General features: G+C 72.6%; 101 protein-coding genes, 4 tRNA genes and 3 pseudogenes (2 of these 108 only partly in view). 51 read left to right on the top strand and 57 right to left on the bottom strand.

All coding sequences use genetic code 11. The features are described from left to right. The 8 genes from AC5677_RS12620 to AC5677_RS12585 all read right to left on the bottom strand — a co-directional run. Window positions 1-98, bottom strand: the start of a protein-coding gene (locus tag AC5677_RS12620) for an oxidoreductase (RefSeq protein ID WP_497195129.1). Its footprint begins 886 nt before the window's first position; 98 of the gene's 984 nt are visible here — the first part of the coding sequence; its start codon is at window positions 96-98; its stop codon lies beyond the left edge, outside the window. Window positions 99-141: 43 nt separating this feature from the next. After that, on the bottom strand, window positions 142-447 hold the full coding sequence (locus tag AC5677_RS12615) for an ArsR/SmtB family transcription factor (RefSeq protein ID WP_497196598.1): 306 nt from the start codon (window positions 445-447) through the stop codon (window positions 142-144). A gap of 59 nt (window positions 448-506) precedes the next feature. Next, on the bottom strand, window positions 507-1,028 hold the full coding sequence (locus tag AC5677_RS12610) for an SRPBCC family protein (protein WP_497195128.1): 522 nt from the start codon (window positions 1,026-1,028) through the stop codon (window positions 507-509). Window positions 1,029-1,143: 115 nt separating this feature from the next. After that, the gene (gene nirD / locus AC5677_RS12605) at window positions 1,144-1,521 is read right to left on the bottom strand and encodes a nitrite reductase small subunit NirD (RefSeq protein WP_497195127.1); all 378 of its coding nucleotides are present in this window, start codon (window positions 1,519-1,521) and stop codon (window positions 1,144-1,146) included. Next, window positions 1,518-4,139, bottom strand: coding sequence for a nitrite reductase large subunit NirB (gene nirB / locus AC5677_RS12600; RefSeq protein ID WP_497195126.1), 2,622 nt, complete (start codon window positions 4,137-4,139; stop codon window positions 1,518-1,520). Before nirB ends, nirD begins: the two co-directional genes overlap by 4 nt. A gap of 2 nt (window positions 4,140-4,141) precedes the next feature. Next, window positions 4,142-4,279 carry a hypothetical protein gene (locus tag AC5677_RS12595; RefSeq protein WP_497195125.1) on the bottom strand — a complete coding sequence of 46 codons (138 nt, stop codon included), beginning with the start codon at window positions 4,277-4,279 and terminating at the stop codon, window positions 4,142-4,144. Between the two features lie 139 nt (window positions 4,280-4,418). Further along, window positions 4,419-6,392, bottom strand: coding sequence for a glycoside hydrolase (locus tag AC5677_RS12590; RefSeq protein ID WP_497195124.1), 1,974 nt, complete (start codon window positions 6,390-6,392; stop codon window positions 4,419-4,421). Between the two features lie 137 nt (window positions 6,393-6,529). Further along, window positions 6,530-7,735 carry a M20 metallopeptidase family protein gene (locus AC5677_RS12585; protein ID WP_497195123.1) on the bottom strand — a complete coding sequence of 402 codons (1,206 nt, stop codon included), beginning with the start codon at window positions 7,733-7,735 and terminating at the stop codon, window positions 6,530-6,532. Window positions 7,736-8,098: 363 nt separating this feature from the next. On the opposite strand from AC5677_RS12585, the gene AC5677_RS12580 reads away from it, so the two are divergent. The 3 genes from AC5677_RS12580 to AC5677_RS12570 all read left to right on the top strand — a co-directional run bounded on the left by AC5677_RS12580 (window position 8,099) and on the right by AC5677_RS12570 (window position 10,479). Further along, window positions 8,099-9,403, top strand: coding sequence for a ferredoxin reductase family protein (locus tag AC5677_RS12580; protein ID WP_497196597.1), 1,305 nt, complete (start codon window positions 8,099-8,101; stop codon window positions 9,401-9,403). A 31-nt stretch (window positions 9,404-9,434) separates the two neighbouring features. Then, window positions 9,435-9,629, top strand: a complete 195-nt coding sequence (locus AC5677_RS12575; RefSeq protein ID WP_497195122.1) for a hypothetical protein — start codon at window positions 9,435-9,437, stop codon at window positions 9,627-9,629. Between the two features lie 64 nt (window positions 9,630-9,693). After that, window positions 9,694-10,479 carry a sulfite exporter TauE/SafE family protein gene (locus tag AC5677_RS12570; RefSeq protein ID WP_497195121.1) on the top strand — a complete coding sequence of 262 codons (786 nt, stop codon included), beginning with the start codon at window positions 9,694-9,696 and terminating at the stop codon, window positions 10,477-10,479. Between the two features lie 48 nt (window positions 10,480-10,527). On the opposite strand, the gene AC5677_RS12565 is transcribed toward AC5677_RS12570, so the two are convergent. After that, window positions 10,528-11,358: a class I SAM-dependent methyltransferase gene (locus AC5677_RS12565; protein WP_497195120.1), complete on the bottom strand. Its 831-nt coding sequence runs from the start codon at window positions 11,356-11,358 to the stop codon at window positions 10,528-10,530. Between the two features lie 95 nt (window positions 11,359-11,453). After that, window positions 11,454-11,819, bottom strand: coding sequence for a cupin domain-containing protein (locus AC5677_RS12560; protein ID WP_497195119.1), 366 nt, complete (start codon window positions 11,817-11,819; stop codon window positions 11,454-11,456). A 254-nt stretch (window positions 11,820-12,073) separates the two neighbouring features. Between AC5677_RS12560 and cutA the strand changes: the two genes are divergently transcribed. Further along, complete coding sequence (cutA, locus tag AC5677_RS12555) at window positions 12,074-12,445, top strand: divalent-cation tolerance protein CutA (RefSeq protein ID WP_497195118.1); 372 nt, start codon at window positions 12,074-12,076, stop codon at window positions 12,443-12,445. Beyond that, window positions 12,445-13,461, top strand: coding sequence for a trypsin-like serine peptidase (locus tag AC5677_RS12550; protein WP_497195117.1), 1,017 nt, complete (start codon window positions 12,445-12,447; stop codon window positions 13,459-13,461). Before cutA ends, AC5677_RS12550 begins: the two co-directional genes overlap by 1 nt. Before the next feature lie 49 nt (window positions 13,462-13,510). On the opposite strand, the gene AC5677_RS12545 is transcribed toward AC5677_RS12550, so the two are convergent. Then, entirely contained in the window at window positions 13,511-14,218 is a 708-nt protein-coding gene (locus AC5677_RS12545) for a SanA/YdcF family protein (RefSeq protein ID WP_497195116.1), read from the bottom strand. A 183-nt stretch (window positions 14,219-14,401) separates the two neighbouring features. Between AC5677_RS12545 and AC5677_RS12540 the strand changes: the two genes are divergently transcribed. The 7 genes from AC5677_RS12540 (at window position 14,402) to dnaG (ending at window position 23,521) form a co-directional block, all read left to right on the top strand. Continuing rightward, window positions 14,402-14,926, top strand: coding sequence for a gamma-glutamylcyclotransferase family protein (locus AC5677_RS12540; RefSeq protein WP_497195115.1), 525 nt, complete (start codon window positions 14,402-14,404; stop codon window positions 14,924-14,926). A gap of 71 nt (window positions 14,927-14,997) precedes the next feature. After that, window positions 14,998-15,969 carry an adenosine deaminase gene (locus tag AC5677_RS12535; protein ID WP_497196596.1) on the top strand — a complete coding sequence of 324 codons (972 nt, stop codon included), beginning with the start codon at window positions 14,998-15,000 and terminating at the stop codon, window positions 15,967-15,969. Window positions 15,970-16,518: 549 nt separating this feature from the next. After that, window positions 16,519-17,487, top strand: a complete 969-nt coding sequence (locus tag AC5677_RS12530) for a sirohydrochlorin chelatase (protein WP_497195114.1) — start codon at window positions 16,519-16,521, stop codon at window positions 17,485-17,487. A gap of 78 nt (window positions 17,488-17,565) precedes the next feature. Then, window positions 17,566-18,882, top strand: coding sequence for a deoxyguanosinetriphosphate triphosphohydrolase (locus AC5677_RS12525; protein ID WP_497195113.1), 1,317 nt, complete (start codon window positions 17,566-17,568; stop codon window positions 18,880-18,882). A 293-nt stretch (window positions 18,883-19,175) separates the two neighbouring features. Then, entirely contained in the window at window positions 19,176-20,486 is a 1,311-nt protein-coding gene (locus AC5677_RS12520; protein WP_497195112.1) for an NAD(P)/FAD-dependent oxidoreductase, read from the top strand. A gap of 9 nt (window positions 20,487-20,495) precedes the next feature. After that, the gene (locus tag AC5677_RS12515) at window positions 20,496-21,533 is read left to right on the top strand and encodes a pyridoxal-phosphate dependent enzyme (protein ID WP_497195111.1); all 1,038 of its coding nucleotides are present in this window, start codon (window positions 20,496-20,498) and stop codon (window positions 21,531-21,533) included. Window positions 21,534-21,616: 83 nt separating this feature from the next. Beyond that, the gene (gene dnaG / locus AC5677_RS12510; RefSeq protein ID WP_497195110.1) at window positions 21,617-23,521 is read left to right on the top strand and encodes a DNA primase; all 1,905 of its coding nucleotides are present in this window, start codon (window positions 21,617-21,619) and stop codon (window positions 23,519-23,521) included. 12 nt (window positions 23,522-23,533) lie between these two features. On the opposite strand, the gene AC5677_RS12505 is transcribed toward dnaG, so the two are convergent. Continuing rightward, window positions 23,534-24,646 (bottom strand): hypothetical protein, encoded by a 1,113-nt coding sequence (locus AC5677_RS12505; RefSeq protein ID WP_497195109.1) that lies wholly within the window; start codon window positions 24,644-24,646, stop codon window positions 23,534-23,536. A 243-nt stretch (window positions 24,647-24,889) separates the two neighbouring features. Here AC5677_RS12505 and AC5677_RS12500 point away from each other — a divergent pair, with 243 nt between their 5' ends. Continuing rightward, window positions 24,890-26,167 carry an RNA polymerase sigma factor gene (locus tag AC5677_RS12500; protein WP_497195108.1) on the top strand — a complete coding sequence of 426 codons (1,278 nt, stop codon included), beginning with the start codon at window positions 24,890-24,892 and terminating at the stop codon, window positions 26,165-26,167. Window positions 26,168-26,194: 27 nt separating this feature from the next. Here AC5677_RS12500 and AC5677_RS12495 read toward each other — a convergent pair whose 3' ends face one another. Together AC5677_RS12495 and AC5677_RS12490 are read right to left on the bottom strand one after the other, a co-directional pair. Next, the gene (locus AC5677_RS12495) at window positions 26,195-27,676 is read right to left on the bottom strand and encodes an FGGY family carbohydrate kinase (protein WP_497195107.1); all 1,482 of its coding nucleotides are present in this window, start codon (window positions 27,674-27,676) and stop codon (window positions 26,195-26,197) included. Between the two features lie 103 nt (window positions 27,677-27,779). Further along, a complete protein-coding gene (locus AC5677_RS12490) occupies window positions 27,780-28,079 on the bottom strand; it encodes a YtxH domain-containing protein (RefSeq protein WP_497195106.1) in 300 nt (99 codons plus the stop codon). Between the two features lie 264 nt (window positions 28,080-28,343). Between AC5677_RS12490 and AC5677_RS12485 the strand changes: the two genes are divergently transcribed. The 6 genes from AC5677_RS12485 to AC5677_RS12460 all read left to right on the top strand — a co-directional run bounded on the left by AC5677_RS12485 (window position 28,344) and on the right by AC5677_RS12460 (window position 31,831). After that, window positions 28,344-28,416: transfer RNA gene (locus AC5677_RS12485), tRNA-Asn, on the top strand. Window positions 28,417-28,421: 5 nt separating this feature from the next. Next, a tRNA-Asn gene (locus AC5677_RS12480) sits at window positions 28,422-28,494 on the top strand. Between the two features lie 192 nt (window positions 28,495-28,686). Then, window positions 28,687-28,763: transfer RNA gene (locus AC5677_RS12475), tRNA-Ile, on the top strand. A gap of 1,106 nt (window positions 28,764-29,869) precedes the next feature. After that, a complete protein-coding gene (locus tag AC5677_RS12470; protein ID WP_497195105.1) occupies window positions 29,870-30,589 on the top strand; it encodes a maleylpyruvate isomerase family mycothiol-dependent enzyme in 720 nt (239 codons plus the stop codon). Between the two features lie 241 nt (window positions 30,590-30,830). Beyond that, complete coding sequence (gene trxA / locus AC5677_RS12465; protein ID WP_497195104.1) at window positions 30,831-31,229, top strand: thioredoxin; 399 nt, start codon at window positions 30,831-30,833, stop codon at window positions 31,227-31,229. Between the two features lie 5 nt (window positions 31,230-31,234). Beyond that, window positions 31,235-31,831, top strand: a complete 597-nt coding sequence (locus AC5677_RS12460) for a histidine phosphatase family protein (RefSeq protein ID WP_497195103.1) — start codon at window positions 31,235-31,237, stop codon at window positions 31,829-31,831. A gap of 126 nt (window positions 31,832-31,957) precedes the next feature. Here the strand turns inward: AC5677_RS12460 and AC5677_RS12455 are convergent, their stop codons facing one another. The 11 genes and pseudogenes from AC5677_RS12455 to pgfA all read right to left on the bottom strand — a co-directional run bounded on the left by AC5677_RS12455 (window position 31,958) and on the right by pgfA (window position 45,958). After that, window positions 31,958-32,986: a rod shape-determining protein gene (locus tag AC5677_RS12455; RefSeq protein WP_497195102.1), complete on the bottom strand. Its 1,029-nt coding sequence runs from the start codon at window positions 32,984-32,986 to the stop codon at window positions 31,958-31,960. Between the two features lie 138 nt (window positions 32,987-33,124). Then, the gene (locus tag AC5677_RS12450) at window positions 33,125-33,733 is read right to left on the bottom strand and encodes a hypothetical protein (protein WP_497195101.1); all 609 of its coding nucleotides are present in this window, start codon (window positions 33,731-33,733) and stop codon (window positions 33,125-33,127) included. Beyond that, on the bottom strand, window positions 33,717-34,637 hold the full coding sequence (locus AC5677_RS12445; RefSeq protein WP_497195100.1) for an FkbM family methyltransferase: 921 nt from the start codon (window positions 34,635-34,637) through the stop codon (window positions 33,717-33,719). The genes AC5677_RS12450 and AC5677_RS12445 overlap by 17 nt, the downstream gene beginning before the upstream one ends. A gap of 92 nt (window positions 34,638-34,729) precedes the next feature. Further along, a pseudogene (locus AC5677_RS12440) lies at window positions 34,730-34,933 on the bottom strand (Trm112 family protein); the annotation flags it as partial. Next, window positions 34,920-35,897 (bottom strand): DMT family transporter, encoded by a 978-nt coding sequence (locus tag AC5677_RS12435; protein ID WP_497195099.1) that lies wholly within the window; start codon window positions 35,895-35,897, stop codon window positions 34,920-34,922. The pseudogene AC5677_RS12440 and the gene AC5677_RS12435, both read right to left, overlap by 14 nt. 4 nt (window positions 35,898-35,901) lie before the next feature. Further along, window positions 35,902-36,657, bottom strand: a complete 756-nt coding sequence (locus tag AC5677_RS12430) for a class I SAM-dependent methyltransferase (RefSeq protein ID WP_497195098.1) — start codon at window positions 36,655-36,657, stop codon at window positions 35,902-35,904. A gap of 146 nt (window positions 36,658-36,803) precedes the next feature. Beyond that, window positions 36,804-38,237 carry a condensation protein gene (locus tag AC5677_RS12425; RefSeq protein WP_497195097.1) on the bottom strand — a complete coding sequence of 478 codons (1,434 nt, stop codon included), beginning with the start codon at window positions 38,235-38,237 and terminating at the stop codon, window positions 36,804-36,806. Beyond that, window positions 38,234-42,724 (bottom strand): alpha-(1->3)-arabinofuranosyltransferase domain-containing protein, encoded by a 4,491-nt coding sequence (locus AC5677_RS12420; protein WP_497195096.1) that lies wholly within the window; start codon window positions 42,722-42,724, stop codon window positions 38,234-38,236. Before AC5677_RS12420 ends, AC5677_RS12425 begins: the two co-directional genes overlap by 4 nt. A gap of 59 nt (window positions 42,725-42,783) precedes the next feature. Then, on the bottom strand, window positions 42,784-43,509 hold the full coding sequence (locus tag AC5677_RS12415) for a class I SAM-dependent methyltransferase (RefSeq protein ID WP_497195095.1): 726 nt from the start codon (window positions 43,507-43,509) through the stop codon (window positions 42,784-42,786). A gap of 7 nt (window positions 43,510-43,516) precedes the next feature. Further along, window positions 43,517-44,728: a glycosyltransferase family 4 protein gene (locus AC5677_RS12410; protein WP_497195094.1), complete on the bottom strand. Its 1,212-nt coding sequence runs from the start codon at window positions 44,726-44,728 to the stop codon at window positions 43,517-43,519. Window positions 44,729-44,941: 213 nt separating this feature from the next. Beyond that, window positions 44,942-45,958, bottom strand: coding sequence for a cell envelope lipid trafficking protein PgfA (gene pgfA / locus AC5677_RS12405; protein ID WP_497195093.1), 1,017 nt, complete (start codon window positions 45,956-45,958; stop codon window positions 44,942-44,944). 361 nt (window positions 45,959-46,319) lie between these two features. Here pgfA and AC5677_RS12400 point away from each other — a divergent pair, with 361 nt between their 5' ends. Both AC5677_RS12400 and AC5677_RS12395 read left to right on the top strand, forming a co-directional pair. Continuing rightward, complete coding sequence (locus tag AC5677_RS12400) at window positions 46,320-46,505, top strand: hypothetical protein (protein ID WP_497195092.1); 186 nt, start codon at window positions 46,320-46,322, stop codon at window positions 46,503-46,505. Beyond that, window positions 46,499-47,770, top strand: a complete 1,272-nt coding sequence (locus AC5677_RS12395; RefSeq protein ID WP_497195091.1) for a PucR-like N-terminal domain-containing protein — start codon at window positions 46,499-46,501, stop codon at window positions 47,768-47,770. The genes AC5677_RS12400 and AC5677_RS12395 overlap by 7 nt, the downstream gene beginning before the upstream one ends. On the opposite strand, the gene AC5677_RS12390 is transcribed toward AC5677_RS12395, so the two are convergent. Continuing rightward, window positions 47,763-48,707 carry a TetR/AcrR family transcriptional regulator gene (locus AC5677_RS12390; protein ID WP_497195090.1) on the bottom strand — a complete coding sequence of 315 codons (945 nt, stop codon included), beginning with the start codon at window positions 48,705-48,707 and terminating at the stop codon, window positions 47,763-47,765. The genes AC5677_RS12395 and AC5677_RS12390 overlap by 8 nt on opposite strands. Window positions 48,708-48,878: 171 nt before the next feature. Between AC5677_RS12390 and AC5677_RS12385 the strand changes: the two genes are divergently transcribed. Further along, a complete protein-coding gene (locus tag AC5677_RS12385; RefSeq protein WP_497195089.1) occupies window positions 48,879-50,492 on the top strand; it encodes an MFS transporter in 1,614 nt (537 codons plus the stop codon). Here the strand turns inward: AC5677_RS12385 and AC5677_RS12380 are convergent. Beyond that, window positions 50,485-51,108, bottom strand: coding sequence for a mycothiol-dependent nitroreductase Rv2466c family protein (locus AC5677_RS12380; RefSeq protein WP_497195088.1), 624 nt, complete (start codon window positions 51,106-51,108; stop codon window positions 50,485-50,487). The two genes, AC5677_RS12385 and AC5677_RS12380, sit on opposite strands and share 8 nt — an antisense overlap. Window positions 51,109-51,201: 93 nt before the next feature. After that, on the bottom strand, window positions 51,202-51,633 hold the full coding sequence (locus AC5677_RS12375; protein WP_497195087.1) for a MarR family winged helix-turn-helix transcriptional regulator: 432 nt from the start codon (window positions 51,631-51,633) through the stop codon (window positions 51,202-51,204). Between the two features lie 116 nt (window positions 51,634-51,749). On the opposite strand from AC5677_RS12375, the gene AC5677_RS12370 reads away from it, so the two are divergent. The 6 genes and pseudogenes from AC5677_RS12370 (at window position 51,750) to AC5677_RS12345 (ending at window position 59,375) form a co-directional block, all read left to right on the top strand. Then, window positions 51,750-52,772, top strand: coding sequence for an NADP-dependent oxidoreductase (locus tag AC5677_RS12370; RefSeq protein ID WP_497195086.1), 1,023 nt, complete (start codon window positions 51,750-51,752; stop codon window positions 52,770-52,772). A 306-nt stretch (window positions 52,773-53,078) separates the two neighbouring features. Then, window positions 53,079-53,507 carry an organic hydroperoxide resistance protein gene (locus AC5677_RS12365; protein ID WP_400061119.1) on the top strand — a complete coding sequence of 143 codons (429 nt, stop codon included), beginning with the start codon at window positions 53,079-53,081 and terminating at the stop codon, window positions 53,505-53,507. Between the two features lie 324 nt (window positions 53,508-53,831). Continuing rightward, on the top strand, window positions 53,832-54,830 hold the full coding sequence (locus AC5677_RS12360) for a LacI family DNA-binding transcriptional regulator (protein WP_497195085.1): 999 nt from the start codon (window positions 53,832-53,834) through the stop codon (window positions 54,828-54,830). 60 nt (window positions 54,831-54,890) lie between these two features. After that, the gene (locus AC5677_RS12355; RefSeq protein ID WP_497195084.1) at window positions 54,891-56,480 is read left to right on the top strand and encodes a sugar ABC transporter ATP-binding protein; all 1,590 of its coding nucleotides are present in this window, start codon (window positions 54,891-54,893) and stop codon (window positions 56,478-56,480) included. Then, window positions 56,470-58,439, top strand: a pseudogene (locus AC5677_RS12350) (ABC transporter permease/substrate-binding protein). Before AC5677_RS12355 ends, AC5677_RS12350 begins: the two are co-directional and overlap by 11 nt. Before the next feature lie 24 nt (window positions 58,440-58,463). Continuing rightward, window positions 58,464-59,375 (top strand): ribokinase, encoded by a 912-nt coding sequence (locus AC5677_RS12345; RefSeq protein WP_497196595.1) that lies wholly within the window; start codon window positions 58,464-58,466, stop codon window positions 59,373-59,375. A 56-nt stretch (window positions 59,376-59,431) separates the two neighbouring features. Here the strand turns inward: AC5677_RS12345 and AC5677_RS12340 are convergent, their stop codons facing one another. Beyond that, window positions 59,432-59,836 (bottom strand): winged helix-turn-helix transcriptional regulator, encoded by a 405-nt coding sequence (locus AC5677_RS12340; protein WP_497195083.1) that lies wholly within the window; start codon window positions 59,834-59,836, stop codon window positions 59,432-59,434. Between the two features lie 150 nt (window positions 59,837-59,986). Between AC5677_RS12340 and AC5677_RS12335 the strand changes: the two genes are divergently transcribed. After that, window positions 59,987-60,832 (top strand): SDR family oxidoreductase, encoded by an 846-nt coding sequence (locus tag AC5677_RS12335; protein WP_497195082.1) that lies wholly within the window; start codon window positions 59,987-59,989, stop codon window positions 60,830-60,832. Window positions 60,833-60,979: 147 nt separating this feature from the next. Here the strand turns inward: AC5677_RS12335 and AC5677_RS12330 are convergent, their stop codons facing one another. Further along, window positions 60,980-62,374 (bottom strand): nitrilase-related carbon-nitrogen hydrolase, encoded by a 1,395-nt coding sequence (locus AC5677_RS12330; protein WP_497195081.1) that lies wholly within the window; start codon window positions 62,372-62,374, stop codon window positions 60,980-60,982. 102 nt (window positions 62,375-62,476) lie between these two features. Here AC5677_RS12330 and AC5677_RS12325 point away from each other — a divergent pair, with 102 nt between their 5' ends. After that, entirely contained in the window at window positions 62,477-63,811 is a 1,335-nt protein-coding gene (locus AC5677_RS12325; protein WP_497195080.1) for a benzoate/H(+) symporter BenE family transporter, read from the top strand. Between the two features lie 34 nt (window positions 63,812-63,845). Here the strand turns inward: AC5677_RS12325 and AC5677_RS12320 are convergent, their stop codons facing one another. Beyond that, entirely contained in the window at window positions 63,846-64,901 is a 1,056-nt protein-coding gene (locus AC5677_RS12320; protein ID WP_497196594.1) for a helix-turn-helix domain-containing protein, read from the bottom strand. 159 nt (window positions 64,902-65,060) lie between these two features. On the opposite strand from AC5677_RS12320, the gene AC5677_RS12315 reads away from it, so the two are divergent. Continuing rightward, complete coding sequence (locus tag AC5677_RS12315) at window positions 65,061-65,942, top strand: NAD(P)-dependent oxidoreductase (protein ID WP_497195079.1); 882 nt, start codon at window positions 65,061-65,063, stop codon at window positions 65,940-65,942. On the opposite strand, the gene AC5677_RS12310 is transcribed toward AC5677_RS12315, so the two are convergent. Continuing rightward, window positions 65,920-66,546 carry a TetR/AcrR family transcriptional regulator gene (locus tag AC5677_RS12310; protein ID WP_497195078.1) on the bottom strand — a complete coding sequence of 209 codons (627 nt, stop codon included), beginning with the start codon at window positions 66,544-66,546 and terminating at the stop codon, window positions 65,920-65,922. The genes AC5677_RS12315 and AC5677_RS12310 overlap by 23 nt on opposite strands. A gap of 129 nt (window positions 66,547-66,675) precedes the next feature. Between AC5677_RS12310 and AC5677_RS12305 the strand changes: the two genes are divergently transcribed. After that, complete coding sequence (locus AC5677_RS12305) at window positions 66,676-69,354, top strand: beta-glucosidase family protein (RefSeq protein ID WP_497195077.1); 2,679 nt, start codon at window positions 66,676-66,678, stop codon at window positions 69,352-69,354. Between the two features lie 47 nt (window positions 69,355-69,401). On the opposite strand, the gene AC5677_RS12300 is transcribed toward AC5677_RS12305, so the two are convergent. Both AC5677_RS12300 and AC5677_RS12295 read right to left on the bottom strand, forming a co-directional pair. Continuing rightward, window positions 69,402-70,151, bottom strand: coding sequence for a DUF4097 family beta strand repeat-containing protein (locus AC5677_RS12300; RefSeq protein WP_497195076.1), 750 nt, complete (start codon window positions 70,149-70,151; stop codon window positions 69,402-69,404). Between the two features lie 131 nt (window positions 70,152-70,282). Beyond that, complete coding sequence (locus AC5677_RS12295) at window positions 70,283-71,200, bottom strand: SGNH/GDSL hydrolase family protein (RefSeq protein ID WP_497195075.1); 918 nt, start codon at window positions 71,198-71,200, stop codon at window positions 70,283-70,285. Window positions 71,201-71,522: 322 nt separating this feature from the next. Here AC5677_RS12295 and AC5677_RS12290 point away from each other — a divergent pair, with 322 nt between their 5' ends. Both AC5677_RS12290 and AC5677_RS12285 read left to right on the top strand, forming a co-directional pair. Next, on the top strand, window positions 71,523-72,017 hold the full coding sequence (locus AC5677_RS12290; protein WP_403511990.1) for a DUF3145 domain-containing protein: 495 nt from the start codon (window positions 71,523-71,525) through the stop codon (window positions 72,015-72,017). 63 nt (window positions 72,018-72,080) lie between these two features. Continuing rightward, complete coding sequence (locus AC5677_RS12285) at window positions 72,081-72,956, top strand: NAD(P)-dependent oxidoreductase (RefSeq protein ID WP_497195074.1); 876 nt, start codon at window positions 72,081-72,083, stop codon at window positions 72,954-72,956. Between the two features lie 168 nt (window positions 72,957-73,124). Here AC5677_RS12285 and AC5677_RS12280 read toward each other — a convergent pair whose 3' ends face one another. The 5 genes from AC5677_RS12280 to AC5677_RS12260 all read right to left on the bottom strand — a co-directional run bounded on the left by AC5677_RS12280 (window position 73,125) and on the right by AC5677_RS12260 (window position 78,141). Then, the gene (locus AC5677_RS12280) at window positions 73,125-74,390 is read right to left on the bottom strand and encodes a beta-ketoacyl-[acyl-carrier-protein] synthase family protein (RefSeq protein WP_497195073.1); all 1,266 of its coding nucleotides are present in this window, start codon (window positions 74,388-74,390) and stop codon (window positions 73,125-73,127) included. A 79-nt stretch (window positions 74,391-74,469) separates the two neighbouring features. Then, window positions 74,470-74,718, bottom strand: a complete 249-nt coding sequence (locus AC5677_RS12275; protein ID WP_497195072.1) for an acyl carrier protein — start codon at window positions 74,716-74,718, stop codon at window positions 74,470-74,472. Window positions 74,719-74,849: 131 nt separating this feature from the next. Then, window positions 74,850-75,896, bottom strand: coding sequence for a ketoacyl-ACP synthase III (locus tag AC5677_RS12270; RefSeq protein WP_497195071.1), 1,047 nt, complete (start codon window positions 75,894-75,896; stop codon window positions 74,850-74,852). Window positions 75,897-75,910: 14 nt separating this feature from the next. Beyond that, window positions 75,911-76,867, bottom strand: coding sequence for an ACP S-malonyltransferase (locus tag AC5677_RS12265; protein WP_497195070.1), 957 nt, complete (start codon window positions 76,865-76,867; stop codon window positions 75,911-75,913). An 89-nt stretch (window positions 76,868-76,956) separates the two neighbouring features. After that, window positions 76,957-78,141: a PucR family transcriptional regulator gene (locus AC5677_RS12260; RefSeq protein WP_497195069.1), complete on the bottom strand. Its 1,185-nt coding sequence runs from the start codon at window positions 78,139-78,141 to the stop codon at window positions 76,957-76,959. Between the two features lie 58 nt (window positions 78,142-78,199). Between AC5677_RS12260 and AC5677_RS12255 the strand changes: the two genes are divergently transcribed. Further along, window positions 78,200-78,877, top strand: a complete 678-nt coding sequence (locus AC5677_RS12255; protein WP_497195068.1) for a pirin family protein — start codon at window positions 78,200-78,202, stop codon at window positions 78,875-78,877. A gap of 35 nt (window positions 78,878-78,912) precedes the next feature. On the opposite strand, the gene AC5677_RS12250 is transcribed toward AC5677_RS12255, so the two are convergent. After that, window positions 78,913-79,725 (bottom strand): serine hydrolase domain-containing protein, encoded by an 813-nt coding sequence (locus AC5677_RS12250; RefSeq protein ID WP_497195067.1) that lies wholly within the window; start codon window positions 79,723-79,725, stop codon window positions 78,913-78,915. A 230-nt stretch (window positions 79,726-79,955) separates the two neighbouring features. Between AC5677_RS12250 and AC5677_RS12245 the strand changes: the two genes are divergently transcribed. Together AC5677_RS12245 and AC5677_RS12240 are read left to right on the top strand one after the other, a co-directional pair. Beyond that, entirely contained in the window at window positions 79,956-80,477 is a 522-nt protein-coding gene (locus tag AC5677_RS12245; RefSeq protein WP_497195066.1) for a MerR family transcriptional regulator, read from the top strand. Window positions 80,478-80,483: 6 nt separating this feature from the next. Continuing rightward, window positions 80,484-81,515, top strand: coding sequence for an aldo/keto reductase (locus AC5677_RS12240; RefSeq protein WP_497195065.1), 1,032 nt, complete (start codon window positions 80,484-80,486; stop codon window positions 81,513-81,515). Between the two features lie 90 nt (window positions 81,516-81,605). On the opposite strand, the gene AC5677_RS12235 is transcribed toward AC5677_RS12240, so the two are convergent. The 6 genes from AC5677_RS12235 to AC5677_RS12210 form a co-directional block, all read right to left on the bottom strand. Beyond that, a complete protein-coding gene (locus AC5677_RS12235; protein WP_497195064.1) occupies window positions 81,606-82,772 on the bottom strand; it encodes an alpha/beta hydrolase in 1,167 nt (388 codons plus the stop codon). Window positions 82,773-82,962: 190 nt separating this feature from the next. Then, window positions 82,963-83,643 (bottom strand): response regulator, encoded by a 681-nt coding sequence (locus tag AC5677_RS12230; RefSeq protein WP_497195063.1) that lies wholly within the window; start codon window positions 83,641-83,643, stop codon window positions 82,963-82,965. Then, window positions 83,640-85,058 carry a sensor histidine kinase gene (locus AC5677_RS12225; protein WP_497195062.1) on the bottom strand — a complete coding sequence of 473 codons (1,419 nt, stop codon included), beginning with the start codon at window positions 85,056-85,058 and terminating at the stop codon, window positions 83,640-83,642. The genes AC5677_RS12230 and AC5677_RS12225 overlap by 4 nt, the downstream gene beginning before the upstream one ends. Window positions 85,059-85,245: 187 nt before the next feature. Beyond that, on the bottom strand, window positions 85,246-86,124 hold the full coding sequence (locus AC5677_RS12220; RefSeq protein ID WP_497195061.1) for a DUF4429 domain-containing protein: 879 nt from the start codon (window positions 86,122-86,124) through the stop codon (window positions 85,246-85,248). A 104-nt stretch (window positions 86,125-86,228) separates the two neighbouring features. Next, on the bottom strand, window positions 86,229-87,443 hold the full coding sequence (locus AC5677_RS12215; protein ID WP_497195060.1) for an alpha/beta hydrolase: 1,215 nt from the start codon (window positions 87,441-87,443) through the stop codon (window positions 86,229-86,231). A 296-nt stretch (window positions 87,444-87,739) separates the two neighbouring features. Next, window positions 87,740-88,396, bottom strand: coding sequence for a TetR/AcrR family transcriptional regulator (locus tag AC5677_RS12210; RefSeq protein WP_497195059.1), 657 nt, complete (start codon window positions 88,394-88,396; stop codon window positions 87,740-87,742). Between the two features lie 115 nt (window positions 88,397-88,511). Between AC5677_RS12210 and AC5677_RS12205 the strand changes: the two genes are divergently transcribed. Both AC5677_RS12205 and AC5677_RS12200 read left to right on the top strand, forming a co-directional pair. Beyond that, window positions 88,512-90,113 (top strand): MFS transporter, encoded by a 1,602-nt coding sequence (locus AC5677_RS12205; RefSeq protein ID WP_497195058.1) that lies wholly within the window; start codon window positions 88,512-88,514, stop codon window positions 90,111-90,113. Window positions 90,114-90,688: 575 nt separating this feature from the next. Then, window positions 90,689-91,105 (top strand): peptidase inhibitor family I36 protein, encoded by a 417-nt coding sequence (locus AC5677_RS12200; protein WP_497195057.1) that lies wholly within the window; start codon window positions 90,689-90,691, stop codon window positions 91,103-91,105. 77 nt (window positions 91,106-91,182) lie between these two features. Here the strand turns inward: AC5677_RS12200 and aceE are convergent, their stop codons facing one another. Then, window positions 91,183-93,915 carry a pyruvate dehydrogenase (acetyl-transferring), homodimeric type gene (gene aceE / locus AC5677_RS12195; RefSeq protein ID WP_497195056.1) on the bottom strand — a complete coding sequence of 911 codons (2,733 nt, stop codon included), beginning with the start codon at window positions 93,913-93,915 and terminating at the stop codon, window positions 91,183-91,185. 516 nt (window positions 93,916-94,431) lie between these two features. Between aceE and AC5677_RS12190 the strand changes: the two genes are divergently transcribed. The 6 genes from AC5677_RS12190 (at window position 94,432) to AC5677_RS12165 (ending at window position 98,950) form a co-directional block, all read left to right on the top strand. Continuing rightward, on the top strand, window positions 94,432-94,854 hold the full coding sequence (locus AC5677_RS12190) for a DUF3052 domain-containing protein (RefSeq protein WP_497195055.1): 423 nt from the start codon (window positions 94,432-94,434) through the stop codon (window positions 94,852-94,854). Between the two features lie 148 nt (window positions 94,855-95,002). Then, window positions 95,003-95,461, top strand: coding sequence for a peroxiredoxin (locus AC5677_RS12185; RefSeq protein ID WP_497195054.1), 459 nt, complete (start codon window positions 95,003-95,005; stop codon window positions 95,459-95,461). 170 nt (window positions 95,462-95,631) lie between these two features. Beyond that, window positions 95,632-96,207: a TerD family protein gene (locus AC5677_RS12180; RefSeq protein WP_030068391.1), complete on the top strand. Its 576-nt coding sequence runs from the start codon at window positions 95,632-95,634 to the stop codon at window positions 96,205-96,207. A 125-nt stretch (window positions 96,208-96,332) separates the two neighbouring features. Continuing rightward, window positions 96,333-96,908, top strand: a complete 576-nt coding sequence (locus tag AC5677_RS12175) for a TerD family protein (RefSeq protein WP_497195053.1) — start codon at window positions 96,333-96,335, stop codon at window positions 96,906-96,908. Window positions 96,909-96,961: 53 nt separating this feature from the next. After that, window positions 96,962-98,107, top strand: a complete 1,146-nt coding sequence (locus AC5677_RS12170) for a DUF475 domain-containing protein (protein ID WP_497195052.1) — start codon at window positions 96,962-96,964, stop codon at window positions 98,105-98,107. A gap of 99 nt (window positions 98,108-98,206) precedes the next feature. Next, the gene (locus tag AC5677_RS12165; protein WP_497195051.1) at window positions 98,207-98,950 is read left to right on the top strand and encodes a TerD family protein; all 744 of its coding nucleotides are present in this window, start codon (window positions 98,207-98,209) and stop codon (window positions 98,948-98,950) included. A gap of 43 nt (window positions 98,951-98,993) precedes the next feature. Here the strand turns inward: AC5677_RS12165 and AC5677_RS12160 are convergent, their stop codons facing one another. Continuing rightward, window positions 98,994-100,049 (bottom strand): TerD family protein, encoded by a 1,056-nt coding sequence (locus tag AC5677_RS12160; RefSeq protein WP_497195050.1) that lies wholly within the window; start codon window positions 100,047-100,049, stop codon window positions 98,994-98,996. A 217-nt stretch (window positions 100,050-100,266) separates the two neighbouring features. Between AC5677_RS12160 and AC5677_RS12155 the strand changes: the two genes are divergently transcribed. The 4 genes from AC5677_RS12155 to AC5677_RS12140 all read left to right on the top strand — a co-directional run bounded on the left by AC5677_RS12155 (window position 100,267) and on the right by AC5677_RS12140 (window position 105,591). Continuing rightward, window positions 100,267-101,439, top strand: a complete 1,173-nt coding sequence (locus AC5677_RS12155; protein WP_497195049.1) for an HpcH/HpaI aldolase/citrate lyase family protein — start codon at window positions 100,267-100,269, stop codon at window positions 101,437-101,439. 15 nt (window positions 101,440-101,454) lie between these two features. Further along, complete coding sequence (locus tag AC5677_RS12150) at window positions 101,455-103,935, top strand: phosphoribosyltransferase (RefSeq protein WP_497195048.1); 2,481 nt, start codon at window positions 101,455-101,457, stop codon at window positions 103,933-103,935. Continuing rightward, window positions 103,935-104,756 (top strand): HAD family hydrolase, encoded by an 822-nt coding sequence (locus AC5677_RS12145; RefSeq protein WP_497195047.1) that lies wholly within the window; start codon window positions 103,935-103,937, stop codon window positions 104,754-104,756. Before AC5677_RS12150 ends, AC5677_RS12145 begins: the two co-directional genes overlap by 1 nt. 175 nt (window positions 104,757-104,931) lie before the next feature. After that, a complete protein-coding gene (locus tag AC5677_RS12140; protein ID WP_497195046.1) occupies window positions 104,932-105,591 on the top strand; it encodes an O-methyltransferase in 660 nt (219 codons plus the stop codon). 40 nt (window positions 105,592-105,631) lie between these two features. Here the strand turns inward: AC5677_RS12140 and AC5677_RS12135 are convergent, their stop codons facing one another. The 7 genes from AC5677_RS12135 to AC5677_RS12105 all read right to left on the bottom strand — a co-directional run bounded on the left by AC5677_RS12135 (window position 105,632) and on the right by AC5677_RS12105 (window position 111,921). Continuing rightward, the gene (locus AC5677_RS12135; RefSeq protein ID WP_497195045.1) at window positions 105,632-105,844 is read right to left on the bottom strand and encodes an FmdB family zinc ribbon protein; all 213 of its coding nucleotides are present in this window, start codon (window positions 105,842-105,844) and stop codon (window positions 105,632-105,634) included. A gap of 24 nt (window positions 105,845-105,868) precedes the next feature. Then, the gene (locus AC5677_RS12130) at window positions 105,869-106,945 is read right to left on the bottom strand and encodes a sugar kinase (RefSeq protein WP_497196593.1); all 1,077 of its coding nucleotides are present in this window, start codon (window positions 106,943-106,945) and stop codon (window positions 105,869-105,871) included. Next, the gene (locus AC5677_RS12125; protein WP_497195044.1) at window positions 106,942-107,487 is read right to left on the bottom strand and encodes a bifunctional 4-hydroxy-2-oxoglutarate aldolase/2-dehydro-3-deoxy-phosphogluconate aldolase; all 546 of its coding nucleotides are present in this window, start codon (window positions 107,485-107,487) and stop codon (window positions 106,942-106,944) included. Before AC5677_RS12125 ends, AC5677_RS12130 begins: the two co-directional genes overlap by 4 nt. Before the next feature lie 64 nt (window positions 107,488-107,551). Next, window positions 107,552-108,697 (bottom strand): galactonate dehydratase, encoded by a 1,146-nt coding sequence (gene dgoD, locus AC5677_RS12120; protein ID WP_497195043.1) that lies wholly within the window; start codon window positions 108,695-108,697, stop codon window positions 107,552-107,554. A 158-nt stretch (window positions 108,698-108,855) separates the two neighbouring features. Further along, window positions 108,856-109,572 carry a FadR/GntR family transcriptional regulator gene (locus AC5677_RS12115; RefSeq protein WP_497195042.1) on the bottom strand — a complete coding sequence of 239 codons (717 nt, stop codon included), beginning with the start codon at window positions 109,570-109,572 and terminating at the stop codon, window positions 108,856-108,858. A 153-nt stretch (window positions 109,573-109,725) separates the two neighbouring features. Beyond that, a complete protein-coding gene (locus AC5677_RS12110) occupies window positions 109,726-110,430 on the bottom strand; it encodes a DUF4383 domain-containing protein (RefSeq protein WP_497195041.1) in 705 nt (234 codons plus the stop codon). A 111-nt stretch (window positions 110,431-110,541) separates the two neighbouring features. Then, window positions 110,542-111,921: a hypothetical protein gene (locus tag AC5677_RS12105; RefSeq protein WP_497195040.1), complete on the bottom strand. Its 1,380-nt coding sequence runs from the start codon at window positions 111,919-111,921 to the stop codon at window positions 110,542-110,544. A 143-nt stretch (window positions 111,922-112,064) separates the two neighbouring features. On the opposite strand from AC5677_RS12105, the gene AC5677_RS12100 reads away from it, so the two are divergent. Continuing rightward, window positions 112,065-112,139: transfer RNA gene (locus tag AC5677_RS12100), tRNA-Val, on the top strand. 84 nt (window positions 112,140-112,223) lie between these two features. Here AC5677_RS12100 and AC5677_RS12095 read toward each other — a convergent pair. Continuing rightward, a pseudogene (locus AC5677_RS12095) lies at window positions 112,224-112,453 on the bottom strand (hypothetical protein); the annotation flags it as partial. 301 nt (window positions 112,454-112,754) lie between these two features. On the opposite strand from AC5677_RS12095, the gene AC5677_RS12090 reads away from it, so the two are divergent. Further along, window positions 112,755-112,976 carry a hypothetical protein gene (locus AC5677_RS12090; protein WP_497195039.1) on the top strand — a complete coding sequence of 74 codons (222 nt, stop codon included), beginning with the start codon at window positions 112,755-112,757 and terminating at the stop codon, window positions 112,974-112,976. A 474-nt stretch (window positions 112,977-113,450) separates the two neighbouring features. On the opposite strand, the gene AC5677_RS12085 is transcribed toward AC5677_RS12090, so the two are convergent. Continuing rightward, a protein-coding gene (locus AC5677_RS12085) for a glycosyltransferase family 2 protein (RefSeq protein ID WP_497195038.1) crosses the window boundary here: on the bottom strand, window positions 113,451-113,708 show its 3' portion. Its footprint extends 474 nt past the window's final position; the window shows 258 of its 732 coding nt (coding positions 475-732); its start codon lies beyond the right edge, outside the window — the gene reads right to left on this strand; the stop codon is at window positions 113,451-113,453.

Below are 113,708 nucleotides of genomic sequence, written 5' to 3'. Positions count from 1 at the left end.
TCGCGCGCGGTGACATAGCCGATGCCGCTGTTGGCGCCCGTGACGACCACCGAGCGGCCGGTCTGGTCGGGTATGTGGCTGGTGTTCCACCGGGTCACGCCGTACTCCTCGGTAGGGGAACACCAGCCTACGCCGGGGGTGTCAGCCGCCCTCCGCCAGGCGCTTGATGGCCGACAGGCGGGAGTCCCAGTCCGCGGCGACCCGGTCCATCCACCGGGCCGTGACCCCGAGCCGCTCGGGTACGACCCGGTAGCGGGACTCGCGGCCCTGCCGGTGCCCGGCGACCAGGCCGGCCCGGTCCAGGACGCCCAGGTGTTTGACGATGGCCTGGCGGCTGACGGGCAGCTGGGCCGCCAGGGCCGTGGCGGTCGCCTCGCCGCGGTCGGCGAGGGCATCGAGTATCCGGCGGCGGGTCGGGTCCGCCAGCGCGGACAGCACCTCCGCCACGGCGTCCCCGGGGGCGTCGGGACCGGCCCCGGAGCCCGTGTCCGGATCGGAGTCATGCGTCATGCCGCGAGCCGCTCCGCGTACTGCCGGATGTTCTCGACCTGGGCGGACCAGCCCTCCGAGTGGCTCTCGTACGAGGCGGTCCGGCGGCGCTCCTCGGGGATGGCGAGGCCGGCGAATCCGCTCTCCGTCACGCGCAGCCGGGTGCCGTCGCCCTCCGGGGTGAGGGTGAACTCGACGAGGGTGGCATTCCCCTCGGTCGCCACCTGGCCGGGGTGTGCGCTGGCCCAGCGGTACGAGAAGTAGTGCGGCGGGTCCACCTTCACGATCACCGTCGGGAACTGGCCGTACTCGCCGTGGTCGAGGTGCATGATGCCGCCCGGCCGCAGGTCGACCGGCGTCGGCTCGCCCTGCCCGAACCACGAGCCGACGTGCTCGGGTTCGGTGAGGACCGCCCAGACGCGTTCGACGGGCGCCGCGATGCTGATCTCCCGCTCGATGTGGTCCCTGGTGTCGGCGTCGTTGCCGGGGTTGTTGTCGCTGCCGGTGCTGCCGGTGCTGCCGGGGTTGTCGGTGGTCATGAGGGGGGCCTCCCGCCGGGCGTGATCCGAGTGTGGTCCGTTCTTACGTGCTACCCAAGGGTTGCACGTCGCGACGGGAGGTGCAACCCGTTGGTTGCGCGAAGGGGTGGCGGCGTCAGGCGGCGGCCCCGCCCCGGATCCGCACCGGATATGCCGCCACGGACACCGACGGATCGTCCAGGCAGTCTCCCGTCGCAAGGTCGAAACGCTGCTTGAGCAGCGGCGATGCCACGAACGGGCGGTCCGCGGCGGAGCCGGTCAGACCCCGGGAGAGGACCTGGGCGCCGGTGAACGGGTCCTGGTTGCCGATCGCGTACGCCCGGCCCGCGCGGTCGATGAAGAGGGCGGCCTGGGTGCCGTCGGGAAGCAGGGCGGCGACCCCGCGGCCAGGAGTGAGGGCGTCCAGGGCGCAGACGGCGAGCCAGCCGTCGGGGCCGAGGATCTCGACGGTGCCGGTCGCGGTGCCGGTCTCGGTCAGCGTGGCGGTGGTCAACGGACGGAGGTTCCTTCCAGGGTGCGTACGGGCAGGGTCGGGCCGGCCAGCGGCGTCAGGTCCGGCTTGACCTGGCCGCGCTCCGGTACGAAGCGGACGGACGGGTCCGGGGCGTCGGGTGCGTTGACGAAGGACACGAAGCGGGACAGCCGCTCGGGGTCGTCGAGGGTCTCGGCCCATTCGTCGCGGTAGTGGGTGACATGGGCGGCCATCAGGGCCTCCAGCTCGTCGCACAGGCCGAGGGAGTCGTGGACGACGACGTCGCGCACGTGGTCGAGGCCGCCCTCGATCCGCTCCAGCCAGGCGGAGGTGCGCTCCAGGCGGTCCGCGGTGCGGATGTAGAACATCAGGAAGCGGTCGATCAGCCGGATCAGTTCGGCGTCGGACAGGTCCTGGGCCAGCAGGTCCGCATGCCGTGGGTCGGCGCCGCCGTTGCCGCCGACGTACAGGTTCCAGCCGTTGGAGGTGGCGATGACGCCGAAGTCCTTGCCGCGCGCCTCCGCGCATTCGCGGGCGCAGCCGGAGACCGCGGACTTGAGCTTGTGCGGGGCGCGCAGGCCCCGGTAGCGCAGCTCCAGATCGATGGCCATCCGGACCGAGTCCTGGACGCCGTAGCGGCACCAGGTCCGGCCGACGCAGGACTTCACGGTGCGCAGCGCCTTGCCGTACGCGTGCCCGGACTCGAAGCCGGCAGCCACCAGCCGGGTCCAGATGAGCGGGAGTTGATCGACGCGGGCGCCGAACAGGTCGATCCGCTGGCCGCCGGTGATCTTGGTGTAGAGGCCGAAGTCGCGGGCCACCTCGCCGATCACGATCAGCTTCTCCGGGGTGATCTCGCCGCCGGGGATGCGCGGCACGATCGAGTACGAGCCGTTGCGCTGGAGGTTGGCCAGGAAGTGGTCGTTGGTGTCCTGGAGGGCGGCCTGCTCGCCGTCCAGGATGTAGCCGTCGGCGCCGACGGACGGCGCGAGGGAGGCGATGATGGAGCCGATGGTGGGCTTGCAGATCTCGCAGCCGTCGCCGCCCCGCGCCGCCGGCCGGCCGTGCGAGGCCAGCAGTGCCGCGTACGAGGTGAGCCGCAGGGTGCGGACGATCTCGTAGAGCTCGGCGCGGGTGTGCGGGAAGCAGCCGCACAGGCCCTTGTCGACGCTGACGCCGCTCGCCTCCAGCTCGTCGTTGACCAGGGTGGTCAGCGTCTTGACGCAGGAGCCGCAGCCGGTGCCGGCCTTGGTGCACTTCTTGACCTCGGGCACGGTCGCGCAGGAGTGCTCGGTGACCGCGCCGCGGACCGCGCCCTTGGTGACGTTGTGGCAGTTGCAGATCACCGCGTCGTCGGGGAGCGCGGACGGGCCGAGGGCGGCCGGTGCGCCGGCCCCGGCGGGCATCACCAGCTGCTCGGGCGCCAGCGGGGGGACGCTGCCGGTCAGCGGCCGCAGCATCCCGTACGCCTCCGCGTCGCCGACCAGGACGCCGCCCAGCAGCTCGCCCTCCCGGCCGATGACCAGCTTCTTGTAGACGCCGCTGCGGGAGTCGGCGTAGACGACGTCGAGGCAGCCCTCGGTGGTGCCGTGGGCGTCGCCGAAGGAGGCCACGTCCACGCCGAGCAGCTTGAGCTTGGTGGAGAGGTCGGCGCCGGTGAAGGCGGCCGTCCGGCCCGCGAGGGTGTCGGCGGCGGTGCGGGCCATGTCGTAGCCGGGCGCCACCAGGCCGTAGACCCGGCCGTCGCTCGCCAGCGCGCATTCGCCGATCGCGTAGACGGCGGGGTCGCTGGTGCGGCACCGCTCGTCGACGACGATCCCGCCGCGCTCGCCGACCGACAGCCCGCAGTCCCGGGCGAGTTGGTCGCGGGGGCGGACCCCGGCGGAGAAGACGACGAGGTCGGTTGCTATCCGGGAGCCGTCGGACAGCTCCATGGCGGTGACCGCGCCGCCGTCCGCGACGATCTCCTTGCCGCCGACGCCCGTGTGCACCTCCAGGCCCATCTCCTCGACCCTGCGGCGCAGCGCGGCGCCGCCGCCCTCGTCCACCTGGAGGGCCATCAGCCGGGCGTTGAACTCCACGATGTGGGTGCGCAGTCCGAGCCCCTTGAGTGCGCCGGCCGCCTCCAGGCCGAGCAGCCCCCCGCCGACGACCACACCGGTGGTGGCGTTCTCGGCGTACTCCTCGATGGCGAGCAGATCCTCGATGGTGCGGTAGACGAAGCAGCCCGCGCTGTCCTTGCCGGGCACCGGCGGGACGAAGGGGTACGAGCCGGTGGCCAGCACCAGCGTGTCGTAGCCGACGGTCAGGCCGGAGCGGGCGGTGACCGTGCGGGTGGTGCGGTCGATGGCGGTGGCCGGGTCGCCCAGGTGCAGTTCGATGCCGTGCCGGGCCATGAAGTCCGGGGCGGTCACGCTCAGGTCGTCCGGGGTGCGGCCGGCGAAGTACGAGGTCAGCTGGACGCGGTCGTAGGCCGGCCGGGGCTCCTCGCAGAGCACGACCACCCGGGCCCGCTCGGTGACGCCCCGGTCGGCGAGCTCCTCCAGGAAGCGCTGGCCGACCATGCCGTGCCCGATGAGGACGATGGTGGGGCGGGTGGTGCCCGTGCCGGTGCTGGTGGGGCTGGCGGCTGCGGCCATGATCAGAAGCCTCCGTCGGTGGTGAGCGGGTGGAGCAGCGGGGCGGCGGGCGGCGGTACGTCGCAGCCCTCCCGCGCGCGGGCCGCCGGGACGCCGGGCGGCCCGCCGCCGGTCACCACCACACGCAGTGCCAAGGTCATGTCCGTCAGCCTGCGGTCCGGCTGTTACCCGCCCGCATCCCCACTGTTTCCCCGGCGGAACGCTGCCCTCAGTGGCGCACCGGCCGCCCTGTGAGGCGGCGGCGGGCGTCCGCACGACGGCCGGGTCGGCGGGCGCCCGTCACCCGCCGGCCCGCGCCGGACACAGCCGCCGCGGATGCGCGTCCGTACGGAGCTTCGCGTCGACACAGCCGCCCGGCAGGCCGTCGTGGGCCGTGGTGCCGAAGTTGGCGGTGACGGTGAGCGTGCCGTCGCCGAAGACCGTGCGCTGGACGTTCCGGTCGCCCGTGAGCCACCGGAACGACGTCATCCGGTCGGTGCCCGCGGCGCGGTGCAGCGGGGAGAAGTACCGCTGCAGCGCGGCGAGTTCGGGGCCGTGCCGCTGGATGGACGGGCCGTCCAGGACGTAGTTGAGCGGGGTGTTGTAGAGCATCGCGAGCAGCGCGCGGGTGGTCTTCTGCTGCGGCAGCTTGTCGTACGACAGCTCCCAGCGCTCCGCGTTGACGAGCGAGCCGTGCAGCGCGGTCTCGTAGAGCGGCACGCGGTACTTCGGGTCGTACATCGCGGTGGCCAGATCGGCGGGCAGCCGGACCGGCCGGAAGAAGTTCGTCGGGGCGTTCTCGGGGTAGTAGCCGCCCCACTTCTGCTTGTCGCGCTCCAGTTTCCACAGGCCGTCGGCGACCGGCGTGCCCGAGCCGTGGTCGAAGGCCAGCACCTGATTGGCCCAGGGCTGGGCGGACTCCGAGCCGAGCACGAGGCGCTGTGACAGGCGCCGCATCCGGGCGAGCCGCATCGCGCGGTCGCCTGCCTTGGTCATCTCATGGCCCGCGCCGTGGTCGCGGAACACCTCGCCGGTCGCGTCCACGTCCAGGAAGTAGCTGTCCGCGCCGTTGGCGACCATCGCGCGGGTGCGGTCGGCCAGATAGTGCTTGTCCGGCTCGGCCTTCTCGAAGGCGCGCGAGCTGAGATAGCAGCCGCGGCCGCCGAACCCGGTCTCCGGGGCGCCGTCCGCCTTCCGTATACAGAAGTCGGGGTAGACGCGGTCCGGCCAGGCCGAGGTGGGGCTGTCGGCGCTCCGCGGGTCCTGGCCGTTGGCGAACGAATCGTACGGGCCGACGAGATAGCCCGCCCGCCCGGCGGCCCGGACGGCCGCGGCGTCCATCGGGTGGGGCCCCGCGTCATAACCGAGCCACATCCGGTCCACGCCCAGCTTCTTCAGGCGGGCGATGCCGGAGACGGTCCGGGCGTCGCCCCACACATAGGCGTGGAAGGCGCCGAGCAGCTTGCCGTTGGCCGGGTTGCGCCGGATCTTCTCGCGCAGGCTGCCGAGCCGGCCGTGCTCCGCGAGGTAGGAGCGGTAGTCGGCGGCGGGGGCGACCGGATTGCCGTCGGTGAGGGCGAAGGAGACGTCGTAGTCGCGGGTGCCCTCGCCGGCGGAGAAGGCGTGCGCGGCGGTGGTGCGCAGGCGGCCGCCGGTGGAGGCGAAGCGGAGCGACGTACCGATGTCGGTCGGGGTCAGATAGCTCACCCCACGGCCCGCTCGGCCGGTTGCCCCCTTCATCGAGTACCCCCAAAGGGGCAGGGCCAGATCGGCGCCCACGTCGACCGTGCTGCCCGCCAGCCCTGCCTTCTCCCCGTTCCAGAAGGCGTCCCGTACGGGGATGTCCAGGCCCTCGCCGCGCGGGAGCTGGACGGCGGAGGCGGCCCGGTCGGTGCCGGTGACCGGCCAGCTGACGGAGCCGTCGCGGTCCGACCGCAGCGTGATCCGCAGCCGGCCGCGCTCCGTACGCGCCCGGACGCTCAGCCCCTTGGCGGGATAGCTCCAGCGCGCCCCGTCGGCCGTACGGGTCACCGGGCCGGGCCGGCCCAGTCCGCCCGCGGCCGCCTCCGACAGCACCATGCGCCGGCCGTCACCGGTGCGCGCGGTCACCGCCAGGGAAGCGGTGTCGATGACGGCGGTGCCGCCGGTGACGGGGAGTTCGAGACGGCTGCCCCGGAGCGTCCCGGCGGCGGCGCTGTCGCAGCCGGCCAGGCCCAGCGTCGTGGCGGTCAGCGCGAGGGAGGCGGCGACCGCTCGGGTGATCTTGGATGTCATGCGTCCTGGATAGTGACCGGGGCTAAGAACGTTCTAAGAGCCGCCGGAGCGGCCCCCGGGGAGCCGGGGGCCGCGGGGGCCGTCAGGCATCAACCCGCGTGCCCCACAGGCGAGTTCGGAATACCGGCGGAACACCGTCAGTCCTCCGCCCCGGATGCCGCCGCGAGCCGCCGCACCGCCAGCTCCGCGTACACCGCCGCCCCGTCCGCCAGCACGGCATCGTCGAACTCGGCGAGCGGGGAGTGGTTGTTGGGGCTGCGCTCGTGGTCGGCGCCCCGCGGCGGCGCGCCGAGAAAGGCCATCACGCCGGGGACCTCGGCGAGCACCCGGGAGAAGTCCTCCGAGCCCGGCAGCGGCTGCGACTGCGGCGCGAAGCGCTCCTCGCCCAGCGCCTCACGGACCGTGTCCCCCACGAAGGCCGCCTCGTCGTGGTCGTTGACGGTCACCGGATACAGCTCGGCGAACTCCGCCTCCACGCCCACCCCGTACGCCGCCGCGATCCCCCGGCACACCTCCACCGTGCCGTCCTTGACCCGCGCCTGGGCGGCGTCCGAGAAGCTGCGTACGGTCGCGTGGAACTCCGCGGTCTCGGGGATGACGTTGGTCTGCGTCCCGGCGTGGAAGGTGCCCACCGTCAGCACCACCGGGTCGAACACATCGAAGGTCCGGGTGATCCACGCCTGGAGCGCCGTCACCATCGCACACGCCGCCTGCACCGGATCCTTGGCGCGGTACGGCATGGAGCCGTGCCCGCCCTCGCCGCGGACCGTCACCCGCAGCACATTGGACGCGGCCATCGCCGGTCCGCCGCGGGTACGGAAGACCCCACTGGGCAGCCCGGCCGACAGCACATGGAGCGCATACGCCGCGACCGGCCGCCGCCCCGCGGCGTCCAGCAGCCCCTCGGCGAGCATGTGCCGCGCGCCGTCATGGCCCTCCTCGCCGGGCTGGAACATGAACAGCACATCCCCCGCCAGTCGGTCGCGGTGCGCGGCGAGCAGCTTGGCGGCGCCGGTGAGCATGGCCGTGTGCAGATCGTGGCCGCAGGCGTGCATCCGGCCGTTGTCGGCCGCGAAGTCCAGGCCGGTGCGCTCGGCGACCGGCAGCGCGTCCATGTCGCCGCGCAGCAGCACGGCCGGTCCGGGCCGCCCGCCGCGCAGCACCGCCGTCACCGAGCTGAGCCCGTCGCCGGTACGCACCTCCAGCGGCAGGCCGTCCAGTTCGGCCAGCACCGCCTCCTGGGTACGGGGGAGGTCGAGGCCGAGCTCGGGGGTGCGGTGCAGGGTGCGGCGCATCCGTACGAGGTCGTCGGTCAGGGCGCGGGCGTCGTCACGGAGGTTCATCGGGGCGCTCCTTGTCTCGCAGAGGTGGGGCGGTGTCCGGCAGGGAGTGATCCAGTGCTGCTGCTCAGCTTGGTCGGCCGCCGCTCCCGACGCGAGACCATCGGCGGTCCCCGCCGCGCACGGCGGGCCGTACCCGCCGTTCTTAACGGGCGGTCAGCCCTTCCTCAAGGCCGCCTTAAGGATCGGGAATTACGGCCTGACCTGCTGTTTCGCCGCCGCCCGCGGCCATAGTTTCGGCCTGTGACCAGCCAGCCCGACGCCGCGCACCCGCACGTCAGCGCCCCGCATCCGTTGTACGCGCGGCTCATCCCCCAGGCCGTACCTCCCCTTCCCGTCCGTGCGCCGCGCACCCCTGCGCCGCCCCTGCGGACCTCACCGCGCGCCCTGCTCACCGGGCTGGCCGCGGGTGCCGTGCCGGTCGTCGCCCTCTGGCTGGTGCAGGCCGCCCCGTCGCTGCGCCTCGACGCGCTGTTCGCCACCTTCGCGCACCTCAGCGGACTGCTCGCGGCGTACGGCATCCTCGTCATGCTGCTGCTGATGGCCCGCGTGCCCGCCCTCGAACACGGCGTCGGCGCCGACCGGCTGGCCCGCTGGCACGCCCTCGGCGGACGCTCCGTCCTCACCCTCTGCCTGGTGCACGCGGCCCTCGCGCTCTGCGCCTACAGCGCGCACACCGGCACCGATCTGCTCGCCGCCACCGCCGGCCTGCTGCGCTATCCGGCCCTGGCCGCGGCCACCGCCGGCACCGCGCTGCTGGCCGCGGTCGGCCTGTCCTCCGCCCGTGCGCTGCGCCGCCGCGTCCGCCACGAGACCTGGCGCGCCTTCCACCTGCCGGCCTATCTCGGCGCCGCCCTCGCCTTCGGCCACCAGCTCGCCGGCCCCGACCTGGCCGGCGGGCCGCTCGCCGCCTGGCTGTGGACGCTGCTGCACACCACCGTCGGGGTCCTGCTGGCCTGGTACCGGCTGATCGTGCCGGTACGCCAGGCCCTGCGCCACAGCCTCCGCATCGTCGAGGTCCGCACCGAGGGACCGGACGTCGTCTCCCTCGTCATGCAGGGCCTCGCCCTGGACGCGCTGCGCGCCGAGCCGGGCCAGTTCTTCCGCTGGCGCTTCCTGGACCGCCGGCTGTGGCGTACGGCCCTGCCCTTCTCGCTCTCCGCCCCACCCCGGAACGACACCCTCCGCATCACCGTCAAGGTGTGCGGCGACCACACCCGCCGGATCCGCCGGCTGCGCCCCGGCGTACGGGTGCTGGCCACCGGCCCGTTCGGCGCCCTGACCGCCCACCGGCGCACCCGCCGCAAGGTCCTGCTGCTCGCCGGCGGCGTCGGCATCACCCCGATGCGCGCCCTCTTCGAGACCCTCCCCGGCGGCCCCGGAGACCTCACCCTCCTCTACCGCGCCGGCCACGCCGACCGGCTGGTGCTGCGCGACGAACTCGAAGCCATCGCCGCCGCCCGCGGCGCCGCCCTCCACTACCTCCTCGGCCCCTCCGACGGCCCGTTCGACCCCCTGGCCCCCCGCGCCCTGCGCAACCTCGTCCCCGACCTGCCCGAACACGATGTGTATCTGTGCGGCCCGCCCGGCATGACCGCCTCCGCGATCAGTGCCCTGAAACGGGCGGGCGTCCCGTCTCCCCGCATCCACACGGAACGCTTCACCTTCTGAACCGCCGCCCGCCCTCCAGGACTTGGACACCATGGCCCGACACCGCAAACCACGGACCCTCCCGGCCGCCACCCTCCGGGCCCGCCGTCAGCTCGCCGCCTGTCTGGCGGGGGCGAGCGCCGTCACCGCCACCCTGGTCTCCCTGACGGTGGCCCCGGCCGCCCCGCCCGCCCCGGACCGGGCCCCGGCGAGCCACACCGCCCCCGAGCCACAGGCCGCGCCGTAGCCCCCGCACCCCGCCTTCAGGGCTTTCACCCCGGACGACGCCGTCCCGTCCGTAAGATCACCTGGTGCCCCATGACATATCGCTGCTCACCCTGAGCCTGCTCTCGGTGGCCGCCCTCGCCGCCGGCTGGATCGACGCCGTGGTGGGTGGCGGCGGACTGCTCATGCTGCCCGCCCTGCTGGTCGGACTGCCGCACACCCCCGCCGCGTACGTGCTGGGTACCAACAAGTCCACGGCCATCGTCGGCACCACCGCGGCCGCCGTCACCTACGTCCGCAAGGCGCCGATCGATGTCCGGACCGCGCTGCGGATCGGGCTCGCCGCGATGGCGGGATCGCTGGGCGGGGCGTTCTTCGCGGCGGGTATCAACAGCGCGGTGCTGCGGCCGCTGATCATGGCCGTACTCCTCGCCGTGCTGGCGTTCGTCCTTTTCCGGCCGGCCTTCGGGACCGCCCCGGCGCCCTCGGAGCCGGTCACCCGGCGGCGGGTGGTGGCCGCGATCCTCGTCGCCGGGCTGGGCATCGGCTTCTACGACGGCCTGATCGGACCCGGCACCGGCGCCTTCCTGGTCGTCGCCCTCACCGCCATCCTGCACATGGACCTGGTCACCTCCTCCGCCATGTCCAAGATCATCAATGTCTGCACCAACATCGGCGCGCTGACGATGTTCGCGATCCAGGGCACCGTGCTGTGGCAACTGGGCGCGCTCTTCGCGCTGTTCAATCTCGTCGGCGGCCTGGTGGGAGCCCGGATGGCGCTCAAGCGCGGCGCGGGCTTCGTGCGGGGTGTGCTGGTGGCCGTGGTCATCGCGCTGCTGTGCAAGCTGGCCTTCGACCAGTGGCTGGCCTGAGGCCGGGGGAGCGGCCGCCGCGGCGGCCTTCGTGGCGGCCGTCGGCGCTCAGAAGCGGCAGTGGTACATCCGGGCCATGTCCCGCACACCGGGCAGGAGCCCCGTCAGCCGCGCCGCCGCCCGGTAGGCCCCCGGCAGCTTCTCGATCCCGGGTATCTCCAGGGCGCCGATGTTCTCGACGATCTCCAGCTCCGGGCTGAGCGCCGCCACGCCCGCGGCGTCCGTGCCCCAGTGCAGCGTCGCGCCGGCGTTGACCACCACGCGGTTGAGCCACTGCGTCCGGATGGCGAACCTGCTGAAGGCGTCGAAGGCCAGCTCCCCGCCCGGTACGTGTGCCATCAGCCGCCGCAGCAGGGCCGTGCCGTCCTCCTCGGTCAGATACATCAGCAGGCCCTCGGCGACGATCATCGCGGGCCGGTCGGCGGGCAGCTGCGCCGTCCACGCGGGATCGGTGACGGATGCGGCGACGGCGGTGTAGCCCGCGCGCTCCCGGCACTCCGGGTACAGCGTGTCGCGCAGCTCGATGACTTCGGGGTAGTCGACGTCGTACCACCGCACGCCGGGCCCGGGGGCGAGGCGGTGGACGCGGGTGTCGAGCCCGCAGCCCAGGTGGACGACCGTGGCCTCCTCGTGCGCGGCGAGGAAGCGCGCGGTCCACCTGTCCAACTGCCGGGCCCGCAGCGCCACTCCGGCCGCGTCGCCGGGGCCCATGCGCAGCTTGCCGAAGTCGTAGTCGAGCCGCCGCACGGTGTCGGCGGCGGTGGTGTCGCCGAGGATCGGCCGCTTCGCGCGGCTGTCGACCGCACGGCCGTAGAGGGTGGCGAGGAGGGTTTCCTTCTCCTCGGTCAGCTGCACCTTGGTGTCCGGCTCCGGATTCATGCTGTCGATGATACGCAAGATTCAGAAAAACGTGAAGCTCAAAAAAAATCAGAGGTCGGGGTGCGGGGTACTGGGCTGCGGGCCTGCCGCTGCGCTCAACCCCGCGCGGCCGCCGCCATCACCGCGCCGCGCGCCCGCGGCGCCACCTCCGTCACGGCCGTCAGCATCACCGCGGAGTCCTCGAGGGCCCGCAGACCGTGCCGCTCGTGCGGGATCGCGATGACCTGACCCGCTCTCAGCTCCTGGCTCCCATGCGGCCCGACCAGCCGGACCTGCCCCTTCAGTACCTGCAGGCTCGCCGCCGGCGGCGCGTTGTGCTCGTCCAGTGAGGCGCCCGCGATCAGCGCGATCACGGTCTGCCGCAGCGGGCCGTCGTGCAGGAAGAGATGGGCGCTGCGGCCGTGCGCGGAGGCCCTGGCGTCATCGAGCTGGTCACGGGTGAGGGCATACAGGTCGTTCATGGCACGGGCCTTTCCGTGTGGGCCGGTGGCAGGCTCCCCTTCCATCCTTCCCGCTGCACCGGTTGCCGCAACCGGGGCGTTCCGGTATGGGACGGGGTGATCACGGTCAAACGGGGGCGTACGGGTGCATGCCCGCCAAGGGGCGGCCCGTCATGGCCGCAGCGGTGATCACGGTCCGTACGATTGCGGGGCGATCACCCCGTACGCCGTCGACCGAGATCCGCCCCTGCCCCCCACCGCGAAGGATGCGCACCGTGGCCGACCCCGAACCGTTGCAGCCCCCCGAACTGACCGATCCGGGCGGGCAGTCGGCCCGCTTCCTGACCGTCATGACGACCACCGACGGCGCGCACAAGGCCGAGCGGCTGGCGCGCGGCGCGATCGAGGGCCGGCTCGCGGCCTGCGCGCAGATCGGGGCGCCGGTGACCTCGGTCTACCGGTGGGAGGGCGTCGTCGAGACCAGCCAGGAATGGCAGGTGCTGTTCAAGACGGCGGCCGCGCGGTACGAGGCGCTGGAGGCCTATCTCCTCGACGCGCACGACTACGAGACGCCCGAGATCATCGCCACCCCGATCACCCGGGGCGGCGCCGGCTACCTGGCCTGGGTTGCGAAGGAGACGAACTGATGCGGCAGCGATGGGGGAGGACGGCGGCCGTCGCGCTCGGCGTCACGCTGGGCCTGGCGGCGGCACCGGTCGGCGGTGTGGCCATGGCCGCCGGCACGACCGACGGCCCGGTCGGCGGAACACTGGACGGAGTACTGGACGACGGCGCGGTCGACGGCGGCCACGACGGGACCGCCCGCACGCCCTGGACCAGCAAGGACGCCGCCGCCTACTGGACGCCCGCGCGGATGGCAGCCGCCATAGCGCACGCCCCCGGCAAGGGCCGGCCCCGCACCGCGCCCGTCCCGCCCGCCGGGGCCGTCGCGCGGCCCCCGGCCAGGCCGCAACTCGCGCCCACCGCACGCCACTTCGGCGGCGTCCCGTCCGTCGGCGTGCTGTTCACCGTCGACAGCGACGCGAAGACGCACCACTGCACCGCCAGCGTGGTGCACAGCCCGCAGGGCAATCTGATCCTCACCGCGGGCCACTGCAACCCGGGCAAGCGCGCGGCCTTCGTCCCGCAGTACCGGTCCGGCGCCACCACCCAGCCGTACGGGATCTGGGCGATCGGCGAGACCTTCGACTACGCCGACCGCGGCACCACCGGGGACGGCGCCGACCTCGACTTCGCGTTCGCGACCGTCGCACCCGACGACCAGGGCCGTACCGTCGAATCGGTCACCGGCGGCAACACCCTTGCCGCCACCCCCGGATACACCAACAAGGTCACCGTCATCGGCTACCCCAGCGTCCGCAACGACCCGCAGGACCGCGCCGTACGCTGCGACACCCGCACCACCCGGCTGACCGGCACGCGTCAACTGCGCATGGAATGCGGCGGGTTCTACGGCGGCACATCGGGCAGCCCCTGGCTGTCGCACTACGACGAGCGCACCCGCACGGGCCGGATCATCGGCCTGATCGGCGGCCTCAACGGCGGCGGCCCGACCGGCCCGCACAGCGACCGCACCTCCTACAGCCCCTACTTCGACGCCGCCATCTTCGACCTGTACGCCCGCGCCATCCAGGAAAGCTGAGAAGGCCCGGCGGAGGCGCCCCGCCAAGGACCTGCCCCACCGGACAGGCCTAACGGAGCGCCTCCGCCACGCCCTTCTCGCGCGGCCCCAGGAAATGCGGATCGGGCCGCAGCACCGCGTCCGCCGCCGCCTTCCCCGCCGCGAAGATCTCCCGCACACCGCCATAGGCCCACGTCACATCGTGTGTGGCGGCGACCCCGACGCCGTACGCATCGATCCCGGCCGCCTCGCACAGGGCCAGCGCCCGCCGGATGTGAAAGCCCTGGCTGACCAGCACCGCACGGTTCACGCCGAAGATCCGGTGCGCGCGGCTGCACGAGTCCCAGGTGTCGAAGCCCGCGTAATCGCTGACGATCTTCCGGGCCGGGACGCCGTGCCGCAGCAGATAGCCGCGCATCGCGTCCGGCTCGTCGTAGTCGTGGGTGCTGTTGTCGCCGGTCACCAGGACGGCGCGGACCGTGCCGCGGGCGTAGAGGTCGGCCGCCGCGTCCAGGCGATGGGCGAGATACGGCGACGGCTTGCCGTCCCACAGACCCGCGCCGAAGACCACGGCAACCGGGGCGGCGGGCGCCTCGGCGACCGTACGGACCCGGGGACCGCCCGTGGCGTTCATCCACGTCGCGGGCGCCAGCGCCAGCACCGTCAGCGCCACCACGGCCTGGTAGGCGCGGCGCCACCCCCGCCGGGTCCGCGGCAGCCGTATCCGGCGCGCCCCCTCGCCTCTCCGCCCCGCAGACCCCGGCCCCTGCCCTGGCATCTCCCGCCCCCGTTCCCGGTGGTGACCGGTTCCCGTCCCGCACTGGTGATCGTCGTCGCAAGCTGCGACGCCCCGGGGCCGGTGATGGTTGCACCAGCGGCCCGGCAGGGTTGCACTGGGGACACAACACCACAGCTCAGACAGCCCCTGGCACCCGGCACCCCTGGAAAGGACCGACCGCCCATGACCACCGACCCCGAGCGGCTGCCGTTCTTCGTCTACGGAACGCTGCGCCCCGGCGAGGCCAACCACGCCTGGACACTGCGCGGCCGCACCGCCACCGAGGAGCCCGCCCGGATCACCGGCGCGCTGCTCTACGACGGCCCCGGATATCCGTACGCGATAGCCGGGCCCCCGGACGCGGTCGTCCACGGCACCCTCATCCTGCCCCGCGACGCCGACTACGACGAGGTGCGCGCGGTCCTGGACCGGCTGGAGGGCTACGCCCCCGGCGACCCGGAGAACCTCTACGAGCGGGTGGTCACCGAAGCCGTCCGCCCCGACGGCGGCACCGAACGCGCCTGGGTCTACTTGGCGGCCGCACCTCTCGCCGCCCGGCTGCGCGCCAGCGGGACCCTCATCGAAGGCGGTTGCTGGCAGGGCGCCGCGGCGGCCCCGGAGCGGGATCCCGGCCCGGACCGGCCCGCCGCTAACCTGGACAATCCCTCGCGTACCGAGGACCCCTCCCGTACCGCAGAACAGGTGTGACCCGCGTGCCTTCCTCCCCGCCCCCTTCGTCTCCCTCGTCCGGCCCTTCCGCCGCAGCCGCCGCGAAGCCGCTGCCCAAGGCGGAACTGCACCTCCACATCGAAGGCACCCTGGAACCCGAGCTGGCCTTCGCCCTCGCCGAACGCAACGGCGTCACCCTCCCGTACGCCACCCAGGACGAGCTGCGCCGCGCCTACTCCTTCACCGACCTGCAGTCCTTCCTCAACCTCTACTACGCGCTGATGGCCGTACTGCGCACCGAGGACGACTTCGCGGACCTCACCCACGCCTACCTTGCGCGCGCCAAGGAGCAGGGCGTCCGGCACGCCGAGATCTTCTTCGACCCGCAGGCGCACACCGCCCGCGGCGTCCCGATCGGCACGGTCATCCGCGGGCTGTCCCGCGCCCTGGACGCCGCCCAGGAGACGTACGGCATCACCACCCGGCTCATCATGTGCTTCCTGCGCGACGAGAGCGCCGAATCGGCCCTGGCGACCTTCGAGGCGGCCCGCCCCCACCTCGACCGGATCACGGCCGTCGGCCTGGACTCGGCCGAGGTCGGGCACCCGCCGTCGAAGTTCAAGGAGGTCTACGCGCTGGCACGGGAGGCCGGACTCAAGTGCGTGGCGCACGCGGGCGAGGAGGGGCCGCCCGCCTACGTCTGGGAGGCCCTGGACGTCCTCGGCGTGGACCGCATCGACCACGGCGTGCGCTCCCTGGAGGACGAGCGCCTGGTGGCACGCCTCGTGGCCGACCAGATCCCGCTCACCGTCTGCCCCCTCTCCAACGTCCGGCTCCGCGTCATCGACGACCTCGCCGACCACCCGCTCCCCGCGATGCTCGACGCCGGCCTCCTGGTCACCGTCAACTCCGACGACCCGGCCTACTTCGGCGGCTACGCACACGACAACTTCACCGCGGTACGCGACGCCCTCGGCCTCGACGACGCGACGCTGCGCACCCTCGCCCGCAACTCCTTCAAGGCGTCGTTCCTGGACGAGGAGACGCGGGCGGCCTATCTGAAGGAGATCGAGGCGCACTAGGCGGCGGGGGCTGCGGGGGCGCCTCGTAACCCGTCCTCCTGGGTGGGGCCGTAGGGCCGGGGCCGGTTCGCGGTGGCTTGGTGGGTGGGGCCGGAGGGGACGCCCCGTAACCCGTCCTCGGGCCGGGCGCTTCTGGTCCCGGACACAGGAACCCCGGCGTCCGCTCCGGTCCCTGCGGGCGGGTTACGGGACATCCCCTCCGGCGGCCGACGCGGGCGACCGTCCCGCCGTACCGATCGCTGTTACGGCACGGGGCGAGGCGATGAGGCGTACCCGTCGTCTCCCTGGGCCGGGACGGGCAGTGCCACCGGGCCGCAGACGGGACACGTAGGCCGGAGGGGATGTACGGGTGTCCGCCCGCAGGGACCGGAGCGAACGGGGGGCCGCCCTTCCTACGGACCAGAAGCGCCCGGCCCGAGGACGGACACCCGTGCGTCCCCTCCGGCCCCCCCCCGCGGCACCAACGCACCCCGGCCCGGTCGCTGGAACGGCACACGGATGTCGCTGCCGCGAAACGGAACCGCAACGACCGGCTGCCACGCTCCCGCCATGACGGAGCCGACAGCGCACCAGCCCGCCCCGCCGGCCGCCCCGATCGACCTCGCCCCGTGCGACGACTCCACCGCACCCGGGGCCGTCGGGGACCGCGACCCCGTGCCCCTGGGACCGGCCGGCCTCGCCACCGAGATCACCGCCCAGCTGAGCACCCAGCTCAGCCGGGTCCGGCTGCACGGCTTCCGGCGGCCGCCACGCCCCGCACCCGCCCCCGGCGACACCGCCCCCACCCTGGTCGCCGTCGCCCACGGCAGCCGCGACCCGCGCGCCCTCCCCACCGCCCGCGCCCTGCTCGACCGGGTCCGCGCGCTGCGCCCCGGCCTGCCCGTGCGGCTCGGCCACATCGAGCTGAACCGGCCGCTGCTCGCCGACACCCTCGACGCACTGCGCGGCGCGGCCGTCCTCGTACCGCTGCTGTTCGGCCACGGCCACCACGTCACCCACGACCTGCCCGCCGCCCTGGCGGCCGCGCCCCACCTGGACGGCCGGATCGCCGCGCCGCTGGGCCCGCACCCCCTGCTGGCGGAGGCGCTGCACGACCGCCTCCTGGAGGCCGGCTTCCCGCAGGCGCCCGCCCGCCCCCGCACCGCCGTCGTCCTGGCCTCGGCCGGCTCCCGGGCCGCGCGCTCCACCGAGGACACCGCCCGCATCGGCCGGCTCCTCTCGACCCGGCTGGGCGGCATACCCGTACTCGCCGCTCACGCGTCTGCCGCCACCCCCACCGTCCCCGAAGCCGTCCGTCTGCTCACCGACCGCGGCCACGACCGCATAGCCGTCGCCGCCTGCTTCACCGCCCCCGGCCGCTTCGCCACCCAGTGCGCCCGACACGCCCCCCGCATCGCCGCCGCGCCCCTCGGCGACCACCCCGCCCTGGCCCGGCTCGTGCTCCACCGCTATGACCAGGCGCGGCACCGTACGCCGTGGTGGACCGGGGCAGGGGCCGTCGCTGGTTGCTGTCCGTAGCTGGGGGGCGTGACGCCGCCTGCTCCTGGCGCGTACCGGATCCGGCCCGCACGGCATCAAGGCGGCTACCGTCGCTGTATGACGGGCACACCATCGACAACCGGCCAGGCCCCCGGCACCCTGGGCTACACCGAGGCGGACGCCGAACGCTGGGTCGCCGAGCCCGACAAACGCCCCGGCCGCACGGCCTTTCAGCGCGACCGGGCGCGCGTCCTGCACTCCGCCGCGCTGCGCCGCCTGGCCGGCAAGACCCAGGTCGTCACCCCCGGCACCCTCACCCACGCCTGGGACGCCAGCCCCCGCACCCGGCTGACCCACTCCCTGGAATGCGCCCAGGTGGGCCGCGAACTGGGCGCCGCCCTCGGCTGCGACCCGGACCTGGTCGAGGCCGCCTGCCTGGCGCACGACCTCGGCCACCCGCCCTTCGGGCACAACGGCGAGCAGGCCCTCAACGAAGTGGCCGCGCCCTGCGGCGGCTTCGAAGGGAACGCCCAGTCGCTGCGGCTGCTGGCCCGCCTGGAGCCCAAGCGGTTCGTGCCCGCCCCGGACGGCACGACCGTCAGCGTCGGCCTCAACCTCACCCGCGCCACCCTGGACGCCGCCACCAAATACCCCTGGCCGCGCGGCGCGCACCCCACCGACCCCGCCTCCTCGAAGTTCGGCGTCTACGCGGACGACCTGCCGGTCTTCGACTGGTTCCGGCAGGGCGCGCCCGCCGCCGCGCGCAGCTTCGAGGCGCAGGTCATGGACTGGTCCGACGATGTGGCGTACTCGGTGCACGACGTCGAGGACGGCCTGCACGCCGGCCATCTCGACCCCAACCTCCTGCTCGCCGACGCCGAACGCGCCGAGATCTTCGCGGTCGCCGCCGAGCGCTATGCGCCCGGCGCCGGCATCGAGGAGCTGGCCGCCGCCCTGGACCGCCTCCTGGAGCAGGAGTGGTGGCCGCACGGCTACGACGGCACGGCGCTCGCCCAGGCCCGCCTCAAGGACGCCACCAGCCAGCTCATCGGCCGCTTCTGCCTGGCCGCCGAGGGCGCCACCCGGGCCGCCTGGGGCACCGGACGCCTCACCCGTTACGCCGCGCAGCTGGTGGTTCCGGACGAAACACGGCTGGAATGCGCCGTTTTGAAAGCCGTCGCCGACCGGTACGTCATGCAGCGCCCCGACCAGGAAGCCCTCCGGGCCGACCAGCGCATCGTCATCGCCGAACTCGGCGAGGCGCTGCTCTCCCGCGCCCCCGACGGCCTTGATCCGCAGTTCCGTTCGCTGTTCGACGCCGCCGGGGACGACACCGCCCGGATGCGGGCCGTCGTCGACCAGATCGCGGCCCTCACCGACGCCTCGGCGCGGTCTCTTCACGCCCGCCTCACGCGTCGCCCTGGTAACGCTTAGGGCAACCCAGGGTGATCCTGGGGAGGAAGTCCCCCTTCCGCCCTCACCCTCCGTGCGGGACGCTCGAACACGTCCGTTCCGCACGGGGAACCCCGACGGCGCCGGATCCATCAACACGGGGAAGGGACCCAAGGAATTCACGGAGCCCAAGGGGCTTGGGGAAACGCAGCCGAGGAAGCGCACGCACGCAAGGAAGCGGAGGGCGGAGAACGGGGGGCAGGAAAACGGGGGCAGCACCGGGGCGTTCACGGACGCGGACGCGGCCGTACGGCACCGCAACGAGGAGGAAGCAAGTGGTCGACGCACACCAGACGTTCGTCATCGTCGGAGGTGGCCTGGCCGGGGCGAAGGCAGCCGAGACGCTCCGCTCGGAGGGCTTCACCGGCCGGGTGATCCTCATCTGTGACGAGCGCGACCACCCCTACGAACGCCCCCCGCTCTCCAAGGGGTATCTGCTCGGCAAGGAGGAGCGGGACAGCGTCTTCGTCCACGAACCCGCCTGGTACGCCCAGGCACACATCGAACTGCACCTCGGCCAGCCCGCCGTCCACCTGGACGCCGCGGCCAGGACCGTACGCCTCGGCGACGGCACCCTGATCGCCTACGACAAGCTGCTGCTCGCCACCGGCGCCGAACCCCGCCGCCTGGACATCCCCGGCACGGGACTCGCCGGAGTGCACCACCTGCGCCGCCTCGCCCACGCCGAACTCCTGCGCGGCGTACTGGCCTCGCTCGGCCGCGACAGCTCGGCACCCGAAGAGGCAGCGGAGAGCCGAGGCGGAGCGAAGCGGAACGGCCACCTCGTCATCGCCGGCGCCGGCTGGATCGGCCTGGAGGTCGCCGCCGCCGCCCGCTCCTACGGCGCCGAGGTGACCGTCGTCGAGTCCGCGCCGACACCGCTGCACGGCGTCCTAGGCCCCGAAATCGGCGCGATGTTCACCGACCTGCACCGCGAACACGGCGTCCGCTTCCACTTCGGCGCCCGCTTCACCGAGATCGTCGGCCAGGACGGCATGGTGCTCGCGGTCCGCACCGACGACGGCGAGGAACACCCCGCCCACGACGTGCTCGCCGCCATCGGCGCCGCCCCGCGCACCGCACTCGCCCAGCAGGCCGGCCTCGCCCTCGTCGACCGCGCGGACGGCGGCGGCATCGCCGTCGACGCCACCCTGCGCACCTCCGACCCGCACATCTACGCCGCCGGCGACGTCGCGGCCGCCGACCACCCCCTCCTCGACGGCCGGATCCGCGTCGAACACTGGGCCAACGCCCTCAACGGCGGCCCCGCCGCCGCCCGCGCCATGCTCGGCCAGGACGTCAGCTACGACCGCATCCCGTACTTCTTCTCCGACCAGTACGACCTGGGCATGGAGTACTCCGGCTACGCACCGCCCGGCTCCTACGACCAGGTGGTGTGCCGGGGCGACGTCGGCAAGCGGGAGTTCATCGCCTTCTGGCTTTCCGAGGGCCGCCTCCTGGCAGGCATGAACGTCAACGTCTGGGACGTCAGCGACACCATTCAGCAACTGATCCGCGCCGGAACGCCGTTGGACACCGGCGCGCTGGCCGATCCGGAGGTTCCGCTGGACTCGCTGCTCCCGTAGCGTGCCCGTATGACCGCGCGTACGACCCCCGGCGCCACCGGCCCCGGCGCAGCCGTCCCGGCCGTCACCCTCGATGACGTCCGGGACGCCGCCGGCCGGCTGGCGGGCATCGCCCACCGCACGCCCGTGCTGCGCTCGCGGACCCTGGACGCGCTGGTCGGCGCCGAGGTCCACCTCAAATGCGAGAACTTCCAGCGGATCGGCGCCTTCAAATTCCGCGGCGCCTACAACGCCCTCTCCCGGCTCTCCCCGGAGCAGCTGGCCCGCGGTGTCGTCGCCCACTCCTCCGGCAACCACGCCCAGGCGGTCGCGCTGGCCGCCCGCGAGCTGGGCAGCCACGCCGTCATCGTGATGCCCGAGGACGCACCGCGCTCCAAACGGGACGCCACCGCCGGATACGGCGCCGAGATCGTCACCTACGACCGCTACACCGGCGACCGCACCGCCCTCAGCCGCCGGCTGGCCGACGAGCGCGGCCTGGCCCTGATCCCGCCGTACGACCATCCTCAGGTCATCGCCGGACAGGGCACCGCCGCCCTGGAGCTGATCGAGGAGACCGGCCCGCTGGACGCGCTGCTGGCACCGGTCGGCGGGGGCGGCCTGATGGCGGGCTCGGCCATCGCCGCCACGGCCCTCGTGCCCGGCATCCGCATGATCGGCGTCGAACCGGAGGCGGGCGACGACACCCTGCGCTCCCTGGAGGCCGGCCACCCCGTCACCATCCCCGTCCCGCGCACCATCGCCGACGGGCAGGCCGTCGAGGCGCCCGGCGATCTGACCTTCGCCGTCAACCAGCGGCTCCTCGACCGCATCGTCCTCGTCACCGACGACGACATCCGCGCCGCCATGAAGCTGGCCTTCGAGCGGCTCAAGATCGTCACCGAGCCGAGCGGCGCCAGCGCGCTCGCCGCCCTCCTCGCCCGGCGCGTCGACCTTCCCCCGGTGCCCGGACGGCCCGGACGGCCCTCCCGCCCGCCCCGTATCGGCGTGATCATCTCGGGCGGCAACATCGGCCTGGACCGCTTCATCGAGCTGCTGTCGGGCTGACGCCGGGCCGGTGCCGGGCGGTACGACCGTGCCGGGACGGCCGCGCGGCGGGGACTGTCCGACCCCCACCGTAGAATTCACGCGTGGCAGGCAGGATCAACGATGACGATGTGAAGGCGGTACGGGACGCGGTCCCGATCGACGCCGTCGTGTCCGAGTACCTCCAGCTCCGCAACGCCGGCGGCGGCAACCTCAAGGGCCTGTGCCCCTTCCACGACGAGAAGTCCCCCTCCTTCCACGTCAGCCCCGCCAAGGGCCTCTACCACTGCTTCGGCTGCCAGGAGGGCGGCGACACCGTCGACTTCATCATGAAGATCGACCACCTCTCGTTCGCCGAAACCATCGAGCGCCTCGCCTCCCAGGCCGGCATCACCCTGCGTTACGAAGAGGGCGGCTACACCCCCGGCCGCCAGCAGGGCGAACGCACCCGCCTGGTGGAGGCCCACAAAGCCGCCGCCCAGTTCTACGTCGACCAGCTCGACAGCCCCGAGGCCGAGATCGGCCGCGCCTTCCTCGCCGAGCGCGGCTTCGACCAGGCCGCCGCCCAGCACTTCGGCGTCGGCTACAGCCCCGCCGGCTGGGACCACCTCACCCGCTTCCTGCGCGGCCGCGGCTTCAGCGACCAGGAGCTGATCCTCTCCGGCCTCTCCCAGGAAGGCCGCCGCGGCCCCATCGACCGCTTCCGCGGCCGCCTGATGTGGCCGATCCGCGATATCGCCGGCGAGGTCGTCGGCTTCGGCGCCCGCAAGCTCCGCGACGACGACAACGGCCCCAAATACCTCAACACCCCCGAGACCCCCCTCTACCGCAAGTCCCAGGTCCTCTACGGCATCGACCTCGCCAAGAAGGAGATCGCCAAGACCAACCGCGCCGTGGTCGTCGAGGGCTATACCGACGTCATGGCCTGCCACCTCGCGGGCATCACCACCGCCATCGCCACCTGCGGCACGTCCTTCGGTGAGGGCCACATCAAGATCCTGCGCCGCCTCCTGATGGACAACTCCGGCTCCGAGGTCGTCTTCACCTTCGACGGCGACGCCGCCGGCCAGAAGGCCGCCCTGCGCGCCTTCGAGGACGATCAGAAGTTCGCCGCCGAGACCTCCATCGCCATCACCCCCGGTGGCATGGACCCCTGCGATCTGCGCCTCGCCAAGGGCGACGCGGCCGTCGCCGACCTCGTCGAGTCCCGCACCCCCCTCTTCGAGTTCGCCCTCCGCCATGTCGTCTCGCGCCACAACCTCGACACCACCGTCGGCCGCGCCGCCGCCCTCGACGAAGCCGCCCCCATCGTCGCCCACATCAAGAACAGCTCCATCCAGCACGAATCCGCCGTTCAGCTGGCCGGCATGCTCGGCATCCTGGACACCCAGTTCGTCGTCCGCAGGGTCGGCCAGCTGGCCCGCTGGGCCCGCGAACGCGGCCGCGACGGCCAGCAGCCCGGCCGCACTCCCCGCCGCACACCGGCCGCCGAGGCGCCGCCGCAGCAGCCGGCCGCCCCCCGAGGCCCGGCCCTCAACCTCCGCAGCCCCGCCCACCGCGTCGAACGCGAACTCCTCAAGCTCGCCCTCCAGCGCCCCGACCTGGTCTCCCCGGCCTTCGACGCCTATGGGCTCGACGAGTTCACCGCCCCGCCGTACGCCACGGTCCGCCAGTGCATCGAGGACGCCGGCGGCGCCGCGTCGGCCGGCCAGGACTACCTCCCCCGGGTCATCGACGCCGCCGCCGACGACACCGTCCGCGCCATGGTCAGAGAGCTCGCCGTGGAGCCCCTGCACACCCGCCGCGACCCCGACGAGGCCTACGCCGGCGTCCAGTTGGTCGCCGTCCGCCTCGCCGCCGTCAATCAGCGCGTCACGGAAATCCGCGGCACCCTCCAGCGCCTCGGCCCCCGCGCCGACCCCGAACACCTCGCCGCCGTACAGAACGAACTCTGGGTCCTCCAGCAGTACGGCCAGTCCCTCCGCGAACGCGGCTACGCCGCTCTCTAGGTCTCCCGGCCGCTAGAAGAGGCGGACGCGCATCTGATGCTGATGCGTGAGGTTCGCGAGGATCTCGCGCAACCACGGACTGCGGACGGCCGGCAGCCGGACCAGGGTGCGCTCGAACGCTCCCCAATCGGCCCGGAACGGGTGACGGGGCCGCGGCGCGGGCGGATCGTCGCGGAGGACGCCGTCGGGCATGGCGCCCGACGCGGGGACGGGCAGGTGCGGCTCGGGGAAGGCCAGCCACCGCCACACCCCGAACGGCAGCGGCACCGGATACGCCGAAGAGGCCGGGCCGGCCGCCGTCCAGATCTCCCCCGTCCGCGGATGGGCCGGCACGAGGAGGATGCCGGCGTCCACGTCGGGGGCGGGCCGTCCCGGTCCGGCCAGAACGGCGCGCCGCGCCGGCGGCCCCGCGGGCAGCAGGGTGTCGAGGGCGCGCTGGAACACTTCACCGACCAGGCCGTCCGGGACGGTCACCGGCCGGCCCTCCGAGGCCGCCAGCAGGTGGGCGAGCGCCTGCCCGGCCGCCGCCTCCCACCGCGGGCTCCACGACCACCGGCAGTCCGGCCCCAGCGGCGCCCCCCACCTGGCGATCGGCTCGAACGGGGGCGTGCCCTCCCCCTCCGCCATCAGCTCCTCCCAGGAGAGCGGCGCGTCGCCGGCGCCGGCGACGGGCAGGCGGCGCACGGCGCCCGGTTCGAGCCACACCGCCTGCCAGAGCGAACAGTCGTCGATCCGGCTCGCCACGGGCAGACCGCACGCCTCGCAGGCCATGTTGGGGCCGTCGCCCCAGTCGAGGCCGCAGCAGTAGCCGCCGGCCTTCTCCGGGATCAGCAGCGTGCCGCGGGCATCGCCGGGGGAGATGACGATCGCGCCGGGCGGGCCGTCGGGCAGACCGTCGACCGGCGCGTGGACACCGCGGGCCGCTGCCTCGTCCGGATCGATGTCCTCCCACCTCCGCCACGGCGGACCCGAGGGCTCCGGGTCCACGGCGAACGTGCCCGCCTCCATGAGCACCGGGAGTTGAGTCCCGTTCCCGTACGTCTGATGAGCGTGGGGCGGCAGGGCGACCTGGGACAGCGGGGCGGTCAGCCTGGCGCCGCATCCCGCACATACGAAAACGAACAAATGTCCTCCGGCTGGGAAACAGGGGCATCGTCGCAGCCCGGCGGCGGCCCGCCAACGCATTTCCCGCCCGCCGCGGGGCCGGAACGCCGCCACGGCGTGCCGCGTCCGAGCGCCCCTCGGACCGCCTCCGTCCCGTGGACCCCCCGCAACACCCTGCGGTAGCCGTCCGGTCACGGAACGGACTCAAAAAGTGGACGCACGCCCCTCGTGGCGGGCGTGTGTCGTACCCCACACTGAGGAGCGGTGCCTGAGTCCTCGGAGCGCGGCGGGTCCGGTTGCCCTGATCCGGAAACCCCCGCGCCGCCGCTCTTGACGTACGGGACGGACGGCGGCTCGGCCGCATCCGTACCCGGCCTTTCTGCCGCCTTCGCAGCGATCACCCTGGAGGTCGCCCCCGTGCAGACCCGGACCCTCGCCGACCCGCCGGCCACCGCGGAGGCGGCCACACAGCCGATCACCGTGCCACAGCAGCCCGGGGCACCCGCCGCCGAGACGCCCACCGAGGAGACGCCCACCGAGGAGACGCCCACCGAGGAGACCGCCCCGGAGCCCCCGGAGGCCGCGGAGCATCCCGAGCCGCCGGAGCCCTCGCCCCGACCCGACACGGCCGGCCCCTCCTCCGACCTCTTCCGCCAGTACCTCCGCGAAATCGGCCGGATCCCGCTGCTCAGCGCCGCCGAGGAGGTCGAACTCGCCCGCCGCGTCGAGGCCGGCCTCTTCGCCGAGGCGAAGCTCACCGGCACCCCCGACCTGGACTCCCAACTCACCTACGACCTCGACCGGTTGGTGGTCCTGGGCCGGATCGCCAAACGCCGCCTGATCGAGGCCAACCTCCGCCTCGTCGTCTCCGTCGCCAAACGCTACGTCGGCCGCGGCCTGACCATGCTCGACCTCGTCCAGGAGGGAAACCTCGGACTGATCCGCGCCGTCGAGAAATTCGACTACGCCCGCGGCTACAAGTTCTCGACCTACGCCACCTGGTGGATCCGCCAGGCCATGTCCCGCGCCCTCGCCGACCAGGCCCGCACCATCCGCGTCCCCGTCCACGTCGTCGAACTGATCAACCGCGTCATCCGCGTCCAGCGCCGGATGCTCCAGGAGCGCGGCTACGAACCCACCCCCGACGAGGTCGCCGCCCACCTCGACCTCACCGAGGAACGCGTCAGCGAGGTCCTGCGCCTGGCCCAGGAGCCGGTCTCCCTGCACGCACCCGTCGGCGAGGAGGACGACGTCGCCCTCGGCGACCTCATCGAGGACGGCGACGCCGCCTCACCCGTCGAATCCGCCGCCTTCCTCCTGCTGCGCGAACACCTCGACGCCGTCCTGTCCACCCTCGGCGAACGCGAACGCAAGGTCGTCCAGCTCCGCTACGGCCTCGCCGACGGCCGCCCCCGCACCCTGGAGGAAATCGGCCGCATCTTCGGCGTCACCCGCGAGCGGATACGGCAGATCGAATCCAAGACCCTCAACAAACTCCGCGACCACGCCTTCGCCGACCAGCTGCGGGGCTACCTCGACTGACGACGCCCCGCCCGCGGCCGCTACGGCTCACGCCTCCTGCCGGAACGCCTCCGGGTGGGCCTCATCGCGCACCACCCCGTACTGCTGCCGCACCGCCTGCCCGACCGCCAGCCCCTCACCCGGCTCGAACACCTGGCTGGCGGCCGCCGGCCACTGCGGCGGGTCCACCCACGCGGAACCGCCGCCCGGCGCCTGCTCCGCACCGGCCGCCGGGCCGAGCGTGCCATGGGCCACCCCCCACGCCCAGGCCGCCTGCCGGGCCGCGCCCAGCGCCGCGTACTCGGCCGGCTGCGGCACCACGACCTGCACCCCGAACACGCCGGGCGCCGCCTCCTGCACCGCACCCAGCTCCGCCGCCGCACCCAGCAGGAACACCCGGCGCACCGCCATCCCCCGCCCCCGCAGCACATCCAGCGCATCCGCGAGCCCGCAGAGCATGCCCTCCACGGCCGCCCGCGCCAGATGCTCCGGCTTCATGCTCTCCCGCCGCATCCCGTGCAACGACCCGGCCGTATGCGGCAGATGCGGCGTCCGCTCACCCTCCAGATACGGCAGCATCACCATGCCGTACGCACCCGGCGACGACTTCAGCGCCAGGTCGGACAGCCCCTCCAGATCCGTCCCGAGCATCTCCGCGGCGCCCCGCAGCACCCGCACCGCATTGGTCGTGTGCACCACCGGCAGATGCCGCCCGGTGGCGTCCGCGAACGACGTGATCGTGCCCGTCGGATCCGCCAGCGCCTCGTGATGAATCCCGAAGACGGACCCCGAAGCGCCCAGCGAGACCACCGCATCGCCCTCGCCGACGCCCAGCCCGAACGCCGCCGCCATCGTCTCGCCCGTACCGGCCGAGATCAGCAGCCCCTCCGGCGTGAAACCCGCCGTCCCGGACGGCCCCAGCACCTCCGGCAGCCGCACCTGATGGCCCAGCGCCAGCTCGATCAGATCCGGCCGGTACGACCCGGTCGCCGCCGACCAGAACCCCGTCGCCGAGGCCCCGCCCCGGTCCGTCGTATGCCGCGCCGGCCGCCCCAGCAGCTGCCACGCCAGCCAGTCGTGCGGCTGCATGACCTCGACGATCCGCGCCGCGTTCTCCGGCTCGGTACGCGCCAGCCAGCGCAGCTTCGTCACCGGATGCGCCGCCTGCGGCACCGCCCCCACGGCCTGCGCCCACGCGCTCCGCCCGCCCAGCGCATCCACCAGGTCCGCGGCCGCGCTCTGCGCCCGCTTGTCGTTGCCCACCAGCGCGGGCCGTACGAGATTGCCCTCCGCGTCCAGCGGCACCAGCCCGTGCTGCTGCGCCGAGACCCCGATCGCCTGCACGCCCTCCAACAGCCCGTTGCCCGCGGCCTCGCCCAGCGACATCAGCCACGCCTGCGGATCGGCCTCCGGCCCCTTCTCGACGGGGTGCGGCGCATACCCCCGCCTGATGACGGCACCCGTATCCGCATCGCAGACCACGATGCGTGTGCTTGCGGACGAACTGTCCAACCCGGCGACTATCCCCATGCCCCGATTTTGCCCCATGCGACGGAAAAACGGAGAAGAGAGCGCCCGGGAGCGCCCGGGGCCGCCCAGGTCACGGCCGGAGGCCGGGCAGCCCGCCGCGGGGTCAGGTGTTGCTGGTGCCCCAGTCGTCCTCGTTGTTCGAGCGCTGCTCCCGCAGCGAGCGCACCCGGTCGCTGACGGACGCCGGCAACCGGTCGCTCACCTTGGCCGAAACCGTCCCGAAGGCCCGCGACGCGGCCTGCCGCCCGCTGAGCGCCGCGGACTCGGCGGTGTTCCGTACGGCGGGGTTCTGCGCGATCCGCTGGGCGCCCTTGCGCAGCTGCTCGTACCGCTCCCGGCCGGCCCGCGTGCCGAACACGTATCCGATGGCCAGTCCCGCGATGAACGTGAGCCGGTAGCGCATCGCTCCACCTTCCCTCTCGTCGGTCCCGCGCGCCGTCGCCGAAGCCGCCGCGCTCCGATGCCGCTCGATGTGGCCCGATGCCCGTACGCACCGGACCGCCGGGCCGTGCCGCCCGCCTACCCGCCGGGCCCGGAGATCACCCGGAGCCGCCGGTGGGGATACCGATTGGCGGAGCACCCCCCTGCTTGCGCTAATGTATGTGTCGCAGCGAGCGCGCGCCGTCCGGAGCCCCGGACGGGAGTGCATTCGAGGCACACAGAGCAATCCCCTGTAGCTCAATTGGCAGAGCAGCCGGCTGTTAACCGGCAGGTTACTGGTTCGAGTCCAGTCGGGGGAGCTCAATCCCCTGTAGCTCAATTGGCAGAGCATTCGGCTGTTAACCGGAGGGTTACTGGTTCGAGTCCAGTCGGGGGAGCAGAAAGAACGAGGACCCCGCAAGGGGTCCTTTTTCTTGTGCCCGTGGAACCGAACCACCCGTGATCGAAGTCTTCTTGGGCGTGCACGGCCGCACGACGGCAGCCCAACGGAAGCCCACACGGGCAGCAGATCGTATGAGCGGCTATGCTGCGGCAGACGGCGCGCACAAATGTGCGCGGCGCGCCGTGGAGGGGCGGTAGCTCAGCCGGTTAGAGCAGCGGACTCATAATCCGTCGGCCGTGGGTTCGAGTCCCACCCGCCCCACCACAGCCTGGTAACGCAGAAACGATCGGACCAGGTGAGACGCACTGACAAGGGTCGCCACGGACACCGTGGCGGCCCTTGTTCCGTTCTTCGGCCACGCTCTGACGGCCTTGCCGCGGCTGTGTGGTGTCCATGCGGCGGTCGCGCGGTGACCGCCGGAGCGGATCAGGGGGCAGGGAGCGCGCGGCCCCCCTGGCGCGCGCCTCACGCTCCTCGCTCGCTCGGTCGATCGGTTGTTCGGTGTGTGGCAGCGCTGTGTGCAGGGTCCGGCGGGAAGTCGCGGTGTAGAGGCCATGGTTGGCGACCTGACGAACCGGCGGAACGCGGCCCCGCGGCCGGTGTTCGGGGCGCGGTTTCGGGTGATCGGGTGACCTCTCCATCGGAGTGACCTCCGCCTTGGGGGCGTGGCTGCCCGGGGCCGCGGGCGGCTGTGGGGGGCCGTGATGCGGAGAAGGGGGCCGGCCCGGGGAATTCGTCATGCGAGGTGTTGGATATTCGCAGGATCGGCTGCTTTATGGGAAATGCCGGAAAATTGCCGGCCTGAGGCGTGTCGCCGTGCCGCCCTGCGATGAATATCGCGAGCGGAATACCGCCGCTGCGTCGGGCGTCGGGCGTCGGGCGTCGGGTGTCGGGTGTCGGGGGAAGAGGGGCCGGGCGGCCTCGGCCGGGTCGTTCCCGGTGAACGGGGCTCCGCGGGGCCGGTGTGCCGGTTGTCTCCTCGTGCTGCATTCGGGTCCACAACTGTGCGGTGGGGGTGGGGCGCTGAGGTGCCGTGACCTGGCGCCGGACCTGTTTGCCGACCGGGCCGTCGGGAGGGGGCGGGCATCTCTGTCGGGCGCCTCTTGCGCTCGTTTCCTGTGGCCGGCGCATCCACCGCGGCGCACCATGGAGGCCCCGGCGAGGATCAGGGCGAACGACGGCTCGGAGGGCGAGCTGGTTTGGCCGAGGGGTGCGCGAACTCGAAGTGCCGAGGAGGTGTGGGGGGTACGGGTATGAGCAGGAGAAGGGGTGCGGGTGAATCCCGTGATGCGGCAATGAGTTTCTGCTTCGCGGAATAGAGTGGATCTTCTCGGGGTCGGGATCACCGGATACGGAGAGATGGGGAGACGTTGGACGCCTTGGAGATCGCGCTGCTGGCCTCGGTCGAGGAATCGACGAAGCGGTTCGTGGAGACGATCGGCGGACTCACCGATCGGCAGGTCACCGGGGAGACCTTGATTCCGCCCTGGACGCGAGGCCATGTCATCACCCATGTGGCGCGGGCCGCGGACAGCCTCTGCCGCTTGCTGGAGGGCGCGCGGACCCGGACCGAGATCCCCCAGTACGCGAGCATGGCCGCGCGCGAGCAGGAGATCGAGGCCGGGGCGGGGCGCCCGGTCGCCGCGCTGCTCGATGACGTCATCGAGAGCGCGGCCCGTTTCGACTCGGCCGTGCGGGCGCTCTCGCCGGAGGCCTGGCGGCGCCGCGTACGGCTGCGCACCGGGGAACTGCGCACACCCGGGAGCCTGGTGGCGACACGGGTACGGGAGCTGGAGGTCCACCACGCGGACCTGGCGGCCGGATATGCCTTCGGGGACGTCCCCGAAGCCGCGGCCCGGTTCGTCATCGACGACGTCATCGGCGCGCTGGAGGGGCGGGACGGGGTGCCGGGGATGCGGATCGAGGCGACCGACGTGGACCTGGTCCGGGCCATCGGCGCCGGCGGCGGTCCCCTCATCCGGGGGCCGCTCGGCGATCTCCTGGCCTGGATCACCGGGCGGGGCCAGGCGGCGGTGGGGCTGACCGTCTCCGGGGCCCAGGGCGTGCCGGATGCGCCGTACTGGATCTGATGCCCGGCCGCCCCGTTGCCCGCGGTCCGGCCGGCGGCGCTCGCGGCCGCCGCGTGGCCGGGCCCGTGCCGGTCGGCCGCGTGGGGATTGCCACCCCGATCGGATGTCTAGGACGCCGCCCGGTGGGCAGGGGAGCGGGACGGTCCGCTGGTCGGATGCGGAATACGGCGAGGACGGTGGCCGTTACCGCAGCTGGACACGGACCGGACATCGACCCCAGACCGGAAGCAGGGAAGCACGTATGAGCACGGTAGAGCTCACCAAGGAAAACTTCGACGAGATCGTCTCCGGCAACGACTTCGTCCTGATCGACTTCTGGGCCGAGTGGTGCGGCCCGTGCAAGCAGTTCGGCCCGGTCTTCGAGCGGTCGTCCGAGAAGCACGACGACCTGACCTTCGCCAAGGTCGACACGGAAGCCCAGCCCGAGCTGGCGCAGGCCTTCCAGATCCAGTCCATCCCGACCGTGATGATCGTCCGCGACAACATCGCGGTGTTCGCCCAGCCCGGGGCGCTGCCGGAGGCCGCCCTGGAGGATGTCATCGGCCAGGCCCGCAATCTGGACATGGACGAGGTCCGCGCCTCGGTCGCCGAGGCCCAGCAGGCCGAGCAGGCACAGAACGACCAGGGGCAGCAGGCGTAAGGCACATGAGCGAGCTGCTGCTGATCCGGCACGGCGAGACCGAGTGGAGCCGCAACGGCCGGCACACCGGCCGGACCGACCTGCCGCTCACCGCGGACGGCGAGGAGCAGGCCCGTGCGCTGCGGCCCCTGCTCTCCGGCCGCAAGATCGGGCAGGTGTACGCCAGCCCGATGGTGCGGGCCCTGCGCACGGCCGAGCTCGCGGGCCTCGCGCAGCCGCAGGTAGATCCTGACCTCCAGGAATGGGACTACGGCGGCTATGAGGGCATCTCGACGGCCGAGATCCACCGCAGCAGGCCCGACTGGTATCTCTTCCGCGACGGGGTCGCCCCCGGCCCCGCCGAGTACCCGGGGGAGACGCCCGAACAGGTCGGAGCGCGCGCCGACCGGGTGCTGGCGCGGATCGCGCCGTACCTCGAGGGGGACGAAGGGGATGTGGCCCTGGTGGCCCATGCCCACTTCCTGCGCGTACTGACCGCCCGCCGGCTCGGCCTGCCGGCCGCCGCGGGCGGGCTGTTCACCTTCGGGACCGGGGCGGTCGGCGTCCTGGGGACCGAGCACGACCGGCCCGCGGTGGTCGCCTGGAACGCCCGGAGTCTGTGACCTGGGCGGACCGGTCCGACTGGTGCGACCGGTCCGACTGGTTCGAGGGAACCGACTGGTTCGAGGGGACCGGCGGGGTCGCTGTGGAGCGAGCCGCTACGGAGCGAGGCGCAGCGAAGCGAGTCGTTACGACGCCATGGGATCGAGGTGCAGGGGCTCCACCTTGCCCTCGATCATGGCGCCCAGCCCCTGCACCGCGCAGGTGTCGGGCCGGTCCGCGATATGCACCGGCATGTTGGTGGCCTGCTGGAGCATCGGCTCCAGACCGGGGGTCAGCGCACTGCCGCCGGCGAGCATGATGCCGCGCTCCCCGAGATCGGCCACCAGATCCGGCGGGCAGTTGCGCAGCACCGCCCCGATGCCGTCGAGGATCGCGGTCAGCGGGGTGGTGATGGCCTTCAGCACCCGCTCGGTGTCGACACGTACGGAGCGCGCCAGCCCGCTGACCACATCCCGGCCGTGCACCTCGGCGGAGGAGGCGTGCCCGTTGTCACCGGCCAGCATCAGCTGGAGGGGGCGGACGGCCTGGCCCGGCAGCATCAGCTCATGCTGCAGCCGCATGTGCTGGATGACCGCGTGGACGATGGTGTTGCCACCCACCGGAACGGTCTCCGCGGCCACGACCGAACCGACCGAGAGCACCGCGATCTGCGTGGTGCCCGCCCCGCACATCACGATCATGGTCGCTTCCGCCTGCTCCACCGGCAGACCGCAGCCCACCGCCGCCGCGATCAGCGTGTCCACCAGCTCCACCCGCCGGGCCCCCAGCCCGGTCAGCGTCTCCACGGCGGCCCGCTGCGCCAGCGGCTCGCTGCCGTACGGCATGCACACCGCGACCCGCATCGAGGGTCGGCGCCGCCACGTCTTGCGCAGCTTGTCGCCGACCAGGTTGCGCAGCAGCCGCTGGGCCATCTCGATGTCCACGACCGTGCCGCCGGTGACCGGGCGCACCACGCGGATGTGGTCGGGCGTACGGCCCTCCATCACCTCTGCCTGGGCGCCGACGGCCAGCAGTGCCCCGGTACGGACATTGACGGCGGCGACCGAGGGCTCATCGACGATCAGCCCCTGGTTCTTGACATACACCCTTGTCCGGGCCGCGCCGAGGTCGACCGCAACGGAGCAGCGCCGAAGCTGGGCGATGCTTATGTTCATGGAGGATTCCTCCCCTTAAGGGCCGTTAATGGGTGGAGTGTGCGTAAGGGTCACTCCTGGCCATCGTGGGGCGAGCGGCTGTCAGCTGCCCGTTGGGGAGGTCCGGTTGGGGGACGCGGTGGGCCGGGCGGCGGCGGGTCAGTCCACCAGCCGTTGGAACAGGCCCCAGGTGAATTCCGTGACGAGGGCGTGCGGCCCGGGGTCCGGCTCGGGGCCGGGGACCGTGCAGGCCAGCGCCCAGCGGGTGGGGGCGCTGCCCTCCATCGGGCGGGCCGGGGGGAAGGCGCGGGCCACCTCGTCGACCGTGCAGGACCACGGCACGAGGTCCGCGGTGGTGCGGAGCGCGGGGGCGGCGGCGCCCGGGGCGCGCACGAGCCAGGCGTTCCATACGACGCCGCGCGCGGCGGTCAGGACCTCGAACCGCAGATCCGGCCAGAGCGGGACCGGCCAGGTCAAGGCATCGCAGGTCAGGTCGCCGATGCGGCGGGCGCGTACGGTCTCGGGGGCGCCGAGCAGCGCGCGGTAGGGCTGCAGGCCGCCGGGCGCCCGGGGCGCGTGCATCCGCGCCTGCCAGCGGCGGTTGGCCGCGCGCAGATCCGCGCGCGAGACCCCCAGCGTGCGTAGCGCGTCCTCGACGAGACCGGGCTGGTGGTCGGCCATGCGGCGCAGCAGGACGAGCTGGAAGGCGAGGGGGCCGGGCAGGCCGGTGGGGCCGGTCGGAGGGGCATTGTCAGTGCCGGCGTTCATGATGGACATGGTCGTGGACGCCCGGGGGGCCGGGGAAGCCGGGGGCGTCGTGGGTGTCACGGGTGTCACGGGTGCCCTGGGTGTCATGGGCGGAGGTGGAGTGCGGGGGGCCGGCCCGGCGCCCGGTGCGGGCGGTGCCGGGGCGGCTGCCGGGCTGGGCGTCGGCGGGGAGGAAGAGCACGGAATTGACGTAGCGGCGGTGCGGGGCGAGGGAGCGGCGGAGCAGGCCGTGTTCGGCGACATGGGAGGTACGGGACTGATGAGCGGGCAGATCGAAGTCGGCCAGCGGTGTCCAGCGGTCGTGCGGCAGGACCCAGCCGCGATAGCCACGGGCGGCCGTCCAGTCGAGGACGGGCGTCAGCGGCTGGATCCGGGTCTCCAGCTCGATGAACAGCGCGGGTAGTTCACGCTCGATGGTGCCCGCCGCACCGCGCAGTACTGCCAGCTCGCCGCCGTCCACATCGATCTTGATGAGCGTGACGGAGGTCAGCTCCAGCGCATCCAAGGGCAGGCAGGGCACATCCAGTGCGGCGCCGTGCAGTTCACGGCGGACGAGCGAGGAGACGCCGCGGTCGCCGCGGCCGTCCGGCGGCAGCCAGAGCGTGGCGCAGCCGGAATGGTCGGCGGCAGCGGCGGAGACCACATCGACATGCGCCGGGGTGACCGAGGCGATCAGACGGGCCAGATGCGGTACGGGCTCGATGGTGACGACCCGGTCCGCCCGCCGGGCCAGCCGCCGGGTCCACGGCCCGAACCACCCTCCGACGTCCACGGCCGTGCCGCCCGGCGGACAGAATTCGGCCAGCCGTCCGAGCTCCGGCTCGAACCGCGGATAGAGCCCGGCCGCCACCGCCGCCACCAGCCGGCCGGGCAGCCGCGGCCCCAGCCGCGCGGCAAGCGTCACGACGCCGGCTCCGCGTCGGAGGGCGAGGGTGCTGCCGGGGTGGAGGCAGGGGCGGGGGACGGCTCGTCGCCCGGAGCCTTTGGGGCCGCGTCCGTGAGTCGGCCGAGGATGCGGTCGTGCTCGGCATCGGAGACCTGTTCTCCGGAAGAGGGGAGGAGTTGGGGGATGCCGTTGACGATCGGATAGCGGCGGCGCAGCCGGGGGTTGTAGAGGGCGTCGTCGGGGGTGAGGAGGGACAGCGGCCCCTTGTCGAGCGGGCAGGCGAGGATCTTCAGCAGCGGGTCATCGGGCTTCATGGCTCAACTCCTGGGTGCCGGTGGGTGGTTCGGGGCGGGGCGGATCGGGCGCGGGACGCGGGGCGCGAGGCGGCGGGGGTGCGGGAGTGTCATGACGGGGCAGGGCCAGCAGGACGGTGAGGGCCACGGCCGTGCCGCCGAGCCGCAGCGCCAGCCGAAGGGGTTCGGCCGGCAGCGGCTCGCCGAATGCGACGGTGCCGCAGGCGACCGTGAAGACGCAGGTGATGGTGGAACAGACCGGGACGATGACGGAGGCGCGGCACCGCTGCAGCGCGGTCTGGGAGAGCACCAGACCGGTCGCCCCGGTGAACAGGAGAAGGTAGGGGTACGGCGAGCGGAGCAGCTGCCCGGCGGCGGCCGGAATGTTGTGCGTGGTCAGCAGGCCGGAGACGCCCTTGATGGCCAGTGAGCTGACGCCGTAGAGCAGCCCGACGGCCACCCCGTACGGGACTCCCGCGGTCGGCAGGCGATGGCGGCGCCTGGCGCGCCGTTCCGCCGAGCCGTACAGCAGCAGTCCCGCGGCCAGGGAGGGGACGGCGATGGCGAGCAGCGTGGCGGGCGGTGCGGTGCGGGCGATGGTCCGCGCGTCGTCGCCCTGGAGGGAGGCGACGACCATCACCAGCGCCACGAGGATCGCCACGATGCTCCGCCGCTCCCGGCCGCTGGTCCGCTCGCCCAGCACCACCGAGGACAGAAGCAGCAGCAGGACCAGGCCCGAGACGAAGATGCCCTGCGCGGCGGCGATGGGGAGGGTGCGGTAGACGGCGAGCTGGGCGGCGAACCCGGCGGCCAGCGCGAGCGAGCCGCCGATCCACAGCGGGCTGCTGAGCAGGTGGCGGACGACCCGAGCGGGCTGACGAGTGCTCAGCGCGGGCAGCGTGGACAGGGCGCGCTTCTCCAGTACGAAGCCGCCGCTGTACAGGACGTTGGCGAGCAGCGCGGACGCCACGCCCCACCAGAGCATCGCTCTACTTCCTTCGCCGGCGGGCGTGGGCGAGGAGGAGGGAAGCCAGCGACGGAATGTGGCAGGCGGCGCGGTCGAGGGGGCGCAGCGGGCGCGGTACGTCGTGGTAGGGCGCGCCGGCGATGCGGATGACGTCGAAGCCGGAGGCGCTGAGGAGGCCGCGCAGCGCGCGGGCGGTGCAGAGCCGCAGATGGCCGACGACCTGGGTGCCGGGGCGGCCGTGGATATGGCGCAGGCTCACCTCCGAGAAGACGGGCTGGACCCCGGCGAGCAGGAGTCCGCGGTTGTACCAGGCGGCGAGGTTGGGGGTGGAGAGCATGAGGTGGCCACCGGGGCGCAGCACGCGGTGGAGTTCGTCCAGAGCGGCGTCCGGGTCGACGAGATGCTCGATGACCTCGCTGAAGAGCACGGCATCGGCGGAGCCGGTCGCGAACGGCAGCCCGCCGTCGGTCAGTTCGCCGCGGATGGCGCACGGGATACGGGACCGGGCACGGCGCAGCGCGTCCTGTGACCAGTCGACGCCGATCAGACGGTGGCCGGCCAGGACGCTCGCGGCGGTGGCGGCCGCGGTGCCGTCGCCGCAGCCGATGTCCAGGATGGTCGCGGGCGGCGCTCCGCCGCGCACGGGGCCGAGGGCGCGGGCCAGGAGCCGGGCCTGCCGTCGGCTCCGGGCGGCGCCGGACGCGACGGGGACGGCCGGGTTTTCGTAGAAGTCCCGCAGTCCGGCGGGGGACCGGGCCGGGGCGGTGGGCCCGGCCACGGTGGTGGGCCGCCGGGCCGAGGCGGTGGATTGGTCCGCAGTGGTGGGTTGGTTCGCAGTGGTGGGTTGGTCCGTCGTGATGGGGTGGTCCGCCGCGGTGGGTTGGTTTGCGGCGCCGGGGCGGGACCCGGTGTCCGGCCGGGGCGTCATCGGGTGTCCCCTTCGGTGGCGGCGAGGGAGTCGGCGAAGAGGGCGCCGAGCCGGGCGCCGGCCGCCTCGTCCAGGAGGGCGTGCGACCAGCGCAGCGCCAGCTGGATACGGCCGCCGACGGACACGGTGGTGACGGTCAGTCCGCGCGGCATCCGGGCGGGTGCGGAGAACCACACCGCGGTCGGCCGTCCGGCGTCGCCGAAGTCCAGGGGGTAGGGGATGCGGCCGATGTTGGACAGGAGCGTGGTGGAGGTCCAGGGAGCGGCGGCGGTGCGGAGCGTGCGGGCGACGGCGCCGCGGATCCCGATGGGCAGCACCGGCAGGGTCAAGAGGGTTCCGGCGAGGCCGAGTTGGGCGCCCGGGACGGATTTGAGGGCGCGGGTGCGGGCGGCCGTGCGGCGCAGCAGCAGGGCGACCGCGTCGGGGTCGGGCGGATCCGCGGACAGCAGCTCGGCGTCCCGGCGTTCCTCGGGGCCGAAGCCGACCTGGACCAGCCGGGTGCCGTTGCCGATGGGCATCTCGCTGCCGCGCGGCCGGTCGTCGACGGGCATGGTGACGACGACCGGGGCGCCGGTCCGGCCGTGCTGCCGGTTCCAGCGGGCGATCGTGAGGCAGGTGGCGACGAGGAGCTGGTCGTTGACGGTGTACGGGGCCCGGCCGTCGACGCGCGGCGGCCGGGCCGGTACGGGCAGTTCGGTGAGCAGCATGCCGTTGCGGGGGCCGTCGGGCCGCGGGTCCCCGCCGTTCCCGGTGTCGGGGGCGATGCGGGCCGGACGGGCGAGGCCGGGCCCGGCGTCCGCCGTGCGGTCGGCCGGTGCGGCCGGCCGGTCCGTACGGGCCTCGGGGGCGCGTACCGGCGGCGGGGCGGGGGAGTTGTCGGCGCCGCCGTACAACTCGGCGGCGGTGGCCAGTACGCGGAGGCAGGCCGGGCCGTCCAGTGCGGTGTGGTTGATGGTCAGGATCAGGAAGGTGCCGGTGCCGGTGCCGTCCGCCGCGTCGGGACGGCCCTCGATCACCTCGAGCCGGACGGGGGGCGCGGAATCCAGAGGCGGGCAGTCGGCGAGGGCGCGTGCCCGCGCGTGGACGAGGGCGTCGGGGCCGGGGGCCGGAAAGGTGACCGGTTCCCGGTCCGGGGCGGCGGTGAGCTGCCATGCGTAGCGGCGGTGCCACCAGCGGGCCGGGGCCTGCCGCATCAGGATGCGCGGATGGCGGGACAGCGCCCGGTGGAAGGCGGTGCGCAGCCGCTCGTGGTCGATCCGGCCCGGGAGATGCACCTCGATGTGGACGGTCTCGGGTTCGTCGTCCCCGAGGCAGTGCCGGGAGATCTCGTCGACGACGGGGAAGGGGATGCGGGCGGTTGCGGGGCCGGGGCCGGTGGGGGCGTCCCGGTCGTCGGGCTCCTGGCGGGGCGGCTGGTGCAGTGCGGTCATCGTGCGGTCTCCTCCCCGCGGTGCGGCGGCTCGGGCGGCCGCTGTCGGCCGGCCCGGTCGGGGCCGGCGCCCGGCGCCCTGGCCTGGACGGTGCGTCCGACGTCGGGATTCGTGTCGGGCGCCGGCCGTGCCGCGTCCCGCACACGCCGCGGCAGCGGGGGAGGGGACGCAACGGCGGTCGGGCCGGCCGGCGGAGAAGGTGCGGCAGGGGTTGCCGGGGCGGCAGGGCCGGTCGAGGGGGCAGGGGCGGCCGGGGCGCCGGGATCCGTGCGGGTCCCGTCGGCCGGATCCGGTCCGGGCGGCCCCGCCGGCTCGGGCCTTGGCCCGGAGGCCGCCCCCGGCACCGTCACCACCGCCGCCGCCAGCGCCACCAGCGCACATCCCTGTGCCAGGGCGCTGAACGCCCCCTGATCCGCGGCGACCGGCTCCCCCGCCCCGAGGGCCGCGGTGATCCCCGCGGCCGCCATGGCCGAGAACGCCAGCGGCACCAGCAGCCCCGGCCGCAGCCGCGCCGCCACCGCCAGCAGCGGGACGACCACGGCGAACGGGCCCGAGGCCAGGGCCACCACGGCCGTCAGCGCCAGCACGCCCAGCACCCACGACGGCGCGGGCGGCACCACCGGCGCGGGCGGCGGAGTCCGCGGGGCGCGCCGTACGAGTGCCGAGACGAGGAGCAGCAGCACGCCCGCCGCGCCGCCGATCAGGCCCAGGTCGTAGGTGGTGGCCGGGGCGTAGGAGAGCTCGACGGTGCCGCCCGCGCCGGCCGGGACGAGGAACCCCTGCTGCCAGCCGTCCAGGCGGACCGGGTTCAGCGCCCGGCCGTCGAGGGACGCGTGCCAGCCGTCGTTGACGTTCTCGTACATCTGCAGATAGACGGCCGCGCCCGCCCCGACGGAGACCGTACGGCGGTCGCCCGCCCAGTCCTCGGCGGCGACCTTACGGGCCGGCCGTCCGCCGGCGGCTGCCGGGGCCGCCGCTTTCCCCGTGCTCAGCGTGACATCGGTGAGCGCCAGCGGCCCCTGGTCCCCGGCCTCCACCCGGTGCCGGCCGGCTGGCAGGTCCAGCCGCCCGTCGCGCTGTTCGCCGGCGCACAACTCCACCGTGACCGGCCGCCGTTCGGTGAGGTCGCGGATGTGGCCCGAGGCCTTGGTGGCGTGCAGGACGCCGTCGACGGCGAGCATCGGTCCCTGCCCGCAGCCGACCGAGAAGCGTTTCCCGGCGTCGGGGCGCGGGGTGCGGTACGCGTCCAGGGCGGGGAGGTAGACCTCGCTGAGCCCGACCGGCAGTTGCAGGGCCTGGCCCGCGACGGGGTTGTGCAGGGTCAGCGGCTTGACCTTGCTGATGGTGATGTCGAGGCGGTCGGTGGTGATCGGGTCGAAGCGGGCCTGGCCGTTCTCGTCGACCCCTGCGGTGGCGGCGCCGTCCGGGGAGTTGATCAGGATCTGTTCGGGGCGGGTGGAGATGCCGCCGGCCGCGGCCAGCACGATCTGGTCGATCTTCTTCTTGCCGGGCCAGCGGAGATGGAGGGTGGGGCGGTAGCCGGCGATCCAGGCGGTGGTCAGATCGCCGTCGACGAGATTGCGGGGGCTGAGCGACTGGCCGAAGCCGAAGCTGGTGGAGTCCGCGGTGGCGGTGATCCGGTCCTTCTGTTCGGGCGCGATGGCGTCCAGCAGCCGGTCGAGTTCGGGTCCGGGGACGGGCAGCGCCTTGCCGGAGACGGCGTAGGGCGCGCTCGCGTCCGTACGGAACTGGCGGTGCAGGCCGGTTTCGGCGGAGACCGGGGAGAGGCCGCCGGGGTCGCTGCCCCGGTGGAGGGAGAAGGTCCGGGCGGCGGCGTCGGAACGCTCTGCGTCGGCCGGGAGCTGGAGGAGACGGGTGACCTGGACGCCGGGGACGGAGATCTCCCGGAAGCCCGCGCCGGAGAGGCCCGCGCGCGGCGTCTGCGAGCCCAGGATGGTGAGCTTCAGCCATTTCGCGGTTCCGGCGGGCGCCTTGACCTGCTGTTTCGTGCCGTCCGGCCGCAGTGGCACGGTGACGCTGCCGCGGTCGGTCGCCACCCGTACGGACGTCGGCGCGGCCCGCAGCCCGTCGCCGGGCAGCGGGGTGAGGGAGATCGAGGACGGGATCGCGGTGGGCCGGGTGAAGGCGATCCGCACCCACTGGCCCACGGGGTCGCCGGCGCTGCCCTCCGCCCAGGCGGTGCCCGGGTTGCCGTCGAAGGCGTTCACCGGGTCGTACTGGGGGAGGTGGAAGAGCCAGTTGCCGCTGGTGGAGGCGGTGACCGAGGCGGCGCCGCGCAGCACGGCGGTGGTCTGGTGACCGATGCCGGAGGTGGGCAGGATCTGCCGGGGCGGGCGGCCGGGGTCCTGGACGCTGTCGGGGTGGTTGGTCTCCTCGGCCGTGTAGGTGTACGACGTGTTGCTGTTGACCAGGCCGAAGCGGGTGTCGGCGCGGCGCAGTCCGTCGGCGGTCAGCTGGAGCGGCACGGTGCCGAGGCCGGGGTGGTTGTCGCCGGTCAGGACGGTGGGCCGGTCCCGCAGGGCGGGATCGGCGGACAGCTGCAGCAGGGATTCGGGGCCGCCGCTGAGCTGGGCGGTGTCCGCGACGGCCTTGGCGGTGACGGGGCCGGGCGCGGGGGTGTCCGTCGGCCGGTAGATCTCCACGGAGCGCTGCCGTGGATACAGGCCCTGGATCTGCAGCGGCGTCTCGGCGGGGATCCGGCCGCTGGTGGTCAGCGGGCCGAACGCGGCCACCTTGCGGTAGCCGGAGGCCTCCAGGGTGCGGATGACGGTCGCCGGCGGGACGTAGCCGATCTGGTCCGGGTCGAGGTCGTTGCGTACGACCACGTCGTGGAGGCCGGCCCGGCCCAGGAAGTCCCGCAGGCCGGGGACCTGGGCGCCGGTCATCAGGGCCTGCTCGACGGCGTCCAGCGCGCGGCGGGAGCCGGGGGTGCCGAAGGGGACGAAGTCGCGCTGCGCCCAGGGGGATTCGGCCAGGACGTCGAGGGGTTCGTCGATGGGGGAGCCCCAGGTGTAGATGCCGTGGGCGGTGGCGGGGACGACCAGGGCGCGGCTGTGGGGGGTGTGGGCCCGCAGCCAGTGCGCGGTCTGCTCCCAGTAGCCGGGCAGCTTGGTGAAGGCGCCCGGCTGGAGGACGGCGCCGGTGAGGAAGGGGAGGGCGAGGGCCGGCAGGACCACCGCGGCGGTCAGCAGCGGCAGGCCACGGCGGCCGGGGACCCGGCGGGTGCCGCGGCGTTCCGCGGCGGGCCGGGCGGTCCTCGGCGCGGCGAACGGCTGCCGTACGGCGAGCAGATGCGCCAGGCCGAGGGCCAGGGCCAGGGCCAGGCCCGGGGTGAATTTGTAGATGTTGCGGAACGGGCGGAGCCAGCCGTTGAGCCAGTCCTGCCAGGGGCCGTGCAGGGGCCCGCCCAGCGCACCGCCGTATCCGGCCAGGGCGATCAGCGCGACGGTCAGCACGGTCAGCAGCAGCCAGCGGCGCTCCGGCAGATCGCGGCGGGCCAGCCCGGCCAGCCCCAGGGCCGCGGCCAGCGCCGAGCCCAGCACCGCGAAGGCGTTGGCCGTCATGCTCCAGCCGGCCGGCAGCCAGGGTTCGCCGAAGTTGAGGTAGCCGACCCAGTTGCCCGCGCCGCGCAGCAGTTCGGTGGCGGACATGGTGCCGGTGGTGGTGTCCGCCTGCTCGATGAACGGCATGAAGTTCTCGCCGTGGACGCCCAGGAGGAGCAGCGGGACCACCCACCAGGCGGTGGCCAGGACGACGCCGGGCAGCCACCACGCGAGCAGATGCCGGCGGCGGGGCCCCGTACGGGACAGCAGATAGAGGCCCGCGGGTAACAGCGAGGCCAGCGTCGAGGCCGCGTTGACGCCGCCCATGAAGGGGATCAGCAGCGCCGAGCGGGTGGCCGCGATGCGGGCGCCGGTCGCCGGGTTCGTCAGCGGCAGCAGCACCCAGGGCAGCAGCGCGCCGGGGAGCGCGGCGGCGGAGGTGGAGCCGATGACGATGGTGAAGGTCGGCCACAGTGCGTAGCAGGCGGCGGCGAGCAGCCGTGTGGGCGGGGCGCCGAAGCGCAGCCGTTCGGCCAGCCGCAGCGCGCCCCAGAACGCGGCGGTGACGATCAGCGACATCCACAGCCGTTCGGCCAGCCAGATGGGGAGGTGCACCAGATGCGTCAGGCCGTAATAGGGGAGGGTGGGGAAGGCGTAGCCGAAGTACTGGTCGGCGATGCCGCCGAAGCCCGCCCGGTCGTGCCACAACTGTCCCAGGTCGGCGAGGAACCGCCAGGGGTCGCTCGTCACGCCCAGCTTGGTCTCGAAGGTCATCTTGCCCGGTGAGGGGGCCAGGAAGCCGGCCAGGACGAGCGCCCAGAACGCGAACAGCCAGCGCCTGCCGCAGGGTTGGCCCGGTGGCGGGGCGGCCGGGGAGGGCGTGGGTTCGCCGTCGGCCGAGGGCGACCCCGGTGACATGGACATCTGAAGCGTCGGGGGCGACGGGTTCGGCTGGGACGACTGAGATGTCCGGGACGTCTGGGTCATGGCAACCGCCGGAGGATGAGGAGAAGGTTCCAGGTGGCGACTTCCCTCACGCCGGGGAGGCGGGGGATGGTCTCGGCGAGGAACGGCGCATAGCGGGAACGGGCCGAAAGGACGGCGACCTCGTCGCGGGCCCGCACCTGGCGCAGGGTGCGGCCGATGTGGACGGCGAAGAGGTTGACGCCCAGGGTGTGTTTGGCGGGGTGGCCGGTGCGCCGCAGATAGCGGGCGCGGGCCCGTTCGGCGCCCAGGTAGTGCCAGGGCGCGGTCTCATGACCGCCCCAGGGGGAGAGCCAGTTGGTGAAGGAGACATAGATCAGCCCGCCGGGGCGGGTGACCCGGATCAGTTCGCTCAGGAAGGTCTCCGGGTCGGCGACATGCTCCAGCACGTTGGAGGAGAAGCAGATGTCGGCGGCGCCGTCCGCGAGCGGCAGCAGATAGCCGTCGGCGACCACCGCGCCCTCGGGGGCGCGGCCGCGGGCGGTCAGCTCGGCCGTATCGGGCTCGAAGAGCAGGCCCTGGGCGCCGCGCCGCCGGAACTCCTCGGTGAAGTGGCCGCTGCCGCCGCCGACATCGGCGACCACCGCGCCCTTGAGCGGGGCATGGCGTTCCACCTGGTCGGCGGCGTCCCGGGCGAGCAGCGTGTAACAGTGTTCCGGTTCGGTCTGCTCGCGCAGAAAGGCGCGGAAGAGGGCGTAGGACCTGCGCAGCGAGGGGTCACGCACCGGGGCCTCACCGCCCGGGGACGGTGGCGAGGAAGGCCTCCGCGGCGACCGCCCGGAAGCTGCTGACCGTATGGCTCCACCGGAAGCGGGCGGCGCGGGCCTCCGCGGCGCGGCCGAGGGCGTCGCGGCGGCGGGCGCTGAGCGCGAGGGTGCACCAGTGCGCGGCGAAGGCGCTCTCGCCGCGGGCCAGCAGTCCGGTGACGCCGTCCGCCACCGAATCGCGCAGCCCCGGGATGTCGAAGCCGACGGCGGGGGTGCGGCGGGTGGCGGCCTCCATGACCACCAGCCCCCAGCCCTCCACCAGCGAGGGATGCAGCAACAGCCAGGCCGAGCAGAGGAGTTGATGTTTTCGCTGTTCGGAGATGCGCCCGGTGAAGATGACATCCGGGCCGGCCATCGCCGTCAGCCGCGCCCGCTCGGGACCGTCGCCGACGATGACCAGCCGGCCGCCGGTCACCGGCCGGACCCGTTCCCACAGCCGCAGCAGCAGATCGATCCGCTTGTACTCGACGAGCCGCCCCATGGCCAGGAACAGCGGCTCCGGGGACTTGGCGGCGAGCGGTCCCGGCTCCTCGACGCCGTTGTGGACCAGCCGGATGCGGTCCCCCTCCACGCCGAGCCCGCGCAGCGCGGACGCGGTCGAACCGGAGACGGCGACCATCAGATTGCGGCGATGGGTACCGGACAGCGCCCAGTGCTCCAGCCTGCGGCCGAGCCGGGCGGCGGGCCGCGGATAGCGCATCTCCCACAGATCCGTATGGACGTGGTTGACCAGGCACAGGGTGGGACCGCGATGCCACAGCGGCGCGAGGTACGGCATGCCGTTGCATACCTCGACCAGCAGATCGCAGGGGCCGACCCGGCGGGCCAGCTGCCGTGGTGCGCGCAGGAAGTGACCGGCGTCGCCGCCCGCGGAGACCGCCCGGTAGCCGCGTGCGGGGGTGCCTTTCTGCTTGGGGGGCACCGGTCCGCCGCACAGCAGCGTGACCTGGTGGCCGTGCGCGGTGAGCCCGTCGGCGATCTTGTCCACCAGTAGCTCGGAGCCGCCGGCGGCGGGGTTGCCCAGGTCGCGGCGGGCGAGAAAGACGATACGGCGGGGGAGCGGGGGCGGACCGGAGGCGGACGGACCGGAGAGCGACGGACCGGAGAGCGACGGGCCGGGGCGGGGCGGCCCGGAGGGGGACGGGAGGGGCGGGGACGGTTGTACGTGCTGGGGCATGAGTGCTCCAACTCGTCTCAGGGTGCGGTACCAGCGGTGGGGGACGTACTGCGTGCTGAGTCCTGCGGGGCGGTACGGGGACGGCGCAGGGCGGTGCGGAGCGGTGCGGTGGTGCCGGTGTGGGGTGGACAGTTTTCGCCGCGCGGCGCGCCGCGGCTACTCACCGGAGTGACAAAAACCCGGTCCGGTTGGGCTGACGGTTCATCACTTCGCTCAGGACCGGCCGTCCGCCCTCCTCCGGGCCCGTGACGGGAGGCGCCCCCCGCCGCGCACCACCAGCACCACCCCCACCAGCGCCAGCACCCCGCCCGCCGCCGCGGCACCCACCGGCAGCGGCCCGCTCACCAGCGCCAGTTTGTCGCTGTCCGCCCTGGCCAGCCGCACCTGCGCCCGCTGCGTGGCGGGCGTGAACTCGAGATGGTCGCCGCGCAGCAAGGTCACCGCGTCACGCCGGGCGCCGGGCGCCCGCAGCGTCTTCAGCGGCGAAATGGCGGCACTGATGATCCGCCCCGTACGCCGGTCGACGACCAGCTCGATCCCGGAATTGGCGTACCACTCCTCGGCCTGGATCTGCCCCTGCCCCGGACGGCCGACCAGCTTGCCCGGCACCTGTCTGCTGCCGGTCCTGGTGGCCGGCACGGTCCCGGTGAAGCGATAGCCCGCATACCCCTGAACCGTCTTCGTACCGGCGAAGCGGAGCGGGACGGCCGCGCCCAGCGTGTTGTCCCACCACCGATAACTCTTCTTCTGCACATCGAAGGGGAATTTGAGGTACGCATCGCCGTCGAAACGGGTGGGTGCCTCCTGGCAGCAGTGCACCGGGGCGTTGCTGTGCCGGTCGGTGACCCAGCGCTCGGTGGTCCACTGGAACGCCTTGCGCGGATCCTTCAGGGCCAGCGTCTGCGGCGTGTCGACCGTCGTCGACACGTCCCACACCGCCCGGCCGCTCTCCTCGCTCGCCGCGACATCGCCCAGCACATGCCGGGTGATCGTGATCTTCTGCCGCGTCCGGGTCACCAGCGCCCCGGTGTCGAAGTAGCTGCCGGTGCCGGTGAAGACGGTGGTGACATCGACATCGACCGGTGTGACCTTGGCCCGCGGCGTGACGTACCAGGCCAGCAGGGGCGCCAGGACCAGCAGGAACACGCCGGCCCCCAGCAGGACCAGCGAGAGGGGCGAGGCGGTACGGGCGGCGGTGGCCGCGGCGGCGGGTGTGCCGGATTCGGGCATACGAGCACTCCTGGAAGCGGTGAGGGGAACACGCTCTGGTGCACGTGCGGCGGCGCCAACCGATCCGGGGCGCCATGGGCCGGGAACGTAAGGGAACTCTTGACAGCCAGTCAATGCCCTTCCACACTCGGCAGGCACCACGACTGCCGTGGTGCCGCGCTGTGGGACGCGGCACCGTGCAGGACCCGATCCGTACGGCCCGTTCCGTACCCGGCGATCCGTCGGCCCGTTCCGTGAGTGCCGACCCGCACCCGCCGTCCGTACGCGCCGTTCCGTACGCCATGGGGCCGTGCCGTGTGCCGTACCAGCCTCGACGGGGACCGGCCAGGATCCCCGGCCTCGACGAAGGGCTCGCTGCGCCATGCACCGAACGCTCGCCGCCGCACTGACCGCACTGGCCGCCGCGGCCCTCGCCGTCGGCGCCGCGCTCGGCATCGTCGCCGCCCTGGACGCCACCCCCCGGCAGCCCAATGTGCCGCTGGTGACCTTCGACCGGGCCGGCCAACAGGACGCACCGGACACACCGAGGAGGGCCGGGCCGTGGTGACCGCCGTACGCTCCGCCTGGCGGGAGGTCCCGCCCTGCCAGGTGCGCCGCTTCGCCACCCTCGCCCTGGACGAGGTGCCCGCACTGGCCGACGGCATCCTGCGCGAGATCCGTCACGCCTATCCCCAACTTCCGTTGATCCCGGACGAGTTCGGCGAACCGCGTGCCCTGGTAGGCATCCGGCAGTCCCTTGAACACTTCGTCGAGCACATGACCACCGGGCTGGACCGGCCGCACGTCCACCCCCGCGTCTTCCAGGAATTCGGCCGCGGCGAGGGCATCCAGGGCCGCAGCCTGGACGCCCTCCAGGCCATCTACCGGCTCGGCGTCAAACTGGCCTGGCGGCGGCTCGCCGAGATCGGCCAGGAGGTCGCCATCCCGGCACCCGCGATGTACGAACTCGCCGAGTCGGGCTTCGAGTACCTCGACGGGCTGGTCGCCGAATCCGTCCGCGGCTACGCCGAGGCCGCCGCCCGCCAGGCCGGGGAGCGGCTACGGCTGCAACGCCGCCTGATGGAGCAGCTGTTCGCGAGCACCGGCACCGGCCGGGGCGGCACCCGCACGGCCCGCACGGCTCCCGGCGGCGCGGCGGCCCCCACCGCCGCCCGCGGCTCCCTCTCCCCGCTCGCCGAACGCGCCGCCCGCATCGGCTGGCCGCTGCCCGAACGGGTCGCCGTCGCGGTGCTGCTGCGCCCGGCCCGCGAGGCGGTGGCGCCCGCGGTCGCCTCCGACGTCCTGCTGGACATGGAGTGCGAACGGCCCCGGATGGTGGTGCCCGAACCGGACGCCCCCGGGCGGCGCGAGCTGCTGGCCCGCGCGGCGGCCGGCTGGTCGGGCGCGATCGGGCCCGCCGTACCCCTGCTGGACGCCGCCAAATCGCTGCGCTGGGCGGGGGCCGCGGTCGACCTGATGGAGCGCGGACTGCTGCCCGCGGGCGAGCTGCTGCAGTGCACCGAGCACACCGAGGCGCTGGTCCTGCTGCCGCCCGAGGAGCTGATCGAGGACCTCACCCGCCGCCGCCTCGCCCCGCTGGCCCGCTGCGGCCCCACCCACGCCCGCCGCCTCGCCGAAACCCTCCTCGCCTGGCTGGAGACCCGCGGCGGCGCCCCCGAGGTCGCCGCCCGGCTCGGCGTCCATCCGCAGACCGTGCGCTACCGGCTGCGCCAGATCCGGGAGCTGTGGGGCAGCGAGGTCGACGATCCGGACCGCCGCTTCGAGCTGGAACTGGTCCTCCGGGCGCGGAGGTTACGGGGGGAGCTCAGCTAGCGCCCGACGCCGTACGCGTGACCAGCGCCTCCATGCCGTCCAGGAGGCGGGCCAGCCCGAACTCGAAGATGCTCTCCAGGTTCACCGCGTCCTCCGGCATCCCCGCCACCCCCGCGTACATGGGATACGCACCGGACGTCAGGATGCCCTGGAACGCCGGCTCCATCACCGTCATCCACCGGTCCTGGTCCATCCCGGTCTCCTGCTCGGCCTCCAGATCGGCCTCGAAGCCGGCGGCGGTGGCGAGGACGAAGCTCAGCGTCGTGATGGCCATGTGGATCAGCGTCACCGGGTCGATGCCCACGACCCGCGCCATGGTCCATTCGATCAGCGCCATCGCCCGGGGCATCGGCTGCGGCCGGGTGACCGACAGATACTGGGCCAGCCACGGATGCCGCCGGTAGAGCTCCCACTGCAGCCGCGCACCCGCCTCCATCCGGGCGCGCCAGCCGTCCGGCGCCGGATCGGGCAGCGTCACCTCCTGGAACGCCGCGTCCGCCATCAGCAGCACCAGCGCGTCCTTGTTCGGCACATGCCGGTAGAGCGCCATCGACGACACCCCGAACTCGGCGGCGACCCGGCGCATCGACAGCGCCCGCAGCCCCTCGGCGTCGGCGACCTGGACCGCGGCCCGCACGACGCGGTCGCGGCTCAGCCCGGCGTCGCTCTCGCGCGGGCGGCGCTCGCGGGGCGGTTCGGCGCGCGGGGCGCGCGGCGGCTCGGCCACGACCGTGCCCACGCCCGGCACCACCCGTACGACCCCTTCCTGACGCAGCGTCGTCAGCACCTTGGTGGCGGTCGCCATCGCCACGCCCCACTCCTTGGTGATCCGCCGGGTCGACGGCACCCGGTCGCCCGGTGCCAGCTCGCCGGCGTCGATGCGGCGGCGGATCTCGTCGACGATCCGGCGGTAGGGCGGCGGGTCGGACTGTGCCACGGGGCAACCTCCGTACTAGTGCACCAAGGGGGTTCGCAGGCGTCGAGATTAGCAAGCCACCGGCTCCACCTGGGCCTTACGCGCACCAGGTGCACTAGTGTGATGCACCCCCAATTCCCTTGCCCTCCTTGACGTTTGCACGGTAAACGCCAGCTGCTTACGGTGTCACGCATGACGTTTACCCCGTACACATCGAAACCCCTGGCCGGCCGCCGGGAATGGACCGCCCTGGCCGTCCTCCTGCTGCCCGCCCTCCTCGTCTCGATGGACGTCTCGGTGCTCTACTTCGCGGTGCCGTTCCTGACCGCGGAGCTCGAACCCGGCAGCGTCCAGCAGCTGTGGATCCTGGACATCTACGGCTTCGTCCTGGCCGGCCTGCTGATCACCATGGGGGCGCTCGGTGACCGCATCGGGCGCCGCCGGCTGCTGCTGTCCGGCGCGCTCCTCTTCGGCCTGGCCTCCGCGGTCGCCGCCTATGCGCGGAGCGCCGAAATGCTCATCGCCGCACGGGCGTTGCTCGGCATCGGCGGCGCGACCCTGATGCCGTCCACGCTCGCCCTGATACGCAACCTCTTCCACGACGTCGAGCAGCGCGGCAGGGCGATCGCGATCTGGTCGGTGGCGACCACGGCGGGCATCGCCGTCGGCCCGGTGCTCAGCGGCGCGCTGCTGGAGCACTTCTGGTGGGGCTCGGTGTTCTTGATCAATGCCCCGGCGATGGTGCTCCTGCTGGTCTGCGGGCCGCTGCTGCTGCCGGAGTTCAGGAATCCGACGGCCGGGCGCTTCGACCTGCCCGGGGCGTTGCTGTCCCTGCTCGCCATGCTCCCGATCGTCTACGGCATCAAGGAGACCGCCCGCAACGGCCCGGCCCCGCTGCCCGTCATCGCCCTGGTCGTCGGCCTGCTGGCCGCCGCGGCCTTCGTCCGCCGCCAGCGCACCGCCCGGCATCCCATGCTCGACCTGGAGCTGTTCCGGCACCGCGGCTTCAGCGCCTCGGTGCTGATGAATCTCCTGGCGATGTTCGCGGTCGTCGGCTGCGCGGTGTTCTTCACCCAGTTCCTGCAGTCCGTCCGCGGCATGAGTCCCCTGGAGGCCGCGCTGTGGAACCTGCTGCCGGCGCTCGGGGTGGGCGGGATGGCGCCGCTGGCCGGCGTGCTCGCCCGGCGGATGGACCGCGCGTACGTCATCGGCCTGGGGTTCTGCGCGGCGGCCGCCGGCTTCGTCTGGCTGTCCTGGACGGAGCCGGGCTCCGCCCTCTGGTACGTCCTTGTCGCCTCGGCGGTCTACGCATCGGGCCTGGTGATCGTGATGTCGCTGGGCAATGAACTGGCCCTCGGCGCCGCGCCGCCGGAGCGGGCCGGGTCCGCCTCGGCGGTGCTGGAGTCCGGTACCGAGCTGGGCGGTGCGCTGGGGATGGCGCTGCTGGGGAGCGTCGGGAGCGCGGTCTACCGCGCCGATATGGCGACGGTGCTGCCCGCCGGGCTCCCCGCGGCGGCGGCCGACGCGGCCCGCGAGACCCTGGCGGGCGCCGCCGCGGTGGCCGGCCAACTGCCGGGCCGGGCGGGCGAGATGCTGCTGGCCGGGGCCCGCGCGGCCTTCACCGACGGGCTCCAGGCGGTGGTGCTGTGTGCGGCGGGTGTGATGGTGGGTGCGGCGGTGCCGGCCGTGACGCTGCTGCGGGGGGTGCGGACCACGGAGCCGCGGGGGCCGGGAGGGGAGGCGGACGCGGCGGATCCGGCCGGTGCCACCGGCTCCGCGACGGCCGCCTCCGGCGCCGTCAGCTGAAGTCGAACTCCCCGGTACGGGTCCGCTTCAGCTCGAAGAACTTGTCGTATCCGGCCAGGAGGCGGGCGCCGTCGAAGACCCGTACCGCCTCCTCGCCGCGCGGGATCGCCATCAGGACCGGACCGAAGAACGCGACCCCGTCGATGTGGATCGTGGGCGTACCGACGTCCTCGCCGACCGGGTCCATGCCCTCGTGGTGGCTCTTGCGCAGCGCATCGTCGTAGGAGTCCTGCCCGGCGGCGCGGGCCAGCTCCACCGGCAGCCCGGCCTCGGCCAGGGCCTCCTCGATGACGGCCGCGGTGTCCTCGCGGCCGTCGTTGTGGATCCGGGTGCCGAGCGCGGTGTACAGATCGCGCAGCACCTCCTCGCCGTGCTCCTGGGCCGCCGCGATGCACACCCGCACCGGGCCCCAGCCCGCCTCCAGCAGATCGCGGTACTTCTCGGGCAGGTCCTCGCGGCCCTCGTTGAGCACGGACAGGCTCATCACCCGGAACCGCAGATCCAGGTCACGGTGCTTCTCGACCTCCAGGATCCAGCGGGAGGAGATCCAGGCGAACGGGCAGATCGGGTCGAAGTAGAAGTCGACGGAGTGGCGGGCGGGATTCTGGGTCGTCATGCGGATCAGATTAGAGCGCCCCGGAGACCGGCACCTGGGACACTCGCCCCCGGCATTCCTGGGCCATTTCCCGCCCGGGGGTCCGCCCGCGCGCTACTCCGGTGCGATGCCCAGCATCCGCTGGAGCAGCTGCTTGAGCAGCGTGCGCTCCGCGACGGTCAGCTGGCCGAGGGGCTCGCGGGCGAAGTCGAGGGAGGTGCGCAGTCGTTCGGCCGTGCGCGCGCCCTCGGCGGTGGGGGCGGCCAGCTTGATGCGGCGGTCGGCCGGGTCGGGGCGGCGCTCCACCAGGCCGCGGGACTCCAGGCGGTCCACGATCCCCGTGACGTTCGACGGCTCGCACTTCAGCCGCTGGGCGACCTTGCGCATGGGCAGCGGCTCGACGGTGAGCAGGCTGAGCACCCGCGCCTGCGCGCCGGTGAGGGAGTGCTCGGCCGCGGCGTGCTCGTACTCCTCGTAGTACCGGGCGACGACGGTGCCGATCAGGTCGACGACCTCGACGGTCAGGGAGTCTGCGCGCGCTGTCATGACACCAGGATACCCAATTGCTTGACAACATGAAATATCGAGGAGCATCATTGTTTCAGCACATGAAACATCGAGCCTGAGAGATTCGGGCCGAAGCAAGCTGGAGGATCGCGCTCATGTCCGCACTGCCCGCAACCGGCCGCGAATGGCACCTCGTCGCCCGCCCGCACGGCTGGCCCACCCCGGACGACTTCGCGCTGCGCGAGGCCGCGGTCCCCGAGGTCGGCGAGGGCCAGATCCTCGTCCGTAACCAGCACTTCTCCGTCGACCCGTACATGCGCGGCCGGATGAACGACGTGAAGTCCTACGTCCCGCCGTTCCGGCTCGACCAGCCGATGGACGGCGGCGCGGTCGGTGAGGTCATCGCCTCGCGCGCCGAGTCCATCGCCGTCGGCGACCATGTCCTGCACGGCCTGGGCTGGCGCGAGTACGCGGTCCTGGACGCCGAGCGCGCCGCCAAGATCGACCCGTCGCTGGCCCCGCTCACCGCGTACCTGGGCGTGCTGGGCATGCCGGGCCTGACCGCCTACGCCGGTCTGCTGGAGGTCGCCTCCTTCAAGGAGGGCGACGCCGTGTTCGTCTCCGGCGCGGCGGGTGCCGTGGGCAGCGAGGTCGGCCAGATCGCCAGGCTCAAGGGCGCCTCCCGGGTCGTCGGCTCGGCCGGCTCCGACGAGAAGGTCCAGCTCCTGGTGGAGGAGTACGGCTTCGACGCCGCCTTCAACTACAAGAATGGCGACGACGTCATGGGCCAGCTCAGGGCGGCCGCGCCCGACGGCATCGACGTCTACTTCGACAACGTCGGCGGCGACCACCTCGAGGCGGCCATCTCCGCCCTCAACGTCCACGGCCGGATCGCCGTCTGCGGCATGATCTCGATGTACAACGCCACCGAGCCGAGCCCCGCCCCGCGCAACCTCGCCATGGTGATCGGTAAGCGACTGCGTATGCAGGGCCTCCTGGTGAGCGACCACGCCGATCTCCAGTCGAAGTTCGTGGAGGAGGTCTCCGCCTGGATCCGCTCCGGCGAGCTGAAGTACCGCGAGACCAAGGTGTCCGGCATCGAGAACGGCGTCCAGGCCTTCCTGGGCATGCTCCGCGGCGAGAACACCGGAAAGATGATCGTGAGCCTGGAGGGATGACGCCCGAGCGCCTCGCCGCCGGCTGACGCCCTACGCCTTACGGCCGACGGACGACACGCCTGACGGTCGACACACCTGACGGGCGACGGCGAGGCCGCTCAAACCGGCGGGGGCGGGGGTGGGGTGGGGGTGGGGCCCCGGGGGGGGAGGGGAAGCCGGAGGCCGGCGCTCGTCCTCCCGCCCCACCCCCCTCTCCCCCTGTCTCCCGCCCCCATCCCCCCACCCTCTTGCCCCCGCCCGTTAGGCTCAGCGGCAAGCCGTCGCGATCCGTGGGCGCGAGTCGCGGCGAATCACAGGAGGATCTCTATGTCCATCCCGACTGTCGACGTCGTCTACACCGCCGTCGCCACCGCCGAGAACGGCCGCGACGGTCGCGTCGCCAGCGACGACGGCAAGCTCGACGTGGTCGTCAACCCGCCCAAGGAGCAGGGTGGCAGCGGCGCCGGCACGAACCCCGAGCAGCTCTTCGCGGCGGGCTACAGCGCCTGCTTCCAGGGCGCGCTCAGCGTCGTCGCCCGCCAGGAGAAGCAGGACGTCTCCGGCTCCCGTGTGACCGCCAAGGTCGGCATCGGCAAGACCGAGGCCGGCGCCTTCGGCCTCACGGTCGAGATCTCCGCCTCGATCCCCAACGTCGACGCGGACACCGCCAAGGCCCTGGTGGAGAAGGCGCACCAGGTGTGCCCGTACTCCCACGCCACCCGCGGCAACATCGAGGTCAAGCTGACCGTCGCCTGACGCGTCCGCGCGCCTGCCGCAGAGTCCGAAGCCGAGGGCCGCACCCCACCGGGGTGCGGCCCTCGGTCGTGGGCGCGGCGGATCCCGCCCATCGCTGTGACGCAGCCCACATCGGCGATGCCTTGACGGGGCCGCCGTGTAATCGATTACGTAGAGCCTCGCGCAGCAACGTGGAATCGATTACACGCAATCGATCGCGGAATCGATTACACCGCTCGGTTGCAGGGAACGGATCCGAGGACCCACGGCCCCGCAACGGGCCGGACACCCGACGGCCCGGCTCCGCAACGACGCGGACCGCACGAACAGGACGGCAACGGCGCCATGGCGAACATCAAAGAGGTGGCAGAGCGGGCGGGAGTCTCCGTCGCCACCGTCTCCCGGGTCCTCAACGGCCACAGCCCCGTCGCCGAAACCCGGGAACGGGTGCTGGCCGCCGTACGGGAGCTGGGCTACCGCCCCAACAACGTCGCCCGCGCCCTGCGCACCGCCCGTACCGGCGCCCTCGGGCTGATCATCAGCGACCTCACCAACCCCTTCTTCACCGAGCTCGCCGACGCCGTCGAGGACGAGGCCCGCAGCCTCGGCTACAGCCTCGTCATCGGCAACGCCGGCGAACGCCCCGAGCAGCAGGACGACTACATCCGCACCCTGCTCGACCGCCGCATCGACGGCCTGCTGGTCAGCTCGGCCGGCACCGGTTCGGCGATGCTCGGCGAGGTCGTCGGCTCCGGCACCCCGCTGGTCCTCCTCGACCGCACCGTCCCCGGCATCGACGCCCCCTGCGTCCGCGCGGACGGCCGCACCGCCATGACCGACCTGGCCGCCCACCTCGCCGCCCTCGGCCGCCGCCGCCCCGCGATCATCGTCGCCCCGGCCGGCACCCCCACCGGCGACGAGCGCCTCGCACTCTTCCGTACGGCGCTCGCCGCACACGGCATCGACCTGCCCGACGAACGCGTCGGCGCCACGGACGACCTCCAGCACACCGGCGGCCGCCGGGTGATGAGCGACCTCCTCGACCTGCCGCAGCGGCCCGACGCGGTGCTCGCCACCGACAACCTGATGGCGCTCGGCGCGATGGACGAGCTCAAGGCGCGCGGGCTGCGGGTCCCCGACGACGTCGCGCTGGTCTCCTACGACGACGTGCCGTGGTTCGCCCACACCGACCCGCCGCTGACCGTCATCGCCCAGCCCACCCGCGCCCTGGGCAAGGCCGCCGTCCACACGCTGCTCGCGCGCATCGAGGGCCGACCGGCCGACCCGGTGCTGCTGCCCGCCCACCTCGTGACGCGCCGCTCCTGCGGCGAGAGCGCCACCTGACCGGGCCGTACGAGGAACCGGAACCCGAAGGAAGAGACCCCGAAGGAAGAGAGGCAGCGCATGACCGGCGTCAACGACGACGTACCGGACGGCCGCGAACTGCTGCGCGTGGCGGGGGTGACCAAGTCCTTCCCGGGCGTGCGCGCCCTGGACGGCGTGGACCTGACCCTGCGCACCGGCGAGGTGCACGTCCTGCTCGGTGAGAACGGCGCGGGCAAGAGCACCCTGATCAAGATGCTCTCGGGCGCCCACCGCCCCGACGAGGGCCGCATCCTGGTGGACGGCGCCGCGGGTCTGCACGAGGTGCAGATCCGCTCCGCGCAGGACGCCGAACGCCTCGGCATCGCCACCATCCACCAGGAGTTCAACCTCGTCCCCGGCCTGACCGTCGCCGAGAACATCTTCCTGGGCCGCCAGCCGCGCACCGCCCTCGGCCTCGTCGACAAGAAGACGATGCGCCGGCGCGCCGCCGAACTGCTCGAACGCGTACGCCTCGACGTCTCCCCGGACACGCCGGTCGCCGAACTCGGCATCGCCCGCCTCCAGATGGTCGAGATCGCCAAGGCGCTCAGCCTCGACGCCCGCATCCTGATCATGGACGAGCCGACCGCGGTCCTCACCTCCGAGGAGGTCGAGACCCTCTTCGCGATCGTCCGCACACTGCGCGCGTCGGGCGTCGGCATCATCTTCATCACCCACCACCTCGAGGAGATCGGCGCCCTCGGAGACCGCGTCACCGTCCTGCGCGACGGCCGCTCGGTCGCCGAGGTGCCCGCCGCCACCGCCGAGGACGAGCTGATCCGGCTGATGGTGGGCCGCGACATCGCCGAGCAGTACCCGCGCCGCCGCCCCGACGGGCCCGGCGCCCCGCTGCTGAAGGTCACCGGCCTGACCCGCCACGGCACCGCGGCCGGACCGGTCTTCGAGGACATCGGCTTCGAGGTGCGCGCCGGCGAGGTCGTGGGCCTGGCCGGACTGGTCGGCGCGGGCCGCACCGAAGTCGTCCGGGCCGTCTTCGGCGTGGACCGCTACGACGCCGGCACGGTCGAGATCGACGGCAAGGCGCTGGCCCGCGGCGACGTACGGGCCGCGATGCGCGCCGGACTGGGGCTCGTCCCCGAGGACCGCAAGGGCCAGGGACTGGTCCTGGACGCCTCCCTCCAGGACAACCTCACCCTCGCCCGCCTCCACCGCGACACCCGCGGCGGCCTGGTGGACCGGGCCGCCCAGCGACGCGAAGCGGCCGGCGTCGCCGCGCGGCTGAAGGTCCGGATGAGCGGCCTGGCGCAGCACGCCCGCACCCTCTCCGGCGGCAACCAGCAGAAGATCGTCATCGGCAAATGGCTGCTCACGGACACCAGGCTGCTGATCCTCGACGAGCCGACGCGCGGGATCGACGTCGGCGCGAAGGTCGAGATCTACCAGCTGATCAATGACCTGACGGCGTCCGGCCGCGCGGTCCTGATGATTTCCAGCGATCTGCCCGAGGTGCTCGGCATGAGCGACCGGGTGCTGGTGATGTCCCAGGGCCGGCTGGCCGGCGAGCTGTCGGCCGACGAGGCGACCCAGGACGCGGTCATGGAACTGGCCGTCCGGGCGCCCGCAGTCCCCACCCACAAGAGCGCGATGGAGAGCTCCGATGTTCGCTGATACGAAGACGGCCTCCCCCGCCGAGGCGGCGAAAGGGGCACCGGACCGGGACGGCCCCAAGGAATGGTTCGCCCGCGCGGTCCTGCGGAACGGCCCGCTGGGCGGCCTGATCGCCCTGGTCGTCGTCATGGCGGCGCTGTCCGCGGATTTCCTCAACGGACAGAACCTCCTCAACGTCGGCGTCCAGGCCTCGGTCACCGCGATCCTCGCCTTCGGCGTCACCTTCGTGATCGTCGCGGCCGGCATCGACCTGTCGGTGGGCTCGGTCGCCGGGCTCGCGGCCATCGTCGTCGGCTGGGCGGCCACCGACCGGGGCCTGCCCGTCTGGATCGCCGTCCTGCTCGGCCTCGCGGTCGGCGTGGCGGCCGGTCTGCTCTCCGGTGCGCTGGTCGCGTACGGCAGACTCCCCGCCTTCATCGCCACCTTGGCGATGCTCTCCGTCGGCCGCGGCCTGGCCCTGGTGATCTCCGGCGGCTCGCCGGTCCCCTTCCCCGGCTCCCTCGGCGCCCTCGGTGACACCCTCGGCGGCTGGCTGCCGGTCCCCGTACTCGTCATGATCGCGATGGGACTGATCGCGGCGCTGATCCTGGCCCGTACGTACACCGGGCGCGCGATGTTCGCGATCGGCGGCAACGAGGAGGCGGCCCGCCTCTCCGGGATCGACGTCAGGCGCCGCAAGCTGGTCATCTATGCGCTGTCCGGCCTGTTCGCCGCGGTCGCCGGCATCGTCCTGGCGGCCCGGCTCACCTCCGCCCAGCCGCAGGCCGCCACCGGCTACGAACTGGACGCGATCGCCGCCGTCGTGATCGGCGGGGCCAGCCTCTCCGGCGGCTCCGGCAAGGCCTCCGGCACCCTCATCGGCGCGCTGATCCTCGCCGTCCTGCGCAACGGCCTGAATCTGCTGAGCGTCTCGGCGTTCTGGCAGCAGGTCGCCACGGGGCTGGTCATCGCGCTCGCCGTGCTCCTGGACACGCTGCGCCGCCGGAGCGCGCGATGAGCGGCCGCACGGGAAGGACGCGCGGCAGGAAACTGCCGGTGACGCGCCGTACGGCGGCGCTGGCGGCGACCGCGCTGGCCGCGGCGCTCGCCCTCTCCGGCTGCGACCGCGGCGGCCACACGGACCTGGGCCTGGCCCTGTCCACCATGAACAACCCGTTCTTCGTCGGCATCAAGGAAGGCGCCCAGGCCGAGGCGGACGCCCGCGGGCTGCGCATCAACATCACCGACGCGCAGAACGATCCCACCCAGCAGATCAACCAGATGGAGACGTTCACCAGCCAGAACGTCAGGGCGGCCATCATCAACCCGGTCGACTCCGACGCCGCCGTCCCGGCCGTCGGCGTCGCCAACCGCGCGGACGTCCCGGTGATCTCCATCGACCGCGGCGTCAACGGCGGCAGGGTCGGCTCGACCATCGCCTCCGACAACGTCGCCGGCGGCCGCCTCGCCGCCCGGACGCTGGCCCAATCCCTCGGCGGCAAGGGCAAGGTGGCGTTCCTGGAGGGCCAGCCCGGCACCTCGGCCGCCCGCGAACGCGGCAAGGGCTTCGAGGAGGGCATCCGCAAGTACCCCGGCATCCAGGTCGTCGCCCGGCAGCCCGCCGACTTCGACCGCACCAAGGGCATGGACGTGATGTCCAACATGCTCCAGGCGCACCGCGACATCGCCGGGGTGTTCGCCGCCAACGACGAGATGGCGCTCGGGGCGTCCAAGGCGCTGGGCGCCCGCTCCGGCAAGGACGTCAAGGTGGTGGCGTTCGACGGCACCCCGGACGGCGTCACGGCGGTTGGCGCCGGAACGCTGACCGCCACCGTCGCCCAGCAGCCGCAACTGCTGGGCAAGCAGGCCGTGGACTGGGCGCTGAAGGCCGCCCGCGGTGAGAAGCTGCCGCAGACGGTCAAGGTGCCGGTGGTGCTGGTGACGGCGAAGAACGCCGCGGAATTCACGACACACGGGTGAGAGGAAGACATGGGAGAGCGGCGTATGTACGAGGTCCTGGTGGTCGGCTCGGCCAACGCGGATCTGACGGTACGGGTGGAGCGGCGGCCCGGCGCGGGGGAGACCGTGCACGGCACCGACCTGATGGAGTCGGCCGGCGGCAAGGGAGCCAACCAGGCGGCGGCCGCGGCCCGGCTCGGCGGGCGCACCGCCCTGCTGGCGCGGGTCGGCGGCGATGCGTTCGGTGAACTGCTGCTGAGCGCCCAGCGCGAGGCGGGCACGGATGTCGCGCCGGTCATCGTGGACGGGACGGCCCGCACCGGTACCGCGATGATCATCGTCGACCCGGACGGCGACAACAGCATCGTCGTCTCGCCGGGCGCCAACGCCGCCCTCACCCCGGCCGACGTGGCCGCGGCGGCGCAGGTCATCGCCGCCTCCTCGGTGGTCTCCCTCCAGCTGGAGATCCCGATGGAGTCGGTACGGGCCGCCGCCGCGGCCGCCGAGGACGCCGGCACCCGCGTCGTGCTCAACCCCTCCCCGGCGCCCGAGGCGGCCCTGGCCCCCGAACTCCTCGCCGTCGCCGACCCGTTGGTCGTCAACGAACACGAGGCCCGGCAGCTGTCCGGGCTCACCGACGGCAAGCCGGGGGAGTGGGCGCGGGCGCTGCACGCGAAGGGCGCCCGCTCGGTGGTCGTCACCCTCGGGGGCGAGGGGGCGCTGGTGCTGGACGCCTCCGGGGTGAGCGAGGTCCCGGGCGTGCGGGTCAAGGCCGTGGACACCACCGGCGCCGGCGACGCCTTCACCGGGGCCCTCGCCATCCGCCTGGCCCGCGGCGACGCCCTTGCCGACGCGGCCCGCTTCGCCGTGCGCGTCGGCGCCGCCGCGGTCACCAAGCCGGGCGCCCAGCCGTCGTACCCGACGGCGGCGGAGCTGGCGGCGTTCGACGGGGCCTGAGACGGCGGGGCCCCGGCCGTGGTCGCCGCCGGGGTCCTGCCGCGGGCGCCCGCCCGCTACCGGGCCGGGTCGCGGTCGTAGTCCTGCCGGGCCCGTTCGACCTCGCCGAGGTGGGCGTCGGCCCACTCCGTGAGATGGGCGAACAACGGGGCGAGGCTGCGGCCGAGTTCACTGATCTCGTACTCGACCCGGGGCGGGACCTCCGGGTGGTAGGTGCGCACGACCAGGCCGTCGCGCTCGAGTTGCCGCAGCCGCTGGGTCAGCACCTTCGGTGTGATCCTGGTGATCCGCCGTTCCAGTTCCCGGAACCGCTGCCGGCCGTGCGCGTGGAGGGTCCACAGGATGGGGGTGGTCCACCGGCTGAAGACGATGTCCACCACCGGGCCGACCGGACAGGCCTGTTCGGGGTCGGTCGACGAGGGCACGGTCCAGGTTGCCTCGCCGGTCATCTCGACGGTCATAGGGACCCCTTCGGCATAGTCACTTTCCTATAGGTACCTACTATATCGGCGGTGTTAGCGTCACCGGCGTCGCGGCGAGGCCACCCCGCCCCGCGACGTTCCGCCCGCTCGGGCAGGGACAACCACGCTGACGTGACACGGGAGTTGTTCATGATCGTAGTGACGGGATCGACCGGAAACATCGGCCGACCGCTGGTCCGGGCGCTCGCGGCAGCCGGTGAGCAGGTGACGGCGGTGTCCCGGGGGATCTCGGACGCGGCCGTGCCGGAGGGCGTCCGGCACCGGCGCGCCGACCTGACCGCACCGGAGAGCCTCCGTTCCGTTCTTGACGGCGCCGACGCGCTGTTCCTGCACGACGGCGGCGGCAGCGCGCACCCGTTCAGCGCCCAGGACCTCCTCGACGTCGCGAAGGCCGGCGGAGTGCAGCGGGTCGTCCTGCTGTCCTCCCAGGGCGTCGTCACCCGGCCGCGGTCGTCCTCCCATGGGGAGGCGGGACGGTCCCGGGAGGACGCCGTTCGGCGGTCGGGCCTGGATTGGACGATCCTGCGTCCCGCCGGCTTCCACTCCAACGCCTTCGCCTGGGCCGGGCCGGTCCGCGAACGGCGGGCGGTCGCCGCGCCGTTCGGTGACATCGGCCTGCCCACCGTCGACCCCGCCGACATCGCCGACGTCGCCGCCGCGGCCCTGCGCGAGGACGGCCACGCCGGGCAGGCCTACGAACTGACCGGGCCCGCCCTCAGCACGCCCCGGCAACGGGCCGAGGCGATCGGCGACGCGCTCGGCGAGCGCGTCCGGTTCATCGAGCAGACCCGCGACGAGGCCCGCGCGCAGATGCTGGAGTTCATGCCCGCGCCCGTGGTCGAGACCACCCTCGACATCCTCGGCGAGCCCACCCCCGCCGAGCGGGGCATCAGCCCCGACGTCGAGCGGGTCCTCGGCCGCGGGCCGCGCACCTTCGCCGACTGGGTCCGGCGCCATGCCGCCGCCTTCCGGTAGGGCCGGGGCGGACAACGGCCGCCCGGGAAGCGGCGGTTGGCGGTCGGCCGCCGCCCCGCATCCGCCGGACTTCCCGGCCGGGCGGACTGTCCGTGCGGCCGGACGGCCCGCCGCGAGGGGCGGTGGCAGCGAGGGCGGTCGCCCGGTTCAGCCGGTGGGCGCCGCCGGTTCCGTCGCGGTCAGTTCCCTGGGGCCGTACAGGGCGTGCTCCGCGCCGGTCGTCAGCGCCCAGTAGCGGTCGCCGTAGGACCAGTGCCACCACTCGGTCGGGTAGTTGACCAGACCCGCGGCGGACAGTGCGGCGCTCAGCACCCGCCGGTTGGCGCGGGCGGCGGGCGTCAGGCCCGCGGCGCCGGTGTAGCAGGCGCCGCCGCTCTCCTCCGGGGACGCATTGATCGGGGTCCCCATGTCGACATGTCCCCCGTCCGCCGTGACGAGGGTCAGATCCACCGCGCCGCCCGCGCTGTGCGGCGCGATCTCCGGCGGGGACACATACCGGCTGGCGGCCTGATGGAGGCGCGCCGCATCCCAGCCGGGGTGGGCGGCGCGCAGTTCGCCGGCGTACTCCTCGAAATAGCGGCGCTGGAGCCCCGGCGGCCGGTAGCCCTCCAGGATCTCCAGCCGCAGCCCGTCCGGCAGGGCCTCCTGCGCCGCCAGCAGCCGCCGCACCACGCCCTCGCGCAGCCGGGCGAAGGCGCCCCGCTCGTCGTGCCGCCCGTCGGCCACCAGGAGCGCGGGCGCCGCGGTCCGTACGTCCACCAGGGCCTCGCCGCAGTCCCGCACCGGGATCGCGGCGATCGCCGGGTCGGCCATCAGCACGATCCCGTCCCGGGTGTCGGTCAGCACCAGCTCCGACGGGCCATCGGGTCCGGCCGTCGCCACCCGCTCCCCGGTGGGCAGCCAGGCGCCGCTGAGCCCGCACGCCGGACCGGGGCTGCCGACCCCGACGCCGTTGGCGAGCAGCACCTGCAGCCCGGTCTCCCGCGCCAGATCCGCGTACCGGGCCACCCGCTCCGCCGTGCCGTGGAAGGAACTGGCCAGATACACCCGGCAGTTGTCCGCCACGGCCCGCGCCGCGACCTCGGGGAAGTTGTTGTCGTTGCAGGTGGCCAGCGCGAAGCGCACCCCGCCCAGCCAGAAGCGGCCGTCGGATGTCCCCGGCGCGAAGACGTCGTTCTCCGCCCCGAACAGATGCCGCTTGTCATAGCGGGTGAGCAGTGCGCCGTCGGGCCCGTAGACGAACGAGGCGATGGTGGGCGCGGATCCGTCGGCGCCCCGCCCCGGTGCGTTCACCACCGCCGCGACCCCCGACGCCCGGCAGGCCTCCCGTACGGGCGCCAGCCGGGCGTCGTCGTGGGTGACCGTCATCGCCTCGGGATCGCCGGCTATCGCCGCCAGGTCGTAGTGCGTCAGCGCCAGTTCGGCGAAGACCACCAGCCCGGCGCCGCGTCCGGCGGCCTCGGTGACGAGCGCGGCCATCCGCGCGGCATTGGCATCGATATCACCCGGTACGGACGTGAACTGTGCGGCGGCAATGATCATTCGGCCATGATGCCCCGGATTTACGGGATCTGTGCCCGGCGGCGGCGCGCATCCAGATACTGGAGCCGACCACAAGTCGATCACCCGTACGGGGGAATTCCGTTGAGCTCCGACACTGGCTCCGCCACAGGCCCCGGCTCCGATACCGGCACCACCACCGATACCGGCACCACCACCGGTTCCGGCCCCACCACCCGCGCCGACCACCCCATGGGCGCGCAATCGGGGGCCGCCGCCCCCGTCGCTCCCCGCCCCCGCCTCTGGCGTGACCTCTCCCTCTCCGCCGTGCTGGCCGGCTTCGTCGCCGTCGTCGTCTCCTACTCCGGCCCCCTGGTCATCGTGCTCGCCGCCGCGTCGGCCGGGCACCTGGACGCGGCCCGGACCACCTCATGGATCTGGGCGATCTCCCTCGGCAGCGGCCTGACCTGCCTGGTCCTCAGCTGGCGGACCCGGATGCCGGTCATCACCGCCTGGTCGACACCGGGCGCCGCCCTCCTGGTCACCAGCTTGGGGGCCTACTCCTACCCGGAGGCCGTCGGGGCGTTCCTCGTCACCGGCGTGGTGATCACGCTGGTCGGGCTGACCGGCGTCTTCGGACGGCTGATGCGGCAGATACCTCCGGCGGTGGTCTCCGCCATGCTCGCGGGCATCCTGTTCTCCTTCGGTACGGGCGTGTTCACCTCGCTGCGGACCGCGCCGCTGATCGCCGGGGGCGTGCTGCTGGCCTACCTCCTGGGCAAGCGGTGGCTGCCCCGCTACGCCGTGCTCCTGGCCCTGGTCGCGGGCGTGGTCTGCGCCGCCGCCACCGCACGCCTCCATGTCCACCTGGACCACATCGAGCTGGCCCGCCCGCACTTCACCACCCCGGCCTTCTCCGTCGCCTCCCTCATCGGCATCGCGATCCCGCTCACCCTGGCGACCCTCGCCTCCCAGAACGCCCCGGGCATCGCCGTACTCACCGCCTCCGGCTACCGCCCCCACGACCGGCTGCTGATCGGCTCGACGGGCCTGGTCTCCACCGCCCTCGCGCCCTTCGGCTCCCACGCGATCAACCTCGCGGCCATCACCGCCGCCATCTGCACCGGCCCCGAGGCCCACCGCGATCCCGGCCGCCGCTATGTCGCGGGCATCGCCTCCGGAGCGTTCTACCTCCTCATCGGCGCCTTCGGATCGACCCTGGTCGCCCTCTTCGCGGGCCTGCCCAAGGAGTTGGTCGCCGCGCTGGCCGGCGTCGCGCTGTTCGGTGCGCTGGCCGGCGGCCTGACCGGGGCCGTCAAGGAGGAAAAGGACCGCGAGGCCGCCCTGATCACCTTCCTCGCCACCGCCTCCGGGGTCAGCCTCTTCGGCATCGGATCGGCCTTCTGGGGGCTGGTCCTCGGCGTCGCCGCGCATCTCGCCCTGCGGGGCTGGCGCAAGGACGGGGCCGACGGCGCCTGACGCCGGGGCCGCCGGCGGCGCCGGCCCCGTCCGCTCACCCGGCCGCCGGGCCCCGGCCCCGTTCCGCCGTCCCCGGGCTCCCCTCCGCGGCCTCCGTCCCCGTCCCCGCCCCCGTCCGCGGCCCGGGAAACGCCCGCCGGTACGCGGCCGGCGACACCCCGACATGCCGGCGGAAGTGGTGGCGGACATTGTTCGCCGTGCCCAGCCCGCACAGTTCACCGATCCGTTCGAGGGACAGACCGGTGGACTCCAGCAGGGCCTGTGCCCGCCCGATGCGCTGATGGAGCAGCCACTGCACCGGAGTGGTGCCGGTGGCTTCCTGGAGCCGCCGGTAGAAGGTCCGCGGGCTCATTCCCGCCCGCCTGGCCAGCTCCCGGACGGTCAGCGGCCGGTCGAGCCGATCCAGTGCCCAGGCCAGTACGGGGCCCAGACCGACGTCGTCCGAGGCGGGCACCGCGTGGTCGATGAACTGGGCCTGGCCGCCCGGCCGGTGTGCGGGCACCACCATCCGGCGGGCCAGCTGATTGGCGACCTGCGCGCCGAGGTCGCGGCGCACCAGATGCAGACACAGGTCCAGCCCGGCGGTCAGCCCGGCGCTGGTGAGCACATCGCCGTCGTCCACGTACAACACCGAGTCGTCCACCCGCACCTTCGGGTAGCGCGCGGCGAGCTGGGCGGTGTGCAGCCAGTGCGCGGTGGCCCGGCGGCCGTCCAGCACCCCGGCCTCGGCCAGCGCGAACGCGCCCGTGCACAGCGAGACCATCCGGGCACCCGCCTCGTGCGCGCGGCGCAGCGCCTTCGCCAGCTCCGGCGGCACCGGCCGGCCGTCCTCGACGCAGGCGTCCGGGACGGAGGTGACGATGACCGTGTCCGCGTCGGCAAGGTCGTCGAGGCCGTAGCGGGTCCGCACCGCGAGCCCGAAACCGTCCCGCTCCGCGTCCTGTTGGCCGTCCCCCGGCCCGCTCCGGCACAGCCGCAGCTCGTACCAGGGGTCGGCGAGATCCGGCTGCGGTTTGCCGAACACCGTGCACGGGATGCTCAGTTCGTACAGATCCCAGGACGGCACCCCGATGTCCTCGGGCACGACCACGGCGACGGATCCGGCGTTCATGCGCCGAGCGTAGAGCAGGCCCCGTGGCACGAATTTGGCGGCACCCGGCACCGCTGTCACTGTCCCGCCGCGGCGGGCGCTGCGAACGTGGTCCCACGTGATCAACCGCAACTCGGCGGAACGTCGAAGGAGTTACGCATGCATGCCGAACGTGAGGCCGTGACCGTCATCGGACTGGGCTCGATGGGCTCCGCGCTGGCCGCCGCACTGCTGGACCAGGGGCATCCGACGACCGTGTGGAACCGCTCGCCGGAGAAGGCCGCACCGCTCACCGCGCGCGGCGCGCGGCTCGCCGCCACCCCCGCCGAAGCGCTCGCGGCCGGTTCGCTCATCGTCGTCTGCGTCCTGGACCACGACGCCGTGCACACGGTCCTGAACCCGGCGGCCACCGGACTCGCGGGCCGGACACTGGTCAACCTCACCTCCGGTACCCCGGAGCAGGCCCGGCGGACCGCCGAGTGGGCGGCCGCGCAGGGCGCCGGCTATCTGGACGGCGCGATCATGACCACCCCGCCGGGCGTCGGCAGCCCCGAGATGATGTTCCTCTACAGCGGCTCGGCGGACCTCGTCGCCGTCCACCGCCCGGCGCTGGCCGCCCTCGGCGACCCCCTGCACCTGGGGACCGACCCGGGACTGGCCTCCCTGTACGACGCGGGCCTGCTCGGCCTGATGTGGGCCGCGCTGACCGGCTGGCTGCACGGCACCGCGCTGGTGACCGCCGAGGACGCCACCGCCACGGACTTCACCCGGATCGCGGTCCGCTGGCTCACCGCCGTGGCCGGATTCTTCACCACCTACGCACCCCAGGTGGATGCCGGCCGCTATCCGGGCGACGACGCCACGGTCGATGTGCAGATCGCCGCGATCGACCACCTCCGCCACGCCGCCGCGGCCCGCGGCATCGACAACGCCCTGCCGGACCTCCTCAAGTCCCTCATGGAAAGCGCCGCGAAGACGGGCCACGGCCGCGACAGCTATGCGAGCGTGATCGAGGTCCTCAGGAGTCCGCAGGCCCGGTAGGCGGCGCCTGGAGCAGCGCCACGAAATCCCGGAACGCCGCCGGCATGTCCACCTCGTCCGGGTCCAGCAGCCACTGCAGCTGCAGCCCGTCCATCACGGCGACCAGCAGCGGCGCCGCCCGCTCCGGCGTCAGCCCGCCGGGCAGCGTCTCCCCGAACTCGGCGCGCAGCGCGGCCGCCATCGACTCCCGTACGGCACGGAACCGGGACTCGAAGAAGGCGCGCGCCGGGTGCTCCTCGGTGACGCTGTCGGCGGACAGGACCGTGTAGGTCTGGACGATGCCGGGGCGGGTGGCGTTGTAGTCGACGAGCTGGGCGAGGGCGCCCGTGCGCCAGTTGCCGGCGGCCGCCGCGGCGGAGGAGGCCAGGTCCCAGCGGTCGCGCGCCTCCAGGACGGCCACCAGCAGGAGTTCCTTGGTCGGGAAGTGGTGCAGCAGCCCCTGCTGGGTGAGCCCGGCGCGTTCGGCCACGGCCGCGAGCGAGGTGCGGCGGTAGCCGCGCTCGGCGATGAGCTCCATGGCCGCCTCCAGGATCGCCTCGCGCCGCTCCGCACGCTGCGCCTGCCGCCCGCCGCTCCGCCGCGCGCCCTGATCTCGTGCAGTCACCGGCAGAGGGTATCCCCCTGGGACCACCCTCACCGGATAGGTAACGGAACAGTGACGTCACCTACCGTTCGCACGGTGAAGAGGGAAGGATTCGGCCAAGGGTCCTCACGTCCACCCAGGGAGCGCCGCATGACCGACCCGTACGACCACACCGCGGCAGTCGAGGAGGCGCTGGCCGCGCTCGACCTCGACACCAAGGCCCGGCTGCTGTCCGGCCAGGACATGTGGACGCTGCCCGCCGTGCCGGAGATCGGCCTGAAGTCGCTGGTGATGTCGGACGGGCCGATCGGCGTACGGGGCCGCCACTGGAGCGCCGAGGACCCCTCCGTCGCCCTGCCCAGCCCCACCGCGCTGGCCGCCACCTGGGACCCCCGGCTGGCCCGCCGGGCCGGCCGGCTCCTCGCCCAGGAGGCCCGCCGCAAGGGCGTCCATGTCCTCCTCGCGCCGACCGTCAATCTGCACCGCTCGCCCCTGGGGGGCCGCCACTTCGAGTGCTACTCGGAAGACCCGCTGCTCACCGGCGCGATCGGCGCCGGATATGTACGTGGCGTCCAGGAGGGTGGCGTCGGCACGACCGTCAAGCACTTCGTCGGCAACGACGCCGAGACCGCGCGCTTCACGGTCGACAACCGCATCGCCGCCCGCCCGCTGCGCGAGCTCTACCTCGCGCCCTTCGAGCACATCGTCGAAAACGCCCGCCCCTGGGGCATCATGACGGCCTACAACCAGGTCAACGGCACGACCATGACCGAACACCGCGCGCTCGTACGGGACGTCCTGCGCGGCGAATGGGGCTTCGACGGCATCAACGTCTCCGACTGGACCGCGGCCCGCCACACGGCGCGCGCCCTGCGCGGCGGCCTGGACGTGGCGATGCCGGGGCCCCGTACCGTCTACGGCGCGCCCCTCGCCGACGCCGTCCGCGCGGGCGAGGTGGCCGAGGCCGAGGTGGACGACGCCGTACGCCGGGTGCTGCGGCTGGCCGCCCGTACCGGCTGCCTGGAGGGAGTACCGGCCGCCGTCGCCCCGGAACGGCTCCCGGAGGACATCGACGGCCGGGAGCTGGCCCGCGAGATCGCCCGCCGCGCCTTCGTGCTGCTGCGCAACGAGCCGGTGGCCGGGACCGCGGACGGACCGCACCCGGACGGGCCGCATTCGGACGGGTCGCACCCGGACGGGCCGCATTCGGACGGGTCGGCCGCCGGGGTGCGGCCCGCGCTGCCTCTCGATGCCGCCGCGGTCCGTACGGTCGCCGTCATCGGGGCCGCCGCCCGCGACGCCCGCGTCCTCGGCGGCGGCTCCGCCACCGTCTTCCCCGAGGAGATCGTCTCCCCGCTGGCGGGCCTGCGCGCCGCCCTGCCCGACGACGTCGAGGTCACCTTCACCCTCGGCGCCGAGCCCCACACCCGGATCCCATGGGCCCGCGAGGGCTTCACGCTGCATGCCCGCTATCTCGCCGCGGACGGCCAACTGCTCGCCGAAACACCGCAGTTCGACGGCAAGGTGCAGGCGGTCGGCAGCTTCCCCGACGGCGTCACCCCGCACCGCCTGCACGCCGTCGAACTGGCCGGCAGCTTCACCCCGCAGACGACCGGCAGCCACACCTTCGCCGTCTCCGGCAGCGGCGACCTGCGCCTGACGGTCGACGGCGCGGTCGTCTTCGACGAGTACTGCGCGCCCGCCGGCGGCGACCCCTTCGAGGCCTTCCTGAACCCGCAGGAGCGGCGGATCGCCGTACCGCTGACGGCGGGCGACCCGGTCGCGGTGACCCTGCGGTACGTCCCGCACGGCACCGGCCTCGGCGAGAACATGGCCGCCGCCCTGAACTTCACGCTCGGGCACCGCGCACCACAGCCCGACCCGGACGCCGGGCTGGAGGAGGCGGTCCGCGCGGCGGCCGCCGCCGATGTCGCCGTCGTGGTCGTCGCGACGACGGACGAGGTCGAATCCGAGGGCTTCGACCGTACGGACCTCAAGCTCCCCGGCCGCCAGGACGAACTCGTCACCCGGGTCGCCGCCGCCAACCCGCACACCGTCGTGGTCGTCAACTCCGGCTCCCCGGTGGAACTCCCCTGGCGCGAGCAGGTCCCGGCCGTACTCCTGACCTGGTTCCCCGGCCAGGAAGCCGGCGCCGCACTCGCCGATGTCCTCCTCGGCACCCACGAACCCGGCGGCCGCCTCCCCACCACCTGGCCGGCCCGCCTCGAGGACGCACCGGTCACCGGCGTCACCCCGGACGACGGCCGGCTCTCCTACGCCGAGGGCGTGTTCATCGGCTACCGGGCCTGGCAGCGGCGCCCCGCCCCTTCCCCCGCCTACGCCTTCGGCCACGGCCTCGGCTACACCGACTGGGAGTACGAGTCGCTGGACACCACCCCGGACTCGGTACGCGTCCGGCTCCGCAACACGGGGCAACGCACCGGCCGCGAGGTCGTCCAGATCTACCTGGCCCCCAAGAACACCACCGACCACCCGGCCGCCGAGGCCGATTCCGCCCCCGACACCGGTTCCTCTGCCGCCTCCGACTCCCCCTCCCTTTCCGACGCCGTCGAGCGTCCGGCCCGCTGGCTCGCCGGATTCGCCACCGTCGAGGCGGGCCCCGGCGAAACCGCGGAGGTCGAGATTCCGCTGCCGGACCGCGCGTTCGCGATCTGGCGCTCCGCTTCCGAGGGCCCGGCAGCGAGTGCAGGCGGAGCGCAGCGCAGCGAGCAGACCGGAGCCTGGCACCGCGTCCACGGCGATTACGTCGTCGAGGCCGCGCACAGCCTGACCGACCGCCGGCTGACCGCAGAGGTCACCGCCTTCTGACACGCAACCCACCGCCGCCGGGCGGCGCGCCCCGGAAGGGCGACGCCTCAGGACGACGCGGGCTCCACCGTCACATCCCCGCCGCTCGTCCTCGCCGATATCTTGTGCGCGGAGCCGCCGTCCGTCGGGACCGAGACCGTGCGTGTACCGCCGCTGGTCGAGGCGTCCACCGCGTACGAACCCTTCGGCACGCGGATGGTGACGTCCCCGCCGCTGGTCTGCCCGGACACCTCGTCGGGCACGGCGGCCAGGGTGGCTTCCACATTCCCGCCGCTGGTCTTCAGGGTGGCCTTGCGTGCCGTGGAGTCCGTGATGGTGATGTCGCCGCCGCTGGTCTGCGCGGAGATGGTGCCGGAGGTGCCGCGCACCGTGACGTCCCCACCGCTGGTGTGCAGATCGACGGAGGCGTTACGCGGCAGGAGCACCCGGTAGTTCACCACGCACTGCCGCCCGGAGCCCGTGCACTCCTCGGCCTTCAGCGTGAGCCGGCCGTCCTCGACCGTATGCGCGGGGCTCGGCTTCTCCTCGTTGTACTCGTACTTCTCGGTCACCTTGACCTTGCCGCCGGCCGCTATCGGCACGATCTCGATGTCCCCGCCGTGTGTGGTCGCCGACATCGCCGTGATCTTGCCGTCCACCGAGTACGTACGCTGCGCGGTCTTTGTGGGGCCGAAGGCCAGCGAGCAGCCGGTGAGCGACCCGCCCACGACCAGCGCGGCACCGATCAGAACCGGACGAAACGAGCGGAGCTGGACCATGGCGAGATTTCCCCCGGAGCAGTCGATGGAACCTTTCACGACTCATGCTCCCGCCCCGCCCGCCCGCGTACGTCACCATCCGGGATGAATCAGCATCGCCGTTCCCCTAGGGGATTTCCGTACCTGCTCAGGGGTGAACCCTTGGCGGGCCCGGACCCCTCAGGTGTCCCTCACGTACGGGACTTCTCCCGGGTGATGGTCCGGTACGCCAGTTCCGCCAGCTCCCGCTGCCCCCGCACGCCCGGGTGGAACCAGTCCCAGGTGCTCAGCTGACGGTCCGTGAAGCGGTAGTCGAAGACCGACTCGTCGAACCGGCACAGCGCGTCCTTGCGGCACACCTGCGCCAGCGCGCGGTTGTACGCCATCACGCGGTGCCGCACCTTCTGCCGCCGCCGCTCCGCCGACCGGGTCAGATCGTCCGGATCGCGCAGCATCGACCCGCAGATCCCCAGCTTCCACACCTGCTTGCCGAGCGGGTTCTTGCGCCCCTCCGACCACAGCCGCAGCAGATCCGGCACCGCGGCGACATACAGCTGGGTGCGCGGCAGGGTGCGCCGCAGCGTCTTCATCGACCGCTCGAATCCGGCGCGGAACTCCTTGGCCGGGGTCATCGCCCGTACGTCGCTGCGGCATGCGTCGTTGGCGCCGATCAGGACCGTGACCAGCTCGGGTCTGTGGACGGCGGCCGCGGTGATCTGCTCGGGCAGCTCGCTCATCAGGGCGCCGGTCCTGGCGTAGTTCCAGCTGTGCGTGGCGGGACGTTTCACCAGCCGCCGGGCGAGGCTGTCGACCTTGGGGTTGGTGCCGGTGGCCCAGGAGACCTCGGGGCAGTCGGAGAGGACCGTGCAGGCGTCGAAGCCGACGGTGATGGAGTCGCCGAGTGCCGCGATGGAGCCGGGGGCGGTGCGCCAGACGGGTCCCGCCTTCGCGGCCGGGCGCTTGGTACCGGGGCCGGGATGCGGTGTGCCGGAGCCCTCGCCGCATCCGGCGAGCCCGATCACCAGGGCGGACGCAACGGCCGCGGCGCGGGAAGCGGGGCCCGGGGGGCGGTGACGCCGCAAGCGAACGGGCCGATCGATCCGCGTCATCCCCTGTCCCCTCCGGCGTGCGAGTGATATCTCTTCGGGTACCGACGGTACGTCACTCCTCGACCGGCACCGCGCGATAGCTTTGCCCCGTGCCTGCCGGGCGGTGACGCAAAGTGGCATGTGCAGTCGGCACAGATAAATTACATCACGTCATTTCCTGTCCCATTTGCGGCAAATTACGGCTAATGGTGTTTACTGTAGGTCACCTCGCATGCTGGTGCCGAAGTGATCACTGGGGCAGAATGTCAGCTGTCCCGGCCGCAACCGGAACGGGCACGAGGCCGCTGGGGAAGGCGAACCTCGAACCGCACTGGAGGTCCCGGTGACGACACGTGGAGTTCTGTACGTCCACTCCGCTCCGCGCGCGCTGTGCCCGCACGTCGAATGGGCCGTGGCGGGCGTCCTCGGCGTGCGCGTCAATCTCGACTGGATCCGTCAGCCGGCGTCCCCGGGCACGTGGAGAGCCGAGTTCTCCTGGCAGGGCGAAGTCGGCACGGCCTCCAAGCTGGCCTCCGCGCTGCGCGGCTGGCATCTGCTGCGCTTCGAGGTGACCGCCGAGCCCTGCGCCACCGCCGAGGGCGAGCGCTACAGCTCCACCCCCGACCTGGGCATCTTCCATGCCGTCACGGGAATGCACGGCGACATCCTCATCCCCGAGGACCGGCTGCGGGCCGCGGTCGCCCGCTCCGCGCGCGGCGAGACCGAACTCGCCGCCGAGGTCTCCAAGCTGCTCGGCAAGCCCTGGGACGACGAACTGGAGCCGTTCCGGTACGCGGGCGAGGGCGCCCCGGTGCGCTGGCTGCACCAGGTCGTCTGACGCGCGCGCCGCGCCGCCGCCGGGCTTGCTCTGGAGCGCACTCCAGGCCGTAGCGTTCCCGGCATGCCTGACAAGACCTCAGTAGCGGTGCTCGGCACCGGAATCATGGGCGCCGCGATGGCCCGCAACCTCGCCCGCGCCGGGCTGGACGTCCGCGCCTGGAACCGCACCCGCGCCAGGGCCGAGCCGCTGGCCGCCGACGGCGTCCGCGTCACCGACACCCCGGCGCAGGCCGTCGACGGTGCCGATGTGGTCCTCACGATGCTCCTCGACGGCCCCGCCGTCCTCGACGCGCTGCGCCCGGCCGCACCGAAGCTGACGGCCGGGACCCTCTGGCTCCAGATGGGCACCGTGGGCACCGAAGCGTTCGCGCCGCTGGTGGACTTCGCCCGAGAACACCGTCTGCTCCTGGTGGACGCCCCCGTCCTGGGCACCAAAGCGCCCGCCGAGAAGGGCGAGTTGACGATCCTGGCGGCCGGTCCGCACGATGTACGGGAGCGGGCCGGAGAGATCTTCGGCATCGTCGGGCGCGGCACCCAGTGGGTCGCCGACGACGCCACCGGCGGCGCCGCCAGCCGCCTCAAGATCGTGGTCAACAGCTGGGTGCTGACCCTGATCAGCGGCGCGGGCGAGGCGCTCGCGCTCGCCAAGGGCCTCGAGGTGGACCCGCGCGACTTCCTGGCCGCGGTCGCCGGCGGGCCGCTGGATGTGCCGTATCTGCGGATGAAGGCGGAACTGATCCTGGCCGACGACTACCCGGCGAGCTTCACGGTCTCCGCGGCGCGCAAGGACGCCCGGCTGATCGCGGAGGCGGCCGAGCAGGCGGGCGTACGGATGGACGGGGCCGCGGCGGTCGCCGAGCGCCTGCGCAGGGCGCAGGAGCAGGGCCACGGCGAAAAGGACGGCGCGGCCGCGTACTTCGCGAGCTTCGGCGACTGAGCCGAGCGGCGGCACCCGAAGGCGGCACACGAGGCCGCCGCACGAAACCGGAACCAGAAGCCGGAACCCGGAGCCGGAACCCGAAGCCGGCATACGAAAAGGGCCCGCCCGGTACGTGAACCGGGCGGGCCCTCGGCGCGTGCCGCGAACCGTACGGAAGAGGGTGCCTCAGACCGTGCGGAAGGCGAGCACCACGTTGTGGCCGCCGAAGCCGAACGAGTCGTTCAGCGCGGCGATGCGGCCCTCGGCGGGCAGCTTGCGGGCCTCGTTCTGGACGATGTCGCCGTCCGCGTCCGGGTCGAGGTTCTCGACGTTGATCGTCGGCGGTGCCACCCGGTGGTACAGCGCCAGGATCGAGGCCACCGTCTCGACACCGCCCGCGCCGCCCAGGAGGTGACCGGTCATCGACTTCGTGGCGGAGATCGCCATGTGGTCGAAGTCGTCGCCGAAGACCTTGCGCAGCGCCTTCAGCTCGGCCAGGTCGCCCTGCGGGGTCGAGGTGGCGTGCGCGTTGATGTGCACGATCTCGGCCGGGTCGAGGTCATTGGAGTCGAGGAGGTTCTGCAGCGCGTGCGCGATGCCGTTGCCGGATGGCTCGGGCTGCACGATGTCGTGGCTGTCGGCGGAGATGCCCTGGCCGACGGCCTCGGCGTAGACCTTGGCGCCGCGCTTGGCGGCGTGCTCGGCCGACTCCAGGACGATCACGCCGGCACCCTCACCCATGACGAAGCCGTTGCGCTCGGCGTCATAGGGGCGGGAGGCGCCCTGCGGGTCGTCGTTGGACTTCGACATCGCCATCATGTTGCCGAACGCGACGATCGGCAGCGGGTGGATGGCCGCTTCCGTACCACCGGCGACGACGATGTCGGCACGGCCGGTACGGATCATCTCGATGGCGTAGCCGATCGCCTCGGAACCGGACGCACAGGCGCTGACCGGGGTGTGCACACCCGCGCGGGCGTTCACGTCCAGGCCGACGTTGGCGGACGGGCTGTTGGGCATCAGCATCGGCACGGTGTGCGGGGAGACGCGGCGGACGCCCTTCTCCTTGAGCACGTCGTACTGGCCGAGCAGGGTCGTCACACCGCCGATACCGGAGGCGATGACGGTGCCGAGCCGGTCGGGGTCGACCGAGGTGTCCTCGCCGGCCCGCGCGGTGAAACCGGCGTCCGCCCAGGCCTCCCGGGCCGCGATCAGCGCGAACTGCGCCGAGCGGTCCAGCTTGCGGGCCTGCGCCCGGGGGATGACCTCGCCCGGGTCGACGGCGGCCGACGCGGCGATACGGACCGGCAGTTCGGCGGCCCAGTCCTGGTCGAGGACGCGCACACCGGAGCGGCCGGCGAGCATGGCCTCCCAGGTCGAAGCGCTGTCGCCACCCAGCGGTGTGGTTGCGCCGATGCCGGTGACGACCACGGTGCGATTGGTCGCGTTCACGGGAATTCTTACTCCACGGGTAGGGGGGTCTGAATCAACGGCGCCACCGCCAGGTGGCGACATGCGCGAGAGAGCTGGATCAGCCCTGGTGCTTGAGGATGTAGTCGGTCGCGTCGCCGACGGTCTTGAGGTTCTTGACGTCGTCGTCCGGGATCTTCACGTCGAAGCGCTCTTCGGCGGCGACAACAACCTCGACCATGGACAGCGAGTCAACGTCCAGGTCGTCGGTGAAGGACTTGTCCACCTTGACGTCCTCGACGGGGATCCCGGCGATCTCGTTCACGATCTCGGCGAGACCCTTGACGATCTCTTCCTGAGTGGCGGCCATGATGGCGCTCCTTCGGTCATAGGGGAATGTGCGGTTTTACTGCGGTATTTACGGTGAAGCGGTGAAGCTCTGCGCAACGCCCCGTACGCGACCGATACCGACGGACTCGTGGGGTGCTGCGCAGATCTTGCCTAGGGGAGAGTAACGACCGTCGCGGCGTAGACGAGACCCGCCCCGAAGCCGATGACCAGCGCGGTGTCGCCGCTCTTGGCCTGACCGGTCGCCAGCAGCCGCTCCATGGCGAGCGGAATCGAGGCGGCCGAGGTGTTGCCGGTGGTCTCCACATCGCGGGCGACCGTCACGCTCTCCGGCAGCTTCAGAGTCTTCACCATCGAGTCGATGATCCGCATATTGGCCTGGTGCGGAATGAAGACGTCCAGGTCGTCCGGGCTGACACCGGCCGCGTCCAGCGCCTGCTGGGCGACCTTCGCCATCTCGAACACCGCCCACCGGAAGACCGCTTGGCCCTCCTGCGTGATGGCGGGGTACCGGATTGCCTCGGGAGCGGTGCGCTCCTCGGGCCCGTCGCCGCCCGGCACCGGAGTGGTCCGGTACACGTCCCAGGCGAGGGTCTGCTTGATCGTCTCGGACTTGTCGCCCTCCGAGCCCCACACGGTCGGGCCGATCGCGGGCTCCTTGGCGGGGCCGACGATGACCGCGCCCGCGCCGTCACCGAAGAGGAAGGCCGTCGCGCGGTCCTCCAGATCGGTCAGGTCCGAGAGCCGCTCGACGCCGATGACCAGGACGTACTCCGCGGAGCCGTCGGTCACCATGCCCTTGGCCAGGGTCAGTCCGTAGCCGAAGCCCGCGCAGCCCGCCGAGATGTCGAAGGCGGCCGGCTTGCCCGCGCCGATGCGGTGCGCGATCTCCGTCGCGATCGCCGGCGTCTGCTTGAAGTGCGAGACGGTCGAGACGACCACGGCACCGATCTGCTCCGGGGTCAGACCCGCGTCGGCGATCGCCTTGCCGGCGGCCTCCACCGACATCATCGCGACGGTCTCCTCCGGGGCCGCCCAGTGGCGGGTGGCGATGCCCGAGCGCGAACGGATCCACTCGTCCGACGAGTCGATGTGCTTGAGGATCTCCTCGTTCGGCACGACACGGGTCGGGCGGTAGCCGCCGACACCCATGATCCGCGCGTACGGGGCGCCCTTGGCGGGCTTGATCTTCGAGGTCATGCTCTTCGGGCTCCTTATTCGGCCGAGGCGTCGGCTGCGGGAGAAGCGTGCTCGGCGATCAGCGTGCGGGCCGCGTCGAGGTCCTCCGGGGTCTTGAGCGCGAGGGTCGCCACACCGGGCAGCGCGCGCTTGGCCAGCCCGACCAGGGTGCCGCCCGGGGCCGCCTCGATGATCGCGGTCACCCCCAGCTCCTTGAAGGTGTCCATGCACAGGTCCCAGCGCACCGGGTTGGCCACCTGGCCCACCAGGCGCTGCACCAGCTCCTGGCCGGAAGTGACCGTCTTCCCGTCCTTGTTGGAGACGTAGACGGTGTGCGGATCGGCGACCGACAGCTCGGTGACCGCGGCCTCCAGGGCCGACACGGCGGGCGACATGTGGTGAGTATGGAACGCACCGGCCACCTTCAGCGGCACGACCCGGCGGGTGCCCTCCGGCTTGTTCTCGACCAGCGCGGCGATCTGCTCGGCGGTGCCCGCGGCGACGATCTGTCCGGCGCCGTTCACATTGGCCGCCGTCAGCCCCAGCGCCTCCAGATGCGGCAGGACCACGGCCTCCTCGCCGCCCAGCAGCGCGGCCATGCCGGTCTCGGTGACCGCCGCGGCCTCGGCCATCGCCAGCCCGCGCCTGCGCACCAGCGACATGGCTTCGGCTTCGGAGAGGGCACCGGTCAGCGCGGCGGCGGCCAGCTCACCGACGCTGTGCCCGGCGGCGGCGCCGACCTGGCGGGAGACGTCCTCGCCGGTCGCGAACAGCTGCCGGGCGGAGACCAGAGCGGAGGCCACCAGCAGCGGCTGTGCCACCGCGGTGTCGCGGATCTCGTCCGCGTCTGCCTTTGTGCCGTAGTGGACCAGGTCCAGATCGATGGCGGCCGACCACTCACGAAGCCGGTCTTCGACACCGGGGAGGTCGAGCCAGGGGGTCAGGAAGCCGGGCGTCTGAGCGCCTTGGCCGGGAGCGACGAGTACGAGCACCCTCACACTCTCTCTTGTGGGAGGTCCCGCCCGCCCGTGGGGACAGGGACGAAGAACCATCGGGGGAATTGTTGGTGTCGGACAAAAGTCTAGAGCTGCGCCTCACCGTCAGCCAGGCGCCCCAGAATCAGTGCGATACGCAGGGTGAACGCCGAGCGCACATCGGACGGCGACCATCCGGTGACGTCCGTCACACGTCGCAGCCGATAGCGCACGGTGTTGGGGTGTACGAACAACATGCGTGCCGCACCCTCCAGGCTGCTGGCCTGCTCCAGATAGACGCTCAGCGTCTCCAGGAGAGCCGACCCGGCTTCCTCCAGCGGTCTGTAGATCTCCTCCACCAGCTGCTCCCGCGCGACCGGGTCGGAGGCCATCGCGCGCTCCGGCAGCAGATCGTCCGCGAGCACCGGCCGCGGCGCGTCCGGCCACGCCGCGCACGCCCGTAGCCCGGCGGCCGCGGCCTGCGCGGAACGCGTCGCCGCCAGCAGATCGGAGACCACCGGACCGGCCACCACGGGACCCGCCGCATACGGCCCGATCAGCGCCTTCGCCGCCTTGAGCGGATTGTCCGAACCGCCGGCGATCACCACCAGACGCGTCCCCAGCACCCCGGTCAGCACCTGCAGCTTGGCGTGCCGCGCGGCCCGCCGGATCGCCTCGACGGTCAGTTCGCTGTCCCCGTCGGGCGCCGTACCGAGCACCACACACACATGCTCGGGCGAATTCCAGCCAAGGGCCGCGGCCCGCGAGACGGCCCCCTCGTCCGCCTCCCCGGACAGCACCGCGTTCACGACCAGCGACTCCAGCCGGGCATCCCATGCGCCCCGCGCCTCGGCGGCCTGCGCGTAGACCTGCGCGGTGGCGAAGGCGATCTCCCGCGCGTAGACGAGCAGCGCCTCCCGCAGCACGGACTCGTCGCCCGGGGCCGCGACCTCGTCGATCGCCGCCTCCATGACCTCGATCGTCGTGCGGACCATCTCCACGGTCTGCCGCAGCGTGATCGCCCGGGTCAGCTCGCGCGGCGCCGTCCCGAAGACATCGGTGCTGATCGCCTGAGGGGTTTCCGGGTGCCGGAACCACTCCGTGAACGCGGCGATACCGGCCTGTGCCACCAGGCCGATCCAGGAGCGGTTCTCCGGTGGCATCGCGCGGTACCACGGCAGCGTGGCATCCATCCTGGCGATGGCCGCCGCCGCCAGTTTGCCGGACGACTTCTCCAGGCGGCGGAGGGTCGCGGAGTGCGGGTGCGCGTCGCGCGATGCGGGTTCAGACACGGGGACAAGCCTGCCCTATCGGGATGAGGAGCCGACGCGGCGGGGCTACGGTGGCGCCATGATTGAGGTGTGTACAGGCGGTGAACGCTATCGGGGCGGCGACCCCGATGCCGGTATCGAGACGTTCCACGCGTTCTCCTTCGGGCCGCATTTCGACCCGGACAACCTCCGCTTCGGCGGGCTGATCGCCTGCAACGAGGAGCGCCTGGCGCCCGGCGCCGGCTTCGACGAGCATCCGCACCGCGACACGGAGATCGTGACCTGGGTCGTCGAGGGTGAGCTGACCCACCGCGACTCGGCCGGCCACGAGACCACCGTACGGCCCGGCGACCTCCAGCGGCTCAGCTCCGCGAGCGGGGTCCGGCACATCGAGCGCAACGACGGCACGGCCCCGCTGCGCTTCGTCCAGATGTGGCTGGCGCCCCTGTCCTTCGGCGGCGACGTCGCGTACGAGGTGGTGCGCGGCATCGCCGACGGCACCCCGTACGCCCTTCCGCGGGCCGGCGCCGTGCTGCATCTGCGCCGCCTCGCCGACGGCGAACGCGCCGCCGTCCCGGATGCCGCGCGGGTGTACGTCCATGTCGTACGGGGCCGCGTCCAGCTCGCCGACGACCGGCTGGAGGCCGGGGACGCGGCGCGGATCACCGACGGGGCGGGGCTGGAGCTGCGGTGCCTGGCGGCCGCCGAGTGCCTGATCTGGGAGATGCGGCCGGAGCCGGCGCCGGCGTACGGGTAGGGCCTGTCCGAGGCGCCGGAGCGGCCCGGCCCGGTTCAGCGGAGTTCGGCCAGCACCGCATCGGTCAGCTGCGGCCAGGCCTCGACGGCCCACGGTCCGAAGGCCCGGTCGCTCAGCGCGATGCAGGCGGCGCCCGCGTCCGGATCCACCCACAGAAACGTCCCGGACTGTCCGAAGTGCCCGAAAGTGCGGGGCGAGGACGAAGCGCCGGTCCAGTGCGGAGACTTTCCGTCCCGGATCTCGAACCCGAGACCCCAGTCGTTGGGCTTCTGGTGCCCGTAGCCCGGCAGCACACCGCTCAGACCCGGGAAGACCACCGACGTCGCCTCGGCGAGGGTCTGCGGCGCCAGCAGCCGCGGCCGCTGCAGCTCGGCCGCGAAACGGATCAGATCCCCGACCGTCGAGATGCCGTCCTTGGCGGGCGATCCGGCCAGCTCGGACGCGCTCATGCCGAGCGGTTCGAGCACCGCCTCGCGGACGTACTCGGCGAAGGGAATGTCGGTCGCCTTGGCGATGTGATCGCCCAGCACCTCGAACCCGGTGTTGGAGTACAGCCGACGGGTCCCCGGCTCGGCCATCGTCCGCTGCTCGTCGAAGGCCAGACCCGAGGTGTGGGCCAGCAGATGACGCACCGTCGAGCCCGCAGGACCGGCCGGTTCGTCCAGCTCGACGGCGCCCTCCTCGATGGCCAGCAGCGCGGCGTACGCGGCGATCGGCTTGGTGACCGACGCCAGCGGGAAGCGGTGCTCCAGCGGCCCGTAGGAGCCGGCCACCGTGCCGTCGGCTCGCACGACGGCGGCCGCAGCGGTGGGCACCGGCCAGTTCTCTGTCATCCGCAGGCTCTGCATGCCCCGAGCCTACGGTGTGCCCCCGCGACCCCAAATCCCGGTCAAGTCTGATCGCGATCGGCGCTTGCCTGGAGTGCACTCAAGGTCTCTAGCGTTGGGAACGGTGAAGGACGCGGGCGGTGACCGGGGCGCGGGAGTTGCGTCACCGGCGGACCGCCCGGCGACAGCGGCGTCCGGCGCAACGCCGGTGCGGCCACCACGCAGGACCGGGGAAAAGGGGATACGGGGCAATGACGGTCACGCAGAGCGAACCGATGACGGACGACACGGCCACCACCGAGCTGTGGGACCGGGCGGTGGCCGGCCACCAGGGCGTCCGGCCGGCCACGCCCAACGGCTGCGGGACGGCGCTCACCCACCCGCGGCCGGCCGGCCGCGACCAGTACACGATCAGCGAGGTGGCCGAGCACACCGGCCTCAGCGCCCACACGCTGCGCTGGTACGAGCGGATAGGCCTGATGCCGCACGTCGACCGCACCCACACCGGGCAGCGCCGCTTCACCAACCGCGACCTGGACTGGCTGAACCTGGTGACCAAGCTGCGGCTGACCGGCATGCCGGTCGCCGACATGGTCCGTTACGCCGAGCTGGTACGGGAAGGCGACGGCACCTTCGCCGAGCGGGAAGAGCTGCTGACCGCACACCGCGAGGACGTCCGCCGGCGGATCACCGAGCTCCAGAGCACGCTGGACGTTCTCGACTACAAGATCGACATCTATGCCGACGCCCGGCGGGCGTCCGAAAGGTTCTGAGGTTTCATGACTGGGGATTCCACGACCGGCAAGAAGATCGAAACGGTCGAGCTGGGCACCGGCGGCCCGGAGGTCGGCGTCCAGGGCCTGGGCTGCATGGGCATGAGCTTCGCCTACGGCCCGACCGACGCCGACGAGGCACGCGCCACCCTGGACCGCGCCCTCGCACTGGGCGTCACGCTCTACGACACCGCCGATATGTACGGCATGGGGGAGAACGAGAAGTTCCTCGCGCCCTTCATCCAGGCGCACCGCGACGAGATCGTCCTGGCCACCAAGTTCGCCATCTCGCTCGACCCGGCCGACCCCGCCAAGCGCACCATCCGCAACGACCGGCCGTACATCCGCCAGTCCGTGGAGGGCAGCCTGCGCCGCCTCGGTGTCGACGAGATCGACCTCTACTACATGCACCGCCGCGATGTGAACGTCCCCATCGAGGAGACGGTCGGCGCGATGGCCGAGCTGGTGGCCGAGGGCAAGGTCAAGCACCTGGGCCTGAGCGAGGTGACCGCCTCCGAACTGCGCGCCGCCCAGGCCGTCCACCCGATCGCCGCCGTCCAGTCCGAGTGGTCGCTCTTCAGCCGCGACATCGAGGAGGGCGTCGTGCCGGCCGCGGCCGAACTCGGCGTCGGCCTCGTCCCGTACTCGCCGCTCGGCCGCGGCTTCCTGACCGGCGCCTTCGTCGACGCCGAGAAGGAGCTGACCTCCGACGACTTCCGCCGCGGGCAGCCCCGCTTCACCGGCGACAACGCGGCCGCCAACGCCGCCCTGCTGGAGCCGGTCCGCACGATAGCCGCGGCCCACGGTGCCACCCTCGGCCAGATAGCCCTGGCCTGGCTCCAGCAGCAGGCCGCGGTGCGCGGCCTGGCCGTCGTGCCGATCCCCGGCACCCGCAAGCGCACCCGGGTCGAGGAGAACGCCGGCGCGACCCGGATCCGGCTCACCGACGAGGACCTCGCCCTGCTGGAGACGATCGCGGGGCGGGTGGCGGGTGCGCGCTATGCGGACATGTCGTTCACCTCGGCCGGGAGGGAATAGGGGAGTAAGGGAGTAGGGGGAACGCCGGAGGCCGTCGCCCGGCCGGTGCCGGTGCCCGGCAGGCGGGGGACAGGCCGGTGCCCGCCGGCCTCAGTGCACCGCGTCGTAGCGGCGCAGCGCGATGGCGGCGAAGTTGCGGAGGGAGCCGGTACCGGGAGCGAGGTAGCCGGTGTGGCCCTCGGCCCGTCCGGTGGGGACCCGGCGGGCGCCGAAGTCCGGGTCGGTGGGGTCCTCGCCGTGCCCCAGGCCCAGGAACTCGACGTTCGGGACGTCGCCGATCCAGTCGGAGGCGTCCCGGGCGGCCCACACCCGGGCCGACGTGCCGAGCTCCGCCACGTCGTCCCGGCGCATCCCGGGCGACGCGAAGACGATCAGGTCCGCGATCTCGCCGCGGCCCACCTGCGGTGCGGCCAGGCCGCAGACCACCGAGCCATAGCTGTGGCACAGCACGGCGGGGGCCGGTACCCCGGTGGTGGCGAGTCCGGTCAGGAAACGGGCCAGCCGCGGCGCCCCCGCCTCGGCCAGCCGTCCGGTGGCGGCGTCCGGACCGAGCCCGACCGGGGTGGTGTACCCGGCCCAGGCGATGACGGCGGTACCGGTGCCGGGCGCCTCGGCGGCCATCTGCCGGCGCAGCGATATCGCCATGCCGGTCGGGGTGCCGTACGGGTCCCGCGCACGGTCGAAGGTGCCCAGGTCGATGTCGGAGCCGGGCACGACGACGGCGACGCGCTCGGCGGTGGTCAGTTCCCCGTGCACCTCGGCCACTTGGCCCCGGCCGCGGGGGTCGAAGGCGAGGATATGGCGGCCGGGCGCGAGCAGTTCGGCGCACCGGTCGGCCGCCTTTCTGGCCTGCTGGTGGTCCTGGAGGGTGCCGGCCGGATCGGTGGCCCGGGTCAGCTGCCGGGCCCGTTCCGCCTTCAGGGCAAGGGAGTTGGCCTCGTAGCGCAGGGGGACGGGCGCGCCGTCGAGGTTGCCGACGGTGAGCGGATGACGGGCCGCGAGGGCATGCCGCTGGGGGCCGGTCAGCGAGGCGAAGAAGCGGGCGACGGAGGCGGGGGACGCGGTTGCCGGGTCCGGCAGCGGCCGGCCCAGGGAGTGGTCCGCGCGCCAGGCGGCGGCGCCCGGCGCCGGACCGGTCACGGCGGTCTGTGCGGAACCGGCCGCCCAGCCGCCCGTTCCGGCGGCGATGGCCACCGCGAGCCCGGCGGCGATGAGCGTGCGCTTGCTGCGGAGCGCGGCGGTTCGCAGCACGGACATGGTGGGGTCTCCCTCGTGCGGTGGTGTGGCAGAGGGAAATCTAGGAAGGGGGTGGCTGACGCGACGTCACCCTCCGGAGCCAACTGCCGGGTGATACCGGGGTAGGGGGTGGTGGCCCCCTCAGGGGCGCGGCGCACCACGCGGACCAGGGCGGACCCGCCGCCCGGACCGGGGCGGACCCGCCGCGCCGTCACCGTTCCCCGGGCGTCACCAGCCCCGACTCATAGGCGAAGATCACGGCCTGTGCACGGTCCCGCAGCTCCATCTTGGCCAGGACCCGGCCGATGTGGGTCTTGACGGTCTGCTCGGCGAGAACGAGAGCATCGGCGATCTCCTGGTTGGACAGGCCGCGGGCGATCAGCTCCAGGACCTCCGTCTCGCGCGGGGTCAGGCCGTTCAGCCGCAGCGACGCACGGTCCTTGTGCGGTGCCGGCCGCCGGCGCGCGAAGTCGGCTATCAGCCGACGGGTCACCGACGGCGCGAGCAGCGCCTCACCCGCCGCCACCACATGCACCGCGGAGATCAGATCGGCCGGCGGCGCATCCTTGAGCAGGAACCCGGACGCACCCGCGCGCAGCGCCTCGTAGACGTAGTCGTCGACATCGAAGGTGGTCAGCATCAGCACCTTGGGCCGGTGGGTGACACCGACCGGGGGATCGAGCAGCCGACGCGCCGCCTCCAGACCGTCCATCTCCGGCATCCGCACATCCATCAGCACCACATCGGGATGCACCCGGCGGCTCAGCTCCACCCCCTGCGCGCCGTCCGGCGCATCGCCGACCACATCGATATCGCTCTGCGCCGCGAGCAGGGCGGCGAAGCCCGCCCGCACCATGGCCTGGTCATCGACGATGATCACCCGAGTGGTCATGCGGAGTGGGAGTCCTTCGTGGAAAGAGGAGGGGCGGGGACAGGGGAGGCGGCGGGGGCGGGCGGCGGTGCGGCCACCGCCAGCGGAAGCTGGGCAGCGACCCGGAACCCGCCGTCGGGCAGCGGTCCGGTGTCCAGTGAGCCGTCCACCAGCCGTATGCGCTCCCGCATACCGATCAGACCATGCCCGGTGTCATGGGATTCCAGGGGCGCGGAGGGCGCCGGCGGCGCGGAGTTGACGACCAGTACGGTCAGCCGTGAGCCGTCCGCCGTGGCCGTCACCGACACCCGGGTCCGCGCACCCGGGGCATGCCGCACCACATTGGCCAGCGCCTCCTGCACAATGCGATACGCCGAAAGGTCCACCGCCGGCTCCGGCGCCACCGGCTCCTCGGGCAGCACCAGCTCGACCGGCACGCCGGCCCGTACGGTCGCCTCGACCAGCTTCGGCAGCTGGCCGATGCCCGGCTGCGGGGCCTTCTCGGGGCCGCCGTGGCGCTCGGTCTCCTCGCTGCGCAGCACGCCCAGCAGCCGGCGCATCTCCGCCAGCGACTCCCGCGCGGTCGCGGCGATCGTCCCGAACTCCTCCTGGGCCTCGGGGGGTATCCCGCTGATGCGGTAGGGGGCGCTGTCGGCCTGGACCGTGATCACGGACATGTGGTGGGCGACGACGTCATGCAGCTCGCGGGCGATACGGGTGCGCTCCTCCAGCAGCGTGCGGCGGGCGCGCTCGGCCTCGCTGATGGTCTCCTGTTCCAGCAACTTCCGCTGGGCGTCGCCCCGTTCCCGCAGGGCGGCGCCGATCAGGAGGATCACGCCGGAGAGCACGAAGAGCAGCACCCAGGTGTCGACGCGGTGCTGCGGGGTGATCAGCTCGAGGAGGATCCCGGCCGCTCCGGTCGTCAGCCATACGGCGATGAGGGTGCGCCGCCCCTCCCGCAGCGACAGGGCGAGCATCAGCACGAGATAGCCGACGATCGCCGTGGGCGGCCAGGGCCAGGCGCGGTCCGCGATGTGGTCGGCGCCGATGAGGGTCAGGGCGCCGATGACGTCCGCCGCAAAGATCACCCACCACGCCTGGAGCGGTCGCGTCACCGCGAGCAGCAGCGGCACGGCCTGCGCGGTGGCCAGCCCGCCCGCCAGCCCGCCGCTGAGGCCGTAGTCGTGGCCGAGGACGTTGATGCCCGACATCAGCAGGGCGAAGGCGAAGCCGGAGGCGATGACGTACGGAACGCGGCGCAGCCAGGGGCGGTGGACCGAGCCGAACAACGGGGTGCCGGGATCGGTCGGGGTGCCGAGCGCGGCGGCGAGCACCTGCAGCGCCTGCCGCACGGCGCGCAGCGCCCGGCCGTGGGGCGGCTCGTGCCGCGCGCCGGGGGCCGGTTCGCGTGCGGGGAGGGGAGATCGCTTGAACATCGCACCGTCAATGTAAGGGGACGGCTTCGGCCGGGTCGTCATACCACGGTCCACGGTTCGGGCTCATGAGCCGTACCACGGTATGACGCGCAACCCTGAGACCCGGCCGGTCGGCAACGCGGTCCGGGGCCCCGGCCGTTCCCGGGCAGTCGTCGGGCCGTCGAGCCGTCGGGCCGTCTCCGGGTCGCTACAGCTCCGCCAGCAGCTCGGCCTTCTTCGCGCTGAACTCGTCGTCGGTCAGCAGCCCCGAGTCGTGCAGCGCGCCCAGATGCCGTATCCGCTCCGCGATATCGGCCGGGTCGCGGCGGGCGTCCCCGGCCCGGCGCACCGGCTCGCGCTCCCGTCCGTCCGGCGCCGGGTCCGCGGCGCGCACCGCCTGGAGCACCGCGGCCGCGAACGGCAGCGACTCATGGACCAGCCCGTAGCCCAGCCCGAAGACGACCGCCGCCGGATCCTGGTCGGCGGCGCCGGCCCCCTCCTCGCGCGCCCCGCGCTCCAGCAGCCGCAGATGGCCGTTGAAGATCTCCGGCGAACGCCACTCGACCCCGGCCAGTTCGCCGACCGTGAAGCTCTGGTCGCCGCGCTTCCACTTGGCCGACGACGCACCCGTCCAGAACCAGCGGAAGGCGACCGCGCTGCCGTCGAAGGACGCCTTGCCGTCATAGGCCTTGAAGTGCAGCGGAGGCTCCGGCGCGGCCACGAGATGGCGATCGACGGGCTCCTTGGAGTCCGGCCGCAGCGCGGCCCGCAGCTCATCGGCGTAGTACTCGGCGAGCGTCTGGCGCTCGGCCGGCAGCACCAGCCGGTACGGGTCGGCGTCCTCCTTGAGCTGCCCGTCCGCCGCCTCCATCAGGGGGTCGGCGCCGTGCCGGGGCACGGCATGCAGCACCACCGTGCCACGTCTGCCCTCGGTCAGCTCGACGGACCTCAACGCCTCGTACGGAATGCGTCGCTCGCCGAGCACCTGGAACAGCTTCGGCCTGCGGATCCCCCGTTCGAAGCGGATGAGTACGGAGTCCGTGTCGAACTCCCAGACGGCGTGAAAACCGGCCAGCACATCACCCATGCGGCTCATCGTATGCGGGCGGTTGCCCGCTCGTCCCCCTTCCGGACACCTTGCGCTACGCGCGTCAAGACCTCCCGGCGACCGGAACCGCGGCATCCGGCCCCTCAGGCCAGTCCGGTGCTGCAGTCCGGGTCGTTGGACGCGCAGTTCACCGAGGCGAGCGCGCCGACCCCGACGAGCGCGAAGTTGCGCAGGCTCTGGGTGCCGGGCGCGAAGTAGCCCGCGTGCCCCTGGGCGCCCTGCGCCGACAGGATCCGGGATCCGAAGGACGGATCGACCGGGTCGGCGCCGTGGCCGAGCCCGCCGACCTCCAAGTAGGGCACGTCCTGAATCCAGTCGTCGGCGTCCCGCATCGCCCAGACCCGGGCGTGGGTGCCCAGTCCCGACAGGCTTCCGGCCCGCATCCCGGGGCTGCCCGCCACCGCGATGTCCTCGACGTTGGACGGCAGCTGCCGGGCGGCGACGCCGCACACCACGGAGCCGTAGCTGTGGCAGAACAGCGAGATGGAGTCGGCGGACGGCAGCGATTCGGTGAGCGCGCGCAGCCGGACGGCGCCGGCCGCGGCGAGCTGCCCGGTGGCGGCCTCCACGCCCAGCCCGGCCGGTGAGGTGTAGTCGGCCCAGGCGATCACCGCCGTGCGGGCGTCCGGGCGGGCCGTGCGCTCGGCCTTGTACAGGGACTGCGCCATGCCGACGGGCGCGGTGAGCGCCTTGGCGGTGCGCTCGAACGTCGAGAGGTCGGTGTCCACACCGGGCACCACGACGGAGACCCGCTGGGCCTTCGCGAGGTTGCCGAAGACCTCCGCCGCCCGCCCGTTGCCGGCCGGGTCGAACGCCAGGATCTGCCGGTGGTGGCTCATCATCGACTCGAGGCGGTGCATCAGCTTGCCCGCCGTCTGGCGGCCGACGGGCGTGAGCCGGCGGTCGCCCATGCGCTTCTTCTCGATGGCGCGGGCCTGGTCGATGGCCTTCCGGTTGGCGCGGTAGCGCAGCTCGACCGGTGCGCCGGCCATGTTGCCGACGACCAGCGGGTACCGGGACGCGAGCCGCTGCTGCGCGGGGCGGTCGAGCTTGGCGAAGAAGGCGCGGGCGGCGGCAGGGGCGCCCGTGGGGTCCGGCAGCGGCCGCCCGTGGAAGGTGGCGTGCTGCCAGGCGGATCTGGCGGTGGCCAGCGGGTTGGCGTCCTCCTTGGTGCCTCTGATGGCCGTCCAGCCGGTCAGGGCAAGCATCACGAACACCACCACCAAGGCGAGCGCGGCGCGCCAGGCGGTGGACTGCAGGAAACCGAAGGAGGGGCCAAGGCCCGGGAAGGAAGTCACCGCGAGCCACCCTAGGAGACGGGAGAGCGCGCCCGCTGCGGCCGTGAGCCATATCACGTTTCGCGGCGGGTATTTCGACCAAAGGGGACAATGGTTGGTGCATTCCCGCACGCGGCCGCGCAGACCTGGGCATATGGGGGTGCGAAGCGGTCCCGTCGAGGTGCCGTCCGCCCTTGGCGGGTGAGGAAGCTCACCGGGCCGTCGCGCCCGGTTTCCTCCCGGATTTTCCGCCGGTTGCCCGGCGGCCGCGGTGCCCCGCCCCTCGGTGCGTCACCAGGTCCGGCGGCCGTCGCACGTCACCGGGTCCGCCAGTCGTCGTCGATGGCCGGCCCGATGTGGTCGAGATAGGACTTCGTCAGCTCGCGGATGGCCGCCACGCTGCAGTCCTGCCCCTCGCCCCAGATCTTCCCGGCCACCCGCATCACGCCGCAGAACGCCGCGACGACCACCCTGGGCCGCGGGTCGGCGTCCACGTCCAGCCCCTCGCGCGCGGCGATGAGCCGCGCTATCTGCTCCTCCAGGTCGGAGGAGCGCCGCAGATGCGCGGCGACCAGCGCGGGCGTCGACTCGATCATCTGGTACGAGCGCATGTGCAGCTCCACCGGCACCACCGACGCGATCGCGCTGCCGATCTCGTCCCAGGCGACCATCACGGCGCTGCGCAGCGCCGTCAACGGGGCCTCGGCGGCGGGCCGTTCGCGCAGCTCGGCGAGGAAACGGGCCTCCACCATCTCCTGGACGGCGAAGACGACCTCTTCCTTGTTGGCGAAGTACCGGAAGTAGGTGCGCTGGGAGACGTCCACCGCCTCCGCGATCTCGTCGATCGTCGTCTCTTCGTATCCCTGCTCCGTGAACAGCTCCAGTGCCGCACGGATCAGCGCGTCGCGGGTGCGCTGCTTCTTGCGTTCGCGCAGCCCGCCCGGGGTTGCCGCCTGCGGCGTCTGGGTCGCCATCCTGCGCCGCCTCTCCACGGTGTTCTCGCTGCTCAGGATATCTGTGAGCTAGATGACAGTTACCGACTGATGAATTACTTTGTCAACTGTCAGTGGCTGACATTAGCCTCGTCGTATGAGTTCCCAGACCCCGGTTGCCGTCGCCGCGCCGGAACTTCCCGTACCGGAGCCCCGGAAGGGGCTGCGAGGCCGTCCGTGGCTGACCCTCTTCTCCGTGGCCATCGGCGTCATGATGGTCGCCCTGGACGGCACCATCGTCGCCATCGCCAACCCCGCCATCAAACATGACCTGGACGCGTCGCTCGCCGACGTGCAGTGGATAACCAACGGCTACATGCTCGCCCTGGCCGTCTCGCTGATCACGGCGGGCAAGCTCGGCGACCGCTTCGGCCACCGGCAGACCTTCCTCATCGGCACCCTCGGCTTCGCCGCCGCCTCCGGTGCCATCGGCTTCGCCGACCAGGTGGCGCTGGTCATCACCTTCCGCGTGCTGCAGGGCCTCTTCGGCGCGCTGCTGATGCCCGCCGCGCTCGGACTGCTGCGCGCGACCTTCCCCGCCGAGAAGCTCAACATGGCCATCGGCATCTGGGGCATGGTCATCGGCGCTTCCACGGCCGGCGGCCCGATCGTCGGCGGTCTGCTGGTCGAGAACGTCAACTGGCAGTCGGTGTTCTTCATCAACGTCCCGGTCGGCATCGTGGCCGTGGCCCTCGGGCTGTTGGTCCTCAAGGACCACCGCGCGCAGAACGCCCCGCGCTCCTTCGACGTCCCGGGCATCGCGCTGCTCTCCGGCGCGATGTTCTGCCTCATCTGGCCGCTGATCAAGGCCGCCGAATGGGGCTGGGGCGATGCGAAGACCCTGGGCTTCCTGGGCGGTTCGGTGCTCCTCTTCGTGCTCTTCGCTGTCCTGGAGAGCCGGGTCCGCGAGCCGCTCATCCCGCTGCGGATGTTCCGCTCGGTGCCGCTGACCGCCGGCACGATCCTGATGGTGCTGATGGCCTTCGCCTTCATGGGCGGCCTCTTCTTCGTGACGTTCTACCTCCAGAACGTGCACGGCATGACCCCCGTCGACAGCGGACTGCACCTCCTGCCGCTCACCGGCATGATGATCGTCGGCTCGCCGCTGGCCGGCGCCCTGATCACCAAGTTCGGCCCGCGGATCCCGCTGGTCGGCGGGATGGTCCTCACCGCCGTGGCCATGTACGGCATGTCCGGCCTGGACACCACCACCGGCACCGGCCCGATGTCCGTCTGGTTCGCGCTGCTCGGCCTGGGCCTCGCGCCCGTCATGGTCGGCGCCACCGAGGTCATCGTCGGCAACGCCCCGCTGGAACTCTCCGGCGTCGCCGGTGGTCTCCAGCAGGCCGCGATGCAGGTCGGCGGCAGCCTCGGCACGGCCGTGCTCGGCGCCGTGATGGCGTCCCGCGTCGACAGCGAACTCCCCGGCAACTGGAAGTCGGCCGGCCTCCCGCCGGTCCCGCCCGCGCAGTCCGCCCAGCTGTCCGACGCCGTCTCCGCGGGCCTCGCGCCGGTGCCGAAGCACACCCCGCCGGAGATCGCCCAGAAGATCACGTCCGTCGCGCACGACACCTTCGTCTCCGGCATGGGGCTGGCCTTCACGGTCGCCTGCGGCGTGGCGATCGTGGCGGCCGCCGTCGCCACCTTCACCAAGCGCGGCGCGAACGCCGAGGCGGGCGCGGGCGTCGGCCACATCTGACCCCCCCGCGTGCCGCGGACCTGCGCATGCGCTGTCCTGCGCACTCGCCGATCCGCGCACTCCCTGACCCGCTGTGAGCGGGACCCGGCGTGCGGCGGGCCGAGGCACTTCCTCGGCCCGCCGCGCGCCGTCGTGCGTACGGGCGGCCGCGCGCGTCAACCCGGCCCCGCGGACCACCGCGCGGCCCCGGCCGCCACATGCCAAGGGACGCCTGACCCCTGTCCCCGGCACCGCATCACTCATCCGGATGAGGCGGCCCGGGGAACCCGCCCCTGCGCCACGTTGGCGCCCCGCCACCACACGCCCCGCGATGTCCCCTCCGGCCCGGGGAGGAACGGTTCTGCCGCCCCTCCCGCCACCGGGGCCGTCGTCAACACCGCAGCCCCGCCACGGTGTTGGGGCCCGTGCGGTCGTCCACATCCCTGATCCGGATGGACTCACCGCCACGGCCTTGGCAACCGCGCCGCGTCCTCGCGAAGCTCGATCCAGAACCCGCAGCGGGCAATCCCGCCCGCCGCGGACGGCCATCGCCATACGGCCATCGCCGTACGGCTCTGCTTCACGGGGGAGATTCCATGCTGCGTCTGCGTACGCCCCACACCACCGCGGTCATCACCGGCCTCGCCGCACTCACCGCGGCGCTCGCCGTGTCATCCGCCCTGGCGAGCCCGGCCGCGCATGCGGCCGCCGGCCGCCGCACCACCCCCGCCTCCGGCGACTGCGCCGCGGGCCAGCTGTGCGTCTGGCCCGGCGCGGACTTCGGCGGCAAGCGGCGGACCTACGAGCTCTCCGACACCGACATCGAAAGCTGTGTCCCGCTGCCCGCCGGCAGCGCCGCCGCCTCGCTCGCCAACCGCACCGGCCGGCCGGTGACCACCTACCAGAGCGCGGAATGCGCCGAGACCGGCGAATTCGACACCTACCCGGGCGGCGGCAGCTGGGTGCCGCGGTCCCCGTACCAGGTACGGGCGTTCAAGGTCTGGGAGCGATGAGGCGCGATGTACGACGCCCCCGACAGCGGGGCGCTGTCGGGGGCGTCGTACGGGCGCTGCGCGCCGTCAGCCGGGCGTTATGCGTCGCCGCCCGCCTCGCCCGCCTCGGCGGCCGTGACGTCCAGGAGCTGGTAGCGGTCGATCGCCTGCTTCAGCAGGGACCGGTCGACCTTGCCCTCCTTGGCGAGCTCGGTGAGCACGCCGAGGACGATCGACTGCGCGTCGATGTGGAAGAAGCGACGGGCCGCGCCACGGGTGTCCGCGAAGCCGAAGCCGTCGGCACCCAGCGACTGGTACGTGCCGGGAACCCAGCGCGAGATCTGGTCCGGGACGGCCCGCATCCAGTCCGAGACCGCGACCTTCGGGCCCTCGGCACCCTGGAGCTTCTGCGTCACGTACGGGACGCGCTGCTCCTCCTCCGGGTGCAGCAGGTTGTGCTCCTCGACCTCGACGGCCTCACGGCGCAGCTCGTTCCAGGAGGTCGCCGACCAGACGTCCGCCTTGACGTTCCACTCGTCCGCGAGGATCTGCTGGGCCTCGACCGCCCACGGCACCGCGACACCCGAGGCGAGGATCTGGGCCGCGTGCTCGCCCTTCTCGCCCGCCGCGACGCGGTGCAGACCCTTCAGGATGCCGTCGACGTCGACGTCGGCCGGCTCCGCCGGGTGCTGGATCGGCTCGTTGTAGACGGTCAGGTAGTAGAAGATGTCCTCGGAGTTCTCCCCGTACATCCTCCGCAGACCGTCCTTGACGATGTGCGCGATCTCGTAGCCGTAGGCCGGGTCGTAGGAGACACAGGCCGGGTTGGTCGACGCCAGCAGCTGGGAGTGGCCGTCGGCGTGCTGGAGGCCCTCACCGGTCAGCGTCGTCCGGCCGGCGGTCGCGCCGAGCACGAAGCCGCGGGCGAGCTGGTCGGCCATCTGCCAGAACTGGTCGCCGGTCCGCTGGAAGCCGAACATCGAGTAGAAGACGTAGACCGGGATCAGCGGCTCGCCGTGCGTGGCGTAGGCCGAGCCCGCCGCGATCAGCGAGGCCGTGCAGCCCGCCTCCGTGATGCCGTCGTGCAGCATCTGGCCGGTCGGCGACTCCTTGTAGGCAAGGAGCAGTTCGCGGTCCACGGACTCGTACTGCTGGCCCAGCGGGTTGTAGATCTTGGCCGACGGGAAGAACGCGTCCATACCGAAGGTGCGGTACTCGTCGGGCGCGATCGGCACGAAGCGCTTGCCGATCTCCTTGTCCCGCATCAGGTCCTTCAGCACCCGGACGAACGCCATGGTCGTGGCGATCTTCTGCTGCCCCGAGCCCTTCTTGGCCGTCGCGTACGCCTTGTCGTCCGGCAGCTGCAGCGGCTTGGCGCGCACGACGCGGGTCGGCACATAACCGCCCAGCGCGCTGCGGCGGTCGTGCATGTACTGGATCTCTTCGGACTTCGGGCCCGGGTGGTAGTACGGCGGCAGGCCGTCCTCCAGGTCCTTGTCCGGGATCGGGAGGTGCAGCCGGTCACGGAAGCCCTTGAGGTCGTCGACCGTCAGCTTCTTCATCTGGTGGGTCGCGTTGCGGCCCTCGAAGTTCGGGCCGAGCGTCCAGCCCTTGACGGTCTGCGCGAGGATCACCGTCGGCTGGCCCTTGTGGGCCTTGGCCGCCGCATACGCCGCGAAGATCTTCTTGTGGTCGTGACCGCCGCGGCCCAGGTGCAGGATCTGGTCGTCGGTCATGTTCTCGACCATCGCGCGCAGGCGGTGGTCGTCACCGAAGAAGTGCTCGCGGATGTAGGCACCGGTCTCGGTGGCGTACGTCTGGAACTGTCCGTCCGGCGTGCTGTTGAGCTTGTTGACCAGGATGCCGTCGCGGTCCTGCGCGAGCAGCGGGTCCCAGCTGCGGTCCCACACGAGCTTGATGACGTTCCAGCCGGCGCCGCGGAACTGCGACTCCAGCTCCTGCATGATCTTGCCGTTGCCGCGGACCGGGCCGTCCAGGCGCTGCAGGTTGCAGTTGACGACGAAGGTCAGGTTGTCCAGGCCCTCGCGGGCGGCGATGGACAGCTGGCCGAGCGACTCGGGCTCGTCCATCTCGCCGTCGCCGAGGTAGGCCCACACATGCGAGTCGGAGGTGTCGGCGATGCCGCGCGCCTCCATGTAGCGGTTCATCCGGGCCTGGTAGATCGCGCCGAGGGGCCCCAGGCCCATCGAGACGGTCGGGAACTCCCAGAAGTCCGGCATCAGCCGCGGGTGCGGGTAGCTGGACAGGCCGTAGGGGGCCTTGGACTTCTCCTGGCGGAAGGCGTCGAGCTGCTCCTCGCTGAGCCGGTCCAGAAGATAGGCGCGGGCATACACACCGGGGGAGGCGTGGCCCTGGAAGAAGATCTGGTCGCCGCCCTTGCCGTCGTCCTTGCCCCGGAAGAAGTGGTTGAAGCCCACGTCGTAGAGGGAGGCGGAGGAGGCGAACGTGGCGATGTGGCCGCCGACGCCGATCCCGGGGCGCTGGGCACGGGAGACCATGACGGCCGCGTTCCACCGGGTCGCGTTCAGGACCTTGCGCTCGATCTCCTCGTTGCCCGGGAAGAACGGCTCGTCCTTGGTCGCGATGGTGTTGACGTAGTCCGTGCTGCGCATCTCGGGCACGGCCACACGCTTCTCGCGGGCCCGCTCGATCAGCCGGAGCATGAGGTAGCGGGCACGTTCCCGGCCTCGCTCATCGACGGCTGCGTCGAGCGAGTCGAGCCATTCCTGGGTCTCTTCTGGATCGAAGTCCGGGACCTGGCTGGGAAGGCCGCCAATGATGATCGGGTTTCGATCGGATCCGGAAGCCACGCTGTTCCTTCGGTGTTCGGTTCGTATCGTGCTCTGCACGCTATTGATGCTGCGCACGCGGACGAATGCTGTTTCTGCCTTGTGTCGCGCCGTCTTCCATCGTGTACCGAGTCACTGGGATACGTCATCTCTACTGTCGGGTAACCACCCGCTGAGAGATGGGCGCTGAAAGGACCGACTCGCAGGTCGGCCAAATCGCAACCATACGCCCATGCCGAATGTCCTTCGCGTACGACCGTACGGCCCCCGAATCGGCATCCGGCACACACCCGACGCCCCCCGAAGGGACCAGCCACGCGCGATTACCCGATAAACCCGGGAAAACGCTGTGGTGTGAATCACTTCACGGTGTCCCAGTGGGGTCGTGGTTGCGGTGAGACGCGTCCAATCGTCACCGTTTCGGCGGTCTCGGCCGCCGGGTACTTGCGCGATCCGCCCGGCCCGTGTGGACTACGCCCAAAGCTCCGCGCACGCGCGGGGTCCCAAAACTTTCCGAAAGATGACAGGAGGCAATCCGTGAGCGCGACCGCGGACCACGCGGAGGAGCGGACCAACCCTGCCGCCAAGCTGGGGTTCGAGCCCGGACAGGTGGTCCAGGAGATCGGCTACGACGATGACGTCGAGCAGGAGCTCCGCGAAGGCATTGAGTCCGTGATTGGCCAGGAAATCGTCGATGAGGACTACGACGACGTCGCCGACGTCGTGCTGCTGTGGTTCCGTGACGACGACGGCGACCTCACGGACGCGCTGGTGGACGCCATCGGTCTGCTCGAGGAGGGCGGCATGATCTGGCTGCTGACCCCCAAGACCGGCCGTGACGGTTACGTCGAACCCAGCGATATCAATGAGGCCGCGCAGACCGCGGGTCTGTCCCAGACGAGGAGCATCAACGCGGGCAAGGACTGGACCGGCAGCCGGCTGGTCTCGCCCAAGCGCTGATCCACGGCGTCCGGGCACTGTGTGCCGAGCCCCCTCCGGTCGTTCCGGAGGGGGCTCTGCGCTGTTCAGGAGCGGTTTTCGAGGCGTTCCGCGGGGCGCGTAGGGTTGGTCACGTCCAGTTGTGCGTGAGCGGAAGGGAAGCAACCCCATGGCGATCGAGGTCGGCACGAAGGCTCCGGATTTCGAGCTGAAGAACCAGCACGGCGAGCTGGTCAGGCTCTCCGACTTCCGCGGCGAGAAGGCCGTCGTCCTCCTCTTCTACCCCTTCGCCTTCACCGGTGTGTGCACCGGCGAGCTGTGCGCGCTCCGCGACGAGCTGCCGAAGTTCGCCAACGACGACGTCCAGCTGCTGGCCGTCTCCAACGACTCCCCGTTCTCGCTGCGTGTCTTCGCCGAGCAGGAGGGCCTGGAGTACCCGCTGCTGTCGGACTTCTGGCCGCACGGTGAGGCCTCCCGGGCGTACGGCGTCTTCGACGAGGACAAGGGCTGCGCGGTGCGCGGCACCTTCGTCATCGACAAGGAGGGCGTGGTGCGCTGGACGGTCGTCAACGGCCTGCCCGACGCCCGTGACCTGAACGACTACATCAAGGCTCTCGACGCCCTCTGAGCCGCGCTTCCGGGGTGCCGCGGGCGCCCGCGGGACGGGCATCCGTGTGCATCCGAGTGCGACATCTGTAATCGGTGGGAACCGGTCACTAGGATCAATTCGTTGATCCGATGCCATGCACGATGGGGGCGCAAAGCTTTTACGTACCCCTCGAATCTATGGGAGGACTCGTGGGAGTCAGCCTCAGCAAGGGCGGCAACGTCTCGCTGACGAAGGAAGCCCCCAATCTGACCGCCGTCCTCGTCGGTCTGGGCTGGGACGCCCGTACCACCACCGGTACGGACTTCGACCTGGACGCCAGCGCCCTGCTGACGAACGACCAGGGCAAGGTCGGCAACGACCAGAATTTCGTGTTCTTCAACAACTTGAAGAGCCCGGACGGTTCGGTCGAACACACCGGAGACAACACCACCGGTGAGGGCGAGGGCGACGACGAGGCGATCAAGGTGAACCTCGCCGGGGTGCCCGCCGATGTCCACAAGATCGTGTTCCCGGTGTCGATCTACGACGCCGAGACCCGCCAGCAGAGCTTCGGCCAGGTCCGCAACGCCTACATCCGCGTCGTCAACCAGGCCGACGGCAACGAGCTGGCCCGCTACGACCTGAGCGAGGACGCCTCGACCGAGACCGCGATGGTCTTCGGCGAGCTGTACCGCAACGGCGCGGAGTGGAAGTTCCGCGCCATCGGCCAGGGCTACGCCTCGGGGCTGCGCGGCATCGCGCAGGACTTCGGCGTCAACGTCTGAGCGAGCACGAACACCGCGCCGGCGCCGTACGCCCCGTCCGGGGAGTGCGGCGCCGCGCGTGCTGAAAAGCGAGCCGGGCCGGGCGTCAGCGCGGCCCGCACCGACACCGGGGAGGAAGCGAAAACATGGGCGTCACGCTCGCCAAGGGGGGCAACGTCTCCCTGTCCAAGGCCGCGCCGAACCTTGAAACGATCATGGTCGGCCTCGGCTGGGACGCGCGCTCCACCACAGGAGCGCCCTTCGACCTCGACGCCAGCGCGCTGCTGTGCCAGTCGGGCCGGGTGCTGGGGGACGAGTACTTCGTCTTCTACAACAATCTCAAGAGCCCCGACGGCTCCGTCGAGCACACCGGCGACAACCTCACCGGCGACGGCGAGGGCGACGACGAGTCGATCCTCGTGGACCTCGGCGAGGTGCCCGAACAGGTCGACAAGATCATTTTTCCGGTCTCGATCCATGAGGCCGAGCTGCGCGGACAGAGCTTCGGCCAGGTCAGCAATGCCTTTATCCGCGTCGTCAATCAGGCCGACGGCAGCGAACTCGCCCGCTACGACCTCAGCGAGGACGCCGCCGGCGAGACCGCGATGATCTTCGGTGAGGTTTATCGCCACAACGGCGAATGGAAGTTCAGGGCTGTGGGGCAGGGGTACGCGTCAGGCCTGCGAGGCATCGCTCTAGACTTCGGGGTCAACGTTTCGTAAAGCGCCGCGCACTGCGCGCGGGGGACCCCACACAGCGAGGGATTGGGTAGGCAGTGCTCCTGAAAACCTTCGGCTGGTCGTTCGCCATCACGGTGCTCGGCCTGGCCTTGGCGGGCATTCTCTGGGGGTGGCAGGGCCTCGCGATCGTCGGGATCCTGTCCATCCTGGAGATCTCGCTCTCGTTCGACAACGCCGTCATCAACGCAGGCATCCTGCGCAAGATGAACGCCTTCTGGCAGAAGATCTTCCTCACCGTCGGCATCCTGGTCGCGGTATTCGGCATGCGGCTGGTCTTCCCGGTCGTCATCGTCGCGATCACCGCCAAACTGGGGCCGATCGAGGCGGTCAAACTCGCCATCAACGACAAGGCGCAATACCAGGAACTGGTCACCAGCGCCCATCCGGCCATCGCGGCCTTCGGCGGGATCTTCCTGTTGATGATCTTCCTCGACTTCATCTTCGAGGAGCGCGACTACAAATGGCTGTCGTGGATCGAAAAGCCCATGGCCAAGATGGGCAAGCTCGACATGCTGTCCGTCATCATCGCGCTGGTCGTCCTGCTGGTGAGCTCGATGACGGTCGCCACGGCCGCCGCGCACGGCGGCGGTGACAAGAGCGCCACGGTGCTGCTTTCCGGCGTCGCGGGCCTCATCACGTATCTCGTCGTCGGCGGAATCTCCGGCTACTTCGAGGACAAGCTGGAAGAGGACGACGAAGACGAGGACGACGGCGAGGAGGCCGCCGAGGCCGCCGCGGCGCCCGCGACAAAGGGCACCGGATCCGCCGTGGGCCTGGCCGGCAAGGCCGCGTTCTTCATGTTCCTCTACCTCGAGGTCATCGACGCGTCCTTCTCCTTCGACGGCGTCATCAGTGCGTTCGCCATCACCAACGACATCTTCATCATGGCGCTGGGCCTGGGCATCGGCGCGATGTACATCCGTTCGCTGACGGTCTTCCTCGTCCGCAAGGGGACCCTGGACGACTACGTCTACCTGGAGCACGGCGCGCACTACGCGATCGGCGCGCTGGCCGTCATCCTGCTCCTCACGATCGAGTACGAGATCCCCGAGGTCGTCACGGGCCTGATCGGCGTCGTACTGATCGGTCTCTCCTTCGCCTCGTCCGTGGTGCGGAACAAGCGTGAGGGCAAGCCGGGGGACGAAGCGGGAGCCAAGTCGGAAGTCGCGTCCGGAGTGTGACGCGGCGCTGATTGAGGAACGCTCTCTGCGGGGCGGTCACGAGGTGCAGACCTCGGGGCCGCCCCGCGGCAATTGGGGTCGAGCAATGGGGTGGGCAAGGTGTCGTTCCTGGGGAACTGGTGGCGCGGTGGGGCGCCGAAGTACGACTTCGACAGCGGCGGAGCGTCGTATGTCGTCGAGCTGACGAAACGCAATCCGGCCGTCTCGCTGAGCAAGCAGGGGGCGGCCGGCGGGCATCTGCGGGTCAATCTGCACTGGCAGATGCGGGCGTCGGACATCGGCGGGCCCGGCGGGCGGAGCACCGTCGGCCTGCTGCGGCATCCGGGGCGGCTGTTCAAACCCGAGATCGTGCAGGCGCAGGGGCCGGCGGTGGTCAATGTCGATCTGGACCTGGCGTGTCTGTACGAGCTCAAGGACGGGACCAAGGGTGTGGTGCAGCCGCTCGGCAACTTCCTCGGCGAACTCAACGCCCCGCCGTTCGTCCAGCTCAGCGGCGACGACCGGTTCGGTTCGGGGTCCGGCGAGACGCTGTACATCAACCTGGACCACCGGGACGAGATCAAGCGGATGCTGATCTTCGTCTACATCTACGACGGGACGCCGGCCTTCGACCGTACGCATGCGGTGGTGACCCTCTACCCGAGCAGCGGACCCCGGCTGGAGGTCAAGCTGGACGAGCGGGCGCCGCAGGCCCGCTCCTGCGCCGTATTCATGCTCGAGAACACCAAGGACGAGCTGACGGTGCGCCGCGAGGTGAAGTACGTCTACGGCTTCCAGGCGGAACTCGACCGGCTGTACGGCTGGGGCCTCCAGTGGGGGCGCGGGTACAAGTCGAAGGTCTGACCCGCCGCCCGTGACGCTGCCCGCCGAGGGTGGCGCCGCCGCGCTACCGGCGCTGGAACTGCGGTCCCTGCGGCGGCAGCACGAACGACGGGTCGGGTACGAACGGCTGCTGCTGCGGATAGCCGTAGGTCGGCGCGGGCTGCTGCTGCGGCGGCTGCGGATAGCCGTACGCGGACGGCGGCGGCTGCTGGGGCTGGTAAGGGGGCTGCTGCGGTGGCGGACCCGGGTAGCCGTAGGAGGGCTGGGCCGGGGGCTGCGTCGGCGGTGGCGGGACGTGCTGCGGGTAGCCGTAGCCGCCGGTGGGCGCGGACTGGGGGTCCGGCATGTACTGGGTGACCGCATCGGGGTCCGGCGCCGAGGCCGGGGCGGCCGCCTCCTCGGGCCAGGCGCTGGGCGGCGGGCTCACCGGGGTGGACGGACCGGTGGAGGGCCCGGCGGTGGGAGCGGTGGTCGGTGCGGCGGTCGGTTCCGAGGCCGCCGTGGGTTCCGTCGCGGGCGGCTCCGGCGCCGAGTCCTCCGGGGCCGGGTCCGCCGCAGGACCGGAGCCCGCGGAGTCGTTCTGCTCCACCGAGATCCCGAACTCGGTTGCCAGGCCCACGAGCCCGCTGTCGTAGCCCTGCCCCAGCGCGCGGAACTTCCAGCTCTCGCCGCGCCGGTAGAGCTCCCCGCAGATCAGCGCCGTCTCGTCGCCCGTCTCGGGCACCACGTCGAAGAGCGCGATCGGATCGCCGTCGCTCACCGCCGCGTCATAGAGCATGACCCGCAGATCCGGAACGCGCCCGAAGGCCCCGCCGTCCGACGACGCGGCCAGCACCACCCGGTCCACGGACGGGTCCAGGGTGGCCAGGTCCGCCTCGATGGTTTCCGTCAGGCCGTCGGCGAGGCGGGTCCTGGGCAGATGCCGGACCAGACCGCTGGGGTGCCGGGGCTGGTTGTAGAAGACGAAGTCCTCGTCGGAGCGCACGCGTCCGGCGGGTCCCACCAGCAGGGCCGAGGCGTCGACATCGGGGACATCGGCGCCGGGCGTCCAGCGCAGGACGGCCCGGACAGCCGTGGCGTCGAGGGGTACGTTCGACCCTTTCAGCATCGCGTGCGTCATGCCGCAATCCTGCCTTCCCGGAGGTCGTCGGGACAACGCGGGGGCCCGCCGGGCGTGGTCGCCCCGGTCCCGCGGACACCCGGACGCCGCGTGGGGGATACGAGATTTTCACGCACGAGGGAACTAACGGCACCCCCGCACACGTACGATTACCGGCTGGATCCAGACAGCGAGACGCAGCGGGGGCGCCGGGTCCCGCCTGTATACGGGGAGATGTATGCGTCACTTTGGGCACCTTCCGCCCGACATCCGGAAGGCACTGTTCCACCAGGAGCCGGTGGACTTCACCGCCGATGCTCCGGCGCGTACGCTCGCGGCCGCCCTGGGGGCCACGCTCTACAGCCCCGCCACCCGCCCGCGGCTCGCCGCCGACGTCCTCAAGCAGGCCGCCCGGGGCGTGATGTCCATGGTGCTGTGCCTGGAGGACTCCATAGGAGACGGGGATGTCGAGGCCGGCGAGGAGAACCTCGTGCGGCAGTTCGGCCTTCTGGACGAGGCGGCCGAGGCGGGTACGGACCTTCCCCTGCTGTTCATCCGCGTCCGGGAGCCCGGACAGATCACGGATCTGGTGCGCCGGATCGGGCCGGCGGTGCACAGGCTCTCCGGCTTCGTCCTGCCGAAGTTCACCGCGGAGCGCGGCGTGCGCTTCCTGGAGGCGCTGGCCGCCGCCGAGTCGGCCTGCGGACGGCGGCTGTTCGCGATGCCGGTGCTCGAATCCCCGCAGCTGCTGCATCTGGAGAGCCGCGCCGAGACCCTGAGGGGCATCGCCGAGACCGTCGGCAAGTACCGCGAGCGCGTGCTCGCCCTGCGGCTCGGCGTCACGGACTTCTGCTCCGCCTACGGGCTGCGCAGGGCCCCCGACATGACGGCGTATGACGTCCACATCGTCGCCTCCGTGATCGCCGACGTGGTGAACGTCCTGGGCCGGGCGGACGGCACCGGCTTCACGGTCACCGGGCCGGTGTGGGAGTACTTCCGGCTGCACGAGCGGATGTTCAAGCCGCAGCTGCGCCGCAGCCCGTTCCTCGGCCGGGCCGAGGAGCTGCGGACGGCACTGATCGAGCACGACATGGACGGCCTGCTGCGCGAGATCGAACTGGACCGGGCGAACGGCCTGCAGGGAAAGACCTGCATCCACCCCTCGCACGTGGCGCCGGTGCACGCCCTCTCGGTCGTCAGCCACGAGGAGTTCAGCGACGCGGCGGACATCCTGCGGCCCGAACGCGGCGACGGCGGGGTCCTGCGGTCCGCCTACACGAACAAGATGAACGAGGTGAAGCCGCACCGCGCCTGGGCCGAACGCACCTTGCTGCGCGCCGAGGCGTTCGGTGTCGCCCGGGAGGGCATCGGGTTCGTGGAACTGCTGACGGCAAGCCTCCCGGGGACCTGAAAACCGGTGGACGACATGGACGGAACGATGGAGCGGACGGAACGCGTGGTGTGGTCGGGAGAGTGGGTGGCCGAACGGCTCGGTGTCTCGCTGAGCGGCGGGGACGAGCTGACGGAGCTGCTGGGCCTCGCGCTGCGGCGCAACCCCAAGCGGGCCCATCTGCTCGTGTCGAACGTCCTGGGCAAGCACGTACCGCAGCGTCCCGCCGTGGTCCACGGCGCCGGCTACGGGCTGGGCCGCCGGGTGCGCGAACTGCTCGGTGACGAGGCCGCCGCCCGCTCCGTCGTCCTGGGCTACGCCGAGACCGCCACCGGCCTGGGCCACTCCGTGGCCGACGGCCTGGCCCTCGCGCCCTATCTGCACTCCACCCGCCGCCCCGTCAGCGGCGTCGACAAGGTGGGCGGCTTCGAGGAGGAGCACAGCCACGCCACCTCCCATCTGCTGCTCCCCGAGGACCGCGGCCTGCTCTCCGGGGACGGTCCGCTGGTGCTCGTCGACGACGAGTTCTCCACCGGCCGCACGGTCCTCAACACCATCAAGGCGCTGCACTCGCGCTATCCCCGCGAGCGGTACGTGGTCGTCGCCCTGGTCGACATGCGCTCGGCCGCGGACCGCAGCCGCCTGGAGAAGTTCGCCGCCGAACTGGGCGCCCGCGTCGACCTCATATCCCTGGCCGCGGGGGGCGTGGGCCTGCCGGCGGACGTGCTGGAGCGCGGCCAGGCGCTCGTCGCCGCCCACGAGGGCGCGGGGACGCCGGCCGGCTCCCCGGCGACGGCGAGCGGCCGCCGGAGCGACCCCGTACGGGTCGGCCTCGACTGGCCCGCCGGGCTGCCCGACGGCGGCCGGCACGGCTTCACCCCCGCGCACCGCGAGCGGCTGGAGGCCGCCTTGCCCGCCATGGCCGCCCGCCTCGCGACGCAGCTGGCCGGCGCCCGCCGGATCCTCGTCCTCGGCAACGAGGAGCTGATGTACGCACCGCTGCGGATCGCCGAGGCCCTGGACACCCACCTCGCCGCTCATCGCGCGCCGGACGAGGGCGCAGAGGTCCGCTTCTCGACCACCACCCGCTCTCCGGTGCTCGCCGTGGACGACCCCGGCTACGCGATCCGGACCCGGCTCTCCTTCCCCGCCCACGACCGCCCTGCCGACGGACCGGGGGAGCGGTACGCCTACAACATCGCGCCCGGAGCCGATCCCACGCGCCGGTTCGACGCCGTCGTGGCCGTCGTCGACTCCCACGGGGACGGCCCCGAACTCCATGCCGCCGACGGTCTCCTGCTGCGGCTCGCCCCCCACACCGATCGGCTGCTGCTCGCCGTCATCCCGTCGTACGCCCCGCAAGAACAGGCCGGCCCCATGCCCCTCCCCGAGCCGCTGCGCGGCCCCGCCTTCTCCTCGTACGCCCCCGACGAGGTCGGCTGGCTGCTGCAGGACCTCTCCGACGTCACCCTGGAGGCGCCCACCGAGGAGCGGGAGGAAGCGATCCAGAGCGGCGGCGCCCACTACGCCGAGTCGCTGCCCGTCGAATACCAGCCGAGCGAGCAGTACCAGGCGCTGTTCCGCAGCGCGCTGGAGACCTCGGCGGGCCGGATCGCGCGGGCCGTCGGTGCCGTCACCGAGACCGTGCTCGCCGAGCGGGCGCGTCCGGTGCTGGTGTCGCTGGCGCGGGCCGGTACGCCCGTGGGCGTCCTGATGCGCCGCTGGGCGCGGCACGCCCACGGCCTGGACCTGCCGCACTACGCCGTGTCCATCGTGCGCGGCCGGGGCATCGACACCACCGCCCTGCGCTGGCTGGCCGACCGTCACGACCCGGCGGACGTCGTCTTCGTGGACGGCTGGACGGGCAAGGGTGCCATCACCCGCGAACTCGCCGGGGCGCTGGCGGACTTCCCGGGCTTCGACCCGCGGATCGCCGTGCTCGCCGACCCCGGCGGCTGCGTCGAGACCTACGGCACCCGGGACGATTTCCTCATCCCGTCCGCCTGCCTCAACTCCACCGTCTCCGGGCTCATATCGCGGACCGTCCTGCGCGACGACCTCGTCGGCCCCGACGACTTCCACGGCGCGAAGTTCTACCGCGAGCTGGCCGGCACCGATGTGTCGGGGGCGTTCCTCGACGCGGTCAGCGCGCGGTTCGACGAGGTCGCCGAGGCCGTCGCCGCGGATGTGAAGGAGCTGGCCGCCGCCGACCGGACCCCCACCTGGGCGGGCTGGGCGGCCGTCGAGCGGATCAGCGAGGAGTACGGCATCCACGACGTCAACCTCGTCAAGCCCGGCGTGGGCGAGACCACCCGCGTCCTGCTGCGCCGCGTCCCCTGGAAGATCCTGGCCCAGCGGGGCGCCGGGGCCGATCTCGATCATGTGCGCCTCCTGGCGGAACAACGGGGCGTGCCCGTCGAAGAGGTCGACGAACTGCCCTACACCTGCGTCGGGCTGATCCACCCCCGCTTCACCCGCGGCGCCACGGGTGCCGACGGCAAGGCGGTGGCCTCCTAATGGCAGCGATCGTCGCCAGCGACCTCGACCGCACGCTGATCTATTCGGCCGCCGCGCTGGACCTCGCCGTGCCCGACGCCGAGGCCCCCCGCCTCCTGTGCGTCGAGACCTACGAACGCAAGCCGCTCTCCTACATGACGGAGACGGCGGCCGCGCTGCTCGCCGAACTGGCCGCCGGCACCACCTTCGTGCCGACCACCACCCGCACCCGCGAACAGTACGGACGCATCCATCTGCCGGGCCCGGCACCGGAGTTCGCCATCTGCGCCAACGGCGGCCACCTCCTCGTCCGGGGTGAGTCCGACCCCGACTGGCAGCGCACCGTCGCCGACCGTCTCGCCTCGCAGTGCGCACCCCTGGACGAGATCCGCGCGCATCTCGTCCGTACCGCCGATCCGGCCTGGCTGCTCAAGGAGCGCGTCGCCGAGGACCTCTTCGCCTACCTCGTCGTCGAACGGCCGCTGCTGCCGGACACCTGGGTGAAGGACCTCACCGGCTGGGCGGAGCAGCGCGGCTGGACGGTGTCGCTGCAGGGCCGCAAGATCTACGCCGTGCCGAAGCCGCTCACCAAGAGCGCCGCCGTCGCCGAGGTGGCGCGCCGCACCGGGGCATCCGAGATCCTCGCGGCCGGCGATTCCCTTCTCGACGCGGATCTGCTGCTCGCGGCGGACCGCGGATGGCGGCCGGGCCACGGCGAGCTGGCGGACTCCGGCTGGCAGGCCCCTCATGTCACGGCGCTCGACGAGCGCGGTGCCGCGGCGGGCGAGGAAATCGTCCGGGCCTTCCTCCGCGGTGCCGTGGCCCCGGGCGGCGCCTCCTGACGCGTACCGGGCCGCCGCGAGCGGTCCCCGCGCCCCTGCGCCGATCGGGCCACTCGCGGCGGGTGCGGGCGGGCTCGGCTACTCGGGGACATGAGGCGCCCGAGGCGTTGCGCGAGGGCCCGATCGGGAAATAGCAACGACTTGAGGAGGCAGGAGCGAAGTGGAAGGAGACCCGGTGACCCGGTCCAAGAGCACGCCGATCACTCCCGAGTTGTACGACTACGTCCTCGCCCACAATCCGCCGTTGGACCCCGTGCAGCGGAGCCTGGTGGAGACGACGCGCCAGCGGTTCCCGGATGTGGCGGGGATACAGTCGGCGCAGGAGCAGGGGCCGCTGCTCGCGTTTCTGGTACGGCTGACCGGGGCCCGGCACATCGTCGAGGTGGGGACGTTCACCGGCTTCTCGGCGCTGGCGATGGCCCAGGCGCTGCCCCCGGACGGCACGCTGATCGCCTGCGACATCTCCGAGGAGTGGACCGCCCACGGCCGCGAGGCCTGGGCGGAAGCCGGCGTCGCCGACCGCATCCGGCTGCGGCTCGGGCCCGCGCTGGACACCCTGCGGACGATGCCCGCCGAGCCGCACATCGACCTGGTCTACCTCGACGCGGACAAGACCAACTACATCGCCTACTGGGAAGAAGTGGTGCCCAGACTGCGGCCCGGGGGTCTGGTCGTCGCGGACAACGTCCTCTTCCGCGGCCAGGTCGCCGATCCGGAGGTCACCGGAACGGCTCGGGCGATCAGGCAATTCAACGACCATGTGCGGGCCGACGAGCGCATGGAGGCCGTGATGCTCACCGTGGCGGACGGAGTGACGCTGGCCCGCAGGCGGTAGCGGGCCGGTGCGGCCCGGCTCCCGTCCGGCGGGCCAGGCCCTAGCCGCAGCAGCCGCCCCCGCAGCAGCCGCCGCCCCCGCCGCCACTGGGGGCGGGGGCGGATGCGGAGCCGCCGACGGCGACCGCGGACAGGAGCTTCACGGTGTCCTCGTGGCCGTCGGGGCAGACGGCCGGGGCGGAGGACTCGGCCATCGGCCGGTTCAGCTCGAAGGTGGTGTCACACGGGCGGCACCGGTATTCGTAACGAGGCATGGCCACAGGTTAGCCGCGGCGCGGTCAGCGCACGACCGTGCCGGGCGGTGCGCCCAGCAGGCCCAGCTCCGCGCGGGTCGGCGCGCCCTCCCAGTCCCCCGACGAGGCGACCGCGAACGCGCCGGTGGTGACCGCGCGGGTCAGCCGTCCGGCCAGGTCGGAGCCGTCCAGCAGCGCTGAGAGATAGCCCGCCACGAAGGCATCGCCCGCGCCCACGGGGTCCACGGCCCGTACCGGCTGCGCGGGCCGGTGGAGTGAACCGTCGGCGGTGAAGGCCGTCGCTCCGGCCGCGCCCAGTTTGACCACCACCTCGCCGACGCCCAGCTCCAGCAGGAGCCCGGCCCGCGCCGCGACGGCGGCGGCCGCGTCGCGCTCGGCGCCCCTGTCCGCCGCGTCGGCGGCCGTTCCCGCGGGCACACACAGCGGCAGCTCATCGTCCGACGCGATCAGGACATCCACCGACGGAATCCACTCGCGCAGGACCCGGGAGGCCTCTTCCCTGGTCCACAGACGCGCGCGGAAATTCACATCGAGGCACACCAACGAGCCGCTCCGGCGGGCGAGTCGGAGCGCGCGGCCGGCCGCGGCACGAGCCGTCGGGCTCAGCGCGGGGGTGATGCCCGTCAGGTGCAGGACGCGCGGCGGCGCGGCGGAAAAGGCCCGTTCGACGGTGTCTTCCCGGAGCCGGGAGCCGGCCGATCCCGCGCGGTAGTAGTGCACCCGGGTGACCTCGGGGAGGCGCGGCTCGAAGAGGATCAGGCCGGTCGGGGCGTCCGGGTCGGCCGGGACGGCGGACACCTCCACGCCCTCGGCCCGGAGCGTACGGAGCACCAGCCGCCCGGCCTCGTCGTCGCCGACCGCGCCCGCCCAGCGCACCGGGTGCCCCAGCCGCGCCAGGCCGATCGCGACATTGCTCTCCGCGCCGGCGATGGAGACGGCCATCGTGCCGCCGAGTTTCAGCGGGCCGCTGCCGCGCAGGGCGACCATCGTCTCGCCGAAGGTGAGGACATCCGGCCCGGTGCGCGGCCCCGCACACAGCGCCGCCCGGCGCGTCTCCCAGCTCGGGCGCCGCTGCCCCTGCGGTGGTATCTCCCCGGTCATCGCGCGCACGCCGCCCTGAACTCCGCCGCCCGGCGGCGCAGCGCGTCAAGGTCGCCGCCGTCCGCCGCGTCCCCGATCACCCGAAGGTCGTCGGGGCCGCCCAGGGAGGTCGGGAAGAGCTGCAGCGCGGAGACCCCCAGGGCATCGGCCGCGATCACCTCGGACGGTGTCAGCACCCCGGCGAGTGTCGGCAGCCCCTGCCGCACGGATTCCTCCACTCCGGCCCCAAGGCCGGGCGTCACGACCGGATTCGCCCCGGCCTCGGCGGCGATCGGGGTCTCCCCTGCCCGAACGGAGTGGAGAGTTCGGGGAAGGGCATCGGCGGCGGAAGGCACCGTGCCCGCCCCGATCCAGGCCGCATCGCCGAGCGCGGCGCGCGCCCGCCGGATGACGGTGCGGGCGTCGCGACCGCCGAGCGAGATCTCGACCGGCGGAATACCCTCCTCCGTCAAGGCCATGACCGTACGGAAGGACGCCTCCGCATCCTTGCCGCGGATGATGGCGATCAGCCGCTCGGCCCGCAGCGCCGTGCTGAGGTCCATGGTTCTCCTCCTCTCTCCTGCTCCTGCCCCTGATCCTGCCCCTGATCCTGTGCCGCCCGGCCGGTCACCATTCCGCGAACGCGCCGTCCGCATCGCGCCAGACGGGGTTCCGCCAGGCGTGGCCCTTCGCGTCGGCCGCGCGCACGGCGGCCTCGTCCACCTCCACGCCGAGTCCCGGGCGGTCGGTGCGCAGCAGCGTCCCGTCGTGGAAGCGGAACGGCTCCGGATCCACGACGTAGTCCAGCAGCTCGGCGCCCTCGTTGTAGTGGATGCCGAGGGACTGCTCCTGGATGAGGAAGTTCGGTGTGGTGAAGGCGATCTGGAGGCAGGCGGCCAGCGCGACCGGCCCGAGCGGGCAGTGCGGGGCGAGCTGCGCCCCGTACACCTCGGCGAGTGCGGCGATCCGGCGCAGCTCGGAGATGCCGCCCGCGTGCGAGACGTCGGGCTGCAGGATCGAGACGCCGGCCTGGAGCGGAGCCAGGAACTCACGGCGGGTGAAGAGACGTTCACCGAGTGCGAGGGGGATGGAGGAGGCGTTCACGAGGTCATGGACGGCATGCGTGTGCTCGGGCAGGACGGGCTCCTCGACGAACATCGGCGCGTACTCGGCCAGCAGCGGAAGCAGCCTGCGGGCGTTGGCGGGGGAGACCCGCCCGTGGAAGTCGAGGCCGAAGTCCCGTTCGTCGCCGAGCACTTCACGTGCGGTCTCGGCGCGCAGCAGACACGCCCGTACCTCGGCGCGGCTGGCCACGGCGGTCATCCGGCCGCAGCCGTTCATCTTGACGGCGGTGAAGCCCCCCTCGATCTGCGCCACGAGCGCGTCCCGGATGGCGCCCGGCTCGTCCCCGCCGATCCAGGCGTAGGCACGGACCCGCTCCCGCACGGGACCGCCGAGCAGCTGATGGACGGGTTCGCCGTAGCGCTTCCCCTTGATGTCCCACAGCGCCTGGTCCAGGCCGGCGACGGCGGACGAGAGGACCGGCCCGCCACGGTAGAAGCCGCCCTTGGTCATGACCTGCCAGTGGTCCTCGATACGCGATGCGTCCCGCCCCAGCAGATACTCCGACAACACCTCCACGGCCGCCCGGACCGGTTCGGCCCGCCCTTCGACCACCGGCTCGCCCCAGCCGACCACACCCTCCTCGGTCTCCACCCGCACGAACATCCAGCGGGGCGGGGCGAGAAACGTCTCGATGCGGCTGATCTTCATGCAGCGGCCCGTCCTTCCGGCGTCGGCTACCTGCGCGACGTCCCGCCCACGGCCGTCATCGCCGCAGCCACACGCGGCCGCGGCCGGAGCCGCGGCCGCCGTGGTCGGTCGCCACCACCGCGATTGTCGCGCGGAAGCGGCGCGGAGCGGCCGGCCTTCTACGAGTGTTTCCGTGCGGACTTGTCGAGCAGTTCGAGCATCGCCATATAGGCGCCGTCGACGTCCCGGTCGCGTACGGCCTCGACGACCGCGGCGTGTGCGGCATACGGATGCGCGAATTCGCCGCCACCGGCGTGCGCGGCCCGGTCGCGTTGGACGAGGGCGGGCACGATCACCCGGTGCAGCTGGGCGTAGAAGCGGTTGTTGGACGCGAGCAGCAGCGCGGTGTGGAAGGACGCATCGGCGCGCACCAGCAGCTCGGGCTCGGGATCGGTATCGGGGTCGGTGGCGGCCATCGCGCTCAGCGCGGATTCGAGGGCCGCGAGATCGTCATCGGTACGGCGCTCCGCGGCGAGCGCGGCCGCGGCGGGCTCGATGGACCGGCGGAGTTCGAGCATGTCGGCGAAGAAATCGGACGATGCGCCCGCCGCGAGCTTCCAGCGCAGCACATCGCCGTCCAGCAGATTCCAGTCCTCGCGGGGGCGTACCAGGCTGTCGCCCTTCTGGCTGGCGTCGACCAGGCCCTTGGCGGCCAGCACCTTGATCGCCTCGCGCGCCATGGTCTGCGTGACGTCCAGATCCGTCATGAGATCCGTCAGGGAGAGGTCATCGCCCTCGCCGTACGTACCGTCGAGGATCCGCTTGGCGAGTGCCTCGACCGTCGCCTTCTGCAGCCCGCCACCCGCGGGCGAGGCGGCGTTCCCCAGCTGCGTCATCCTGCCGCTCCCTGCTCCATTCCGTCCCCCTGTTTCCCTCCCCGCCGCGTCCCCTCCTGACTCCTCCTCGTGCCCGGCTCCATCCGGCCAGCCGTCAGGGCGTACCGAGTCACGACCCCACCTCGGTACGCCCTGACGTCTCCTCGCCCCGGCTCACGACTCCTTGCTGCCCGCGCTCGGGGCTCTGCGGGTGTTGGTACTGGTACCGGGGCCGATCGAACCGCGGCCGGCGTGCAACGTGCCCTGAACGCGCACGCGGAACGACTGCCGGCCGGCCGTCATACCGGATACGGCATGCCACTGCCCGCGGTCGAATTGCTCCGCCTCCTCCGGGTGCCGGGCGCGCCAGTACGGGTTGTCGTTCGACAGCCCGCCGCTCACCCGTCCGTACATCCCGAAGACCAGCAGCATCAGTCCGACGATGAAGCTGAAGATGACGTTCTGGATCTGGAAGGCGAGGAAGTTCGCACCCGTCTGCAACAGCGCCAGATTCACGAATCCGCTGAGGAGGAAGAGGACGCCCCAGACGATGTTGAGGGTCGAGGCGAAGTTCCCGCCGATGACCGCGCCGGCGACGAGTATCGCCCCGACGATGATCGACAGCACGCTCAGCGCGCCGTTGGTGTTCAGCCCGGCGACGGTGTCACCGCCGGTGTCGAAGAAGCCGATGTTGTGGGTCAGGCCGAGGATCCCGAAGGCGATCAGCACCAGGCCCATCAGCCCGGCACCGATCCGGTAGACCTGGCTGAGCCGGTGATCCACGGGCAGATGCTCATCGAGCCGGGTGTGGCGCTTCTTGACCCGGCGGAATGGGTTCGCGGGCCCGTGCAGGGTCGGGTGCGTGGCCCCAGTAGCCATGTCCGGCCTCCTTCGCGCAGATGTGCCGCCTGGGCCGTACTCCCCTCCAGCATCCGCCAAGGCGCGCCGTCACGCCATCGCGCCCGGCTCCGGCCCGCCGGAGCCCGCCCCTCAGCCGCCGGCCGCGCCCCGCGCGTCCCGGATCTCCTGCACCACCCGGGCCGCCGTCTGCCGTACGGCCTCGGTCTCGGTCAGGAAGTGCCACCAGTCCGGATGCCGCCCCTCCAGGCCCGCCACCGCCCGGTCCAGCCGCGCCACCGCCTCGTCCAGGGGCCCCGCATGCCGGGGATCGGGGGTGCTGCGCCCGGACATCGCCAGCCGCTGCGCGTCCCGGACCGCGAAGCGGGTCCGTTCGACCTCCTTCTGCCGGTCGAACGACACCGCATCCAGCCGCTGCAGCCGGTCACCGGCCGCGGACACCGCTTCGTCGGTGCCGTCCAGCAGCGCCCGTACGGTCCCCAGCCTGCTCGTGGCATCCGCCCAGCGCTGCTCGTCGCGGGCCTGCTGCGCCTCCCGCAGCTTGACCTCGGCCTGTTCGACGGACCGCACGGCCTGCTCCGGCACGTGCTGCAGGTCCTGCCAGCACGCCGCGCTGTACCGCCGCCGCAGCTCACTGAGGACCGGATCGACCTTTGCGGCGCGCGTCGTGATGGCCTGCGCACGCGTCCGCAGCGACACCAGCCGCTTGTCGATCTCCGCCGCCTTCTCCGGCAGCCGGGCGGCCTCGGCCCGTACGTCCTCGGCCCGGCGCAGTACGTCGTCGGCGCGCCGGATCGTTTCCTGTACGCCGTGCTGCCCGGCGCCCTGATTGAGCTTGGTCAGCTCCGGGGCGAGCGCCGCCAGCCGGGCCGCCAGGTCGTCGGCCTTCAGGCCCCGCCCGCGGACCGCGTCCAGGGCCTCGCTCGCCGCCAGCAGCGCCTGCCGCGCCCGCTCCACCGCCGGGGCCAGCCGGGCCAGCTGCGTCTCGGCGCTCTGCAGCAGCGGCCCCAGCCCCTGCGCGAACCGGTCGAGCTCGCCCTTGACACGGTCGAGGTCGTCCTTGGCGCGGGTCAGATCCGCCCGCGCCCGCGCCGCCGCCGCGCCGTCCAGGTCGTCACGATCAAGATCATGGGAATCGACGGCGGTGATATAGCCCTGGCTCACCTCATCGATCCGCCGGCCGATGCCCTCGTACTCCTCCGCGGCCCTCCGGGCCGACGGCGAACTGTCGACCGCGGTGATGGTCTCTATGGAGATCCGCAGATCCCGCTGCGCGGTGTCCAGCTCGTAGAACGCCGCCGCCGCGGCATCCTTCGCGGCCTGCGCATCGGCCCGCTGCCCCTCCCCGCGCCCGAACCAGCGGCGGGTGCCCCCGCCCGCGAACGACTGCGGCGCCATCGCCACCAGCAACGGCAACGGCAGGAGGACGAGCGCCACCATGTCCCTGACGGGACCCCCACGCGGACGACGGCGTGCTCGCTGCTCGTGCGGCTGCGTGTGTGTCGCCGTCACATCCCTCTCCCGATCGGATTCGCCCCAGAACCGACTGTCATTCTCCCACTCCACGGAAACGAACACACCGGCCGGTAAGTTCGCAGTTCGAGCATGGGTTTGCAGTGCAGCCCCGTCGGCAAGGTAGTCTGTCGGCTCGGCAAGGGCGCATAGCTCAGCGGTAGAGCGCTGCTCTTACAAAGCAGATGTCACAGGTTCAAATCCTGTTGTGCCCACCAGTGCGAAGACCCCCCGTTGATCATGACGGGGGGTCTTCGGCATCCAGGTCTGACATCAGGGGCGTCGGCCAGCCGGTCACCCGGTCAGCCGGCCGCGGGCCGTCTCTTGAGCGGGCCGGTCCAGGTGGCTCACGGCCTCAGGCTGCGTGTCCTGCACGACGACGTGCAGGTACGCGTTCATGTTTCATCTTCATCTTCATCGTGATCGCGATCCGGCTGTGCCCGGGGATCTCCATCACTCCGCGCGGAGCGACGCCGGCGGCGGTCGGCGGCGTCGCGCATCCGCTGCCACCGGAGCGGTGCGAGGCAGCATGGCTGAGGGGGAGCTATCTGCTGCCGTTCGATGTGGCTCGGCCCGTCATGGGCGCTCCGTTCGGCGCGCCGCCGTCGTGGCGAACCCGGCGTGCATCCGTGTGTCAGATGCAGGGGAACGGCGGGAATTGCGGCCACCGGCAGTGAGGCGGGCAGATCGGAGCCGAAGGTAAGAAAACCCAGCTCAGGCGACCAGTCCAGCTACCTCGCTCGCAGAGCGGTTGCTGCCGTCCGGGGCGGTGCCGAGCTTCGGAGGTGGACGGCCACAGCCAACGGGATGCATGTAGGCGCATACTGGGGGCAATGACAAAGCCCGCTGCATCGAAGCGTCATTTGCCTACCAGCCCCTTCAAGGCCCCGGTCACGGCGGCTCCCAAGCACTTCGCCATGGGTGACCAGGTCACACACGACATGTACGGCCTCGGCCGGGTGATCGGCATCGAGGACGGAATCGCGGCGCTCGTGGATTTCGGCTCGGCGCAAATGCGGATCTTGAGCCCGTACGCCAAGATGACCAAGCTGTAGGACCGTCGTGCCCGGTCACGGCATGCCAGGCCCCTTCGGGGACCTGTAACGAAAGGAAGGTCTCTCATCGATCTGACGTCGCTGTTCTCCGCCGTGGAAGGGCAACCCCGCTGCTCCACCGCAGCATCGCCGCCTCCGACGACAAATCCCTTCCAGGCCCCGGACTTCGGGGAAGACGAGACCTTCCTGCCCGAGGAGGTAACGGGGCCCGCCTCGTAATGCCCGGGGGAGCCTGCTGCGCTGTACAGCAGCGAAGTACAGCGGGCGCGGCGGCTTCAAGTGGCTGTCGTCACCTCTGCCCTCTGCCAATACGCCCCCGTGGAGATCGCTCCACGGGGGCGTCGACGGTAGATCGTGACGGCGGTCCCTGCTCCGGACGCCCCCGCCGTCGCCGCAGAGCCGATCCATGTGTCCCATCGCCTCTCGCCGCGCGCACTCCGACGCGTGGGGGTGGACGTTCATGGTCACTGCGGTCTATTGCCACTTCCACCCCGACTCGCGCAGGGCACTGGCGCGTTGAATGAGTGCGTCGGTCCGGGTGGCCGCGTCGGCCGGATCCCAGTAGTGATGCGACGCCGTCGTCTGGCTGGGATGCTTGCGGTACAAGACGCTCGGCTCCGCTATGAACTCACCGGGGGCCACGGCTTCCGCGGCGAGGAGCAGAGCAACCGTCTCGGCTCCGGTCAGCGCCTGCCAGCCGCCCAGCGTGACCACCAGGCGGCGGTGAGCGGC

This window comes from Streptomyces sp. JLSY215, from assembly GCF_059682825.1.
Note: the sequence above shows the minus strand (reverse complement) of the source record. Positions and strands in the feature narration are given on the sequence as shown.

Bases quoted from the DNA above. Each gene is read 5' to 3' on its own strand.
- AC5677_RS12590 (WP_497195124.1), bottom strand. From the start codon at position 6,392: ATGACATCCAAGATCACCCGAGCGGTCGCCGCCTCCCTCGCGCTGACC.
- AC5677_RS12540 (WP_497195115.1), top strand. From the start codon at position 14,402: ATGACCACCGACCCCGAGCGGCTGCCGTTCTTCGTCTACGGAACGCTG.
- AC5677_RS12595 (WP_497195125.1), bottom strand. From the start codon at position 4,279: ATGACCTTGGCACTGCGTGTGGTGGTGACCGGCGGCGGGCCGCCCGGC.
- AC5677_RS12455 (WP_497195102.1), bottom strand. From the start codon at position 32,986: ATGAACATAAGCATCGCCCAGCTTCGGCGCTGCTCCGTTGCGGTCGAC.
- AC5677_RS12145 (WP_497195047.1), top strand. From the start codon at position 103,935: ATGGCAGCGATCGTCGCCAGCGACCTCGACCGCACGCTGATCTATTCG.
- AC5677_RS12450 (WP_497195101.1), bottom strand. From the start codon at position 33,733: ATGAACGCCGGCACTGACAATGCCCCTCCGACCGGCCCCACCGGCCTG.
- AC5677_RS12360 (WP_497195085.1), top strand. From the start codon at position 53,832: ATGGCGAACATCAAAGAGGTGGCAGAGCGGGCGGGAGTCTCCGTCGCC.
- AC5677_RS12460 (WP_497195103.1), top strand. From the start codon at position 31,235: ATGAGCGAGCTGCTGCTGATCCGGCACGGCGAGACCGAGTGGAGCCGC.
- AC5677_RS12090 (WP_497195039.1), top strand. From the start codon at position 112,755: ATGACAAAGCCCGCTGCATCGAAGCGTCATTTGCCTACCAGCCCCTTC.
- AC5677_RS12230 (WP_497195063.1), bottom strand. From the start codon at position 83,643: ATGACCACTCGGGTGATCATCGTCGATGACCAGGCCATGGTGCGGGCG.
- AC5677_RS12610 (WP_497195128.1), bottom strand. From the start codon at position 1,028: ATGACCACCGACAACCCCGGCAGCACCGGCAGCACCGGCAGCGACAAC.
- AC5677_RS12565 (WP_497195120.1), bottom strand. From the start codon at position 11,358: ATGAATCCGGAGCCGGACACCAAGGTGCAGCTGACCGAGGAGAAGGAA.
- dgoD (WP_497195043.1), bottom strand. From the start codon at position 108,697: ATGAAGATCAGCCGCATCGAGACGTTTCTCGCCCCGCCCCGCTGGATG.
- AC5677_RS12210 (WP_497195059.1), bottom strand. From the start codon at position 88,396: ATGGCGACCCAGACGCCGCAGGCGGCAACCCCGGGCGGGCTGCGCGAA.
- nirB (WP_497195126.1), bottom strand. From the start codon at position 4,139: ATGGCCGCAGCCGCCAGCCCCACCAGCACCGGCACGGGCACCACCCGC.
- AC5677_RS12115 (WP_497195042.1), bottom strand. From the start codon at position 109,572: ATGACGCAGCTGGGGAACGCCGCCTCGCCCGCGGGTGGCGGGCTGCAG.
- AC5677_RS12365 (WP_400061119.1), top strand. From the start codon at position 53,079: ATGTCCATCCCGACTGTCGACGTCGTCTACACCGCCGTCGCCACCGCC.
- AC5677_RS12560 (WP_497195119.1), bottom strand. From the start codon at position 11,819: ATGAACGACCTGTATGCCCTCACCCGTGACCAGCTCGATGACGCCAGG.
- AC5677_RS12220 (WP_497195061.1), bottom strand. From the start codon at position 86,124: ATGGGTGATGTGCTGGCCGGTTTTCACGCCGTCTGGGAGTTCGACACG.
- AC5677_RS12295 (WP_497195075.1), bottom strand. From the start codon at position 71,200: ATGACGCGGATCGATCGGCCCGTTCGCTTGCGGCGTCACCGCCCCCCG.
- AC5677_RS12315 (WP_497195079.1), top strand. From the start codon at position 65,061: ATGCATGCCGAACGTGAGGCCGTGACCGTCATCGGACTGGGCTCGATG.
- AC5677_RS12240 (WP_497195065.1), top strand. From the start codon at position 80,484: ATGACTGGGGATTCCACGACCGGCAAGAAGATCGAAACGGTCGAGCTG.
- AC5677_RS12380 (WP_497195088.1), bottom strand. From the start codon at position 51,108: ATGACGACCCAGAATCCCGCCCGCCACTCCGTCGACTTCTACTTCGAC.
- AC5677_RS12420 (WP_497195096.1), bottom strand. From the start codon at position 42,724: ATGTCCATGTCACCGGGGTCGCCCTCGGCCGACGGCGAACCCACGCCC.
- AC5677_RS12130 (WP_497196593.1), bottom strand. From the start codon at position 106,945: ATGACCGGGGAGATACCACCGCAGGGGCAGCGGCGCCCGAGCTGGGAG.
- AC5677_RS12425 (WP_497195097.1), bottom strand. From the start codon at position 38,237: ATGACCGCACTGCACCAGCCGCCCCGCCAGGAGCCCGACGACCGGGAC.
- AC5677_RS12110 (WP_497195041.1), bottom strand. From the start codon at position 110,430: ATGGCTACTGGGGCCACGCACCCGACCCTGCACGGGCCCGCGAACCCA.
- AC5677_RS12400 (WP_497195092.1), top strand. From the start codon at position 46,320: ATGCACCGAACGCTCGCCGCCGCACTGACCGCACTGGCCGCCGCGGCC.
- AC5677_RS12135 (WP_497195045.1), bottom strand. From the start codon at position 105,844: ATGCCTCGTTACGAATACCGGTGCCGCCCGTGTGACACCACCTTCGAG.
- AC5677_RS12250 (WP_497195067.1), bottom strand. From the start codon at position 79,725: ATGCAGAGCCTGCGGATGACAGAGAACTGGCCGGTGCCCACCGCTGCG.
- AC5677_RS12160 (WP_497195050.1), bottom strand. From the start codon at position 100,049: ATGACGCACGCGATGCTGAAAGGGTCGAACGTACCCCTCGACGCCACG.
- AC5677_RS12340 (WP_497195083.1), bottom strand. From the start codon at position 59,836: ATGACCGTCGAGATGACCGGCGAGGCAACCTGGACCGTGCCCTCGTCG.
- AC5677_RS12355 (WP_497195084.1), top strand. From the start codon at position 54,891: ATGACCGGCGTCAACGACGACGTACCGGACGGCCGCGAACTGCTGCGC.
- AC5677_RS12585 (WP_497195123.1), bottom strand. From the start codon at position 7,735: ATGAACCTCCGTGACGACGCCCGCGCCCTGACCGACGACCTCGTACGG.
- AC5677_RS12525 (WP_497195113.1), top strand. From the start codon at position 17,566: ATGACGGGCACACCATCGACAACCGGCCAGGCCCCCGGCACCCTGGGC.
- pgfA (WP_497195093.1), bottom strand. From the start codon at position 45,958: ATGCCCGAATCCGGCACACCCGCCGCCGCGGCCACCGCCGCCCGTACC.
- AC5677_RS12305 (WP_497195077.1), top strand. From the start codon at position 66,676: ATGACCGACCCGTACGACCACACCGCGGCAGTCGAGGAGGCGCTGGCC.
- AC5677_RS12125 (WP_497195044.1), bottom strand. From the start codon at position 107,487: ATGGACCTCAGCACGGCGCTGCGGGCCGAGCGGCTGATCGCCATCATC.
- AC5677_RS12530 (WP_497195114.1), top strand. From the start codon at position 16,519: ATGACGGAGCCGACAGCGCACCAGCCCGCCCCGCCGGCCGCCCCGATC.
- AC5677_RS12185 (WP_497195054.1), top strand. From the start codon at position 95,003: ATGGCGATCGAGGTCGGCACGAAGGCTCCGGATTTCGAGCTGAAGAAC.
- AC5677_RS12270 (WP_497195071.1), bottom strand. From the start codon at position 75,896: ATGACCTCGAAGATCAAGCCCGCCAAGGGCGCCCCGTACGCGCGGATC.
- AC5677_RS12155 (WP_497195049.1), top strand. From the start codon at position 100,267: ATGCGTCACTTTGGGCACCTTCCGCCCGACATCCGGAAGGCACTGTTC.
- AC5677_RS12410 (WP_497195094.1), bottom strand. From the start codon at position 44,728: ATGCCCCAGCACGTACAACCGTCCCCGCCCCTCCCGTCCCCCTCCGGG.
- AC5677_RS12375 (WP_497195087.1), bottom strand. From the start codon at position 51,633: ATGACAGCGCGCGCAGACTCCCTGACCGTCGAGGTCGTCGACCTGATC.
- AC5677_RS12245 (WP_497195066.1), top strand. From the start codon at position 79,956: ATGACGGTCACGCAGAGCGAACCGATGACGGACGACACGGCCACCACC.
- AC5677_RS12235 (WP_497195064.1), bottom strand. From the start codon at position 82,772: ATGTCCGTGCTGCGAACCGCCGCGCTCCGCAGCAAGCGCACGCTCATC.
- AC5677_RS12490 (WP_497195106.1), bottom strand. From the start codon at position 28,079: ATGCGCTACCGGCTCACGTTCATCGCGGGACTGGCCATCGGATACGTG.
- AC5677_RS12370 (WP_497195086.1), top strand. From the start codon at position 51,750: ATGTCCGCACTGCCCGCAACCGGCCGCGAATGGCACCTCGTCGCCCGC.
- AC5677_RS12515 (WP_497195111.1), top strand. From the start codon at position 20,496: ATGACCGCGCGTACGACCCCCGGCGCCACCGGCCCCGGCGCAGCCGTC.
- AC5677_RS12545 (WP_497195116.1), bottom strand. From the start codon at position 14,218: ATGCCAGGGCAGGGGCCGGGGTCTGCGGGGCGGAGAGGCGAGGGGGCG.
- AC5677_RS12225 (WP_497195062.1), bottom strand. From the start codon at position 85,058: ATGTTCAAGCGATCTCCCCTCCCCGCACGCGAACCGGCCCCCGGCGCG.
- AC5677_RS12200 (WP_497195057.1), top strand. From the start codon at position 90,689: ATGCTGCGTCTGCGTACGCCCCACACCACCGCGGTCATCACCGGCCTC.
- AC5677_RS12150 (WP_497195048.1), top strand. From the start codon at position 101,455: ATGGACGGAACGATGGAGCGGACGGAACGCGTGGTGTGGTCGGGAGAG.
- AC5677_RS12330 (WP_497195081.1), bottom strand. From the start codon at position 62,374: ATGATCATTGCCGCCGCACAGTTCACGTCCGTACCGGGTGATATCGAT.
- AC5677_RS12285 (WP_497195074.1), top strand. From the start codon at position 72,081: ATGCCTGACAAGACCTCAGTAGCGGTGCTCGGCACCGGAATCATGGGC.
- AC5677_RS12335 (WP_497195082.1), top strand. From the start codon at position 59,987: ATGATCGTAGTGACGGGATCGACCGGAAACATCGGCCGACCGCTGGTC.
- AC5677_RS12205 (WP_497195058.1), top strand. From the start codon at position 88,512: ATGAGTTCCCAGACCCCGGTTGCCGTCGCCGCGCCGGAACTTCCCGTA.
- AC5677_RS12255 (WP_497195068.1), top strand. From the start codon at position 78,200: ATGATTGAGGTGTGTACAGGCGGTGAACGCTATCGGGGCGGCGACCCC.
- AC5677_RS12495 (WP_497195107.1), bottom strand. From the start codon at position 27,676: ATGGGGATAGTCGCCGGGTTGGACAGTTCGTCCGCAAGCACACGCATC.
- AC5677_RS12435 (WP_497195099.1), bottom strand. From the start codon at position 35,897: ATGCTCTGGTGGGGCGTGGCGTCCGCGCTGCTCGCCAACGTCCTGTAC.
- AC5677_RS12275 (WP_497195072.1), bottom strand. From the start codon at position 74,718: ATGGCCGCCACTCAGGAAGAGATCGTCAAGGGTCTCGCCGAGATCGTG.
- AC5677_RS12175 (WP_497195053.1), top strand. From the start codon at position 96,333: ATGGGCGTCACGCTCGCCAAGGGGGGCAACGTCTCCCTGTCCAAGGCC.
- AC5677_RS12550 (WP_497195117.1), top strand. From the start codon at position 12,445: ATGCGGCAGCGATGGGGGAGGACGGCGGCCGTCGCGCTCGGCGTCACG.
- AC5677_RS12345 (WP_497196595.1), top strand. From the start codon at position 58,464: ATGTACGAGGTCCTGGTGGTCGGCTCGGCCAACGCGGATCTGACGGTA.
- trxA (WP_497195104.1), top strand. From the start codon at position 30,831: ATGAGCACGGTAGAGCTCACCAAGGAAAACTTCGACGAGATCGTCTCC.
- AC5677_RS12385 (WP_497195089.1), top strand. From the start codon at position 48,879: ATGACGTTTACCCCGTACACATCGAAACCCCTGGCCGGCCGCCGGGAA.
- AC5677_RS12575 (WP_497195122.1), top strand. From the start codon at position 9,435: ATGGCCCGACACCGCAAACCACGGACCCTCCCGGCCGCCACCCTCCGG.